The sequence below is a fragment of the Agrobacterium sp. FDAARGOS_525 genome (genome assembly GCF_003938925.1).
Taxonomy (GTDB): Bacteria; Pseudomonadota; Alphaproteobacteria; order Rhizobiales; family Rhizobiaceae; genus Agrobacterium; species Agrobacterium pusense.
Genome location: NZ_RKIU01000003.1, coordinates 2,391,165 through 2,504,157, shown reverse-complemented (window position 1 = coordinate 2,504,157; position 112,993 = coordinate 2,391,165). Strand labels below are relative to the sequence as shown.

General features: G+C 59.8%; 108 protein-coding genes (2 of these 108 only partly in view). 44 read left to right on the top strand and 64 right to left on the bottom strand.

What is annotated here, in order from left to right:
- The 7 genes from EGT36_RS13640 to EGT36_RS13610 all read right to left on the bottom strand — a co-directional run.
- A protein-coding gene (locus tag EGT36_RS13640; protein WP_037089151.1) for a pyruvate dehydrogenase complex dihydrolipoamide acetyltransferase crosses the window boundary here: on the bottom strand, positions 1–365 show its 5' portion. It extends 1,006 nt beyond the left edge of the window; only the first 365 of its 1,371 coding nucleotides appear in the window; the start codon lies at positions 363–365; its stop codon lies beyond the left edge, outside the window.
- Positions 366–379: 14 nt separating this feature from the next.
- Entirely contained in the window at positions 380–1,801 is a 1,422-nt protein-coding gene (locus EGT36_RS13635; protein ID WP_035208868.1) for a pyruvate dehydrogenase complex E1 component subunit beta, read from the bottom strand.
- A gap of 17 nt (positions 1,802–1,818) precedes the next feature.
- Positions 1,819–2,862 carry a pyruvate dehydrogenase (acetyl-transferring) E1 component subunit alpha gene (gene pdhA, locus EGT36_RS13630; protein ID WP_004441604.1) on the bottom strand — a complete coding sequence of 348 codons (1,044 nt, stop codon included), beginning with the start codon at positions 2,860–2,862 and terminating at the stop codon, positions 1,819–1,821.
- A 153-nt stretch (positions 2,863–3,015) separates the two neighbouring features.
- The gene (locus EGT36_RS13625; protein ID WP_004441601.1) at positions 3,016–3,333 is read right to left on the bottom strand and encodes an FtsB family cell division protein; all 318 of its coding nucleotides are present in this window, start codon (positions 3,331–3,333) and stop codon (positions 3,016–3,018) included.
- 338 nt (positions 3,334–3,671) lie between these two features.
- Entirely contained in the window at positions 3,672–4,946 is a 1,275-nt protein-coding gene (eno, locus tag EGT36_RS13620) for a phosphopyruvate hydratase (protein ID WP_004441599.1), read from the bottom strand.
- Between the two features lie 137 nt (positions 4,947–5,083).
- Positions 5,084–5,929 (bottom strand): 3-deoxy-8-phosphooctulonate synthase, encoded by an 846-nt coding sequence (gene kdsA, locus EGT36_RS13615; RefSeq protein ID WP_037089144.1) that lies wholly within the window; start codon positions 5,927–5,929, stop codon positions 5,084–5,086.
- Positions 5,926–6,807 (bottom strand): VOC family protein, encoded by an 882-nt coding sequence (locus tag EGT36_RS13610; protein WP_037089142.1) that lies wholly within the window; start codon positions 6,805–6,807, stop codon positions 5,926–5,928. Before EGT36_RS13610 ends, kdsA begins: the two co-directional genes overlap by 4 nt.
- A 314-nt stretch (positions 6,808–7,121) precedes the next feature.
- Between EGT36_RS13610 and lexA the strand changes: the two genes are divergently transcribed.
- A complete protein-coding gene (lexA, locus tag EGT36_RS13605; protein ID WP_004441588.1) occupies positions 7,122–7,844 on the top strand; it encodes a transcriptional repressor LexA in 723 nt (240 codons plus the stop codon).
- 252 nt (positions 7,845–8,096) lie between these two features.
- Positions 8,097–8,774 (top strand): glutathione S-transferase family protein, encoded by a 678-nt coding sequence (locus EGT36_RS13600; protein ID WP_037089140.1) that lies wholly within the window; start codon positions 8,097–8,099, stop codon positions 8,772–8,774.
- A 19-nt stretch (positions 8,775–8,793) separates the two neighbouring features.
- Here EGT36_RS13600 and EGT36_RS13595 read toward each other — a convergent pair whose 3' ends face one another.
- Positions 8,794–11,268 carry a ComEC/Rec2 family competence protein gene (locus tag EGT36_RS13595; RefSeq protein WP_286083959.1) on the bottom strand — a complete coding sequence of 825 codons (2,475 nt, stop codon included), beginning with the start codon at positions 11,266–11,268 and terminating at the stop codon, positions 8,794–8,796.
- Positions 11,269–11,530: 262 nt separating this feature from the next.
- On the opposite strand from EGT36_RS13595, the gene gltA reads away from it, so the two are divergent.
- Positions 11,531–12,820, top strand: a complete 1,290-nt coding sequence (gene gltA, locus EGT36_RS13590) for a citrate synthase (protein ID WP_004441580.1) — start codon at positions 11,531–11,533, stop codon at positions 12,818–12,820.
- A gap of 123 nt (positions 12,821–12,943) precedes the next feature.
- Here gltA and lpxB read toward each other — a convergent pair whose 3' ends face one another.
- From lpxB to EGT36_RS13520, 14 genes are all read right to left on the bottom strand, one after another.
- Positions 12,944–14,125, bottom strand: coding sequence for a lipid-A-disaccharide synthase (gene lpxB, locus EGT36_RS13585; RefSeq protein WP_004441577.1), 1,182 nt, complete (start codon positions 14,123–14,125; stop codon positions 12,944–12,946).
- Positions 14,122–14,988 carry an LpxI family protein gene (locus tag EGT36_RS13580; RefSeq protein WP_037089137.1) on the bottom strand — a complete coding sequence of 289 codons (867 nt, stop codon included), beginning with the start codon at positions 14,986–14,988 and terminating at the stop codon, positions 14,122–14,124. The genes lpxB and EGT36_RS13580 overlap by 4 nt, the downstream gene beginning before the upstream one ends.
- A 3-nt stretch (positions 14,989–14,991) precedes the next feature.
- Positions 14,992–15,807 (bottom strand): acyl-ACP--UDP-N-acetylglucosamine O-acyltransferase, encoded by an 816-nt coding sequence (lpxA, locus tag EGT36_RS13575; RefSeq protein WP_037089135.1) that lies wholly within the window; start codon positions 15,805–15,807, stop codon positions 14,992–14,994.
- Positions 15,804–16,271: a 3-hydroxyacyl-ACP dehydratase FabZ gene (gene fabZ, locus EGT36_RS13570; RefSeq protein WP_125270468.1), complete on the bottom strand. Its 468-nt coding sequence runs from the start codon at positions 16,269–16,271 to the stop codon at positions 15,804–15,806. Before fabZ ends, lpxA begins: the two co-directional genes overlap by 4 nt.
- Positions 16,264–17,331: a UDP-3-O-(3-hydroxymyristoyl)glucosamine N-acyltransferase gene (lpxD, locus tag EGT36_RS13565; protein WP_006697565.1), complete on the bottom strand. Its 1,068-nt coding sequence runs from the start codon at positions 17,329–17,331 to the stop codon at positions 16,264–16,266. Before lpxD ends, fabZ begins: the two co-directional genes overlap by 8 nt.
- A 49-nt stretch (positions 17,332–17,380) precedes the next feature.
- Positions 17,381–19,705, bottom strand: coding sequence for an outer membrane protein assembly factor BamA (gene bamA / locus EGT36_RS13560; protein ID WP_125270467.1), 2,325 nt, complete (start codon positions 19,703–19,705; stop codon positions 17,381–17,383).
- Positions 19,706–19,904: 199 nt separating this feature from the next.
- Complete coding sequence (gene rseP / locus EGT36_RS13555) at positions 19,905–21,026, bottom strand: RIP metalloprotease RseP (RefSeq protein WP_172965657.1); 1,122 nt, start codon at positions 21,024–21,026, stop codon at positions 19,905–19,907.
- 49 nt (positions 21,027–21,075) lie between these two features.
- Positions 21,076–21,909 (bottom strand): phosphatidate cytidylyltransferase, encoded by an 834-nt coding sequence (locus tag EGT36_RS13550; protein WP_004441563.1) that lies wholly within the window; start codon positions 21,907–21,909, stop codon positions 21,076–21,078.
- Positions 21,909–22,652 (bottom strand): isoprenyl transferase, encoded by a 744-nt coding sequence (locus EGT36_RS13545; protein ID WP_004441561.1) that lies wholly within the window; start codon positions 22,650–22,652, stop codon positions 21,909–21,911. Before EGT36_RS13545 ends, EGT36_RS13550 begins: the two co-directional genes overlap by 1 nt.
- Positions 22,653–22,714: 62 nt before the next feature.
- Positions 22,715–23,272, bottom strand: a complete 558-nt coding sequence (gene frr, locus EGT36_RS13540; RefSeq protein WP_125270465.1) for a ribosome recycling factor — start codon at positions 23,270–23,272, stop codon at positions 22,715–22,717.
- A 61-nt stretch (positions 23,273–23,333) separates the two neighbouring features.
- Complete coding sequence (gene pyrH, locus EGT36_RS13535) at positions 23,334–24,056, bottom strand: UMP kinase (protein WP_003502561.1); 723 nt, start codon at positions 24,054–24,056, stop codon at positions 23,334–23,336.
- 97 nt (positions 24,057–24,153) lie between these two features.
- Positions 24,154–25,080 carry a translation elongation factor Ts gene (gene tsf / locus EGT36_RS13530; protein ID WP_004441554.1) on the bottom strand — a complete coding sequence of 309 codons (927 nt, stop codon included), beginning with the start codon at positions 25,078–25,080 and terminating at the stop codon, positions 24,154–24,156.
- Positions 25,081–25,437: 357 nt separating this feature from the next.
- On the bottom strand, positions 25,438–26,205 hold the full coding sequence (gene rpsB, locus EGT36_RS13525; protein WP_125270464.1) for a 30S ribosomal protein S2: 768 nt from the start codon (positions 26,203–26,205) through the stop codon (positions 25,438–25,440).
- Positions 26,206–26,397: 192 nt separating this feature from the next.
- The gene (locus tag EGT36_RS13520) at positions 26,398–27,240 is read right to left on the bottom strand and encodes a cell envelope integrity EipB family protein (RefSeq protein WP_004441545.1); all 843 of its coding nucleotides are present in this window, start codon (positions 27,238–27,240) and stop codon (positions 26,398–26,400) included.
- A 116-nt stretch (positions 27,241–27,356) separates the two neighbouring features.
- Here EGT36_RS13520 and EGT36_RS13515 point away from each other — a divergent pair, with 116 nt between their 5' ends.
- Genes EGT36_RS13515 through EGT36_RS13500 form a run of 4 tightly spaced genes read left to right on the top strand, consistent with a single transcriptional unit; the run spans position 27,357 to position 30,208 of the window.
- Positions 27,357–27,827: a RidA family protein gene (locus EGT36_RS13515; RefSeq protein ID WP_004441543.1), complete on the top strand. Its 471-nt coding sequence runs from the start codon at positions 27,357–27,359 to the stop codon at positions 27,825–27,827.
- Positions 27,824–28,564: a glycerophosphodiester phosphodiesterase gene (locus EGT36_RS13510; RefSeq protein WP_037089128.1), complete on the top strand. Its 741-nt coding sequence runs from the start codon at positions 27,824–27,826 to the stop codon at positions 28,562–28,564. The genes EGT36_RS13515 and EGT36_RS13510 overlap by 4 nt, the downstream gene beginning before the upstream one ends.
- Entirely contained in the window at positions 28,561–29,754 is a 1,194-nt protein-coding gene (locus EGT36_RS13505) for a GNAT family N-acetyltransferase (RefSeq protein WP_022556084.1), read from the top strand. Before EGT36_RS13510 ends, EGT36_RS13505 begins: the two co-directional genes overlap by 4 nt.
- Positions 29,755–29,776: 22 nt before the next feature.
- On the top strand, positions 29,777–30,208 hold the full coding sequence (locus EGT36_RS13500) for an HIT family protein (RefSeq protein WP_037089126.1): 432 nt from the start codon (positions 29,777–29,779) through the stop codon (positions 30,206–30,208).
- Positions 30,209–30,308: 100 nt separating this feature from the next.
- On the opposite strand, the gene EGT36_RS13495 is transcribed toward EGT36_RS13500, so the two are convergent.
- Positions 30,309–31,244 (bottom strand): urea carboxylase-associated family protein, encoded by a 936-nt coding sequence (locus tag EGT36_RS13495; protein ID WP_234882043.1) that lies wholly within the window; start codon positions 31,242–31,244, stop codon positions 30,309–30,311.
- Positions 31,245–31,353: 109 nt separating this feature from the next.
- Here EGT36_RS13495 and EGT36_RS13490 point away from each other — a divergent pair, with 109 nt between their 5' ends.
- The gene (locus tag EGT36_RS13490; RefSeq protein ID WP_037089124.1) at positions 31,354–32,232 is read left to right on the top strand and encodes a LysR family transcriptional regulator; all 879 of its coding nucleotides are present in this window, start codon (positions 31,354–31,356) and stop codon (positions 32,230–32,232) included.
- Here the strand turns inward: EGT36_RS13490 and EGT36_RS13485 are convergent.
- From EGT36_RS13485 to cckA, 6 genes are all read right to left on the bottom strand, one after another.
- A complete protein-coding gene (locus tag EGT36_RS13485) occupies positions 32,216–33,166 on the bottom strand; it encodes a phosphatase PAP2 family protein (RefSeq protein WP_037089122.1) in 951 nt (316 codons plus the stop codon). The genes EGT36_RS13490 and EGT36_RS13485 overlap by 17 nt on opposite strands.
- A 55-nt stretch (positions 33,167–33,221) precedes the next feature.
- Positions 33,222–33,566: an AzlD domain-containing protein gene (locus EGT36_RS13480; RefSeq protein WP_006697573.1), complete on the bottom strand. Its 345-nt coding sequence runs from the start codon at positions 33,564–33,566 to the stop codon at positions 33,222–33,224.
- Positions 33,563–34,321, bottom strand: a complete 759-nt coding sequence (locus EGT36_RS13475) for an AzlC family ABC transporter permease (protein ID WP_037089120.1) — start codon at positions 34,319–34,321, stop codon at positions 33,563–33,565. The genes EGT36_RS13480 and EGT36_RS13475 overlap by 4 nt, the downstream gene beginning before the upstream one ends.
- 165 nt (positions 34,322–34,486) lie before the next feature.
- Positions 34,487–36,994 carry an ATP-dependent Clp protease ATP-binding subunit ClpA gene (gene clpA, locus EGT36_RS13470; RefSeq protein ID WP_004441518.1) on the bottom strand — a complete coding sequence of 836 codons (2,508 nt, stop codon included), beginning with the start codon at positions 36,992–36,994 and terminating at the stop codon, positions 34,487–34,489.
- 10 nt (positions 36,995–37,004) lie between these two features.
- A complete protein-coding gene (gene clpS / locus EGT36_RS13465) occupies positions 37,005–37,361 on the bottom strand; it encodes an ATP-dependent Clp protease adapter ClpS (RefSeq protein WP_003502541.1) in 357 nt (118 codons plus the stop codon).
- Between the two features lie 284 nt (positions 37,362–37,645).
- The gene (cckA, locus tag EGT36_RS13460; protein ID WP_006697576.1) at positions 37,646–40,234 is read right to left on the bottom strand and encodes a cell cycle histidine kinase CckA; all 2,589 of its coding nucleotides are present in this window, start codon (positions 40,232–40,234) and stop codon (positions 37,646–37,648) included.
- Between the two features lie 423 nt (positions 40,235–40,657).
- Here cckA and EGT36_RS31025 point away from each other — a divergent pair, with 423 nt between their 5' ends.
- On the top strand, positions 40,658–40,780 hold the full coding sequence (locus EGT36_RS31025) for a hypothetical protein (RefSeq protein ID WP_257784220.1): 123 nt from the start codon (positions 40,658–40,660) through the stop codon (positions 40,778–40,780).
- Between the two features lie 113 nt (positions 40,781–40,893).
- Positions 40,894–42,141 carry a flagellar biosynthetic protein FliO gene (locus EGT36_RS13450; RefSeq protein WP_037089119.1) on the top strand — a complete coding sequence of 416 codons (1,248 nt, stop codon included), beginning with the start codon at positions 40,894–40,896 and terminating at the stop codon, positions 42,139–42,141.
- Between the two features lie 98 nt (positions 42,142–42,239).
- Here EGT36_RS13450 and dksA read toward each other — a convergent pair whose 3' ends face one another.
- Positions 42,240–42,659, bottom strand: coding sequence for an RNA polymerase-binding protein DksA (dksA, locus tag EGT36_RS13445; protein ID WP_004441503.1), 420 nt, complete (start codon positions 42,657–42,659; stop codon positions 42,240–42,242).
- A gap of 302 nt (positions 42,660–42,961) precedes the next feature.
- Here dksA and EGT36_RS13440 point away from each other — a divergent pair, with 302 nt between their 5' ends.
- From EGT36_RS13440 to EGT36_RS13425, 4 genes are all read left to right on the top strand, one after another.
- Positions 42,962–43,438 carry a SixA phosphatase family protein gene (locus EGT36_RS13440; RefSeq protein ID WP_052114177.1) on the top strand — a complete coding sequence of 159 codons (477 nt, stop codon included), beginning with the start codon at positions 42,962–42,964 and terminating at the stop codon, positions 43,436–43,438.
- Positions 43,439–43,565: 127 nt separating this feature from the next.
- A complete protein-coding gene (locus tag EGT36_RS13435; RefSeq protein WP_037089117.1) occupies positions 43,566–45,044 on the top strand; it encodes a YcjX family GTP-binding protein in 1,479 nt (492 codons plus the stop codon).
- Complete coding sequence (locus tag EGT36_RS13430) at positions 45,041–46,120, top strand: YcjF family protein (RefSeq protein ID WP_125270463.1); 1,080 nt, start codon at positions 45,041–45,043, stop codon at positions 46,118–46,120. The genes EGT36_RS13435 and EGT36_RS13430 overlap by 4 nt, the downstream gene beginning before the upstream one ends.
- Positions 46,121–46,249: 129 nt before the next feature.
- Complete coding sequence (locus tag EGT36_RS13425) at positions 46,250–46,810, top strand: hypothetical protein (RefSeq protein ID WP_004441493.1); 561 nt, start codon at positions 46,250–46,252, stop codon at positions 46,808–46,810.
- 13 nt (positions 46,811–46,823) lie between these two features.
- On the opposite strand, the gene folK is transcribed toward EGT36_RS13425, so the two are convergent.
- From folK to folP, 3 genes are all read right to left on the bottom strand, one after another.
- Complete coding sequence (gene folK, locus EGT36_RS13420) at positions 46,824–47,339, bottom strand: 2-amino-4-hydroxy-6-hydroxymethyldihydropteridine diphosphokinase (protein WP_169692019.1); 516 nt, start codon at positions 47,337–47,339, stop codon at positions 46,824–46,826.
- Between the two features lie 4 nt (positions 47,340–47,343).
- Positions 47,344–47,709 (bottom strand): dihydroneopterin aldolase, encoded by a 366-nt coding sequence (gene folB, locus EGT36_RS13415; RefSeq protein WP_003502532.1) that lies wholly within the window; start codon positions 47,707–47,709, stop codon positions 47,344–47,346.
- 78 nt (positions 47,710–47,787) lie between these two features.
- Entirely contained in the window at positions 47,788–48,573 is a 786-nt protein-coding gene (folP, locus tag EGT36_RS13410) for a dihydropteroate synthase (protein ID WP_080822658.1), read from the bottom strand.
- Between the two features lie 178 nt (positions 48,574–48,751).
- Between folP and EGT36_RS13405 the strand changes: the two genes are divergently transcribed.
- Positions 48,752–49,378, top strand: a complete 627-nt coding sequence (locus EGT36_RS13405; protein WP_004441483.1) for a DUF922 domain-containing Zn-dependent protease — start codon at positions 48,752–48,754, stop codon at positions 49,376–49,378.
- Positions 49,379–49,680: 302 nt separating this feature from the next.
- Here EGT36_RS13405 and EGT36_RS13400 read toward each other — a convergent pair whose 3' ends face one another.
- Positions 49,681–50,001 (bottom strand): 2Fe-2S iron-sulfur cluster-binding protein, encoded by a 321-nt coding sequence (locus EGT36_RS13400; RefSeq protein WP_006697584.1) that lies wholly within the window; start codon positions 49,999–50,001, stop codon positions 49,681–49,683.
- Between the two features lie 131 nt (positions 50,002–50,132).
- Positions 50,133–50,501: an Hpt domain-containing protein gene (locus EGT36_RS13395; RefSeq protein WP_037089113.1), complete on the bottom strand. Its 369-nt coding sequence runs from the start codon at positions 50,499–50,501 to the stop codon at positions 50,133–50,135.
- A gap of 477 nt (positions 50,502–50,978) precedes the next feature.
- Between EGT36_RS13395 and EGT36_RS13390 the strand changes: the two genes are divergently transcribed.
- Positions 50,979–57,344 (top strand): apolipoprotein A-IV repeat region-like domain-containing protein, encoded by a 6,366-nt coding sequence (locus EGT36_RS13390; protein ID WP_125270462.1) that lies wholly within the window; start codon positions 50,979–50,981, stop codon positions 57,342–57,344.
- Positions 57,345–57,454: 110 nt separating this feature from the next.
- Here EGT36_RS13390 and EGT36_RS13385 read toward each other — a convergent pair whose 3' ends face one another.
- Entirely contained in the window at positions 57,455–58,372 is a 918-nt protein-coding gene (locus EGT36_RS13385) for a PhzF family phenazine biosynthesis protein (RefSeq protein ID WP_006698029.1), read from the bottom strand.
- Between the two features lie 307 nt (positions 58,373–58,679).
- On the opposite strand from EGT36_RS13385, the gene EGT36_RS13380 reads away from it, so the two are divergent.
- Positions 58,680–59,453 carry an NAD kinase gene (locus EGT36_RS13380; RefSeq protein ID WP_022556066.1) on the top strand — a complete coding sequence of 258 codons (774 nt, stop codon included), beginning with the start codon at positions 58,680–58,682 and terminating at the stop codon, positions 59,451–59,453.
- Between the two features lie 20 nt (positions 59,454–59,473).
- The gene (locus EGT36_RS13375; RefSeq protein WP_035211860.1) at positions 59,474–59,974 is read left to right on the top strand and encodes a hypothetical protein; all 501 of its coding nucleotides are present in this window, start codon (positions 59,474–59,476) and stop codon (positions 59,972–59,974) included.
- A gap of 25 nt (positions 59,975–59,999) precedes the next feature.
- Here the strand turns inward: EGT36_RS13375 and EGT36_RS13370 are convergent, their stop codons facing one another.
- The 4 genes from EGT36_RS13370 to EGT36_RS13355 all read right to left on the bottom strand — a co-directional run bounded on the left by EGT36_RS13370 (position 60,000) and on the right by EGT36_RS13355 (position 65,820).
- The gene (locus EGT36_RS13370; RefSeq protein ID WP_125270461.1) at positions 60,000–60,482 is read right to left on the bottom strand and encodes a cysteine hydrolase family protein; all 483 of its coding nucleotides are present in this window, start codon (positions 60,480–60,482) and stop codon (positions 60,000–60,002) included.
- 75 nt (positions 60,483–60,557) lie between these two features.
- A protein-coding gene (gene prfB / locus EGT36_RS13365; RefSeq protein WP_004441463.1) for a peptide chain release factor 2 occupies positions 60,558–61,689 on the bottom strand; the annotation gives its coding sequence in 2 pieces (ribosomal slippage) (positions 60,558–61,619 and positions 61,621–61,689; 1,131 coding nt in all).
- 98 nt (positions 61,690–61,787) lie between these two features.
- Positions 61,788–64,235: a penicillin-binding protein 1A gene (locus EGT36_RS13360; protein ID WP_004441461.1), complete on the bottom strand. Its 2,448-nt coding sequence runs from the start codon at positions 64,233–64,235 to the stop codon at positions 61,788–61,790.
- Positions 64,236–64,560: 325 nt separating this feature from the next.
- The gene (locus tag EGT36_RS13355) at positions 64,561–65,820 is read right to left on the bottom strand and encodes an N-acetylmuramoyl-L-alanine amidase (RefSeq protein ID WP_037089109.1); all 1,260 of its coding nucleotides are present in this window, start codon (positions 65,818–65,820) and stop codon (positions 64,561–64,563) included.
- A gap of 245 nt (positions 65,821–66,065) precedes the next feature.
- On the opposite strand from EGT36_RS13355, the gene EGT36_RS13350 reads away from it, so the two are divergent.
- Together EGT36_RS13350 and EGT36_RS13345 are read left to right on the top strand one after the other, a co-directional pair.
- Positions 66,066–66,206 (top strand): hypothetical protein, encoded by a 141-nt coding sequence (locus EGT36_RS13350; RefSeq protein WP_003521445.1) that lies wholly within the window; start codon positions 66,066–66,068, stop codon positions 66,204–66,206.
- Positions 66,207–66,465: 259 nt separating this feature from the next.
- Positions 66,466–69,363 carry an Rne/Rng family ribonuclease gene (locus EGT36_RS13345; RefSeq protein ID WP_037089107.1) on the top strand — a complete coding sequence of 966 codons (2,898 nt, stop codon included), beginning with the start codon at positions 66,466–66,468 and terminating at the stop codon, positions 69,361–69,363.
- A 228-nt stretch (positions 69,364–69,591) separates the two neighbouring features.
- On the opposite strand, the gene EGT36_RS13340 is transcribed toward EGT36_RS13345, so the two are convergent.
- The 3 genes from EGT36_RS13340 to EGT36_RS13330 all read right to left on the bottom strand — a co-directional run bounded on the left by EGT36_RS13340 (position 69,592) and on the right by EGT36_RS13330 (position 71,126).
- A complete protein-coding gene (locus EGT36_RS13340; RefSeq protein WP_125270460.1) occupies positions 69,592–70,296 on the bottom strand; it encodes an SDR family oxidoreductase in 705 nt (234 codons plus the stop codon).
- A 144-nt stretch (positions 70,297–70,440) separates the two neighbouring features.
- Positions 70,441–70,803 carry an antibiotic biosynthesis monooxygenase family protein gene (locus tag EGT36_RS13335; RefSeq protein ID WP_037089105.1) on the bottom strand — a complete coding sequence of 121 codons (363 nt, stop codon included), beginning with the start codon at positions 70,801–70,803 and terminating at the stop codon, positions 70,441–70,443.
- The gene (locus EGT36_RS13330) at positions 70,800–71,126 is read right to left on the bottom strand and encodes an NIPSNAP family protein (protein ID WP_004441442.1); all 327 of its coding nucleotides are present in this window, start codon (positions 71,124–71,126) and stop codon (positions 70,800–70,802) included. The genes EGT36_RS13335 and EGT36_RS13330 overlap by 4 nt, the downstream gene beginning before the upstream one ends.
- A 74-nt stretch (positions 71,127–71,200) precedes the next feature.
- Here EGT36_RS13330 and EGT36_RS13325 point away from each other — a divergent pair, with 74 nt between their 5' ends.
- Positions 71,201–71,884: an ArsR/SmtB family transcription factor gene (locus EGT36_RS13325; protein ID WP_022556057.1), complete on the top strand. Its 684-nt coding sequence runs from the start codon at positions 71,201–71,203 to the stop codon at positions 71,882–71,884.
- Positions 71,885–71,907: 23 nt separating this feature from the next.
- On the opposite strand, the gene EGT36_RS13320 is transcribed toward EGT36_RS13325, so the two are convergent.
- Positions 71,908–73,065, bottom strand: coding sequence for a pyridoxal phosphate-dependent aminotransferase (locus EGT36_RS13320; protein WP_006698022.1), 1,158 nt, complete (start codon positions 73,063–73,065; stop codon positions 71,908–71,910).
- A 173-nt stretch (positions 73,066–73,238) separates the two neighbouring features.
- Between EGT36_RS13320 and EGT36_RS13315 the strand changes: the two genes are divergently transcribed.
- The 5 genes from EGT36_RS13315 (at position 73,239) to aat (ending at position 77,063) form a co-directional block, all read left to right on the top strand.
- Positions 73,239–74,006 carry a DsbA family protein gene (locus EGT36_RS13315; protein WP_125270459.1) on the top strand — a complete coding sequence of 256 codons (768 nt, stop codon included), beginning with the start codon at positions 73,239–73,241 and terminating at the stop codon, positions 74,004–74,006.
- A 125-nt stretch (positions 74,007–74,131) separates the two neighbouring features.
- Entirely contained in the window at positions 74,132–74,569 is a 438-nt protein-coding gene (gene aroQ, locus EGT36_RS13310; RefSeq protein WP_004441429.1) for a type II 3-dehydroquinate dehydratase, read from the top strand.
- 25 nt (positions 74,570–74,594) lie between these two features.
- Positions 74,595–75,083 carry an acetyl-CoA carboxylase biotin carboxyl carrier protein gene (gene accB / locus EGT36_RS13305; protein ID WP_004441427.1) on the top strand — a complete coding sequence of 163 codons (489 nt, stop codon included), beginning with the start codon at positions 74,595–74,597 and terminating at the stop codon, positions 75,081–75,083.
- 12 nt (positions 75,084–75,095) lie between these two features.
- On the top strand, positions 75,096–76,442 hold the full coding sequence (accC, locus tag EGT36_RS13300; protein ID WP_004441425.1) for an acetyl-CoA carboxylase biotin carboxylase subunit: 1,347 nt from the start codon (positions 75,096–75,098) through the stop codon (positions 76,440–76,442).
- Between the two features lie 6 nt (positions 76,443–76,448).
- Positions 76,449–77,063 carry a leucyl/phenylalanyl-tRNA--protein transferase gene (aat, locus tag EGT36_RS13295; RefSeq protein WP_022556056.1) on the top strand — a complete coding sequence of 205 codons (615 nt, stop codon included), beginning with the start codon at positions 76,449–76,451 and terminating at the stop codon, positions 77,061–77,063.
- 13 nt (positions 77,064–77,076) lie between these two features.
- Here the strand turns inward: aat and EGT36_RS13290 are convergent, their stop codons facing one another.
- From EGT36_RS13290 to gatB, 5 genes are all read right to left on the bottom strand, one after another.
- Positions 77,077–77,514 carry a DUF2155 domain-containing protein gene (locus EGT36_RS13290; RefSeq protein WP_004441417.1) on the bottom strand — a complete coding sequence of 146 codons (438 nt, stop codon included), beginning with the start codon at positions 77,512–77,514 and terminating at the stop codon, positions 77,077–77,079.
- Positions 77,515–77,644: 130 nt separating this feature from the next.
- Positions 77,645–78,043 (bottom strand): NADH:ubiquinone oxidoreductase subunit NDUFA12, encoded by a 399-nt coding sequence (locus EGT36_RS13285; protein WP_004441414.1) that lies wholly within the window; start codon positions 78,041–78,043, stop codon positions 77,645–77,647.
- A 109-nt stretch (positions 78,044–78,152) separates the two neighbouring features.
- Positions 78,153–78,626, bottom strand: coding sequence for a GNAT family N-acetyltransferase (locus tag EGT36_RS13280; RefSeq protein WP_037089102.1), 474 nt, complete (start codon positions 78,624–78,626; stop codon positions 78,153–78,155).
- Positions 78,623–79,120 (bottom strand): GNAT family N-acetyltransferase, encoded by a 498-nt coding sequence (locus EGT36_RS13275; protein WP_125270458.1) that lies wholly within the window; start codon positions 79,118–79,120, stop codon positions 78,623–78,625. Before EGT36_RS13275 ends, EGT36_RS13280 begins: the two co-directional genes overlap by 4 nt.
- A gap of 311 nt (positions 79,121–79,431) precedes the next feature.
- A complete protein-coding gene (gene gatB, locus EGT36_RS13270; RefSeq protein ID WP_037089250.1) occupies positions 79,432–80,937 on the bottom strand; it encodes an Asp-tRNA(Asn)/Glu-tRNA(Gln) amidotransferase subunit GatB in 1,506 nt (501 codons plus the stop codon).
- 151 nt (positions 80,938–81,088) lie between these two features.
- Between gatB and EGT36_RS13265 the strand changes: the two genes are divergently transcribed.
- The gene (locus tag EGT36_RS13265; protein ID WP_034496217.1) at positions 81,089–81,421 is read left to right on the top strand and encodes a DUF1294 domain-containing protein; all 333 of its coding nucleotides are present in this window, start codon (positions 81,089–81,091) and stop codon (positions 81,419–81,421) included.
- Here EGT36_RS13265 and EGT36_RS13260 read toward each other — a convergent pair.
- Positions 81,403–81,912 carry a GNAT family N-acetyltransferase gene (locus EGT36_RS13260; protein ID WP_037089100.1) on the bottom strand — a complete coding sequence of 170 codons (510 nt, stop codon included), beginning with the start codon at positions 81,910–81,912 and terminating at the stop codon, positions 81,403–81,405. The genes EGT36_RS13265 and EGT36_RS13260 overlap by 19 nt on opposite strands.
- Before the next feature lie 273 nt (positions 81,913–82,185).
- Between EGT36_RS13260 and EGT36_RS13255 the strand changes: the two genes are divergently transcribed.
- On the top strand, positions 82,186–82,443 hold the full coding sequence (locus EGT36_RS13255; protein ID WP_006698014.1) for a YjhX family toxin: 258 nt from the start codon (positions 82,186–82,188) through the stop codon (positions 82,441–82,443).
- Between the two features lie 56 nt (positions 82,444–82,499).
- On the opposite strand, the gene EGT36_RS13250 is transcribed toward EGT36_RS13255, so the two are convergent.
- The 4 genes from EGT36_RS13250 to EGT36_RS13235 all read right to left on the bottom strand — a co-directional run bounded on the left by EGT36_RS13250 (position 82,500) and on the right by EGT36_RS13235 (position 85,646).
- On the bottom strand, positions 82,500–83,003 hold the full coding sequence (locus EGT36_RS13250) for a GNAT family N-acetyltransferase (RefSeq protein WP_341769525.1): 504 nt from the start codon (positions 83,001–83,003) through the stop codon (positions 82,500–82,502).
- Positions 82,994–84,475 (bottom strand): Asp-tRNA(Asn)/Glu-tRNA(Gln) amidotransferase subunit GatA, encoded by a 1,482-nt coding sequence (gatA, locus tag EGT36_RS13245; protein WP_037089097.1) that lies wholly within the window; start codon positions 84,473–84,475, stop codon positions 82,994–82,996. The genes EGT36_RS13250 and gatA overlap by 10 nt, the downstream gene beginning before the upstream one ends.
- A gap of 54 nt (positions 84,476–84,529) precedes the next feature.
- On the bottom strand, positions 84,530–84,817 hold the full coding sequence (gatC, locus tag EGT36_RS13240; RefSeq protein ID WP_004441400.1) for an Asp-tRNA(Asn)/Glu-tRNA(Gln) amidotransferase subunit GatC: 288 nt from the start codon (positions 84,815–84,817) through the stop codon (positions 84,530–84,532).
- A gap of 124 nt (positions 84,818–84,941) precedes the next feature.
- Entirely contained in the window at positions 84,942–85,646 is a 705-nt protein-coding gene (locus tag EGT36_RS13235; protein ID WP_004441396.1) for a metal-dependent hydrolase, read from the bottom strand.
- A gap of 84 nt (positions 85,647–85,730) precedes the next feature.
- On the opposite strand from EGT36_RS13235, the gene EGT36_RS13230 reads away from it, so the two are divergent.
- Together EGT36_RS13230 and ruvX are read left to right on the top strand one after the other, a co-directional pair.
- Positions 85,731–86,033 (top strand): zinc ribbon domain-containing protein YjdM, encoded by a 303-nt coding sequence (locus EGT36_RS13230; RefSeq protein ID WP_022556051.1) that lies wholly within the window; start codon positions 85,731–85,733, stop codon positions 86,031–86,033.
- Positions 86,034–86,047: 14 nt separating this feature from the next.
- Positions 86,048–86,527, top strand: a complete 480-nt coding sequence (gene ruvX, locus EGT36_RS13225) for a Holliday junction resolvase RuvX (protein ID WP_006698011.1) — start codon at positions 86,048–86,050, stop codon at positions 86,525–86,527.
- On the opposite strand, the gene EGT36_RS13220 is transcribed toward ruvX, so the two are convergent.
- The 5 genes from EGT36_RS13220 to EGT36_RS13205 all read right to left on the bottom strand — a co-directional run bounded on the left by EGT36_RS13220 (position 86,479) and on the right by EGT36_RS13205 (position 90,399).
- Positions 86,479–86,796, bottom strand: a complete 318-nt coding sequence (locus EGT36_RS13220) for a DUF6105 family protein (protein WP_004441389.1) — start codon at positions 86,794–86,796, stop codon at positions 86,479–86,481. The genes ruvX and EGT36_RS13220 overlap by 49 nt on opposite strands.
- A complete protein-coding gene (locus EGT36_RS30510) occupies positions 86,793–86,954 on the bottom strand; it encodes a hypothetical protein (protein ID WP_004441388.1) in 162 nt (53 codons plus the stop codon). Before EGT36_RS30510 ends, EGT36_RS13220 begins: the two co-directional genes overlap by 4 nt.
- Before the next feature lie 250 nt (positions 86,955–87,204).
- Complete coding sequence (locus EGT36_RS13215) at positions 87,205–87,849, bottom strand: TetR/AcrR family transcriptional regulator (protein WP_125270456.1); 645 nt, start codon at positions 87,847–87,849, stop codon at positions 87,205–87,207.
- A 148-nt stretch (positions 87,850–87,997) separates the two neighbouring features.
- On the bottom strand, positions 87,998–88,609 hold the full coding sequence (locus EGT36_RS13210; protein WP_037089095.1) for a GNAT family N-acetyltransferase: 612 nt from the start codon (positions 88,607–88,609) through the stop codon (positions 87,998–88,000).
- 137 nt (positions 88,610–88,746) lie between these two features.
- The gene (locus EGT36_RS13205) at positions 88,747–90,399 is read right to left on the bottom strand and encodes an acyl-CoA dehydrogenase family protein (protein ID WP_037089093.1); all 1,653 of its coding nucleotides are present in this window, start codon (positions 90,397–90,399) and stop codon (positions 88,747–88,749) included.
- 129 nt (positions 90,400–90,528) lie between these two features.
- On the opposite strand from EGT36_RS13205, the gene EGT36_RS13200 reads away from it, so the two are divergent.
- The 4 genes from EGT36_RS13200 to dprA are packed head-to-tail and all read left to right on the top strand — an operon-like array spanning position 90,529 to position 94,586.
- A complete protein-coding gene (locus tag EGT36_RS13200; protein ID WP_003502441.1) occupies positions 90,529–91,470 on the top strand; it encodes an aspartate carbamoyltransferase catalytic subunit in 942 nt (313 codons plus the stop codon).
- Positions 91,467–92,759, top strand: a complete 1,293-nt coding sequence (locus tag EGT36_RS13195) for a dihydroorotase (RefSeq protein ID WP_006698009.1) — start codon at positions 91,467–91,469, stop codon at positions 92,757–92,759. The genes EGT36_RS13200 and EGT36_RS13195 overlap by 4 nt, the downstream gene beginning before the upstream one ends.
- 45 nt (positions 92,760–92,804) lie before the next feature.
- Positions 92,805–93,422, top strand: a complete 618-nt coding sequence (gene plsY / locus EGT36_RS13190; RefSeq protein ID WP_004441376.1) for a glycerol-3-phosphate 1-O-acyltransferase PlsY — start codon at positions 92,805–92,807, stop codon at positions 93,420–93,422.
- A gap of 21 nt (positions 93,423–93,443) precedes the next feature.
- Entirely contained in the window at positions 93,444–94,586 is a 1,143-nt protein-coding gene (dprA, locus tag EGT36_RS13185) for a DNA-processing protein DprA (RefSeq protein ID WP_125270455.1), read from the top strand.
- On the opposite strand, the gene EGT36_RS13180 is transcribed toward dprA, so the two are convergent.
- Positions 94,539–94,772 (bottom strand): hypothetical protein, encoded by a 234-nt coding sequence (locus tag EGT36_RS13180; protein WP_037089089.1) that lies wholly within the window; start codon positions 94,770–94,772, stop codon positions 94,539–94,541. The genes dprA and EGT36_RS13180 overlap by 48 nt on opposite strands.
- A gap of 259 nt (positions 94,773–95,031) precedes the next feature.
- Between EGT36_RS13180 and topA the strand changes: the two genes are divergently transcribed.
- From topA to rpmG, 6 genes are all read left to right on the top strand, one after another.
- Positions 95,032–97,716 (top strand): type I DNA topoisomerase, encoded by a 2,685-nt coding sequence (gene topA / locus EGT36_RS13175; protein ID WP_037089087.1) that lies wholly within the window; start codon positions 95,032–95,034, stop codon positions 97,714–97,716.
- Positions 97,713–100,067 (top strand): ribonuclease R, encoded by a 2,355-nt coding sequence (gene rnr / locus EGT36_RS13170; protein ID WP_125270454.1) that lies wholly within the window; start codon positions 97,713–97,715, stop codon positions 100,065–100,067. The genes topA and rnr overlap by 4 nt, the downstream gene beginning before the upstream one ends.
- Before the next feature lie 42 nt (positions 100,068–100,109).
- Positions 100,110–100,553 (top strand): DUF983 domain-containing protein, encoded by a 444-nt coding sequence (locus EGT36_RS13165; RefSeq protein ID WP_004441365.1) that lies wholly within the window; start codon positions 100,110–100,112, stop codon positions 100,551–100,553.
- An 18-nt stretch (positions 100,554–100,571) separates the two neighbouring features.
- Positions 100,572–101,240, top strand: coding sequence for an NUDIX hydrolase (locus EGT36_RS13160; protein ID WP_037089084.1), 669 nt, complete (start codon positions 100,572–100,574; stop codon positions 101,238–101,240).
- A 17-nt stretch (positions 101,241–101,257) separates the two neighbouring features.
- Positions 101,258–102,424, top strand: a complete 1,167-nt coding sequence (locus tag EGT36_RS13155) for an MFS transporter (protein WP_006698003.1) — start codon at positions 101,258–101,260, stop codon at positions 102,422–102,424.
- A gap of 89 nt (positions 102,425–102,513) precedes the next feature.
- Positions 102,514–102,681, top strand: coding sequence for a 50S ribosomal protein L33 (rpmG, locus tag EGT36_RS13150; RefSeq protein WP_003496403.1), 168 nt, complete (start codon positions 102,514–102,516; stop codon positions 102,679–102,681).
- 889 nt (positions 102,682–103,570) lie between these two features.
- Here rpmG and EGT36_RS13145 read toward each other — a convergent pair.
- On the bottom strand, positions 103,571–104,941 hold the full coding sequence (locus EGT36_RS13145; RefSeq protein WP_125270453.1) for a PleD family two-component system response regulator: 1,371 nt from the start codon (positions 104,939–104,941) through the stop codon (positions 103,571–103,573).
- A gap of 18 nt (positions 104,942–104,959) precedes the next feature.
- Positions 104,960–105,331 carry a response regulator gene (locus EGT36_RS13140; protein ID WP_003521498.1) on the bottom strand — a complete coding sequence of 124 codons (372 nt, stop codon included), beginning with the start codon at positions 105,329–105,331 and terminating at the stop codon, positions 104,960–104,962.
- 131 nt (positions 105,332–105,462) lie between these two features.
- Between EGT36_RS13140 and EGT36_RS13135 the strand changes: the two genes are divergently transcribed.
- The 3 genes from EGT36_RS13135 to EGT36_RS13125 all read left to right on the top strand — a co-directional run bounded on the left by EGT36_RS13135 (position 105,463) and on the right by EGT36_RS13125 (position 108,529).
- Positions 105,463–105,771, top strand: a complete 309-nt coding sequence (locus EGT36_RS13135; protein WP_004441355.1) for a DUF3572 domain-containing protein — start codon at positions 105,463–105,465, stop codon at positions 105,769–105,771.
- A 69-nt stretch (positions 105,772–105,840) separates the two neighbouring features.
- Positions 105,841–107,124: a DNA polymerase IV gene (locus tag EGT36_RS13130; RefSeq protein WP_022556042.1), complete on the top strand. Its 1,284-nt coding sequence runs from the start codon at positions 105,841–105,843 to the stop codon at positions 107,122–107,124.
- Between the two features lie 166 nt (positions 107,125–107,290).
- Entirely contained in the window at positions 107,291–108,529 is a 1,239-nt protein-coding gene (locus EGT36_RS13125; protein ID WP_037089083.1) for a L,D-transpeptidase family protein, read from the top strand.
- Positions 108,530–108,552: 23 nt separating this feature from the next.
- On the opposite strand, the gene dnaE is transcribed toward EGT36_RS13125, so the two are convergent.
- Positions 108,553–112,053: a DNA polymerase III subunit alpha gene (dnaE, locus tag EGT36_RS13120; RefSeq protein WP_004441347.1), complete on the bottom strand. Its 3,501-nt coding sequence runs from the start codon at positions 112,051–112,053 to the stop codon at positions 108,553–108,555.
- A 72-nt stretch (positions 112,054–112,125) separates the two neighbouring features.
- Between dnaE and EGT36_RS13115 the strand changes: the two genes are divergently transcribed.
- Positions 112,126–112,428, top strand: coding sequence for a hypothetical protein (locus EGT36_RS13115; RefSeq protein WP_131258784.1), 303 nt, complete (start codon positions 112,126–112,128; stop codon positions 112,426–112,428).
- 117 nt (positions 112,429–112,545) lie between these two features.
- Here EGT36_RS13115 and EGT36_RS13110 read toward each other — a convergent pair whose 3' ends face one another.
- Positions 112,546–112,993: the 3' portion of an ABC transporter ATP-binding protein gene (locus EGT36_RS13110; RefSeq protein WP_004441345.1), read on the bottom strand. Its footprint extends 236 nt past the window's final position; only the last 448 of its 684 coding nucleotides appear in the window; its start codon lies beyond the right edge, outside the window — the gene reads right to left on this strand; its stop codon occupies positions 112,546–112,548.

Here is a 112,993-nt window from a genome sequence, read left to right as displayed (position 1 = left end):
GCCGGGGCAGCCTCTTCCTTCGGCGCTTCCGCCTTGACGGCGTCCTGCTTGGGGGCCTCCGTCTTTGCCTCAGCCTTGGCGGGAGCGGCATCGCCGCCCTTTGCCGCCTCGGCCACATCCTCGCCATCGGCGGCGAGGATTGCGATGAGGGCGTTGACCTTCACGGCTTCCGTGCCGGCCGGAACGACAAGCTTGGCGACGGTGCCTTCGTCGACGGCTTCCACTTCCATGGTCGCCTTATCGGTCTCGATCTCGGCGATCACGTCACCGGGTGCGACCTTGTCGCCTTCCTTGACCAGCCACTTGGCCAGATTGCCCTCTTCCATCGTCGGAGAAAGGGCAGGCATGGTGATGTTGATTGGCATCGAAACGCCTCCCCTTACTTGTAGCAGACGGTTTTGACGGCCTGGACGACTTCATCGACATTCGGAAGCGCCAGCTTCTCCAGATTGGCCGCGTAAGGCATCGGAACGTCCTTGCCGGCAATCGTCAGGATCGGCGCGTCGAGATAATCGAAAGCAGCGCGCTGGACCTGGTTGGAGATGAAGTCACCGACCGATGACTGCGGGAAGCCTTCTTCGACAGTGACGAGACGACCTGTCTTTTTCACCGATTCGATAACGGTCGGCAGGTCCATCGGGCGGATGGTGCGCAGGTCGATCAGTTCGACGTCGATGCCGAGCTTTTCGAGTTCCGCAACAGCCTTCACCGCATAGGTCATGCCGATGCCGAAGGAAACGATGGTTGCGTCCTTGCCCTTGCGATGAATGCGCGCCTTGCCGATCGGCAGCACGAAATCATCGAGCTTCGGCACTTCGAAGCTCTGGCCGTAGAGAATTTCGTTCTCGAGGAAGATGACCGGGTTCGGATCGCGGATGGCGGCCTTCAAAAGACCCTTCGCATCGGCAGCCGTATAGGGCATGACGACCTTGAGGCCCGGAATATGGCTGTACCATGCGGCGTAACATTGCGAGTGCTGGGCCGCAACGCGGGCAGCAGCACCCGAAGGACCACGGAATACCATCGGCGCGCCCATCTGGCCGCCCGACATGTACAGGGTCTTCGCTGCCGAGTTGACGATCTGGTCGATCGCCTGCATGGCGAAGTTGAAGGTCATGAATTCGACGATCGGCTTCAGGCCGGTCATGGCTGCGCCGACGCCGATGCCGGCAAAGCCGTGTTCGGTGATCGGGGTGTCGATGACGCGGCGCTCGCCGAATTCCTGCAGCAGGCCCTGGGTAATCTTGTAGGCGCCCTGATATTCGGCGACTTCTTCACCCATGATGAAGACTTTTTCATCGGCGCGCATTTCTTCGGCCATCGCGTCACGCAGCGCTTCACGCACCGTCGTCATCACCATTTCGGTGCCTTCCGGAATGTCCGGGTCAGCGGCGACGTCGATCTTGGGCGCTGCCGGAACCTTCGCGGCTTCCTTGGAAGCGCTCGGCTCTTCGGTCGCTTCGCGGGTCTTGCCGCCAGCGGCATCAGAACCGGAATTGGCAGCTTCGGCCTTCGGCTCTTCCTTCTTGGCAGAGGAAGAGATGTCGTCGGCGCTTTCGCCTTCCTGGATGAGCACGGCGATCGGGGTGTTGACCTTGACGCCTTCGGTGCCTGCATCGATCAGCAGCTTGCCGATGACGCCTTCATCCACGGCTTCCACTTCCATGGTCGCCTTGTCGGTTTCGATTTCCGCGATCACGTCGCCGGAGGTGACCTTGTCGCCTTCCTTTTTAAGCCATTTGGAAAGCGTGCCTTCCTCCATGGTCGGGGAAAGGGCGGGCATAAGAATTTCTACAGGCATGGGTTTCCCTTTCCCGATCAGAGCAGAATGTCGGTGTAGAGCTCGGACGCATCCGGCTCGGGGTCGTTCTGGGCGAAGTCGGCGCTGTCGGCAACGATATCGCGGACATCCTTGTCGATGGCCTTGAGTTCGTCTTCGCTGGCCCAGCCCTGCTCCAGAAGGCGTGCTTTCACCTGCTCGATCGGATCGTGTTCCGAACGCATCTTCTGCACTTCGTCCTTGGAACGGTATTTCGCCGGGTCGGACATGGAGTGACCGCGGTAACGGTAGGTCAGCATTTCCAGAATGATCGGACCCTTGCCGGAACGGCAATGTTCAAGCGCCTGATCGGCTGCTGCCTTGACGGCGCGCACATCCATGCCATCCACCTGAATGCCTGGAATGCCGAAGGACTGGCCACGCAGCGAATAGTTCGACTGGGCGGTGGCGCGGGCGGTCGAGGTGCCCATGGCATAACGGTTGTTTTCGACGATATAGATGATCGGCAACTTCCAGAGAGCGGCCATGTTGAAGCTCTCATAGACCTGGCCCTGGTTCGCCGCGCCGTCACCGAAGTAGGTCACGGAGACGTTGTCGTTACCGCGATAGCGGTTGGCGAATGCGAGGCCGGTGCCGAGCGACACCTGGGCACCGACGATGCCGTGACCACCATAAAAATGCTTCTCTTTCGAGAACATGTGCATGGAGCCGCCCTTGCCTTTAGACAGACCGCCCTTGCGGCCGGTCAGTTCGGCCATGACGCCACGGGCGCTCATGCCGCAGGCGAGCATGTGACCATGGTCGCGATAGGCGGTGATGACCTGGTCGCCCTCTTTCTGAGCCATCTGCATGCCAACGACGACAGCTTCCTGGCCGATATAGAGGTGACAGAAACCACCGATGAAGCCCATGCCATAGAGCTGGCCGGCCTTTTCTTCAAAACGGCGGATCAGAAGCATCTCGCGATAGGCGTGAAGCTCTTCTTCCTTCGAGAAGTCGGGGCTGTTCTTGCCGGTGAATTCGGTTGCGGACTTTGCCGTTGTCTTGCGGCCGGATACGGTCGCTGATTTTCGCGGCGCCATTCATCCCTCCCTGAGTTGCCGTTTGAATGGATAGATTGGCGCGTACCATATGCAAGAAAGCGCCATGCAGCAATGCTTTAAACGCATGGCACATATTCACGCTAAGATGCTGTGAATAAATCAAAAATGTTGAATTAACCTAATCTCGGTTAATCAGAAATATGTGTTCATGATGACAATTTCGTCCGTTCGGGACATGTTCAGCTGGTACCGGGAAATCTCGTCGATCATGTCCCGTTCAAGCGAACCGTCACTCAACAGTTCCACCTGACGCTCCAGCGCCACGCGCGCCTGTGTCAGCTTTGCAAGCTCCGCCGTCCGGGTAATACGCTGCCGTTCCAGCCGCTCCGTTGCCTGAAGGCCGAAATCGCCATGGATCGAATGATAACCGAAGTAGGAAAGAAAAGCGATGGTAATGGCTGGAACGATCAGCCGACCGAATCGTCTCTTTTTATGATGCCTGGTCCACATGCCGGAGAGATGCCTCAAAACGCGTAACGTGAGTCTGAGACTAGAGCGGATTGTTTAACTATCCGTTGACCTTAAATTCCAATCGGCAATTGGGCATGAAAAAGCCCGCCGGAGGGCGGGCTGGATTGGCGGGGACGCTAAAAGAACGCTCGTCATGCCGGACTTGATCCGGCATCCAGCCACAGCGCGTCTGCGCTGTGAGAAGACTCTTTCGCGATCAAGGACTTGATCGCACTGGACCCCGGATCAAGTCCGGGGTGACGGAGTGCGGACCATACCGCTCGCCGCTTAAACGAGCCCGCTAGGCAGCGGGCCACATCATGAAACCCGAACGCAAACTAACCGCGCAGGATTGAACGGCCGGCGTAAGCAGCCTGAGGGCCGAGCATTTCCTCGATACGGATCAGCTGGTTATACTTTGCGAGCCGGTCGGAACGGGCAAGCGAGCCGGTCTTGATCTGACCGCAGTTCGTGGCAACTGCGAGATCGGCGATGGTCGAATCTTCGGTCTCGCCCGAACGGTGCGACATGACGGCGGTGTAGCCGGCCTTGTGGGCGGTTTCGACCGCGTCCAGCGTCTCGGAAAGCGAACCGATCTGGTTGACCTTGACGAGGATGGAGTTGGCGACGCCCATCTTGATGCCGTCGCGAAGACGCGCGGAGTTGGTGACGAAGAGATCGTCGCCGACCAGCTGGCACTTATTGCCGATGAGATCGGTCAGCGCCTTCCAGCCATCCCAGTCGTCTTCAGCCATGCCGTCTTCGATGGAAATGATCGGGTACTTGGCAACGAGGTCAGCAAGGTATTCAGCCATGGCGCCCGATTCCAGCGTGCGGCCTTCGCCCTCGAGAACGTATTTGCCGTTTTTGAAGAATTCGGTCGATGCACAGTCGAGGCCGACATACATGTCTTCGCCCGGACGGTAACCGGCCTTTTCGATCGACTTCATGATGAAATCGAGCGCGGCAGGCGCGCTTTCAAGACCGGGAGCGAAACCGCCTTCATCGCCGACATTGGTGTTGTGGCCCTGCGCGGAGAGCTCTTTCTTCAGCGTATGGAACACTTCCGAACCCATGCGCACGGCTTCGCGGATGTTTTCTGCGCCAACCGGCAGGATCATGAATTCCTGGAAGTCAATCGGGTTGTCGGCGTGGGCGCCGCCGTTGATGATGTTCATCATCGGAACCGGCAGCAGATGCGCGTTCGGGCCGCCGACATAACGGTAGAGCGGCAGGCCGGAGGCTTCGGCAGCAGCCTTGGCGATGGCAAGCGACACGCCGAGAATGGCGTTGGCGCCGATGCGCGACTTGTTCGGCGTGCCGTCCAGCGCGATCATCATCTGGTCTATCTGGATCTGGTTTTCAGCATCGAAGCCGCCGATGGCGTCGAAGATTTCCGTGTTGACGGCTTCAACGGCCTTTTCCACGCCCTTGCCGAGATAACGCTTGCCGCCATCACGCAGCTCAACCGCCTCATGCGCGCCGGTGGAGGCGCCCGAAGGAACGGCGGCACGGCCCATGGAGCCGTCTTCGAGGTACACATCGACTTCAACGGTCGGGTTGCCGCGGCTGTCGAGGATTTCGCGCGCGATGATATCGGTAATGGCAGTCATGGTCTCTCCCTTGGGAATGGAACAGATATTTTCCGTCGCCTGTCTTAGACGATGGCGAAGAAATTACAATGACGGCAGGCCGTAGAAAGGGAACCACCGCCATTTAAAATCGATTGGCACGGCACCGCGCCCGCCACTCAGGCTTTCGCGATGGCGTCGAAGGCCAGCAGCTTTTCGAGCAGTTTCGGCATATCCTTCAGGTGAACCATGTTCGGGCCGTCGGAAGGCGCATTGTCCGGGTCCTCATGGGTCTCGATGAAGAGGCCTGCAACACCAACGGCGACAGCTGCGCGAGACAGCGTTTCGACAAATTCCCGCTGACCGCCGGTGGAACCGCCCTGCCCGCCCGGCTGCTGCACCGAATGGGTGGCGTCGAAGACAACAGGTGCGCCGAGGGATGCCATGATCGGCAGAGAACGCATGTCGGAGATCAGCGTATTGTAGCCGAAGGAGGCGCCGCGTTCGCACAGCAGCACATTGGGGTTGCCGCTTTCATTCAGTTTGGCGAGCACATTCTTCATGTCCCATGGCGCCAGGAACTGGCCTTTCTTGACATTGATGACACGGCCGGTTTTTGCGGCGGCAACGAGAAGATCGGTCTGACGGCTGAGGAAGGCCGGGATCTGCAGCACATCCACCACTTCGGAAACGATGGCGCACTGTTCTTCGGTGTGAATGTCGGTCAGGACCGGAAAGCCGAATTCCTTCTTGAGATCGGCAAATATCTGCATGGCACTGTCCAGACCGATGCCACGCTTGCCGGAAAGCGAGGTGCGGTTCGCCTTGTCGAAGGATGACTTGTAAACGAGGCCGATTCCGAGCCCGTCACAAAGCTCCTTCAACACACCCGCAATCATGAAGGCGTGCTCCCGGCTTTCCATCTGGCAGGGGCCGGCGATCAGTGAAAAACGCTCGCTATTGCAAAAGGAAACCTTGCTGGCGCCCTGGCCGGCTGTGACTTTGAGATTGTTCGTGACGCTCATCTTTTTTCCTCGAAGGCGAAATCGACGCCCTGTCCGGGTGCTGCGGGCACCACCAGACGGCCGCCCGCTTCTGCGCTGGACACGCCATTAGCAGCAAGTACCGTCGCTGTCACGGCAAGATCGTCAACGGAAAAGACGACGCCCATGCCGCGCAGGCCCTCACCGTTTTTTCCCGTAGCCTTCGGGTCGACGCCAGAAAGGGCGGGCCTTTCACTCAGCCTCACCCTTGCATTGCCGGTTTCGAAAACGACATCACCATCCGGAGACACGACGCCGTTGCAGCCGAAAACCGTTTCTATCAAGTGGGTGTCACTCCGCTTACCGGAACACAGCACGATCTCGCGAAGGCCCAGAACTCCGTTCTGGTGACGTTCCAGTGCAGCGCGGTCCCCCGGCAGTGCCTGCAGGCGTTGACAACTGAAGAGGAAGAAATCCGCAGCCGATCCGCTTGCCGCGAAGGCAAGCCGGAACGCCGCCTCGCCTGACGATCCGTCCGGCATTTGCATGGGCCGCGAAAATTCGAAGACCTCGCCGGCCGATACGCCGGACGCCACGAATCTCCGGTGATCGGCACGAGCGTCAGCGGTGGAGGCCACAAGGGCAGAAAAACCTTCCTGTCCGTACGATCGCCGGAATGCCTGATCCCTGCCGGTGAAAACATCGCCTCTCTCGACCGACGCGATATAGCTGACCCAGTCAGCAATTGTCAGAGGCTCCAGATAGGTGCCATCCCTGAAGAACACACAGGCATTCTCCGTGCCGAAAGGATGGAGAGCCTGTGGCGCGACCGTAAAGCCAAGGACCTTGAGCCGCGCGCCCGCTACCGCAAGGTCCCCAACGGGCAGAACGAGATGATCGACGCGATGCCTGTCAGCCATAAATCTTGCCTTTTTGACGCGCGCGGCGCAGATGCCGGGTATTGAAGCTGACAAAAGCACGAAGAGCGCCGGGAATGCAAATGACCGGCCTGCGCGTCGATGCCGGTATCGGCAAAGGCTGGAGTTCAAGAAAGCGACGGCATCCCGCCCGTCAGTCATCGTTTCCGCTTCGGCGTTGTCCCTAAGATCAAATCACGATCGGAGGCGCATCCTTCACGAAATTTTAGGGGATTGCGGAACACATATGGAACATATAGTGTTCGTTCTGTATTTGTTTCGCGACTTCAACGACGATTCTCAAGGGTGTTTTCCTCATGCTCACGCGCAAACAGCAGGAATTGCTTCTCTTCATTCATGAAAGAATGAAAGAGTCCGGCGTGCCGCCCTCCTTCGATGAAATGAAGGACGCACTCGATCTTGCCTCCAAATCCGGCATTCACCGGCTGATTACTGCCCTGGAAGAGCGCGGGTTCATTCGCCGGCTACCTAACAGGGCGCGAGCGCTTGAAGTGATCAAGCTGCCGGAGGCCTATGTGCCCGGTGCGAGGCCGCAACGGGGCTTCTCGCCGAGCGTTATTGAAGGCAGCCTCGGCAAGCCCAAGATGCCCGAGCCCGCCCCTGCTCCCAAGGCGCCTGCGAACGATATAGCAGGCGCGGCAACCGTGCCCGTCATGGGCCGGATCGCTGCCGGTGTGCCGATCTCAGCCATTCAGAACAATACGCATGACGTGGCGGTTCCGGTGGACATGCTTGGCTCGGGTGAACATTACGCGCTCGAGGTCAAGGGCGATTCGATGATCGAGGCTGGCATCTTCGATGGCGATACCGTCATCATTCGCAACGGCAACACTGCCAATCCCGGCGATATCATCGTGGCGCTGGTGGATGACGAGGAAGCGACGCTGAAGCGGTTCCGTCGCAAAGGCGCCTCAATCGCACTTGAAGCCGCAAACCCTGCCTATGAGACCCGCATTTTCGGACCTGATCGGGTTAAAATCCAGGGCAAGCTGGTAGGGCTGATCCGCCGGTATCATTGATGCTGCTGCCGGTCCGGATAAGGCCGGAGCGGTCGATGAGCGATAAATCAGGCCTTCAAGATGAACGGCGCGTCATTCCACTCGAGTGATGCGCCTTTTCTTTTTAATGGCGGCGAAGGCGGCTTTGCCAGAGGACGTCGGCAGGGATGGCGCCCCACCCATCAATTGGCGTTATGGGAGCGATGGATTCTTTGCGATATTCCGGGCCGGGCCGCTGGTATAAAAACCCGCTTCACAGTCAGGAGACCCGCAATGTACGATCTTTATATCGCCAACAAGAATTACTCCTCCTGGTCGCTTAGGCCATGGGTCCTGATGCGCACGCTCGGTATCGCCTTCGAGGATAAACTCGTCCCGTTTGGTGAAGGCGTGTCATTCTCCACCTTTTCCCCAACTGGCAAGGTGCCTTGCCTTGTCGATGATGGCGTGACGATTTGGGAGTCACTCTCGATCGCCGAATATCTTGCCGAACGTCATCGAGGGGTATGGGCAAGCGACAAGCATGCGAGAGCTTGGTCGCGGTCGGCAGCAAGCGAAATGCATGCGGGATTTTCGTCCCTTCGCAATCTCTACCCCATGTCCGTTGGCGTTCGTGTCGCACCGAACGTCAGCGATGCCGGGCTTGCGGCGGATATAAAGCGTGTCGATGCGTTGTGGAGCGAGGGCCTGTCGAATTTCGGCGGTCCCTTTCTCGCCGGTCAGAAGTTCACGGCGGTGGATGCCTTCTACTGCCCTGTGGCATTCCGTTTCCAGACGTATGGCGCAGACCTTTCTCCTGCGGCAAAAGCCTATTGTGAGCGACTGCTCGCTCTGCCTTCCATGCGCGAATGGTATGAGGCGGGACTGAAGGAGACCTGGCGTGACGCGGCACATGAAGAGGAGATCGCCGGAATCGGCGAATTGACGACGGATCTACGCGCAAAGGCCTGACGATCCTTGCTGGTGGCGATCATTGCGACGCCGCCAGCAGACGGGTGATCGTTTCAGGCAATTCCCGGTCGAAACGTCCGGTTTTCCAGTCATAATATCGATGTTCACTCCACGGGCGGTTTGCGCCCGCGGTCGACGCCCGTAGCCGACCGACAACGCCGGGCTGATCGCTCCTCGCGAAGTCTATCTCCACGGAACCGATGCGCCGCAATATGTCGCGGTTGAGGAGTAACGCGCCCGAGCGACACTGTGCAAACGACGTTCTGCGGGAAGCAATGACGATGTCGGCAATGTCACATGCCTTTCCGGCGAGGCGGCCGTCTTCCAGTACGATGATCCATTCGCCGCTTTCCGCACGCGCCACGCACCAGCGACCTGACTTGCATGTAAAAATTCCAGGCGCTGCATCCTTCAACGCAGCCGCCATGTCTCGTCCCACAGCCTTTATTTCGTCCCGCGTGAGCTTTGATTTCTTGGTGAGTGCGATGCCGGACGCGGTTGGAACGTCTTTTCTGAGGATAACGGGCGCGAGCGGTTTCTCCGGAAGCAGCAGCGCCCTTTGCCACTGGTCATAGATGAAGCCATGCGGCCGGGTTTTTGTGGCATAAACCTTGTTCTCGTCCAGAAGCGCGACCAGAGAACCGTCTTCATGAACGAGGAGATCGGGCAGATCGCGCTGAGATGTCGCTGCCGAGAGGCCGAAGGCAAGCAGCAGAGGCGGAATGCCCAAAAGCGCAAGGCGGCTGCGCAGCAGGGTCAGCAGCAGGAAGCCAGCCGAGGCGATGCCGATGAACCAGCCATGCGGACGTCCGGTCGCGGCGCTGCCACCCCAGGAGGCGACTTCGTCCGCGACCTCTATGACCAGCGCCATGCCATGGCCCATGACCTTCAGGAATGGCGCGTCGAGCCCGAACGGCATCAGCAGCATGGCAATCAGACCGAAGGGCATGACGATCAGCGACATGAGCGGCGTGGCGGCGAGATTGGCAAAAAGTCCGTAGGTGGTGACACGCTGGAAATGTTCGGCAGAATAGATTGCTGTCGAAAGCCCACCGATCAGCGACGTTGTGATAACGCCGCCGATCACGGCACCTGCCGTTTGCGCTACCGTCACCCAAGCCGGTTTTCGCCCGGTAAAAAGACGCTCGCGGTCAATGCGCCAGCGGCTCCAGGCTGCATAGGCAGAAACGAGCGCGATCGTTGCGGCAAATGACATCTGAAAGCTTGGACCCATCACTTCGGACGGGGACAGCGCCAGTATCACGAGGGCGGAGAGCGCAACATTTCTCAGGCTGAGCGAGGGCTGATCGAAGAGCACCGCAATCAGCATCACCGACATCATCAGCCAGGCCCGCTCGGCGGAAACCGCGAAACCGGAAATCAGATAGTAGCAAAGTGTCATCAGGAGCGCTGCGAAGGCGGATATCTTCTTGACCGGCCATCGCTGGGCGAAGGCTGGGAACAGGCTGAATGCGAGCCTCATGCCGACAAAGAAGATGCCTGGTGCCAAAGCCATGTTGAGCCCGGATATGGCAACGATATGAGCCAGCCCCGAGACCCGCAGCGCCTCCATGGTTTCCGGCGATATGGCTTGTCTCTCATCGGTGACGATGGATGCAGCAAAGGCACCCGCATCGCCGCCGATCGTCGTGCGAATGCGCTCGGCGATGGCGGCACGCAGGCGATAAAGCCACATGTCGGCCATCTCCAGCCAACCCTCGGCCCCAAGGTCCGCCGTCGCCACCGCCTGGGGCGGCTGGTAAAAAAAGCCTGTCGCGCCGATGCCCCGGAAATAAGATGAAAAGGCAAAGTCGTTCAATCCCGGCAAAGCCGGTCCGGACGGTGGAGAGAGCCGTGCCTTGCCGCGTATGGTCGCGCCGATGGGCATGGCGTCGCCGCCACCGCGCGCAAGGAGCGACACCCTCCCCGGCAGACGCGTTAGTGACGGTGCTTCAGTGGAGTGGAGCTGCACCAGATACCGCCAGTCGCCCCGCGCATCCACCTCCCGGCGCACCACCTTGCCGGTGAGCGTGGTGGTGACCGGCGTGTCCAGAAGGATGGTCGCCGCACGGCGGGTTTCCAGTTCCGCAAAAAGCATGCCGAGCAACAAGAGGGCGACAAGGCTGCACGCCCTTCCCACCGTATCAAGGCGGTATCGGTTGAGAAGCGCCAGTGGGGCCGCGACTAAAAATGCGACGATCAGAAGGGGCAAGGAAGGCGCGGTGTCGAGAGAAAACCAGAGGATCGCTCCGCAACCGATGACAACGGGTACGAAAAGAAAATCGTGCCCGAATGCGCGTTCTTCCGTCAGCCAGACGGCAACTTTTCGATAAACGGAAACGCCGGGTTCGGGCCTGTCGACCAGAGGCGGCAGAACAGGGATCGCGACGGCGACGGTCCGCTGCAGCGGAAACAGGATATCCACCGTGCCGGGGGCGTTTCCCTGCATCGTTTCGGCATATCCGAAATGCTGTTTTTCCCCTTGACCAAGCATTCTGCGCCGCGCCCCTGCCGCACTGTAAACAGGTTTGCAGAGGGACGCCCGAGATTGCAATGCTTTCCTTTAACCGCGCGTTGACCGAGATTGAATTGCTTCGATCGACGAGGCCAAAAGCAACGCATTTGCGTTTGCCGCAATGCACAATTTGACCTTTGGATAGCTTGGCATCTGCGACAGGATCATATAGCTAATCGGTAGACGCTTAACCGCGGGGCGTGTCTCAACGCCCCCACCCGCATGTTTTCGGAGGATCAGTATGACGGAAAAAAGCGCTACAGTGACACTTGGCGACAAACAGGTCGAACTCCCAGTCAGGGAAGGCACGATCGGGCCGAGCGTCGTCGATATCGGCACGCTGTACAAACACACGGGCTCCTTCACTTACGACCCGGGTTTCACGTCGACGGCCTCCTGCGAATCCAAGATCACCTATATCGACGGTGACGAAGGTGTTCTCCTGCACCGTGGCTTCCCCATCGAACAGCTCGCCGAACAGGGCGACTTCCTGGAAACCTGCTATCTGCTGCTTTACGGCGAACTGCCGACGGCGGCACAGAAGAAAGATTTCGATACCCGCGTCACGCGCCACACCATGGTGCACGAGCAGATGAGCCGCTTCTTTACCGGCTACCGCCGCGACGCGCATCCGATGGCCGTCATGTGCGGCACGGTCGGCGCTCTCTCGGCCTTTTACCACGACTCGACCGACATCACCGATCCGCATCAGCGCATGGTCGCATCGCTTCGCATGATCGCCAAGATGCCGACGATCGCCGCGATGGCCTACAAGTACCATATCGGCCAGCCCTTCGTTTACCCGAAGAACGATCTGGATTACGCCTCCAACTTCCTGCACATGTGCTTTGCCGTGCCGTGCGAGGAATACAAGGTCGATCCGGTTCTGGCCCGCGCCATGGACCGCATCTTCATTCTGCATGCCGATCACGAACAGAATGCCTCCACCTCCACGGTGCGTCTTGCCGGTTCGTCGGGCGCCAACCCGTTCGCCTGTATTGCGGCCGGCATTGCCTGCCTCTGGGGTCCGGCACACGGCGGCGCCAACGAAGCGGCGCTCAACATGCTCAATGAAATCGGCTCGGTTGACCGCATTCCGGAATACATCGCCCGCGCCAAGGACAAGAACGACCCGTTCCGCCTGATGGGCTTTGGTCACCGCGTCTACAAGAACTACGACCCGCGCGCCAAGATCATGCAGAAAACGATGTATGAAGTGCTGGAAGCCACTGGCAATTCCGACGATCCGATCATGCAGGTCGCGCTGGAACTGGAAAAGATCGCCCTTTCCGACCCGTATTTCGTCGAAAAGAAGCTTTACCCGAATGTCGACTTCTATTCGGGCATCACGCTGAAGGCGCTCGGCTTCCCCACGACCATGTTTACCGTCCTCTTCGCTCTCGCCCGCACCGTCGGCTGGATCGCACAGTGGAACGAAATGATCGAAGATCCGCAGCAGCGCATCGGCCGTCCGCGCCAGCTTTACACGGGTGCCGGCAAACGCGACTACATTCCGGTTTCCAAGCGTTAATCGGCAAACCACGTCACATCAAAGGCCGGCGAGTTTTACTCGCCGGCCTTTTTGCTTGCCATTGTGGATTGGGATACACGCGGTGGGACCGGCGGCAACACAGGCCCTGACACAGATGGGGCTTCAACCTCGCTGTCTGCGGGCGTTCACGACCTCGAGGAGAATAGCCGCGCCGGTTTCGCCGGGCGGGACATCCGTGCGCAGACGTTGCTGCACCAGAGCATAACCTTCGAGCATGGCCTTCCGCTCAATTGTATCGGATGACAGGCGTTCCGCCCAACGCAGCATCGATCCGGCCCTGACCACCTCGTTGAAATACTCCGGGACGACAGCATAATCGGCAATGAGATTGGGTAGCGCACCCGTCCAGGTCTTCACCCGCTTGCTCAGCATGGTGAAAATCCAGTCGGTCTTGTAGACAGATATGGTCGGCACGCCGGCAAGAGCCAACTCAAGAATGACCGTGCCTGACGCTGCGATAGCCGCATCGGCTTCCGCAAAGGAGTTCCACTTGAAAGCAGGATCGATGCCGATTTCGGGTCTGATTTCCTGCGGCCAAGACGCCGCCAGTTCGCGGATGCGATGTTCCTGACGTGGAACGGTGGGCAGCAGAAACCGCGTCGGACCATTCCGTTCCACAAAAGCCTTCGCCGCGTGCTGGAACGGCTCCATCAGCCTGGTGGTCTCGGTGGAACGCGACCCGGGCAGAAGAAGAATCGTCTTCAGCCGCCCCTCCGCTGGAAGTGGCCGTTCTGCCCGCTTCCGACGCACCGCGAGGACGTCCGGATCGACGCTGAGGCGATGGCCGACGAATGTGGTCGGCGGGCCTCCGAGACGGCGCATCGCCTCCGGCTCAAATGGCAGGAGAGCCAGGACATGGTCCACATAGGATAACATCGCCGTGGCGCGATGTTCTTTCCAGGCCCAGACGCTCGGGCAAACATAATTGACGACCGGCAGATGCGGCAGTTCCTTGCGGACTTTTTTTGCCACTCGATGGGTGAAATCCGGGCTGTCGATGATCAAAAGGACATCCGGTTTTTCCCGTATCACCGCCTCAGCCGCCCGGTTGATCAGGCCGATCAGTTTGGGCAGTTTCTTGAGGACCTGCGTGAACCCCATGATCGAGAGTTCGGAATAATCAAAAAGAGAAGTGAGCCCCTGTCCCTCGAGCGCCTCGCCGCCGACGCCGACAAGTTCGATCGAACCGGGATATCGGGCCTTGAGGGCCCGGATCAGATCCGCGCCGAGAAGATCGCCCGACACTTCGCCGGCGATGACCGCCACCTTCAATCTCTCCGTCATTCCATCATGTCTCCGTGAAGTGACGTATCGATGCCACAGACGAATATGCCCGCCTGATCGGCAGCTTTCAACATCGCGTCACGATCGAGCACCAGTGCGCGTCCGGCTTCGACGGCAATGCCCGCAAGCCCGGCCTTTTGGGCATTTTCGACAGTTTCGATCCCGATTGTCGGCAGATCGGCGCGTATATCCTGCTGCGGTTTGCAGAGCTTGACCAGCACGCCCCGGCGGCGGGGCGAGATGCGTCCCTCCGCGCGCAATGCCGCGACGCGCAGTAACATTGCGTCCGTGCCTTCAACGCCCTCGAGCGCCACGATGCGGCCGCCGACGGAGACCGCACCCTGCCCGACATCAAGTTTGCCGAGCGCAAGCGCCGCCTCAGCTGCCTTGCGTATGTCCTTCAAATCATCTTCGGCCGGTTTTTGCGTGCCGAAAGCGCCAGTCGTGGCCAAGAGGCCTGGAGCGATCTCATGCGCGCCGATGACTTTCGCACCGAGCGTGCCGATGATCTTTATGACCATCTGCAGAACGGCGTCATCGCCGCCCGACAACAGCGTTTTGACGATGGATGGCAGTTTTAGCAGGATGGCGACGGTGGGGCGGATTTCACGCCATTCCGGCCGCCGCGCCACGGCCCCGGAAAGCACGACACGATCCACCCGATTGTCACGCAGCAGCCGGCCAAGCCCGGCGACGTCACCAACCGAGATGACGGCGTTGTCGAAACCGCTCCAGTCGAAGCGGGAATCATCGCGCAGCCGCACGATGAAAGGATCCTCTCCCATCTCACGGGCGGCGTTCGCCACGTAAAGCGGCAACTGGCCGCTGCCGGCCACAATGGCGAGACGCCCGCAGCCTGTCACGGCTCACTTGCCCCGGTTGGGCGAAGAGATCGCGCGGTCGCTGTCCACTCCAATGAAATCGATGATTTCTAGCGCCTGCGGGCAATCCAGATATTCGTTGCGGTCGATCGCTGCCGCATTGCCGCGGATAGTGCCTTCCGCCTCGAAGATCTGCTTGAAGACGCGCCGGACCTTGTGGATGTCTGCGCGCTCAATGCCGGCACGCGTCATGCCAACGACATTAAGGCCGCCGAGAATGCCGGGATTGCCATTCAGCATGCCATAGGGAATGACATCGTAATTGACCGCGGACAGTCCGCCGATGAAGGCCTGACGGCCAATTCGGGTGAACTGGTGAACAGCGCAGCCGCCGCCGAGAATGGCGCGGTCCTCGATCGTCACATGGCCGGCCAGCATCACATTGTTGGACAGGATGATGTGGTCGCCAAGGCGGCAATCATGCGCCACATGTGAGTTGGCAAGGAACAGATTGTCGTTACCGACGATCGTCTTGCCGCTGCCATCAGAGCTGCCGGCGTTCATGGTGACGCCTTCGCGCATGATGCAGCGCTCGCCAATTTCGAGCGTGGTTTCAGAACCGTCGTGGCGAACCGCCTGCGGCGTGCCGCCGATGACCGCCATGGGGTGGACGACCGATCCACGGCCGATGACCGTCAGGCCGGATACAACGGCATGATTGTGCAGCCGGACATCATCATGCAGCGTGACTTTCGCGCCGACGTAGCTCAGCGCACCGATGACGACGTTTTCACCGATCACCGCGCCATCTTCGATCACGGCGGTGGGGTGAATTCTGGCCGAGGCGGCAATCGTGCTCATTGCTGGTCCTCGGGGATCATCATGGCGCCGACATCAGCCTCCGCCACCAGCGCACCATCCACCTTCGCCTCGCAATGAAATTTGAAGACATTGCCGCGCTGGCGCTGCTTGACGACGTGGATTTCCAGACGATCGCCGGGGATCACGGGTTTGCGGAAACGGGCGTTGTCGATTGTCATGAAGTAGACCAGATGGCCGCGCTCACCTTGACTGCGGGCGCATATTGCACCTGCCGTCTGGGCCATGGCTTCGACGATCAGAACACCCGGCATGATCGGCCGGTCCGGGAAGTGGCCGGTGAAATGCGGTTCGTTGACCGTCACGTTCTTGATGCCGGTCGCCGAATTGTTACCGTCAATATCGATGATCTTGTCGATCAGCAAGAATGGGTAACGATGCGGCAGAAGCTTCATGACTTCCAGAATGTCAGCCGCGCCGAGCGTCGTCTTCGTTTCTTCAGTCATTGTTTTTCTCTCCTGTTTTTTTATCACGCCCTTCAGCGCGTGCCAGAATTTCGGCCATGTCGCGCAGGAAATATTTCATCGGTCGCGCAGGCGTTCCGCCATAACGGGCGCCTGCCGGCACGTCCGCCACAACACCGCTCATGGCAGCGATCTGCACGCCGTCGCCAATGTTGATATGGCCATTGATGCCTGCCGCACCACCAATCATCACACCGTCGCCGATACGGGTGCTGCCCGCAATGCCGACCTTGCTGACGATGCCGCAATGGCGGCCGATGCGAACGTTGTGGCCAATCTGGACCTGATTATCGATCTTGGTGCCTTCGCCGATCACCGTGTCATCCATGGTGCCGCGATCGATCGTGGTGTTCGCGCCGATCTCGACATTGTCCTGGATGATGACACGGCCAATCTGGACGATCTTCAGCATGCCGCGTGGACCGGGGGCATAACCGAAACCGTCTTGCCCGATGCGCGCACCATTGTGGATAATCACATTATTACCGATGAGCGCGGCAAGAACGCTTGCGCCGCCTGCAATGGTGCAATCGCGTCCGATCTGTACATCCTGCCCGATGATGACACCGGGCCCGATCCGCGTACCAGCACCGATATGGGCGCCGGCGCCGATCACTGCGAGCGCCTCGACAATGACGCCCGCTTCCAGCTTCGCGGAAGGATCGACATGCGCAGCATGAGAAATTTCGCTTTCCATCCGCGCGATCGGACCGGGACGCATCGCCGAGGGGTGCAGCAAGGCACCAACCTGGGCAAACAGCGTGTGTGGATTTTTCGATATCAGCGCGGGGATGTCGGACGGAAGCATGTCCACAAGAGCAGCGTCACAAATGACCGCGGCGGCTTCGCAGGTCTGCAGCTCATCGCGGTTCTTGCGCGAAAGGATATAGCAGAGCTGATCGGGTTTTGCCCGATAGACCGGAGAAACGGACCTGACAATCCGCTCTCCCGCCGCCTCATCAGACAGTTCCGCCCCAAAGCGGTCTGCGATGTCTTTCAATCGCAGTCCCTCGTGGGGCGGAAAAAACGCGTTGTATTCCATTAGCCGGAAACTCCAGAACGTTCAAAGTTGCAGTTCTGGACTGCCGATATCAGAAAGTGTTGGACATGCCAAACCGGAAACGCTGTTCCTCGTCGTAGTCTTCCTTGGCGATCGGAACCGCGTAGTCTACACGGATCGGACCGAAGGGCGACGCCCACATCACGCCAATACCGGCGGATGCGCGGATGGAATTGTCATCCTTGACGGTCTGAGACGTGGAAACCTTGTTACCATACATCGTGCCAGCATCGACGAAACCAGCAAGACGCAGACCGAAATCCTCGGGAACGCCAGGCATCGGAGCCGTGACTTCAGCAGACGCGGCAAAATAGGTCGTGCCGCCGATGGAGTCGGAACCGATGCGCGGACCGATACCATCGTTCTTAAAGCCGCGAACCTGACGTCCGCCGAACTTGAACTGATCGAATACCAGCAGATTGTCGCCCGTCGGCATCACGTGACCGGCCTGACCGGTGAGCGAGCCGATGACGTCGTACTCATCCGACAAGGTGTAGTAGAAACGCGCCTTGGCATAGATCTTGTAATATTCGGAATCGCCACCCAGACCGGCAAATTCGTTTGTCAAAGCAGCCTGCCAGCCTTCACGCGGCATGTTGCGGTCGTCGAGCGTATTGTAGTTCAGCGTGTTGGAGATGATGGACTGCGTCCAATCGCCACCGCGGATCAAATCCTGATAAGGTTCGGCGAGATTGTTGAGGTTAGTCCAGTCACCCTCACCGTCGTAGTTGATCTGCTTGTAGGTATACTTGAACGTCGTCGAGAGATCCTCGGTGATAGGCGCGGTCACGCGCAGCGAGAAGCCCTGCTCGTCGTAGTCGTAATAATCTTCGCTGCGGCTCTGGCTCTTGAACAGGTCGAAACCTGCAGCAAGGCGGTAGCCGAGGAAATAAGGCTCGGTAAAGGAGAGCGTGTAGCTACGCGCATCGTCTTCACCCGCACCGGCAGCGAGACGGATATACTGACCGCGGCCGAGGAAGTTCTTTTCTTCGATGGAGGCTTCGAGCAGAACACCGTCGTTCTGCGAATAACCGGCGCCGATACCGAATGAACCGGTCGACTGATCTTCAACGTCAACCACGATCACGACGCGGTCAGGCGCGCTGCCGCCGGCGGTCGAGATATTGACCTTCGAGAAGTAACCCAGCGCTTCCAGACGACGCTTGGCAGCGGTGATAACCGTCTGGTTGAACGCATCGCCTTCGGAAATATCGAATTCGCGACGAATGACATAGTCACGCGTGCGGGTGTTGCCACGGATTTCGATACGCTCGACGTAAGCGCGCTCGCCCTGATCAACGATGTAGGTCACGCCAATGGTGTTGCCGGACATGTCGCGGTCGCCGCGCGGCGTTACACGGGCGAAAGGATAACCTTCACCGGCGACGCGCTTGGAAATCGCCTCCATGCTCTGCTGAACTTCCTTGGCGCTGTAGCTTGCGCCCTGGCGGGTCTCAACGAGGCCCTGAAGCTCCGAACCCTCAACACCCGGAACGGTCGATTCGACCGCGACGTTGCCGAAGTTGTAACGCTGACCTTCATCGACCGTGATGGTGATGTTGTATTCGTTTTTGGACTCATCAAGCACAGCCTCGGAACCAACGACCCGGAAGTCGGCGTAACCGCGGTTGTAATAGAACTGGCGCAGCGCCTCTTCGTCGGCGCGCAGCTTGTCCTCGTTGTAAACGTCCTTACGCGTCAGGAATGACAGCATGTTGGACTTCTTGGTATTGATGACAGCAGCCAGACGACCATCGCTGTAGGCATTGTTGCCCACGAAGTCGATGCGGCCGATCTTGGTACGCTCACCTTCATTGATGACGAAAGCGATGTTCACGCGACCCTGACCGACGGAAACCGTCTGGGTGGTGACTTCGACATCGCTGCGGCCGATAGCGGCATAGGCTTCCTTGATGCGGGCAATATCCGCCGTCACGATGGCCTGATTGAACGGGCCGAGCGACTGCGTCTGCACGATGCCGGCGAGCTTGTCGTCCTTGATCTTGCGGTTGCCGTTGAAGACCACCTGGTTAACGAGCTGGTTCTCGCTGACGGTCACGACAAGCGTGCTGCCCGAAACGCGCATGGAAACATTCGAGAAGTAACCGGTGGCGTAAAGACGCTTCACCGATTCATCGATGTCCGAATTGGAAAAGTTCTTGCCGGGCGCAATGGTGATGTTGGAACGAACCGAATCCGCACCCGATCTTTCGGCGCCGCGAACGTCGATTCTGCTGATGACGGCTGCCTGTGCAACGCCAGCAGAGGCAAGCACACCAAGGCCCGCAACCGAAGAAACACCGGCAGACAGAGCAACCGCCGACACAGCGTTCAAAAATCTTGAACCAGCCTTCATTTCAATTCTTACCTTTTTACGTTGTCCCTCAGCGGGCGGAACCCGACTCCGGCCATGTGCGTCGTTTTACCTGCTTTTCCCCTACAAGCAAGCGCGAACGTTAAATTCTGTTTACTTCGTGCTCCAGAGTGGCTCATTCGCCACTTTGGCATAAAAACAAGGTAAACAACCGACTAACAAAACCGTTAAAACACAATCCTCAGCCAATCAAGCTGCTGATATCATTCCATGTTGCAAAAACCATAAGACCCAAAATCATCGCCATGCCGATGCGGAACGCAACCTCCTGCGCGCCCGCTCCCAGCGGCCTGCCGCGGATGGCCTCGATGGCGTAGAACACGAGATGTCCGCCGTCCAGAACCGGGACGGGCATCAGATTGAGGAGCCCGATCGATACCGACAAAACGGCTGCAAGTTGAATCACGGCGGAAATGCCAAGCGTCGCCATCTGGCCAGAAGCCTGCGCGACGCGGACCGGGCCGCCGAGCTGATCGGCATTCATGCGGCCGGTAACGAGATTGCCGATATAATTGAATGTGCCGGTGATGACGTGGCCTGTCTCGCGCACACCTTCCAGAAGCGCCTGCGACGGTGAATATTCTATGTGACGGAAATTACCGCTGGTCTGGTCGGTGACAATGCCGATGATACCCATTTCCAGCTTGTTGCCGAACTGGTCGGTAGTTTCGGTACGGGTCGGCACCATCGGCAGCTTGAGCTCCTCGCCTCCCCGCTCGACGGTGACCGTGATAGGCGTGCCGGGCCGGATGCCGACATAACGGCGGACATCTTCGAAGGTCACCACTTTTTCGCCGTCAATCGCCACCAGACGGTCGCCGGGGCGCACGCCCGCAGCGGCGGCGGCACTGTTTTCACGCACCTCTGCAACAACGGGATCGGCGATCATCCGGCCGTAAATGCCGAAGAGTACTGCGAAGATGACAATCGCGAGGATGAAGTTTGCGATCGGGCCCGCAGCGACGGTCGCCGCCCTTTTCCACAGTTTTGCACCGGAAAGCGTCTGCGCCCTCTCCTCCAGCGTCATATGGGACAGGCCCGAGCTGTCCGGCTTGCTCGCCGCGTCTTCATCGCCGAAGAATTTCACGTAGCCGCCCAGTGGTATGGCTGAGATCTTCCATCTCGTCCCGCGCTTGTCGGTGAAACCGAGCAGCTCGGGGCCGAAGCCGACGGAGAATGCCGTGGAACGGATGCCGCACCAGCGACCGACGAGATAATGCCCCATCTCGTGAACAAAAACGAGAAGGGAAAGCACCAGGATGAAGGGCACGATATAGCCGGTCAAAAAGCCGGTCGCCGCCATTACTGTGTTCATGACAATCTGCCCTTCATGTCGTGACCTTTCGTGCCGCTTAGAAACCCGGCAGCAGACCGCCGCCCGACCCGGGCACATCGCCGGTTGCCGCCGCGTGCACGAAAGCTATGAGGAATACCGTAAAGCAGGCGAAAACAAGACCGTCAACACGGTCCATGAAGCCACCATGGCCAGGAATGAGATGGCTTGAATCCTTGACCTGGAAACGCCGTTTCACGAAGGATTCGAAGAGATCGCCGATCTGGCTGAACACGGAAAGAAGGAGCGCAAGCCCCAGCACCAGAAAGCTGATGCGTCCGTGATAGGCCATGGAGACTGCCGCGCCGCCGATCACGGCCGCCGCCGCCCCGCCAATCGCGCCGGACCACGTCTTTCCGGGCGAAATAGAAGGCGCCAGCTTCGGCCCGCCGATGGCGCGACCGACGAAATAGGCAAGAATATCCGTTGACCAGACAACGGCGAAAATGAACAGGATGGATACAAAGCCCGTCAGTTCGTCACCGCGGATGGCCGCCAGTGATATACCGCTCAGACCCGCATAAAAAATGCCGCCCACCAGCCACCAGTTTTTGCCGCGCAATACCGGAAACAGCGCCGCTGTCAGCGTGAAGCCTGACAAAAGCGGCAGGTCGAGCGAGGATTCGCCGAAAATCGTGTTGCCGGCAATGACGGCGACGGAAAACCAACCCCAGGCGTTGCCGGTCGGATTGCTTTCCGACATCCGGGTAATCGTCGACCACTCATAATAGATGAGAATCGCCAGAAGGCCCGCAACGATGCGGAACAGAATGCCGCCATACCAGGTTGCGGCCAGAATGACCGCGGCCATGACGATCGCGGAAACAATCCGCAGTCTGAGTTCTCGGCTCATCAGGCGCCTGCCACGGCAACCTGCTCGGTGAGTGCACCGAAGCGGCGGTCACGCGTTGCATATTGCTCGATTGCGGAGAAGAAGAGCTGCCGGTCGAAGTCCGGCCAATATTCCGGAATGAACAGGAACTCGGAATAGGCCGCCTGCCAGAGCAGGAAGTTCGACAGGCGTTCCTCGCCGCTGGTGCGGATGATCAGGTCAGGATCAGGAATGCCCGAGGTGTCGAGCCGGGCCGAAATCATCTCGGGGGTGATGGAAGCGGCGTCTAGCCTGCCTGCGGCAACATCAAGGGCGATTGACGCCGTCGCGCGAGCGATCTCGTCACGGCTGCCGTAATTGAAGGCGATCACCAGCGTCAGCTTGGTGTTGTCGGCCGTCATCTGCTCAGCCTCTTCCAGAAGCGAGCGAATATCGTTCTTCAGCCCCTGCCGGTCACCGATGATCCGCACGCGGACGTTCTCGCGGTGCAGTTCGGCAAGGTCGCGGCGGATGAAAGCCTTCAAAAGCCCCATCAGGTCGCTTACCTCGGATTCGGGCCTGCGCCAGTTTTCCGACGAGAAGGCGAAGAGGGTGAGATAGCGTATGCCGCAGTCACCGGCCGCGCGCACGGTCTCGCGCACGGCCTCCACACCGCGGCGATGCCCCATCACGCGCGGGAGGCCGCGCTGCTTTGCCCAGCGGCCGTTGCCATCCATGATGATGGCGACGTGCTCGGGTATGGAGGAACGTGTCGTCGTCGGCATATCGATCCAGTAACAGGGCAGCGCGGAATTAAACGGAAAAGACAGGTCTATCGCAGGCGATATCAGACCTGCATGATTTCCTTTTCCTTCTCGGCAAGCAAGCGGTCAATTTCCGAAATCGTGTCGTCGGTCATTTTCTGCACCTTTTCCGACTGGCCACGGCTTTCGTCCTGACCGATGTCGCCATCCTTTTCGGCTTTTTTCAGACCGTCCATGCCATCACGACGGACATGGCGAATCGCCACCTTGGATTTTTCAGCATAGTCATGGGCGACCTTGACGAGCGACTTGCGGCGCTCTTCATTGAGTTCAGGCAGCGGAATTCTGAGGTTCTGGCCGTCAACGATCGGGTTGAGGCCGAGGTTGGATTCGCGGATGGCGCGGTCGACAGCGTTGACCATCGACTTGTCCCAGATGTTGACGCCGAGAATGCGCGGCTCGGGAACGGTGATGTTGGCCACCTGGTTGAGCGGCACACGCGAACCGTAGGCGTCGACGGTCACTGGGTCCAGAATGTTGGCCGACGCGCGGCCGGTGCGCAGCGACGCGATATCGCTCTTAAACGCATTGATGGCGCCATCCATACGGCGCTTGATATCGTTGAGGTCAACACCACTCATCTTGATACTCCATCTTGTCGGCCAGCGGCCGTATTCGCCCCAGGGGCGGCATCGTTTTGGATTATTTGTCGTGTACGATGGTCTTGCGGCCGCCGCCGGTCAATATCTGTGCAAAACCGCCCTTCTCATGGATCGAGAAAACAATGATCGGGATGTGGTTTTCGCGGGCAAGGGCGACAGCGGCGATATCCATGACCGCGAGCCCCTTGCCGAGCACTTCGCTATGGGTCAGCTCGTCAAAGCGGGTTGCCGTCGGGTCCTTCTTTGGGTCAGCGGAATAGATGCCGTCCACCTGGGTTCCCTTGAAGATCGCCTCTGCGCCCATTTCGGCGGCGCGCAGTGCAGCAGCGGAATCGGTGGTGAAGAACGGGTTGCCCGTACCGCCGGCGAAAATCACCACGCGGCCCTGGGCCAGATGATGAAGGGCGGCACGCTGAGAGAAGCTCTCACAGATCTCGGGCATGGCGATTGCCGAAAGAACGACAGTGTCGATGCTGAGCTTGCGGAGCGAGGTGGCAAGGGCCAGCGCGTTGATGACGGTTGCCAGCATGCCCATATGGTCGCCGGTGACGCGGTCGCCGCCCTTGGATGCCACGGCCACGCCGCGAAAGATATTGCCGCCGCCGACGACAACGCCGACTTCAACGCCCATCGCCCTTGCCTCGGCGATATCGGAGGCAATGCGGTCGGCCACCGCCACATCGATACCGAAACCCTGATCACCCATGAGGGCTTCGCCGGAAGCCTTGAGAAGAACGCGTTTGTAGATCGGCTTGGAAGACATCATGACTCCTCGGAAATGTAACCGAAACGCGGATACACGAAGGGCACCGCGTTGTCACGCGATGCCCTCCGGTTTTCCCAAGATTGGGTAAATATAATCAGCCCTTGGCGACGGCTGCGACTTCAGCTGCGAAATCGCTTTCTTCCTTTTCGACGCCTTCGCCGAGCAGCAGGCGAACCATGCCGGTAACTTCGATGGAAGCGCCAGCTTCCTTCTCGGCTTCCTTGACGGCAGCGCCGACGGTCAGGTCTGGGTTGATGACGAAAGCCTGCGACAGAAGAGCGACTTCTTCGAAGAACTTGCGCATGCGGCCATCAACCATCTTTTCGATGATGGCTTCCGGCTTGCCGGATTCGCGGGCCTGTTCGATGAAGACGTTGCGCTCGCGCTCAGCAACGGCAGCGTCGACTTCTTCAGCACGGATGGCGAGCGGGTTGGTTGCAGCGATGTGCATGGCAACCTGGCGGCCGATAGAGTTGAGAACTGCCTTGTCGCCTTCCGACTTCAGGGCAACGAGAACGCCGAGCTTGCCGATGCCGTCGCCGGCAGCGTTGTGGATGTAGGTCGCGACAACGCCGTGCGGCACTTCCAGCGCAGCGGAACGACGCAGCGTCATGTTCTCGCCGATCGTTGCGATCGCGTCCTTGATGCTGTCGGAAACGGACTTGCCGGTTGCCGGATAGGTGGCAGCGGAAACAGCGTCAACGGTGCCATCGGTGGAGAGAGCAACCTGAGCGATGCCGCGGATGAGGTCCTGGAAAGCGTCGTTACGGGCAACGAAGTCGGTTTCCGAGTTCAGCTCGACAACGACAGCCTTGTGACCCATGGTGGCAACGCCGACCAGACCTTCGGCAGCCGTGCGGCCGGACTTCTTGTCGGCCTTCGCGATGCCCTTGGCGCGCAGCCAGTCGATCGCCGCTTCCATGTCGCCATTGGTTTCAGCAAGAGCCTTCTTGCAGTCCATCATGCCTGCGCCAGACTTTTCGCGCAGTTCCTTCACCATTGCGGCTGTGATTTCGGTCATTGTGTGCCTCTTATCGGTTCGATCGGTCAGCCGGCGGAATTTGCCGTGCCGAAGTTCTGGGTGATGACTGTACCCGGCCGCACACCCTTTGAAACCCTGAGGTTCCGACAAGGGGCATGCGCATTCCCAAGTGCTGCGGCGTCGCCAAACATCGAAATGATGGGTGCCGCTCTAGTGTGACAGCGTTATGAAGACTGCCTGCCGTTCCAACCACCTCGGACGCCTATGGTTTCCAGAAACCGTGGCGGAGCGGTTAGAAACGAACAAGGCCGTCAACCCATTGAAGGTCTTTGACGGCCTTGTCATATCCTGGTCGAGGAGACGGCGATACGGGATCGCCGCCAGACAGGGCCTATATCAGGCGCCAGCCTCGTCTTCGAGCGCGGGCTCGATCGGAGCTTCTTCAGAAGCGCCGATGTCGCGGCCGGAAGCGCCCTGCTGACGGGCAATACCGTCGATGGCAGCGCGTGCGATCAGGTCGCAGTAAAGCGAGATGGCGCGCGACGCGTCGTCGTTACCCGAGATCGGGTAGTCGATGTGATCCGGATCGCAGTTGCTGTCGATGATCGCAACGACCGGAATGCCAAGACGCTTGGCTTCTTCGATCGCGATCTTTTCCTTGTTGGTGTCGATGATGAACATCAGGTCCGGAACGCCGCCCATATCGCGGATACCGCCGAGAGCCTTTTCAAGCTTTTCGCGTTCGCGCTCAAGGTTCAGACGTTCCTTCTTGGAGTAGCCGGAGCCTTCCGAGTTCAGGATCTCGTCAACCTTGCGCAGGCGCTGGATCGAGTTCGAGATGGTCTTCCAGTTGGTCATCATGCCGCCGAGCCAGCGGGAGTTGACGTAGTACTGGGCCGAACGCTTTGCGCTGTCGGCGATGATTTCGGACGCCTGGCGCTTGGTGCCAACGAACAGAACGCGGCCGCCACGGGCAACGGTGTCGGACACGACCTGAAGGGCGCGCGACAGCATCGGAACGGTCTGAGCCAGGTCGATGATGTGGATGTTGTTACGGTCGCCGAAGATGTACGGCTTCATCTTCGGGTTCCAGCGGTGCGTCTGGTGGCCGAAGTGAACACCAGCTTCCAGAAGCTGGCGCATAGAAAAATCGGGCAATGCCATGCCTTGTTACTCCTTTTCCGGTTTAACCCCCGCGAAGCGAACAGCGCCGATTTTCATCGACACCACCGGGCGGAACGGACCGGATTTCTCCCGGAACATCCCAAGCTTCGCGTGTGGAATGGTGAGCCGCATACAGTCGCCCGCTTAAAAATGCAAGCGATTATGCGAAAAAACCGCGCAAATGGCCCCGTTTCAGCGCACGGGCTTGTTTTCGCAGGTTTCGGGCTTGAGAATATCAAGCTTCGCAAGCTTTCCCGTCAGAACGAAATCACCGTAATCCATGGTGAGATCGCGGGTGATTCCGTTTTCATAAAGCTTGAACGACATGCGGTAGATCGGCAAAGCGTCGGTGCCGGTCTTGTCGTTGTAATAGGCGATGGTCACCGGCCAGAAGGCGGCCTTGGCGAAATCGCCCGCCTTGCCGGCATCCGCGTCCCCGTCCTTCGGTGTCTGCGCCTTGCCGACCAGCGTCGAGGTGATCAGGCTTTCATCACCATCATCCGACCCGTCGAAAATACGGGATTCGAAAATGCGCTTTCCCTGCTTCGCGTGCTCGATGACCTGAAACATGTGTTGTGTCGGGAATTCACTTGCGACCAGACTGACCTGGCGGGCATCCGGACGGGTCAGGTCGACCTTCACGCCATCGCTGCTGTCGGTTGCCGCCCCCTGCACTTCCTTGTCCAGCTTGTCATCGGTGTAGGACTTGGTCTCGAAGGTGAATTTCTTGGCGGCAATGTCTTCGAACGTCGTGGTCTGCTGATCCGTCATCCGCACGGCATCGCCCGTGTTGATCTGCGTTACGAAACGGAAATCCGTCTTGTAACCCTGGCAGGCGGAGCCGGTGAACTCATAGACCATGCGACCAGTCATGCCTTCGATGCCGGAGCGATCGGACGCATCCTTGAGTTCGAGGTCGTAGACGGCGCGATGTGCAATGAGATCGGGAACCGCTACGGGCAAGGCGCTGGCGGCGTTCGACAGGCCGGTCATAAGCCCTGTTGCGGCAACGAAACCAAGCGTCCTGACAAACATGCAATATCTCCTGTTGGACTCGCCGCTCATATTGTACAAGCAACCGCCCGGCTTTTGGATCAACATCTTCTGAATGCCGGATTCTTGAAGGATTTACAACAAAACCGGAGACGAAAATGTCGGACGTCATCGAAGGCCGCCTCAAGGAACTAGGCTTTACGCTTCCTGTTGCGGCAGCACCAGCCGCAAACTACGTTCCGTTCACCATCAGCGGCAATCTGCTTTATGTATCGGGTCAACTGCCGATGGAATCGGGCAAGATTGCGGTGACGGGCCTCGTTGGCCGCGATGTCGACGTGGCAGGCGCCCAGCGCGCAGCCGAACTTTGCGCCGTGAACATTCTCGCACAGGTCAAGGCCGCCTTGAATGGCGATCTGTCGAAAGTCCGCCGTGTCATCAAGCTGAACGGCTTTGTGGCTTCCGTTCCCGAGTTCGTTGAGCAACATCTCGTCATCAACGGTGCATCGAACCTCATCGCCAATGTTCTGGGCGAAGCCGGCAAACATGCCCGCGCCGCCGTCGGCATGGCCGCCCTGCCCTTCAATGCATCGGTCGAAATCGACGCCATCGTGGAAATCGACGTATGACACTGAAACTTTCCTGGCTGACGGCCCAGCCCGTCGCCCATCGCGGTTATCATGATCTCAACAAGGCGGTCTGGGAAAACACGCTCTCCGCCTTTTCCCGCGCCGTCGAGGCCGGTTTTGCGATCGAATGCGACGTTCAGCTAGCGGCAGACAGTGTGCCGGTGGTTTTCCATGATCACGATCTGGAAAGGCTGACCGGCATCAAGGGCGATGTGCGTGAACGCACCTCGGCGGAACTGGCAATGCTTTCCATCGGCCAAACCAAGGATCGCGTTCCGAGCCTCAAGCAGCTTCTGGCTCTCGTGGCCGGCAAGGTGCCGCTGGTTATTGAGCTGAAGGGCCGCGAGGGCGAAGGCGTCGATGACGGCTTTGCCGAAGCGGTGCTGGAAGACCTCGAGGGCTATAACGGCCACGTGGCGCTGATGAGCTTCGACCACCATCTGCTGAAGGACCTGAAGGCTGCCGGCTCGCCCTGGCCGCTCGGGCTGACGGCCGAAGGCGATAGGCCGGAGGACTTCTTCAGACATGACGACGCCATGCAGCTGGGGCTCGATTTCATCTCCTATCATTGGGGTCACCTGCCCAACAGCTTCATTGAAGCGCAAAGAAAACTCGGGCTTCCGGTGATTACCTGGACGGTCAGGGATGAAAATGCGCGCGAGACGACCTATAAATATGCGGACCAGATGACATTCGAAGGTTTCGACCCGAGAGAGAACCCGTCCACCACGGCATGACAGAAGATTATTCCATCAGCATTGCGCAGTCCTTCGCGGACATCGATCCGGAGAGCTGGAAACGGCTTTCCGGAACATCGCGCGATGCATCAGGAAAATCTTACAACCCGTTCATATCGCATGAATTCCTGTCTTCCATGGAAGACTCCGGCTCGGCCACCGCCAAGACTGGCTGGCTGGGGCACCACCTGCTGCTGGAAAACGCTGCAGGCACCCTTATTGGCGCCGTTCCTGCCTACCTGAAAAACCACAGCAAGGGCGAATACGTCTTCGATCACGGCTGGGCAGATGCCTTCGAGCGGGCTGGCGGGCATTATTATCCGAAATTGCAATGCTCGGTGCCCTTTACCCCGGCGACGGGCCCGCGGCTGCTGGTTGCCAACGGCGAAGATGTCGGACGATTCAAGCCGCTGCTTGCTTCCGGTCTCGCACAAGTGACCGAGAAGATCGGCGTTTCCTCGGCTCACGTCACGTTTCTGGAAGAGGATGACCTATCCGCTCTTCTGCCAGGCGATTTCCTGCATCGTACGGACCAGCAATTCCATTTCATCAATGACGGTTATCGCGATCACAACGATTTCCTCGATGCGCTGTCATCACGCAAGCGCAAGGGGCTCAAGAAGGAGCGCCGATCAGCGCTGGAACACGGCATCGAGATCGACTGGCTGACGGGTTCCGACCTGACGGAGGACATCTGGGACCAGTTTTTCGCCTTCTACATGGATACCGGCAGCCGTAAATGGGGCCGGCCCTATCTGACCCGGGAATTTTATTCGCTGATCGGCGAGCGAATGGCCGATGACGTGCTGCTGGTCATGGCGAAACGCGAGGGGCGCTATATTGCCGGTGCGATCAACTTTATCGGCTCGGACGCGCTTTACGGCCGGCACTGGGGCTGCATCGAGGATCATCCTTTTCTGCATTTCGAGGTCTGCTACCATCAGGCGATCGATTTCGCGCTGTCCAAGGGTTTGAAACGAGTAGAAGCCGGTGCGCAGGGCGAACACAAGCTGGCGCGCGGCTACGTGCCGGTCACCACCCATTCGGCGCATTTCATCGTCCACCCGGGCCTGCGCCGCGCCATTGCCGATTATCTTCAGCGGGAGCGCGAAGAGGTCGAGCATATCGGCGATTACCTTGATGAACACACGCCTTTCCGCAAGGGCGAAAGACAGGAACCGGACGCATAGTCCGACATACGGAGAGAGCAGAATGACGGCCAGCGCCTATGACGACAACAATATCTTCGCAAAAATCCTGCGCGGCGAAATTCCGAGCCATAAGCTTTACGAGGACGAGCATACCCTGGCCTTCATGGATGTGATGCCGCAGGCCCCGGGCCATCTGCTCGTCGTTCCCAAGACCGGCTCCCGCAACCTGCTCGACGCCGATCCCGAAGTGCTGGCGAAAACCATTCCGGTGGTGCAAAAACTCGCAGTCGCGGCAAAGGAAGCCTTCGATGCGGACGGCGTTTTCATCGCCCAGTTCAACGAACCGGCGGCTGGCCAGACCGTGTTCCACCTGCATTTCCACGTCATTCCGCGCAAGGAAGGCGAGCCGCTGAAGCCGCACTCGGGCGTGATGGCCGATAGTGACGTGCTGAAGGCTCACGCAGAGAAGATAAAGGCGGCGCTCGCCTCCTGACGGGCGCCAAGACACCCGCGCGTTTGTCGCGGCCTCCGCACGCCGTTGTCACAGACCCGATCCCTCGGCTGGCGCGATCAGGTTCTCGATCGCGCTAGCTTTAAGGCGCAGAAGCGCCCTGGCTGCACGCGGCATCATCCTCTGGCCCGTTCGGGAACGCACACGGCGGCAATATTGTTTGCAGTGACGCCGGAGGGCGATAGGCATTCCTCTCCGGCCATGGCCAGCCTTCAAGCATCGTCGGATCCGGCCGGTAAATCTCTACCTGCAGCGGATAACAGGCCGCCGTATCGCTGGAATGCGTGGCGCCGCAATCGCCTCCCGGGCAGGCGGACAGCGCGCCGATGAGATCAATTTCCGCAAAGAACTCGAGATAATCGCCCGGACGCACCGGACTTGCCTTCATGAAATACTGGTGGGTGTCGCGGGTGAACCCCGTGCACATGAAGACGTTCAACACATCATGAACATGCGGCTCCGCTTGCCGGAACGAAAGGCCTTTGGCGGAAGCAAGCGCGTTCGTGAGGTTGGAGTGGCAACAGTGATGATAATCGCCGCCGCTGAGCAGCTTGTTCGTGTAGGGATCGCAGCGCGTGCCGATCACGTCATGCACACCGCCGCCGTCCTCGTCCCAGCCATACCATGACAGCGTGTCATGGGTGATGGTCGCCATCGGCCGAAGGGATGGCAGGTTGCTCCACAACCGGTTGCCGACAGAAACATGGGTGGCATGCAGCGCGCGGGTCTTGCCGCTGAAAAACCGTTCATTCAGATCATGCGCATTCCAGAGGTTCAAATCCCCCACCTGCGGGCCTTCGATACTGACGATGCGGAAAAAATGGCCCTTCGGAACGTTGAAGGTTCGGCCGTCACGCGGCGGCACGATAACCTCATCGATCTTTTCCATGCTCCCGCGTGCTTTTTCCAAAAGCGCAAGGTCGGGAGTCTCAAGTGTGCCGTTCGGGTAAACGACGACAGGCGAAATGGCGCGGCGCGCGGCGGCGTCTTCGGGTTCGGCAACAGGCGTTAGGGGCATGAAATCCTCTGAGCAATGTAATGTCGGAGGGAAATTGCGGTACGAATGCCCGGGTGACAAGATGGGTTCTTCTTGCGCTCAGACCAAGTTTTACTTACCCTTGTTTCTCATGATGTTGCCTCCGCTCACCACTCTCCGCGCCTTCGAGGCGGCCGCCAGGAAAGGCAGTTTTGCCCTGGCCGCCCTTGAACTCGGCATGACGGCGACCGCCGTCAGCCAGCATATACGCAATCTCGAGGCATGGCTTGGTGTTGCACTCTTCGAACGGCATGCCAGGGGCGTGACGCTGACGCCAGCCGGGAAGGATTTCGGCGGCACGGTTTCCTCAAGCCTCAGGCAGATCGCTTCCGGCGCAGAACGCATTCGCGGCCGTCGCGATCGCATCACGGTCCGTCTCGCCAGCCTGCCTTCAGTCATTGCGCATTTTCTGACGCCGCGGCTTCCGCGTTTCCGGGCGATGCATCCCGATATTCAAGTGTCCATCAGCTATCTCGGCGCCAGGCAGGCCGTGCCGGCCGATCTCATCATAGAGCATGGCGTGTCTGCCGGGCCAAATGCCGTGGCGCTTTTCAGCGCCGAGACACGCCCCACCTGCGCTCCCGGTTACGCCGCCCAATTCGGTCCATTCAGCGCGGTTGCCAGCCTGTTGCAGGCGGAATTGCTGCATGACGATAGCGAAATGGCCTGGCGGACCTGGTTTGCCGCCGCCGGCACGGTCCCGCCGCATAGCACCGGCCCGATTTTCGCGGATTTCAATCTTCTCGTAACAGCGCTGAAGGCCGGCCAGGGCGTCGGTCTCTGTCCGACAGAACTTCTGCGCGACGAGATTGCGAAAGGCGAACTGACCGTTCTCTTCGAGCGCGCCGCCGACAAGGACAAATATTACTGGCTGGTGGAAACGGCGGAAATGAGTACATCGGCGAGGCTTCTGGCGAACTGGCTGTTGGCAGAAGCACGCGAAGCCGGGGCGACTATTTCGCCACCATGACCTGACCGGCCGCCTCGGCCGTCCTTTCCATGCGCTCTTTTGCCGACAACCATTGGAGCAACCGGCCCGAGAAGGCGCAGATGATGGCAAAAGCGACGAGACCGCCAAAAACATCCGAGAGGTGATGCCCGCCCTGCACGAGGACGGCCGGCAGCATCAACAGGTTAAGCGGCAGTATGACGAGCATCGCCCACCAGTGCCTTGGTGCGAACCAGACAGACATTGCCGCCATGAAGATGTGGAACGACGGAAAACCGATAAGTCCCAGGACGCTTTTAGGGGAAAGGTAGCCAACGCCCTGCGTCGCAAGACGGTTCAGTTCCTGCCCATACTCATTGCCCACCGCCAGAGGAATTGCCTGGGAGACCCATTGGGGCAGCTCCATATAGGCAGATGGTCCGAATGTCGGGAAAAATATCCAGAAAACAATGCTCGCAAAAGCGCCCAGCACCCCGGTGACGAGGAAATGATGCAGCACCCGGTTCTTGCCCGTAAAGCCCAGAGTGAGGACAATCAATAGAAGCTGGGGAAGTGATGTCGCATAAACGAAGAACAGGATTGTCCCGATCCACGGATGCGTTGCCGCCCAGATGACAATGTCCTTCCAACTATAGCCAAATGCCGCGTCCACAGCGAAGAGCGCATTATCGATCGTCGGGAACGCAATTGGCAGGAACATATAGTTGAAGATGGAGGCCGCGAGCGTGAAGAGGATAAAAAGCCCTCCCGACATGAGGGCGGCAGCTATACGGTAATCGCGCCCGCTTCTGCGATAGAATTGACCAAGAAGAAAGACGCCGGCACCCGCGAATACACACAGGAAGTACCCGGCATAATCCACGCTGATGCCCCTTGCTGCAATCAAGGCTGCATCAACGACAAATAATAAAGCGATAAAGCCAACGACGAAACGTTCCGCTGCAAATAATCGCATGGCGCTGGATCCCTGTTTTGATCGCGCAGTCTAAACAGGGAGTTTTAATACTAGGTTAGAAACCCAGCGCGAAAAGTCCGCCTGCCAGGAGCACGATCGGCACCGCGACGCCGACGATGACGCGTTGGCCGGCGGCCAGAAAGGCAATAAAGCCGAGTACTGCCGCACCGATACGCAGCCACACCGGCGAGGACTCAAGCGTTCCGGTCGGAAACACGATCAGCTTCGCGGTGACCGCCATGACGAGTGACGTGGCAACCGCCCTCACCCAATAAAGCGCCTCGGAATCCTCTTTCAACCGGTTACCGGCGAGAACGCCGAGCCAGCGCCAGAGATCGGTCGCCAGCCAGCCTGCGATTGCGATGAAGAGATAGGGTGCCCACCAATGGTCGCTCATCATGGTTCACTCTTCGGTGAGGCCGGTTTCATCCTGCGGCGGAATATGAGGCGATCGATTGCATAAGCCACCGTGCCTCCACCGATACCGGCATAAAGGATGTCGAATTCGGGTGCGAGGACCGCAAAGGCCGGACCGGCGATGACGCCGATGACAAAGGCGACCTTGACGACGGAGTGGCGCGCCGAAGCCCATATGGACGCGATGAAATAAACCGGCGTCAGGAAGAACAGGACACCAGCAACCAGCGGCGGAAACGCGGCGACGACACCGTAACACAAGCCAACGATGATGGCATTGACGACGGTGAGCGTGATGCCAAACCCGGCAAACCAGGCGGCGCGGGCCTCCCGCGGCACCTTTGAAAGGTTCTGTGTTGCAAAGACCCACGCCGTAATCGCAACGAAATGCGAAAGGAACAGCAAAATCCAGGTCGGCGTCTTCGCGCCGCGCATTTCGGGAACGATGGAGGCCACCATCGGCATCATACGTACCGATGACAATGTCACCACCAGAAAACAGGCGGCAAGATTGGCGCCGCCGACCATGGAGCCGATCAGGATCATCTTGGCGGGCAATGCCCAGATGAACAGCGTCATGAACACGGCTTCACCGCGGGCTACGCCCGATTCCAGTGCAAAAGCGCTGAAACCGACGAAGGATGTCATGAGAATAAGGGACGGCAGCGAGAATATGCCCCGCATTCCCCTGAAAAACCAGCCGCGCAATGGGATGGTGTCGCTATCGGCATTTTGCATTGCGAACCCACTCGTGCATGTCGTCTGAAATGCCGTGGCATCGCGGCAACGTCATACAGACGGAGAAATGAAGACTTGCCGCCGATTCCATTAAAGAGCGGCACGCTTCATGCATAAAAATGCCGGGCTTTCGCCCGGCATCTGTTTATCGATCAAAGACCGCGGTCACTTCTTCTTCGGTACCTTCGGTACGGCGTTGGCCTTGCGCCGCGGCTTTTCGGCATCGTCGGACTTGTCAGCTTCGGCGACGAGGACATCCGCCTCTTCCTTCGCTTTAGCAGCCTTGGAAGATGTTTTCGCCTTTGCCTTGCCGGGGGACTTCGCCGCCTTGAGTTCGGCTTCCGGCTGCGGTTTGACGGGTGCGGTCTCCGGCAGAACCTCGAGTATGAGGCCATCGGCACCGTCATCCTTCTTGCCGACGGTGACACTGACGACGCCGCCCTTTTTCAGCTTGCCAAAGAGAATTTCATTGGCGAGCGGCTTCTTGATGTTCTCCTGGATCACACGAGACAGAGGACGGGCGCCCATCTTCTCGTCGTAACCCTTCTCCGCCAGCCAGGAGATCGCATCTTCATGCAGATCGAAGGTGACGTTGCGCTCGGAGAGCTGGGTTTCCAACTGCATGACGAACTTCTGCACGACCTTGTGGATAACGGCGGTCGGGAGCGGCGAGAACGGAATGATCGCGTCCAGACGGTTGCGGAACTCCGGCGTGAACAGGCGGTTGATCGCCTCTTCATCTTCACCAGTGCGGCGCGAAGAACCGAAACCGATGGCGGATTTCGCCATTTCGGAAGCGCCCGCATTGGTCGTCATGATGAGGATGACGTTGCGGAAGTCGATTTTCTTGCCGTTATGGTCGGTCAGCGAGCCGTGGTCCATCACCTGCAACAGGATGTTGTAGATGTCAGGATGCGCCTTTTCGATTTCGTCCAGCAGCACCACGGAATGCGGATGCTGATCGACGCCATCGGTCAGAAGACCGCCCTGGTCGAAGCCGACATAGCCGGGAGGCGCACCAAGCAGGCGCGACACGGTATGACGTTCCATGTACTCCGACATATCGAAGCGCAGCATCTCGACGCCGAGCGAGGCGGCGAGCTGCTTGGCCACTTCCGTCTTGCCCACCCCTGTCGGGCCGGAGAAGACATAGGAGCCGATCGGCTTGTTCGGTTCGCGCAGACCGGCACGCGCCAGCTTGATGGCCGTGGCAAGCGCCTCGATGGCGATGTCCTGCCCATAAACGACGGAGCGCAGTTCCTTCTCGAGGTTGGCGAGAACCATCTCGTCATCCTTGGACACCGTCTTCGCGGGAATACGGGCCATCGTCGCGATGGTCGCCTCGATTTCCCGTTCCGTGATCAGCTTGCGGCGCTTGGAAACAGGCAGCAGCATCTGCGCTGCACCGGTCTCGTCGATCACGTCGATCGCCTTGTCCGGCAGCTTGCGGTCCGAGATATAGCGGGCCGACAGCTCGACAGCAGCCTTGATCGCCTCATTGGAATATCTGAGGTGATGGTAATCCTCGAAATAGGGCTTCAGGCCCTTCATGATCGCAATCGCATCATCGATCGACGGCTCGTTGACATCGATTTTCTGGAAACGACGCACGAGCGCACGATCTTTCTCGAAGAACTGGCGATATTCCTTGTAGGTGGTCGAACCGATGCAGCGGATTGCACCCGACGAAAGCGCAGGCTTCAGCAGGTTAGACGCATCCATCGCGCCGCCGGAGGTCGCGCCCGCACCGATGACGGTGTGGATTTCATCGATGAACAGGACCGCGCCCGGGTACTCTTCGAGTTCCTTGACGACCTGCTTCAGACGCTCTTCGAAATCACCGCGATAACGGGTGCCCGCCAGCAGCGTGCCCATGTCGAGCGAAAAGATCGTGTCATTGGCGAGCGCCTCCGGCACCTTGCCTTCGACGATACGCTTGGCAAGCCCTTCAGCGATCGCCGTCTTGCCGACGCCCGGATCACCCACATAAAGCGGGTTGTTCTTGGAGCGGCGGCAGAGGATCTGGATGGTGCGGTTGACCTCGTCGTGACGGCCGATCAACGGGTCGATCTTACCGTTTTTCGCCTTTTCATTGAGGTTGACGCAATAGGCCTTCAACGCATCCTGCTGCTTCTTGGCGGACGATCCGTCCTCCTCGGGATTGCTGCGGTTCGGCTTGTTTTCGCTTTCCGGTTCGTCAGCGCCACGCGGCGTGCGCGTCTGGGACGTGCCGGGGCGCTTGCCGATACCGTGAGAGATGTAGTTGACCGCATCGTAACGGGTCATTTCCTGTTCCTGCAGGAAATAGGCAGCATGGCTCTCGCGCTCGGCGAAAATCGCCACAAGCACGTTTGCGCCGGTCACTTCCTCGCGGCCGGATGACTGAACATGGATCACGGCGCGCTGAATGACGCGCTGGAAGCCGGATGTGGGTTTGGAATCCTCGTCGTAACCGGTGACGAGGTTGGTCAGTTCATTGTCGACGTAATCGCTGACAGTCTTGCGAAGGGCATCGAGATCGACGTTGCAGGCGCCCATGACGGCTGCGGCATCCGCGTCGTCGATCAGCGCCAGAAGGAGATGTTCGAGCGTCGCATATTCGTGGTGACGCTCATTTGCAAAGGTCAGTGCCTGGTGCAGCGCCTTCTCGAGACTCGGGGAAAAAGTTGGCACGTTGCGATCCTCATTTCTTTTCCATGACGCACTGCAGCGGATGCTGGTGCTGTCGGGCGAAATCCATGACCTGGCTTACTTTCGTCTCTGCGACCTCATATGTAAACACCCCGCATTCGCCTACGCCGTGCTGGTGCACGTGCAGCATGATGCGGGTTGCCGCTTCACGATCTTTCTGGAAAAACCGTTCCAGAATGTGAATGACGAATTCCATGGGAGTGTAGTCGTCATTCAGTAAAAGAACACGGTACAAATTCGGTCTTTTCGTCTTCGGCTTAACGCGGGTGATAACAGACGTTCCACGGTTGGTACCGCCCCCGTCTTCCCCTTCGCCCTCGCCCTGCATGTAGATCGGCTTAGCGATCATCTTTCATCATTCTCCAAACTGTTCTCAAACCGACAGCTGATTGCCAGGAGGGAGAACTTCGCCTCTTCATATTTAGGTCGTTAAGAAGCGATTTTAAGCCCCTTGCGCGACGGTGCAATCACTATTGCGTTTGCGAAGAGGCAAACCTCGCGAAAAGTGCGGGATATGACAGGTAACCGAAGTCCGAGAAGACATACCTCGCCCGCATGGGCGCGCCTTCGCGCCAAATGCGGACGGCTGCGACAGGCGACGGCACCGCCGAATTCGGTTCGAAGGCGCCGGTCTCACTCCTTGTCGTCGAGCATTTCCCGCACGGCGATGGCAAGCTGCTTCAACGAGAAGGGTTTGGGCAGGAAACCGAACTTGGCATCAGCCGGCAGGTTTTTCGCGAAGGCATCCTCGGCATAACCTGAAACGAAGATGAATTTCAGGTCTGGATAGGACTTGCGCAGCTCTCTCAGCAGCGACGGGCCGTCCATCTCAGGCATCACGACGTCGGAAACGACGATATCCACTTTGCCTTCCAGTTCCTCCATCACCTCCAGCGCCTCTGTGCCGGAGCCTGCCTCGTGCACGGTGTAGCCGCGCGTTTCCAGCATGCGCTTGCCGCCACGCCGCACCGCCTCTTCGTCTTCCACCAGCAGCACGACGGCGGATTTGCCTGTGAGGTCCAGCGGCTCCTCCTTCACCGGCTCGGCCGCGGCGACCGGCGCAAGCGCCGCCTCGCCTGGCTGCTGTCCAGTGCCGGGAACCGCCTCCACCACGTGGCGCGGAAGGTAGATGCGGAAGGCCGTTCCCTTGCCCACTTCCGATTCGGGATAAATATAGCCGCCGGACTGTTTGACGATGCCGTAGACCATCGACAGCCCGAGGCCCGTGCCCTTGCCCACTTCCTTGGTGGTGAAGAACGGTTCGAAAATCTTGTCCATGATCTCCGGCGGGATGCCCGTGCCGTTATCGGCAACTTCCACCATCACCATGTCTTCGGCCGGGAATTCGGGACGGCCGAGCGCGGCGATCTCTTCTGCGTCGACGTTGCGTGTCCTGATGGTGATCTTGCCGCCATCGGGCATGGCGTCGCGTGCATTGACGCAGAGATTGATGAGCACCTGCTCGAACTGCGACAGGTCTGTTTTCACCGGCCACAGGTCCCGGCCATAATCGACCTCCAGCTTGACATTGGTGCCGGAAATCAACCTGTCCACCAGCATGCGCAGATCGCCGATCACATCCGTCAGGTTGAGGATTGCCGGGCGCATGGTCTGCTTGCGCGAGAATGCCAGAAGCTGGCGCACCAGTACGGCGGCGCGGTTGGCGTTTCGCTTGATCTCCATCAGATCGGCGAAGCTCGGATCGGCCGGACGCGCCTGCAAGAGCAGATGGTCGGACGACAGCAGGATGGCGGTCAACACGTTGTTGAAATCGTGGGCGATGCCGCCTGCGAGCGTGCCCACCGCGTTCATCTTCTGCGTCTGCGCCATCTGGGTTTCGAGCGCCTTCTGCTCTGTCACCTCTATGGCATAGACGATTGCCACCTCCTCCGGCGCCTCGTCGTCCTGGTCGATGACGGCATTGACGTAGAAACGGAAATGCCTCGTCTCGTCGCTCGGATGGCGGGAATCGAAGGGCGCGATATCGCCCTGACGGTCCTTGGCCTCGGCGAGCGCCTGTTCAAGGCGCGGCTTTTCATTGTCGTGAAGGACTGTCTCGAGTGCCACGCCGCGATCAATATCGTCGCGCCCGACAACGCCGGAGAACAGCTTGAGGAAAGGCGCATTGATGCGCAGGATGCGTCCATCGCCGTCAAGCGAGGCAATCGCCATCGGCGTATTGTTGAAAAAGCGCGTGAAGCGCATGGCGGAGGAAGATTCGGTATCCTCCTGCCCCTTGGGCCGCATCAGGACGATGGTACGGCTCTCACCCGGCGCGCCGTCCTTTGCGGTGACCTGGTGGACGAGGCGGGCCGGCATGCTCTGGCCATTCACCCGGCGCATGTCGAGATCGAGGATTTCGGTGCGCTTTGCTGAACCCTGGGGCTGGACGGATTCGATCAGCGCCATACCCTCGCCGGCGACGATGTCCGAGACCGTCATCGAGCCTGGCGAAAACTGTGCGAGATCGATGCCGAGCCATTCCGACAGAGTGGCGTTCAGATAAACGATCTCACCCTTGCGACCGGCGGAAAAGAAACCGGCCGGCGCGTGGTCGAGGTAATCGATGGCATTCTGCAATTCGCGGAAAAAGCGCTCCTGATCTTCGCGCTCTGGCGTGATATCGGCAATCTGGAAGACATGCAGCCCCTCGCCGCCCGAATCCTTCAGCACCCTGCCCTTCAGCCTGTACCAGTGTGGCCCCGCATTGGAATCCTCGCCCAGCGGTTTCAGCAGGCGAAATTCTTCGTAGCCGTCGCGGCCTTCGCGCAGCATGTTGATGAGACGGTAAAGAGCCTCCGTCGCTTCCCGGCTGCGCGACAGCAATGTTTCAAGACTCTGGATATCGCTCGCCTTGGTGGTGCCGCTCATCCTGCAATAGGTGGCGTTGGCATAAACCATATGCCCCTTGGCATCTGTTATCAGCGTACCATCGGGGTGGGCAGAGAGAAACCGGCGTGCAAGCCCATCCGATTGCGATTGCGGCATGACCTCAATGAAACCGATGATCGACGACACCAGAAAGAAAATGCCCATCATGGCCAGCACACCAAGAATGCCGAGCACGATTTCGTTTTCGAGAGAATCCTTGAAATAGACAAAGGCGGCGGCAGCGGCGATCAGCACCAGCGCCAGCAGCAGAATGCGCAACACCGTGCCGGAACGGGCACGCCTGTCCACCAGCGGAAGGTCGTTGTCGCTTGTCTCGCGCACCCGTGTCATCTTGGCCTCGCAGTCGTGCAGGTCGTCATTCGAACAGTCCCGCACTCCAGACGGAATCGGGCAGCAGAATTTCTTGTAGCAACTCGCTCGACCCTCAAAAAGCTCCGCAGCGACACAAAGGCTTAAAACGCACAGCGAAAACGGCTTCAAAGCCGCATATCAGCCTCAAAAGACTAATGGCGCGTGCAGGTGAGTTCCCTCACCTGGCATTGGATCCGCGGCGCGGAGCACTCAATTCTGCCGTCACTGACGGTGCAGACCGAACATCCATCGGTAAAGTCCACACACGATGGGTTGTCCCGAACGAACTCATCCATCGTGAAAACCTTGCCTGGCGCCTTATCATCCGCCGCTGCCGAACAGGAAATCAACAGGGCGGTAGTGCAGCGCCTCAGTACGGGTCCGACGAGACGGGATCGAAACATGGCAAGCGCTACCTTCTATTCGAAGAATTGCAACTTTCGCTCTCCCCCGGCATTGAAGGACGAGATGTGGCGCTTTGGTGGCGCCGTTGCCATCGATAAGGCGATGCCCGTGCTGAAATGAATAAACCTTGTGTTGCGCCTAAAAAAATCGTCTTTTCGTGCTTGATGTTCACATTATAAGAACCACGGCAATATTAATTGCCCAAGAAATTAAAAAGCCAAAAATCTGAAGGGATGATCTCCATGATGGAAGATTTTATCGGCACCTATGGAAACCGTCTCATCGTCGCCGTCGTCGGTGTGGGTGTGGCCCTCCTCGTTCTGGCGATTGCTCTGTGGATCCTGCGCAGACGAAGCGGTTCGGCGCCCTTTATCCGCGGCGGCCGCAACCGGCAGCCACGTTTGCAGGTGCTTGACGCCACAGCCGTCGATGCGCGTCGTCGGCTCGTGCTGGTGCGGCGCGACAATGTCGAGCATCTGGTCATGATCGGCGGCCCAACCGATATCGTCATCGAGAGCGGCATAGGCGCGATCCCGATCGTCAGGGACGTGCAGGAGCCGGAACTCAAGGCGCTCCCGCGTCAGGAAAGCGAGCCGAAAAGGACCGAGCCTTCCATCTCACCGGAACGCCGCGCCGTGCTGCCGCAGCAGCAACCGTCTCAAGCCCCTGCGCCCGCTCCGATGGCGGAGGAGCCGGTGAAGCAGCCGCAACGGCCGGAACCGCCCGCTCAAGCCCAACGTCCCGCGCCGACAGCAGCGGCAGCACCACCGTCGCCGCGCCCGGCAACGCCACCGCCGCCTGCGTCCCCGCCTCCGACGGCGCGTGAATCCGCCGCGCCGGCAAGACCTGCACCTTCCGAGCGGGAGGCGGCCCGTCCTGCCCCGCCGCCAATACCGGTGACCGTAGCCGCCGCGGGCGCGACCGTTCTGCCCGTCGCCGCCGCGTCACTCCCCATCACCCCGGAGCGGCCGGAGTTTAAGCGGGCCGAACCCTCGGCACCCGCCCCCGCACCGGTTGCGCCGCCGATCCCGGCCCAGGGACCTATAGAGGCAAAGACGGCAGAGGACGGGCCTGCGGACGTTGCGCCGCCCGTTTTCGCTGCGCGCGAGCCGGTGATCAATCAATCCATCGCAGCCGATTTTCTCGACGCTGCGCGGGAGCGGGTTCTTCCCGGTATGAGCCCGGCGGCGAGCGCACCGTCTGTTCCGTTCCCACCCAAGCCTGAGAATCCGGCTGTCGCCGCCAATGACACCGAGCCGAAATTTTCAGACGAGCTGGCCAGCGATTTCGAGAGCTTCCTCGAAGCCGAGATCGCCAAAAGCAAGGAAGCCGATAGTGACCCGGCCACTTTCCCCGTAGCGGAAAAGCAGGCAAAACCGCAGCCGGCCACGCCACCAGTCACCGGCGCATCGCCGGATGGTGACGTCCAGAAGGAGATGGCACGCATCTTCGGTGAGCTTTCGGTGACCCGCGACCGCTGAAGGGACGAATTTACCGAGGCTATTGCATAAAAAAGGGCACGGAAGCGTTTCCGTGCCCTTGTTCTTTTATAGCGTCACCGGTCTGACGCGGCTTAGCCTTATTCGTCGCGGTAGACTTTTTCGCGACGCTCGTGGCGCTCCTGCGCTTCGATGGAGAGGGTCGCAATCGGGCGCGCGTCCAGACGCTTGAGGCCGATGGGCTCGCCTGTTTCCTCGCAATAACCGTAAGTGCCGTCTTCGATCCGCTGAAGGGCTGCATCGATCTTTGATATCAGCTTGCGCTGACGGTCGCGGGCGCGAAGCTCGATCGCCCGGTCTGTTTCGGAAGAGGCCCGATCCGCAAGATCGGGATGGTTGGCGCTTTCTTCGGCGAGATGTCCGAGCGTCTCGCGCGCTTCTCTCAGGATATCGTTTTTCCAGGCTATGAGCTTCGCGCGAAAGTAGGCGCGCTGGCTGGCATTCATGAACTCATCGTCTTCCGAGAGCACATATTTGCTAAGATCGATCTTCTCACTCAACGCGATTCTCCTCGAAGAACATCTCAATGCGGCGGTGTATACTCCAATGATAGTGGCCGGTTCAAGTCTACAGATCAGTTTTCGGGCATTTTTAAAACTGACACAAAAATCATCTAAATGACTAATTTTTATTCTTTATTCGTATTGAAGCGATCTCTTCTTCAATCACTTCAATGCGACTTACCAACAGGAAAGAGGACTTGCGGTCCTGCAACCCAATCCTGTAGCATTCCGCCCGTGCCCTGACATTCGAACGCCGGTCCCCGCCCTTGACAGCATCTTCCCCGAGCCGAGTTTATCTTCTGCGCCACGCCAAGGCCGCCTGGGCGGCGCCGGGAGAACGGGATTTCGACCGGGGATTGAACGAGGCCGGCTTTGCCGAGGCGGAGATCATTGCCGACCTCGCCGCCGACCGCCGCTACCGGCCCGAAGTTCTCCTGTCTTCCACGGCCGTGCGTTGCCGGCAGACAACGGAGGCCTGGCAACGGGCCTTCAATGAAGGCATAGACATCTTCTATGTCGATGAGATGTATAATGCGCGCAGCGAAACCTATCTCTCCCTTGTCGCCGCTCAGACGGAGGCGCAGTCAGTGATGCTGGTGGGCCATAACCCCACCATGGAGGCAACGCTGGAAGCGATGATAGGCGAGGACCTGCTGCATGCCGCCCTGCCCTCGGGTTTTCCGACATCGGGCCTCGCGGTTCTGGATCACGACGGCGCTGCTGCCAACGGCAGAGACCGCTGGCGGCTGGTCGATTTCCTCGCACCGGGCAAATAATCGCTTCGGCGTGCGATGAATTGTGGAAAGAAGGCGCGCTGAAAATCCGATGGCGCGCTTCTTTTTTGGGCAACCGTATCTTCCTATATTGCAGCCGTGACCGTTTAACGCAGCCGGGAAATTGCCATTGCCGCCTTCTCTTACGTCCCTGACAGACAGTGCGCTCATTGCGTTCGATAATCTGGCCGACCGCGCGAGTAACCTCACTCACCCCACATTGCGGCTTGGTGTCACCGGCCTTTCGCGGGCGGGCAAGACGGTTTTCATCTCTTCGCTGGTCCACAATCTTCTCAACGGCGGGCGGTTGCCGCTGTTTGAGGCCGTGCGCTCCGGACGCGTTTCTAACGTGCGGCTGGAGCCGCAGCCGGATGACGCCATTCCCCGCTTTCAATATGAAGATCACATCCAGGCACTGGTGCGCGACCGGCTTTGGCCGGATTCGACGCGGGCGATCTCGGAACTCAGGATCACGCTGGATTACCAGAGCGCCAGCGGCTGGGGCCGCTGGTTCTCGGCCGGCAAGCTCTCCATCGATATCGTCGATTACCCCGGCGAATGGCTGCTCGACCTGCCACTTCTGTCGCAGGATTACAGGCAATTCAGCGACACCACAGTCTCGCTGGCCGGAAGCGGGGTCCGCGCCGAGCTGGCACAGGAATGGCTGGCCATCGCCTCTTCGCTCGATATCAACGCGCCCGCCGATGAAATGACGGCCCGACGCTTGGCTGAAAGCTTCGCGGCCTATCTCAAGGCTTGCAAGTCCGACGAGAGGTCGCTGTCCACCCTGCCGCCCGGCCGCTTCCTGATGCCCGGCGATCTGGAAGGGTCGCCCGCGCTGACCTTTGCGCCGCTTCCCGGCCTGACGGACGAAAAAGCGCCGAAAGGCTCCCTGCGCGCCATGATGGAGCGGCGCTACGACGCCTACAAGTCGATTGTCGTCAAACCCTTCTTCCGCGAGCATTTCGCCCGCCTCGACCGGCAGATCGTCCTGATCGACACGCTGCAGGCCGTCAATCGCGGTCCGGAAGCCGTTCAGGATCTGGAGCGGGCGCTGGGCGATGTTCTCGCCTGTTTCCGCCCCGGCACCAACAGCCTGCTGTCGTCGCTGATCGGCCGTCGCATCGACAAGGTGCTGATTGCGGCCACGAAGGCCGATCATCTCCATCACGAAAGCCATGACCGGCTGGAGCGCCTGACCCGGCGTCTGGTGGACCGCGCCATTACCACCATCGGCATGAATGGCGCCGGCATCGAGGTCATGGCGCTGGCTTCGGTTCGCGCCACGAGAGAGGCAAGCGTTCGACAGGATGGCCACGAACTGCCCGTCATCGTGGGCACGCCGATGGCCGGCGAAACCATCAATGGCGAGACATTTGACGGCAATCGCAAGACAGCGATCTTTCCGGGCGACCTGCCTGACGATCCGGAGCCATTGTTCCGCAGCATAGACCGGGATGGCGACAAGGCGACACTACCTGATGTCAATGTCGTGCGTTTTCGACCGCCCAACATTGACGAGCCGGGCAGCGGCGGCATTCGGCTTTCCGTTCCACATATCAGGCTCGACCGCGCCATGCAGTTCCTGTTCGGAGACAAGCTCGCATGAAAGCTCCCACACAAAACGATCCGCAGACGCGCCGCCCCGCCGCTTTCACGCTCGAGACGGAAGAGACAGCACGACCGTCCGCCACGCAGAAGCGAGCGCCGCGCAGTTTCGATGCGGAGATATCTTTGACGCCAGATGAAGACGATCCGTTTCTGGCACCTGAGGACATAGACGCTGCCGCTCTGCCCGTGGCGATACCGAAGAAAAGCCGCTTCTCCTTCGGCAAGCTGGCGCTTGGTGCCTTGGGTGTCCTGTTCTCGCTTGCCTTCGGGCTCTGGGCGGATCAGCTCATCCGCAATCTGTTTTCCCGCTCCGACTGGCTGGGCTACACGGCAACGACCGCCCTCATCGTGGCGCTTTTTGCGGTTCTCGCCCTCGTCGGCCGCGAAGTCTTCGGCATCATGCGGCTGAATGCCGTACAATCTCTCAAGGCGGATGCCGAGACGGCAAGCCTTGACAAGAGCCCGAAACCCGCCCGCGCCATCGTCACCCGCCTGAATGCCGTCCTTTCCCATCGGGCGGAAACGGCCAAGGGGCGCGCGGCGCTGAAGGAAACGGAAAGCGATGTCATCGACGGCCCGCATCTGATCGAGCTTGCCGAACGTGAACTGCTGGTGCCGCTCGACCGACAGGCGCGGGCGCTGATTCTCAATTCCTCGAAACGAGTCTCGGTTGTCACTGCCGTCAGTCCACGCGCCGTCGTCGATCTCGCTTATGTGCTGTTCGAAGTGACGCGGCTGGTGCGCGCCATGGCAGAGCTTTACGGCGGCCGTCCCGGCACGCTCGGCATGCTGAAACTCCTGCGCGATGTTGTCGCCCATCTCGCCGTCACGGGCTCGATCGCCGTCGGTGGCGGGCTCGCTCAACAGGTTCTCGGACACGGCCTTGCTTCGAAACTCTCCGCACGTCTCGGCGAAGGCGTCATCAACGGCCTGATGACGGCGCGAATCGGCATTGCCGCAATGGATCTTTGCCGCCCGCTGCCGTTCAGGGCTGTGAAACGGCCGGGAATCGGCGATTTCATGTCCGACCTCACGCCCGATTTAAGCAGTGGAAAAAGCGGCGAGAAAGCCTGATTGCTCGACTTTGAGCGGTTCAAAAGGTTACGGATGACGCCGCAAATGAGAGTGAAATAAACCAAGCATTAACCATTCCGCCGGTAGATTGCAGCCTATCGAACAGGCTTCTTCGCCGGGGAAAGTATCATGTATTCGCGCTTCTTTTCGCTTGTGGGCGGACTTGCCGCCATATTGTCCGTCAGCGGCGGTTTCGGCATGTCTGACGTGCATGCCGCATCACGCGATCGCGACGACGTGTTTTTCCGCTCCGTTGCCGGCGTCTGGAAGGGTCCGGGCGAAATCGTCGCCGGCAAATACAAGGGCACGAAATTCACCTGCGACCTGACGGGCGAACCGCTTGACGACAAGCAGACCGGCATAAAGCTCGGCGGCACCTGCCGCGTCGGCGTCTTCAGCCAGCCCATGTCCGCCGTCATCAGCCAGAAGGGCAACAGCTACGAAGGCAGGTTCCTTGATGGCGCGGCCGGCAAGGGTCTGGACATCACCTCCGGACAGGTCAGCGGCGACAAGGTCGTCGTCGGCATCAACCGCGCCAAACTCAACGGTGCAATGGTTGCCCGCGTCTCCAACGACAATTCGATGAACATCACCATCTCGGTGAAGGTCGCCGATCAGATGATACCCGTCATCGGCGTCACGCTGGCGCGCGATATCGACCAGCTGGCTGTCGGCTCGATCAAGCCGTAAAGACTACAGTTTTTCAGCCATTGCCAGGCGGGAGTGTCCACCACTCCCGCTTTTCGTTTGCGCTGACAATGCCGCTCTTGTCCGCCTGCTGAAGCCATTCCCGGACGGACTTTCCCCTGACCTGGAGATCAGGCGCTATATCAGCAAGCGGCATCAGCACGAAAGCGCGCTCCGTCATGCGCGGATGCGGCACTTCAATGCTTTCCGTAACGATAGACTGGTTCCCGAAGGTCAGCACATCGATATCGATGGTGCGCGGGCCCCAGCGTTCCGTCCGTACCCGTTTCATGCCTTTTTCGATATCGAGGCACCGTTCCAGCAGCGCTGGAGCCGAAAGCGAGGTCTCGACCAAAGCGCAGCAATTGAAAAAATCGGCCTGATCCGTCTTGCCCCATGGAGGTGTGCGGTAGAGGTTGGAGACGGCCATCAGGCGGCAATCGCCATGCGCATCGAGTTCGCGCAGTGCCCTGGCCATGGCGGCGGCCGCATCGCCGATATTGCCGCCGAGACCCAAGGCAGCGACGGTCATCGTTTCAGGCTCGGTGTTCAACGCTCACCTGTGCATAATCCAAAATACCGGGAACCGGCGCCGAGGGCTTGCGCACCGTGATGCGCAGCCAGACGATTTGCGGATAACGGGCACGCAGCGCCTTGGCGATGTCGTTCGCAAGCGCCTCTATGAGATACCGGCGCTGGCCGACGACGATCTTTTCGATGACCGCGAAAGCCACGCCATAATCGACGGTGTTCTCAATATCGTCGGTTTCCAGCGCATCGCCCGCCTCGACCTCCATCTCGGCATCGACGAAAAAGCGCTGCCCCAACACCTCTTCCTGTTCAAGAAGACCATGACGGGCAAAGAAGGAACAGTTTTTCAGGATGATGGTATAGCGGCTCATCGCATCGCCTCCATGGCAGGACTGTTTCGCCGGAAAGCCGCACCCTCCTCGGGACATGACATTCCGGCACTCATTGATCTAGGCATCGGCCTTTGCCGACGCTTTGGCAAGAACCGCATCGGCGATTGCCAATGCATCACGCGTCGCGGCGACATTGTGCACACGAAAAATCGAAGCGCCGGCAAGCCTCAGGATCGCCGTCGTCGCAGCCGTTCCGATATCGCGTTCATCGGCCGCATCCCGGCCCGTCAGCGACCCGATAAAACGCTTGCGCGACGTGCCGGCAAGAACCGGCAGGCCAAAGGCGGCAAGCTCGCTGAAACGGGCCATCAGCTCAACATTTTCCCGTTCGTCCTTGGCAAAACCAAAACCGGGATCCAGCACGACGGCATCGCGGGCAACACCCGCGTCCTCGGCGATCTCGAGCGAATGATTGAGGAATTCGAACTGGTCGGCGATGACATCGGCGAGCTTCTGCCGGTCGCGGCCGGTATGCATGATGCAGACGCCCGCGCGGGTGGCGGCGACCACGCCCGCCATTTCGGCGTCTTTCTGCAAACCGAAAACGTCATTGACGATATGCGCCCCTGCCGCGATGGCGAGCCGAGCCGTCGAAGCGCGATAGGTATCGACGGAAATCAATACATCCGTCTCGCGGCGCAATTTCTCGATGACGGGCAGCACCCTATCCTGCTCCTCGGCTTCCGTTACCGCGGCAGCCCCGGGCCTGGTGGACTCGCCGCCGATATCGATGATGTCGGCTCCTTCTTCCACGCAGGTCAGCGCCTGGGAAAAAGCCGCATCAACGGCGAGATAACGGCCGCCATCCGAAAAGGAATCGGGCGTTGCGTTGACGATGGCCATAATACGGCCACGCCCATCAAGTTTCAGGGAGCGGCCATGGGCCGCTTGCCACGCGTTGCTGCCGGCTGTTATCACGTAACACGTGCCTTTCGGAATAACGGAGTGTTATGCCAATTCTTATAAGTTCCGCTCCGCCTATGCAGCAAACGTTTTTCAAGTTCAACCGGAAGGCCGGGTCATGACCAAATCATCACGTGCTCTTTGCGCCGCTTTGGCGGTCGCAGTCGCACTTTCCATCCCCGGACCGGCTTTTTCCGAAACCATCGTCCGCAAGACCTATTCCTATTTTTCGATCAGCGGCAAAACCGCCGCCGACCTCGACCAGCAGCTTTCCAGGCACGGCCCGCTGACCCGCAATACCGGCGCGCGCCATCCGGGCGCGACCGAAATCAAATTCGGTGGCGAACTCACCTATGTTGAGAAAAACGGCCTTTGCAGCGTCGGAACCGCCAAAGTGGTGCTGAATACCCGGATTCTCCTGCCGCAATGGAAAAACCGCCGCCGCACCACGGCGGAACTGGCCTTCATCTGGGATACGCTGCTTGCCGATATCAAGCGCCACGAGGAACGGCACGCCGAAATCGCCCGCACTCACGCCCGTTCGCTCGAAAGGCAGTTGACCGCGCTTCGCCCCCAGAAAAACTGTGAAACACTGCAGGAAATGGTTGGCAAGATCACCCAGACGGTGATGGACGAGCACGACAGGGACCAGATGCGGTTCGACGTGGTGGAATCGCGAAATTTCGATGCCCGCATGACACGGCTCCTGAAAAACCGGCTCGAACAGGGACAGAGCCGCCGCTGAGAGATCCGCGCCTTTCTTCCGACAAAGCTGAATGATTGGCCGACATGACGTAACGTGATGTCCGATCTCACCCGTGACTTCTGGTGATGGTGCGTCCGGTGAGACTCATTGTACGTTCTACGTACGGTTTCGGACCATACTGTCTCAAAAGCTTTGATGGTCGCAGCCGCCTCCGGTTCTCCCGGTGCGCACTTGAGGGCTCGCAGGTGTTTCCTCCCTCGCCTGCATGCTGCGTACCCGCCTCGCCCCGCTCCCCGCTACCTTGGTGAGCGGGGCTTTTTCTGCCGCAAAGCCGTTTCGTCTCAGCCCTGGCGCTCAGGAACGTGAACGACGAGACCGTCAAGGTCGTCGCTCATCTTGATCTGACAGGAAAGACGCGAAGTCGGCCGCACGTCGAAAGCGAAATCCAGCATGTCTTCTTCCATTGGCTCCGGCCCGCCAACGCGCTCCGACCAGGCGTCGTCGACATAGACATGACAGGTAGCGCAGGCGCAGGCACCGCCACATTCCGCGTCGATGCCAGGGATGGAGTTGCGCACGGCATTCTCCATCACGGTGGAACCGTTGCTCACGTCGAGTTCATGGGGCGTGCCGTCAAAGGCAACGATTGTCAGTTTTGTCATGCCGAAATCCAGAATGTGATCTAAGAACTGTTCTAAACACATAGAAAGGCCGGTTCGCCTTGGCAACCCGCTTGGAGGGCGCCCAGGGCCTAAACCGGCCTTGCGAAACCGCAATTTTGATGAATTACGCCTCAGCGGCAAAGTTTCAGGATGAAATTTTCCGCCTCGACAATGGCGGCCGCAAGCTTTGCAATCGCGACGCTGTCATTGCCACCAGCCTCCACGGCGGCGGCAGCCACAGAAACATCGAAGGCACCGACAGCCTGTGCTGCGCCCTTCAAGCGGTGCGCGGTCGCCTTCACGCCCGTGTCGCCGGCGCCCGCCATTTCGTGCAGCGCGGCGCGTGCATTGCGGCTGAACAGTTGCAGCACCTCGATCTCAAGATCCTTGTCGCCCATCGTCTGACGGGCCAGATGATCGAAATCGATAGGCTTTTTTCCAGTGACCGGCGCGCCGCCGCAATTATCGGGCGCTTCCAAAGCAATACTGACTGCTGCCATGTCTCAAATTCCTGTCTTGCCGTTTCCTGTTTCGTGTCACATCTGTGTCGTATTCAGGCATCCTAACCCGTGCTATCGGCTTAAATTACGGCGTGACGCGGCTGAAAATCTTCTGCTATGGTTAATTTATGTTAAACTTATGCGAAACAAGGCGTTCAGCGTGAAACTCAGGTTTAAAAACTGTTAAAAAGCCGACACTTCGCCACCACCGCAAATCCGCATTAATTGTTTCGAACACCTAAATGTGTCACTACGGTACTGCTGTTGCTGCGAGGCCTAAGCACAAGCTTTGTTATTGCGGCACAGTGTTGTAATTTCGCCCGAAAGCTGGATCACCAGCATTCGGGATTTGGTAAGTGGCGGGATTGTTCTCTCTTGGAGGGATATGTTCCGCTGGCATGATGGCGGCAGTCCGCCTGCATAGGCAGGCGGTCCAACGGCATGAAGCCGGGCGTATGTGTAACGAGGCGTAACCGCATGGCGAATAACAAGATCAGCGACTCTGTCGACGAGACTGCTTTCCAGGCATTGGAAGATGCCCTGCAGCTTGGCGCTTTCGAAGAAAAGCCGGAGACGCGGAAGACTGCAGCGCCGAAGCAGCCGGAGGCCAGAGTGAAGGAAGCCAGCAGACCGACCCCTGCTCCCGAAGTCGCGCGCACGCCTGTCGAACCGGCGCCGAAATCGCCCAATCTCGAAGCGGCCAATGACGGGTCCAAGCGCAGCCCGGCCATGATCCTCAAATCGCTGGAAGGCGGGTCCATCGGCGGCGCGCTTCGCAACGCCACGATCATGTCGGTCATATGGGCGCTCGGCGGCCTTGGCATCGCGCATCTTCTTTATGGCAATGCGCTCTGGAATATCGGTTCACTTTCCGACCTCGCCGCGATCCCCGGCCTGATGGCGATCGTCGTCGGCATTCTGGTGCCGGTCATGTTATTCTTCGCCTTCGCCATCATGATGGCGCGTGCCCGCGATCTGCGCAACGCCGCCCGCTCCATGGCGGAAGTCGCGCTTCGGCTTGCCGAACCCGAAACCGTTGCCTCTGACCGCATCATGTCCGTTGGCCAGGCGGTCCGCCGTGAAGTCTCGGCCATGAATGACGGTATCGAGCGCACCATTGCGCGTGCGACGGAACTCGAAACCCTCGTCCATTCCGAAGTCAATGCGCTTGAGCGCAGCTATGCGGACAATGAACTGCGCGTGCGCAGCCTCGTGCAGGAACTGACCGCCGAACGCGACGCAATCGTCAACCATGCCGAGCGCATCCGCTCCTCCATCGTCGGCGCGCAGGAACAGATCAAGGAAGAACTCTCCATCGTCGGCGAAGAGCTTTCGATGCGGATCGCCACGACCGGCGAGGCCTTCGCGTCGATGATCGACACACGTTCGGCGGCTCTCCTGGAAAAATCGCGCGCTTCGACGGAAGCGATGGGCAGCCTGATCGCTGCCAAGACCGAGAACCTGCTTCAGGCACTGAACTCCTCCGGCACGACGATTTCCAACGAATTCGACATGCGGCTGCATAATCTCACCTCGACGCTGTATGAACGCGGTGAAGTGCTGCTCGAACGTTTCGCGATCCATGCCTCGACGCTCGACAGCGGCGTGGAAAGCCTCAACAGCGCGCTTGAAGAACGCACCCGCCAGCTCAACGAGACGCTTTCCAGCCGCACGCTCGAGCTCAACCGCAATATCGAACGCGGGCAGCAGATCATCGGCGGTTCGCTGGATACCGTGCTCGACAAGCTCTCCACGACGCTCGAGGAAAAAGGCCTCTCCTTCCGCCAGAGCCTGCAGAGCACGGCCGACGACGCCATCATGGATCTCGATCTCCGCTCCGGCCTCTATGAGGAACGGATGCAGGCGACGGTGGGTCAGGTCAACTCGGCCTTCGATGAACACGTGGCGCAATTCGCCAGCGCCTTCGACCAGCGCGCCGGCAGCCTCGATAGCAAGCTGATGGAAAGCCTTGCCCGGATCAACGAAACCGTGGCGGGCGGTTCTGAAGCGCTAGACACCATGTTGAGCGCCGGTCTGGAACGCATCGGCACCACCATGACCGATCAGTCGCTGGCGCTCGCCACCGCGCTCGGCACGGGTCAGGAAATGCTGGAAAGCGCGCTTGAGGCCCGGACTCAGGCCTTCAGCGACGCGATCGGCCAGCGCACCGCCGAAATCACAGACGTCTTCGCCAATTCGCACGAGAAGATCGACGCCGTACTGTCGGAACGCAGCAACGCCCTGTTCGGCGCGCTTTCGGCCAGCCAGAACCGTTTCGACGAAGCGCTCGCCAGCCGTTCCATGGCTATTACCGGCTCCGTCTCCGGCACGGCAGAACGCCTCGCTGCCATGCTCGACGAACGTGCAGCTGCGATCAACAACGTCGTCGCCGACGTGGAACGTCGCCTTGCCGAAACGCTCGAAACGCGGGCCGCAGCCATTACCGGCGCAGTCTCCGGCATCGAGGACCGCATCTCCGACACGCTGGAAAGCCGCACGGCTGCCCTGCACGACGTCGTCTCCGGAGCCGAGAGCCGTATCGCCGAAACGCTTGATGGCCGCACGGCTGCGCTTTCCAGCACCATTTCCGGCGTCGAGGAACGTATCGCCGACACCATGGACAGCCGCACGCTGTCTCTCGACATGACCTTCGCTAATGTGGAGGAACGGCTTTCCGAGACGCTCGACAACCGCACCTCCGCCCTCACCGGCATCGTGGCGAGCGCCGAAGAGAAAATTGCCGGCGCGCTGGACAGCCGTACAGCCGCGCTCGGCGATGTGGTGGCGGGCGCGGAAACCCGGATTGCAGAAACGCTGGACGGCCGCACCGCAGCCCTCAACGCCGTGGTTTCGGGTGCGGAAGAACGCATCACGGATGCACTCGACAGCCGCGCGATGGCGCTGGATATGGCCTTCTCCGGAGTCGAGGAAAAAATCACCGAAACGCTCGATTCACGCACCGCAGTTCTCGGCGAGTTGGTGGCCAGCGCCGAAACCCGCATCGCCGGCGCGCTCGACAGCCGCACGGATTCGCTGAAGTCAGTCGTCTCCGGCGCGGAAGAGCGCATCACCGACGTCCTCGACAGCCGCACGATGGCGCTCGACATGAGCTTCTCGGGCGTGGAGGAAAAGATCGCGGATATTCTCGACGGCCGCACCGCCGCCCTGCACAGCGCCGTTTCCGGCGTGGAAGACCGCATTGCCAGCGCGCTGGACACCCGCACGGCGGCTCTTTCCGGTATCGTATCGGGTGCGGAAGAACGCATCGCCGATGCGCTCGACAGCCGCACCATGGCGCTCGACATGACCATTTCGGGTGTCGAAGAACGGATCGCCGAAGCCATGGACGCCAGGGCGTCATCGCTTTCGCTTGCGGCGGCCGGCGTCGGCCAACGCCTGGAAGCCACTGCTTTCACGCTTGAAAATGCGCTTGCCAGCGGCCATGAGCGGCTCGAAACCATGCTCGGCTCGCAGGCCGAGCGTATTGCCGGATCGCTGGAACGCAACAGCGGTCTGATCGAGCTAAGCGTTTCGGGCGCGGCCAACCGCATTGAAAGCGTCGTTGAGGACGGCAGCACCCGGTTTGCGCAGACCGTCGAAGAAGGCGTCTCGCGCCTCGAAAGCAATCTTTCGCAATCGCACGAGGACATCCGCAGCACGCTTGAGCAGCGTCAGGCAGAAATTGCAGCCACGCTCAGCTCCGCCACGACCCAGATGGGCGACATGCTCTCCGAGCAGGCGATGATGATCGGCACCACGGTCGCCTCCAGCGCCAGCATGCTTGAACTGTCGCTCGAAACCCAGCAGGAAACGCTGCAGAAGGCGATTGACGGTAGTGCGGCAACGCTGGAAGAGCGTCTTCGCAACAGCGCCGGCGATATCGCCGTCAAGATCGGCGAAGCCGCACGCGAAATCGGCGGCGCGACGGACGCCCTCTCCTCGAAAATCGAGACCTCTATCGGCAACGTCACCACTCGTCTCGACGAAACCGGCACCCGCATCGAGACCTCTCTCGATACGCTTCAGGCACGCGTCGGCGGCGATCTCGCCAATGTGAACACGTCGATCGAGGATGCCGGCCGCCGCTTCGCCGAGGCGCTGGAAGACAAGACAGCCGTCTTTGCGCGCACCAGCGATGAGGCCGCCGAGCGGATCACCGGCATCCTGGACGAGCAGACGACCCGCGTTGCCGACACCTTCGAAAGCCGCACCAGCCGCCTGGCCGAAACCTTCGATACCGGCACGGCCCGCATCGATGAGCGCCTCGGCACGATGGACCGCGCACTGACGATCGGTCTCGAAAACGTCAATCGCACCATCGAAGGCAAGGCCACCGATCTTGCTGTCAGCCTGCGTGGCGCGGTTACCTCTGCCACGCAAAGCATCGGCGACGAAGCTGCCCGTTCCTCCGCCCTGCTCGCGAAGTCCGGCGCGGAGTTCGCCGAACAGGTGCAGGCACAGAACGAGGCCTTTACCAAGGCCATCGAGGAACGCTCGGGTGAAATCGTCAACCGTATTTCGGATGCACAAACGCGCCTCTCCGGCCAGGCTGCCGCCGTGGCGCAGACCTTCTCGGAGGCGGGCAACATCATCGTCAACAAGGTTGCCGAGGCTGAAGCCGTTGTCCGCTCACAGGTTGGTGTCATTTCCGAGACTTTGACGGGTGTTGAATCCGCCCTCGACGCGCGCGGCGAATCGATCCGTTCGGCACTGGACAACCGCACCCGCGAACTCAACTCGATGCTGGCCAGCCGCTCCGCGGAGCTGTCGCGTCTTATCGAGGAGAAAGCCAAGCCGGTCGTCGACGAATATGCCACCATCGGCCGCGAAGCCGCCGAAAAGATCGTGTCCGCTGCCCAGCAGAGCGCCGAGCTTCTGTCGCAGAGCAATAGCGGCATGGTCGGCATGGTGGAGCAGGCAATCAGCGATTATGCCGCCGCCGGAACGGATGCAGCAAGCAAGCTGGTCGCAGCCACCCGCCAGAGCACCGACATGTTGTCGGAAACCCATACTGCAATGGCGGACGCCGTCGAACAGGGTATCGACAAATATGCCCGCGCCGGCAGCGAAGCAGCCAACAAGCTGGTTGCCGCCACTCGTCAGAGCACGGATATGCTGTCGCAGACCCATAACAGCATGGCCGAAATCGTCGAACAGTCGGCAACCAACTTCAATTCGGCCGTTGAGCGCGCCGCTCAGGGCTTCGGCGCAGCGGATGAAGCGCTGAATGCGTCTGCAGCCCGTTTCTCGGAGTCCGCGTCGCAGGCCGCCGACATGGTGTCCAGTTCCAGCCGTCTGCTCGAAGGAAAGATCGACCGTCTGTCGAATATTTCCGGCCAGGCGCTGGCGCAGGTCGCTGGCATCGTCAGCCGCTTCGAAGAACATTCGAAGGTGCTGAGCCAGGCATCCGAGCTGCTGAATGCCGCCCAGTCGAGCCTCGTCGGCACGCTGGAAGAACGCCAGGATGCGTTGCGCAGCCTGTCTGTCGGCCTCGTCAAGCGTTCCGAGGAAATCGAAAGCGCCATGCGCAATGTCATTGGCGTGGTGGAAACCACACTTAACGAGGCTGAAGAGCGTTCGCAAAACGTCGCCGGCAACCTGCGTGAAAATCTGCAGGCTTCCTTCTCCGATATCGGCCGCTCGCTTGATGAAACCGAACACCGCGCCCGTTCGGCGGCACAGACCATGCGGGGCGCCCTGCTCGCCGCCGGTCAGGATGCCAGCCGCTCGATCGAGAGCACGCTCTCCGACGCGCAGAAATACTCCGACGAGCTGGTCAACCGCCTGCGCGGCGGTGTCGAATCCTCTCTCTCGGAAGTCGACAACCTTCTCGGCAGTGCTTCCGAAAAATCCAATGCGGCCGCAGCCAACCTCAAGGAAACGCTGCGCCAGGCTGTCGAGGAAGCGGTGAGCCGCTTCGCCGGCGCGACCGATGAAATCCGTCGCTCAAGCCACGATATCCGCCGCGAACTTGACGCGACCCGCGCCGAACTGAAGCGTGGTGCCTTCGACCTGCCGGAAGAAGCCAAGGAAAGTGCGGCCGCAATGCGCCGCGCCGTATCCGAGCAGATCAAGGCGCTGCAGGATATTTCCCAGCTCGTCGGCCGCTCGACGCAGCAGATGGAAGTGTCCGAGCCGGTTGCCCGCGCCATCGCCGCAACCCAGCCGGCCGTCGAGCGCCGTGTAGAGCCGCGCCCGCAGCCCGCAGCCCCGGCGCCGGTTCAACAGCAGCGCCCGGCGCAGCAGCAGCCAGCACCTGCCCTGCGCGGCACGTTGCCGCTCGAAAATCGCCAGGTCGAAAACCGGCAAGTCGAGAATCGTCAGGCACCCGCTCCGGCGCAGCCGGTCGCACCAAGCCAGACGGGACGTCGCGAAGAAGGCGGCGGCTGGATCAGCGATCTGTTGCGCGGCGCCTCCCAGGAGACGCCCGCAGCCTCCGTACCGCGCGCCAGCACCGAGCAACAGCCGACCCGCGCAGCCGACACCCGTAATCCCCGTCACATGGTGGAATCGCTGAACTCGCTCTCCGTCGACATCGCCCGCGCCATCGATCACGATGCGTCGGTGGAACTGTGGCGCCGTTACCAGCGTGGCGAACGCGACGTCTTTACCCGTCGTCTCTACACGCTGAAAGGCCAGACGACCTTCGACGAGATCAAGCGCAAATATGAGCGTGAAGCGGAGTTCCGCACCGCCGTTGACCGCTATATCAACGATTTCGAGAAGCTGCTTGCCGATGTGGCCCGGACCGACCGCGACCGGTCCGTGACACAATCCTACCTCACCTCAGATACCGGCAAGGTCTATACGATGCTTGCCCATGCGGCGGGTCGGTTTAATTGATCTGAACGACACTGAAAGAAAAACCCCGGTGAAGACCGGGGTTTTTCTTTTGTGCGAGCCAGTTGCTTCGCCATCTCTTCACGCTGCGTATTTGACCAGTATGGCCTGCATCAAATCTCGAACGTGCCTGATGCAACCCGCACCGCGTGGCCACCGATGCGGGCGCGGCCGATTTCGCCGTCCTTGATGTCCATGCGCAGGTGGATGTGAGACGGTCTTTCCATCTCCACCCCCTGCTCGATCAGAAGCGGATAATGTCCGTCTGTCAGCCCGTCGAAATGGTGGATGGCGCCGGAAAGCGCGGCGGCGGCCGAGCCGGTTGCGGGGTCTTCGGCAATGCCCATATCCGGGGAGAACATACGGGCATGGAACTTTGCGGCGTGATTGACACCGCCGCGACAGTAAATATAGGCCGCCGTCAGCAGCCCCTCAACCAGCGGTGCGGTGCGCAGCCACAGACCGGCGTCGAAATCCATATCACGCACTGCGGCGATATTATGCATCGGCACCAGCAGGAAAGGCACGCCAGCCGTCCAGATCGATGGCACATGATTTTCAAAACCGAGATGGCCTTCGCTGACACCCAGCGCATCGGCCAGGGCGGCATGATCGAGGGGCAGGTCCACCCTTGAAGATCTGCGCGGCAGATCGAATTCCGCAAAGCTGACGGCGCCGGCGCGCATTTTCACCGCGCAGCGCACGGGCCCCACCTTCTCCTCGAGTACGCAGACCATATCGATGTCGTCATCGCCATCCCCTCGATTGCGCTCGGCAATCGCTACTGCGGCGCCGACGGTCGGATGTCCGGCGAAAGGCAATTCACCCGAGGGTGTGAATATGCGCAGGGAAGCCGCGTGCGCAGGGTTGCTGGAGCGATTGATGAAAACGGTCTCGGAGAGATTCATCTCCCGGGCGATGGCCTGCATCGTCCCCTGATCGAGGTCATCGGCATCATACATCACCGCCAGCGGGTTTCCCGCCATTTTCGTCTCGGTAAATACGTCATAGATATTGTAGTGCAGCGCCACACCCGTCTCCTGCCATTCGACACCTCGTCTGCCTTGCGCAAACTGCATCAGGCCGCCTTACACCGCAACCCTTGTTGCGACAGGAAATCAAGAAGCTGTGGAACGGCGCGATTCAATGGCATGGCCGGGAGAACGTCTCCCCGCCCGAAAGGCCTTGTCGCCAGCGGTCGTCTTCATGTACCAAGGGTGCGTCTTGCGGCTTGCGACCGGAGGTCTTGAACGACTTTCGAAGATTGCGAACCGCTTCAACAGGTTACATTGCAGTCGCAGGCCGGGTCCCGGTCTTCGCCGTTGTCGAGGGAAGCGGATGTCGCATTCTACCTATTCACTATCCTTCGTAGCCTCCCCGACTGCGGAGGCGCAGGCGGCGCTGGAAGAGCTCAAAAGCGCTTATGGCAATACTCCGTTTGACGAAGCGGACGTCATCGTGGCTCTCGGCGGTGACGGATTCATGCTGCAGATTCTCAACGAGACGATGAATTCCGGCAAGCGTGTCTACGGCATGAACCGGGGCTCGGTCGGCTTCCTGATGAACGACTACCGGGTGGAAGGCCTCATCGAACGCATTGCGGTGGCAAGCGGCAACGATTTCCACCCCCTGCGCATGACGACGACGGATTCCGACGGCGACGAGTTTACGGCGCTCGCCATGAACGAAGTCAGCCTGTTCCGCCAATCGCATCAGGCTGCCAAGCTTCGGGTCGAGGTGGACGGCAAGGTGCGACTGGAAGAGCTGATCTGTGACGGCATGATGGTGGCGACGCCAGCAGGGTCTACGGCGTATAATTTTTCCGCCCATGGACCGATTCTGCCGCTGGAATCGCCGCTGCTTGCGCTGACGCCGGTCAGCGCATTCCGTCCGCGGCGCTGGCGCGGCGCGCTTTTGCCGAATAAGGTCACGGTCGACATTCATGTTCTCGAACGCGACAAGCGCCCGGTGAACGCGGTGGCCGACCACACCGAGGTGAAATCCGTTCGTCATGTACGGATCGCACAATCGCAGGACAGGACGGCCAGAATTCTCTCGGATCCGGACCGTTCGTGGTCGGACCGAGTCCTCGCCGAACAGTTCAACAACTGAAGCCAACGATCGACAATGCCATGCAACTGACAAGAACCATCATCGCAGCCTGCCTTTTCGCCGCCGCCGTGCTTCCGGCGCGGGCGCAGACGGAAGCGATTGACGCGCTGCCGGTTTCGGCGATCTTTGTCACCAGCAGCGGCATGTGGGAAGATCGCAATCTTGAGCCGGTGAAGGGGCCTGACGGGCAGCTGCGGCCCCCACCTGCCTCACCAACGCGCGGCTATTACAAGGTCATCGCCATACGCCAGGGCGATGGTACGGCGAAAATTTATCTGCAGCGCATCGCCTTTACCGCCGAGGGGCCGAATCTTCTCGAAAATATCGAGCTCGAGGAATTCAGTCAGATGAAGTCCTATGTCACGGATATTCGTCCCGAAAGCTCGAACGGAGCGCCCGCCTCGCCTGGCCTTTTCGTGACGGTTTATCTCAAGACCGATCCGATGAGCAAGGAAGCGGAAAGCTGGACGATCCTGATCGACGAGCTGGGTGAGATGAAGGTCGAGAAGGCTTCGAACTAGCCCGTGATTGGCCGGTGGGCATTCGTTATGCGATAGTCTGGCTGTTCAACTCATGAGGGCCATGCAGAACTGCACCGAAATGATGCTTCCACAAGCGCGCGCCCAGTTCGCCGCTGCGGTCGAGACTCGAGCCGACCGTCAGCCACGGCAGAAGCGTGGGATGAAGTCCCGCATCGAAGAGCGCAAAACCGGCAGCCAGAACGCAGGTATCGGCCTGGATGCCGCAGACCAGCACGCGGTCTAGCTTCAGCGACACAAGATAGTCGATGGCCTCCCGTGGCGGCGCATAGCCATGTTTGATGAAGATGCGATCGGCAACCACCAGCGACTCATCGTCCCTGCCCGGCTTCCAGCCCAGTTGCCGTTCAAATGGCGTCACGCTTTCGTCATGGCGTTCGACAGTGGCGAGGCTGGGCATGGTCTGCGCGAGACTGGATATCTCGGCAACCAGCGTTGCCGGAGGATTGAAGCTCGGCTGGACGTCGACGATATAGAGCGCCTGATACATGCATCTCCTCCAATGAAAAACCCCTCGCAATGGGTTCGCGAGGGGTGATCTTTTTCGATCGACGCGCCTGGGGCCTCAGTCGATATCCGCCACGTCCACATCCGCACCGCCGCTGATGCGGTGGGCAAGAGCGGCTTCCATGAATTCGTTCAGGTCGCCATCCAGCACGTTGCCGGGCGCCGTGCTTTCCACGCCGGTACGCAGATCCTTCACCAGCTGGTAAGGCTGCAGGACGTAGGAGCGAATCTGGTGGCCCCAGCCGATATCGGTCTTGGATGCCGCCTGCGCATTGGCCGCTTCTTCCCGCTTCTGCAGCTCCACCTCATAAAGGCGGGCACGCAGCATGTCCCACGCCTTGGCGCGGTTCTTGTGCTGGGAGCGTTCCTGCTGGCAGGCGACGGCAATACCGGTCGGAATGTGCGTGATGCGCACGGCCGAGTCCGTGGTGTTGACGTGCTGACCGCCCGCACCGGACGAACGATAGGTATCGATGCGGCAATCGCTTTCATTGATATCGATCTGGATCGAATCGTCGACGACGGGGTAAACCCAGACGGAAGAGAACGACGTGTGGCGACGCGCGTTGCTGTCATACGGCGAAATACGGACGAGGCGATGCACGCCCGATTCCGTCTTCAGCCAGCCAAAGGCATTATGTCCCTTGACGAGGATCGTCGCGGACTTGATGCCGGCTTCTTCGCCATCGTGGACTTCCAGAACCTCGACCTTGAAACCTTCACGGTCGGCCCAGCGGGTATACATGCGCAGCAGCATGTTCGCCCAGTCCTGGCTTTCGGTGCCGCCAGCGCCGGAGTGCACTTCGAGATAGGTATCATTGCCGTCGGCCTCGCCTGAGAGCATGGCTTCCACCTGACGGCGGTTTGCCTCGCTCTTCAACGCCTTCAGCGCGTCTTCGGCGTCCTTGACGATTTCATCATCGCCCTCCATCTCGCCGAGTTCGATCAGCTCGATATTGTCCCGGAGCTGCTGCTCCAGCGCCTTTACGCCATTGATGCTGTCATCGAGCTGCTGGCGCTCGCGCATCAACTTCTGTGCCTCTGCTGCATCGTTCCAGAGGGTCGGATCCTCTGCTTTGTTGTTCAACCAGTCCAGTCGTCTTATCGCCTGGTCCCAGTCAAAGATGCCTCCTCAGCAGGCTTATGGCCTGCTTGATTTCGTCGACTACGTTCACGATTTCATTGCGCATTTCGCTGGTTCTTCACCTTCATTGAAACTCGTTGCTCAAATAAATGCGGGGGGCGCGGATGTAAAGACCCGCGCCCCCGCCAAACGTCATGGCTGATGTCAATAAAGGCCGCCGCCACCGCCGGTGATGGCCTGCTGCGCCTGCGGCGAGGTCTTCAGAATATCTTCCTGCGACATGTAGCCTTCAGCACCGATGACCGAGAAGCTATCGGCCGGGCCTGTGCCGGGCTTAAAGGCTTCCATGATCGTGTCCGGTTCGCCTTCCGCTGCCGCCATGCCGGTCTTGCGGTTGACGGCGACGAAGTTCATGCCTGCAGGCACGATGAACTTGCTCGGCTGGAGATGCTTGGCCGCATCGGCGATGAATTCACCGAAAATCGGCGCAGACAGCGAGCCGCCGGTACCACCGCGACCGAGCGGTGCGGGCGAGTCGAAACCAATGTACAGGCCGGCGACCATGTCCGGCGTGTAACCGACGAACCAGGCGTCCTTTTCATCATTGGTGGTGCCCGTCTTGCCGGCAACCGGCAGATCGACCTTGATCTTGCCTGCGGCCGTACCGCGCTGCACGACACCTTCCAGCATGGAGGTGGTCTGATAAGCGGTCATCGGGTCCAGAACCTGTTCTCGGTTGTCGACGATCACAGGCTCATCCTGGTTCTGCCAGCTGGTAGCGTTGCAACCTTCGCAGGCGCGCTCCTCATGGCGGAATATCGTCTTGCCGTAACGGTCCTGAATGCGGTCAATCAGCGTCGGCTTGATCTGCTTGCCACCATTGGCGATGACCGAATAGGCCGAAACCATACGCATCACGGTGGTTTCACCCGAACCGAGCGACATGGAGAGAAGCGGCGGCATCTTGTCGTAGATGCCGAAGCGTTCGGCATATTCCGCCACCAGATTCATGCCCATGTCCTGCGCCAGACGCACGGTCATGAGGTTACGGGACTTTTCGATGCCGAGGCGCAGGGTCGAGGGACCTGCAGAACCGCCGCCGTAATTCTGCGGTTTCCAGACCTGGCCGCCCGACACCACCTCAATCGGCGCATCAAGAATAACCGATGCGGGCGTATAGCCATTGTCGAGCGCCGCTGCATAGATGAATGGCTTGAACGAGGAACCGGGCTGACGCATTGCCTGCGTCGAGCGGTTGAACTCCGATTGCGCATAGGAGAAACCGCCGACCATGGCCAGAACGCGGCCGGTATGCGGGTCCATCACCACCATACCACCCTGCACCTTGGGCGGCTGCCGCAGGCGATATTCATTTCCGGAGCTGGAAAGCGGTTGTGCATAGATGACGTCACCGACTGTCAGGACGCCAACCGGAGACTTGGCGGTGGCTTTCTTGCCTGCCGCGTCACGATAGGCCCAGCGCATGTTCTCCGCAGAGATGTGACCGCGCGTGCGCTTGTCGCCATCTTCCGCATCGGGGTCGGCCTGGATGCCGATATCGACACCATCTGCGGCAACCGCAAGCACGACCGCGACCTTCCATTCCGGAACGTCTCTCAAGCCCTTGACCTTGGCAAGCGCAGCCGTCCAGTCGCCGGCCGTCTCGATCTTTTCGATGGGTCCACGGAAACCGCGACGCTCATCATACTGCACCAGACCATCCTGAAGCGCCTTGCGGGCCTCCATCTGAATCTGGGGATCAAAGGAAGTGCGAACGGAAAGGCCGCCTTCGAGAAGTGCTTCCTCGCCGTATTTCTCAACGATCTGGCGGCGGACTTCCTCTGCAAAGTAGTCGGACGCGAAGATATGCGCGCCACCGCGGCGCAGGTTCACTCCAAGCGGCTGTTTCTTGGCGTCTGCAGCATCGGAGGCCGTGATATAGCCGTTTTCGGCCATGCGGTCGATCACCCAGTCGCGACGCTCGAGAGCCGCCTTTTCGCGGCGGATCGGGTGGTAATTGGCCGGACCTTTCGGCAGCGATGCCAGATAGGCGGTTTCCGCAATGGTCAGTTCCGTCACCGACTTGTTGAAATAGGTGAGCGCCGCGCCGGCGATGCCGTAGGAATTCAGGCCGAAGAAGATCTCATTGAGATAAAGCTCAAGAATCTTGTCCTTGGAATAGGTCTGCTCGATGCGGAAGGAAAGAATGGCTTCCTTGAGCTTGCGGTCGATGGTCTGGTCGTTTGTCAGCAGGAAGTTCTTCGCGACCTGCTGGGTGATGGTGGATGCGCCCACCGGACGGCGGCCGGAGCCAAAATTCTGGATATTGACGAGAATGGCACGGCCGAGGCCCCATACATCGACGCCGGGGTGATTGTAAAAATTCTTGTCTTCCGCGGACAGGAAGGCCGCCTTCACCCGGTCGGGAATGGCCTGGATCGGCAGGAACAGGCGCTTCTCATGGGCATATTCCGCCATAAGCGCCCCGTTGCCCGCATGCACGCGGGTCGTGACCGGCGGTTCATAGGTGCTCAGAACTGCGTAATCCGGCAGGTCCTTCGTCACGCCGTGCAAATAAATCGCACCGGCGGCGGCGGCGCACAGGAAGAGCACGCTGGCCAAGCCGAAAAAATATCCAATCAGTCTGATCATACCAAGCTACCGATAATTCGAATCGTAACCATCCACGCCCGAGGAAACGGGCGCATCTTTGCATATCGCGTGCCGTTTTGCACACCATACCTTCGATGACAAGCCGGATACGGCAGCATTCGCTGATATGTTACCGGGCCACCAGCCTGCAACTCCGCGCCAACGCTTTGCGGACCGCCACCGAATCCGAGTTCCGAGTAACGCGGCGAATGTGAGTAAAATAGGGCTCGGCCCCGTTATTCATCCGCAAGGTCCCGAATTGAACAGCATTTTTAGCGATCAATGGCAACGCGGCAACAGCTCGGCCGACGCGGCGCATTTCCCTTCAGCCACCGTTCGCCAGAGCCTTGGAACGGTACCGCCCGACGGCTGTTGCCAGCGTATCGGCCACCTTCTTGCGCCATTCCGCATCGAGAAGCAGCTTCTCGTCTTCAGGATTGGAAAGGAAACCAAGCTCGAGAAGCACCGATGGCACGTCATGGGCGCGCAACACCATGAAACCGGCGTAACGATGTGGATTGTTGATGAGGCCAACCTGCCCCTCGAAGGAAGAAACGATGTTTTCGGCGAGTGTCACCGAGAACGCCTGGGTTTCCCGGCGCGTGAAATCGAGGAGAATATCGGCGACTTCCGGCGGCTCGCTGGAAACGGCGACACCGGCGATCTGGTCGGACTTGTTTTCACGCTCCGCCAGTTCCTGCGCCATACGGTCCGACGCGCGATCGGACAATGTATAGACGGTCGCGCCGCGTATGCCCTTCTGTTTCAGTGTATCGGCATGCAGGGAGATGAAAAGATTGGCGTTGTTCTGCCGCGCGATCGTCACGCGTTCGGACAAGGCAAGAAATGTATCGGAATCACGCGTCAGGAAGGCCTTTATGCCGGGCTCGCGGTTCAGGCGCTCCGCGAGCTCCTTCGCGAACATCAAGGTGATGACCTTTTCCTCGGTGCCTGTCGTGCCACCTGAGGCGCCGGCATCGATGCCTCCATGACCGGCGTCGACCGCGATGACGAATTCCGCCGGGCGGGAAGTCTTGTCCGCGGGAGAAATCGCGGCGGTGGTAACGGGCGCAGGCGCCTGCCACTGCTGCTCCTTCACAAGTTCGGCGAACTTGCCTTTGGTGGTGATCTCCGTATCGAGGACGAAACGGAAGGACTGCCCGTCATCGGCCTTTTTCGTTTCAGCGACCACCACCCGCACCGGCTTCTTCGCCGTCAGCACGATACGGGCGCTGTTTTCCCCCATTCCGCCGAAGCGAATATCGGAAAAAAGGCCGGTCGGCCTGAGATCGGATGCGGGAAAGCTGAAATTCACCGCCGGGAAGTCCACGACGATGCGGGCGGGCGAATCGAGATAGTGAACATCGAACTCCGGCTCCTCGGCAAAATCGAGAACGATGCGCGTGCGCGCCTCATCACCGATGATGCGGGCCTGATGCGCGACAAGCGGCTCCGTGGCCTGGACGGCCGGCACGACGGAAACCGAGGCGACGGCAGACAATGTCACGACAGCCGCAAGCCGCGCGATTCGCGCGCCAATCCACCCTGCCCCACCTGATTTCGTTGCGCTGCGCGTGAAATTCATGGTCTTCAAGAAATTCCGTATTTCAGTCATTTTCGATAACCGGCGCGGTAAAACACCCGGAACGGTGCCGTTTCAACCACGCCGGACGACAATTTGCGCGTTTGCGCCTCACCATCGCAGGCCTTGGTGAACCAATTGTTAACCCGGAAATTCCACCAACAATATGGCATATTTAGCCAGCCTATTGCTATTATGACAGAGAAAACATACAACATGGATGAGGGTTAAAAGTGTTGACGGGATAGATGCCCGCCGGCTGCCAATCGAAAAAGACGCTGGCGCTGCAAATCGGGCAATCATCTGCCGTCGTTACATTTATCCTGAAACTCGATCAATTCCGGCCGTGGCCGGAGACCTACCCGGTGGCGCTGCCACCGCCGCTCTGAGGAGAGCAAATTCATCGGACCCCAAGGGGTCTATATATTATTGTCGTTCCGCCTGGCCAATGATGTCGCAGCAGTTTTCACATGAACCGGATACCAGGAGCAGGCCAAGCGCCTCGCCGTCGGTCCGGATGCTGCCAGTTTACAGACGCCCGGCAGGAGACTTCATTTCCGGCACATCCTTGCACTCATATGAAAGGCTCGTCCGTGTGGCGGGCCTGTTCTCGTATAAAACAAGGCTGCGCCGAGGAGCACAGCTTACATGGCAGACAAAATGCTTATCGACGCCTCCCACGAAGAGGAGACACGCGTAGTCGTTGTCCGTGGGAACCGGATCGAAGAATTCGATTTTGAATCGGAACACAAAAAACAGATCCGCGGCAATATCTACCTTGCCAAGGTCACCCGCGTTGAGCCCTCCCTCCAGGCGGCCTTTGTGGATTACGGTGGAAACCGTCACGGCTTTCTCGCTTTCGCGGAAATCCATCCGGATTATTACCAGATCCCGCTCGCTGATCGTCAGGCCCTGCTGAAAGCGGAAGCCGAGGATCATCGCCGCAGCGACGATTTCGAATCGGCCGATGCGCCTGAGCCCGCCGCCCCGATGATCGACCTTTCGCAGGTGGATCAGCCGGATGTCGGCATCGTTTCTGCAAGCGAAACCACCGAGACCGTTGTGACGGAAGAAGCTGCACCCGTCGTGGAAGCGGCTTCCGAAGAAGCGGCCGTCGAAGTCGTCGCGGAAGAAGCGCCGGCTGAGGAAGAAAAGCCGAAGAAGCGCGTTCGCCGCCCCCGCGCCAAGAAGAAGACAGCTGAAGAAATCGCAGCCGAGGCGGCAGACGCTTCTTCCGAAGACGATGGCAGCACCGGCGGTGAAATGGCCGCGATGGTCGATACCGACACGATTTCCGAGGAAGTCGAAGGTCTTCGCCGCGGCAATGACGATGATGACGACGATGATGATGACGATCATCACGAAAAGGAAGTGATTGAATCCGTCGGCGCCGAAGACGCCATGGAAGAAGTTCCGGATCGCGTTGCCCGCAAGCCGCGCAAACAATACCGCATCCAGGAAGTCATCAAGCGCCGCCAGATCCTTCTCGTGCAGGTGGCCAAGGAAGAGCGCGGCAACAAGGGTGCTGCACTCACCACCTATCTGTCGCTGGCCGGCCGTTACTCCGTGCTGATGCCGAATACGGCGCGTGGCGGCGGTATTTCCCGCAAGATCACCCAGCCGACCGACCGCAAACGTCTGAAAGAAATCGCGCGCGATCTGGAAGTGCCGCAGGGTATGGGCGTCATTCTGCGCACCGCAGGCGCCAACCGCACCCGCGTCGAAATCAAGCGCGACTTTGAATATCTGATGCGCCTGTGGGAAAACGTCCGCACGCTGACGCTGAATTCCACGGCTCCCTGCCTCGTTTACGAGGAAGGCTCGCTGATCAAGCGTTCGATCCGCGATCTCTATAACAAGGATATCAGCGAGATCATCGTTTCCGGCGAAGAAGGCTATCGTGAAGCGAAAGACTTCATGAAGATGCTGATGCCGAGCCACGCCAAGGTTGTTCAGCCTTACCGCGACATTCACCCGATCTTCTCGCGCTCCGGCATCGAAGCGCAGCTCGACCGCATGCTGCAGCCCCAGGTGACGCTGAAGTCCGGTGGCTACCTCATCATCAACCAGACCGAAGCGCTGGTCTCCATCGACGTCAACTCCGGCCGTTCGACACGCGAGCATTCCATCGAGGAAACCGCGCTGACGACCAACCTGGAAGCTGCGGAAGAAGTGGCACGCCAGCTGCGTCTGCGCGACCTTGCCGGTCTTGTCGTCATCGACTTCATCGACATGGAAGAAAAGCGCAACAACCGCGCCGTAGAGAAGAAGCTCAAGGACTGCCTGAAGAACGACCGTGCGCGCATCCAGGTCGGCCGCATCTCGCATTTCGGTCTTCTGGAAATGTCGCGCCAGCGCATTCGCGCTTCGGTGCTGGAATCGACCACGCAGGTCTGCCAGCATTGTGGCGGCACGGGTCATGTGCGTTCGGAATCCTCCATCGCGCTGCATGTGCTGCGTGGCGTCGAGGAATATCTGCTGCGCAACACCACCCACAACATCACCGTGCGTTGCACGCCGGAAACGGCGCTCTATCTGCTCAACCACAAGCGCGGCACGATTGTCGATTATGAAGGCCGCTTCGGCGTGTCGATCATCATTGCCGCCGACTCCGGCGTCGGCGCCCAGCATTTCGCCATCGATCGCGGTGAAGCCGTCGAAAATCCCGTGAAGATCGAAAGCCTCATCCAGATGCTGCCGAACTTCGTGGAAGAAGAAGACGATTTTGTCGCCGAGGTGGAAGAGGACGAAGACGAGGAAGAAATCGTCAAGACCGAAAGCGCCCAGCCCCGTCAGCAGCAGCAGGGCGACAATGGCGAAGAAGGCAAGCGCAAGCGCAAGCGCCGTCGCCGCCGTCGTGGCAAGGGCGGTCAGAACGACCAGAACGGCTCGCTTGAGGCCGGTTCCGGCAACGACGCTGACGGCGACGATGCCGAGGGTGATGACGACGGGATCGACACCGATGACAATGGCGTTGAGACGGAAAACGGCACCGCGGAAGCTGTAACCTCCGAAGAGGAAAGCAAGCGCAAGCGCCGCCGCCGCGGGAAGCGAGGCGGTCGCCGCAATCGTGCAGAGGACGAAGCTCTCGACGCTTCCGGCGCTGAGGACGAAGGCGAAAGCGAAAGCGACGAAGCGCCTGTAACTGAGGCACCGGTAACCGAAGAGGCGACCGCAGCCGAAGTGGTGGAAGGTGTCGTTGCCGACGTCGTGGAAGAGGAAGCGCCGAAGAAGCCGCGCCGTACCCGCAAGGCGAAGGCCAAGACGGAAACCGAAGAAGCGCCGAAGGCCGAAGCCGTTGAAACGGTAGAGCCGGTGATCGTTGAGGAAACCGTCGTGGATGTCGCTGTTGAAGAAGCAGGCGAAGCGTCGGCCGATGTCGCTCCGCAGGCGGGAGCACCGGCGAGCGAAGAAAAGGTCCGCGCGAACCGGGGCAGCAATGTTTCAACTTCGGAGCCGGTGGTTACATCGTCGTCTCCCAATCCCGATGGCGATGAGCCGAAGCCGCGCAAGGGCGGCTGGTGGCAGCGCCGCGGCTTCTTCTGAGAGAAGCTACATTTTGGATAAAAGACGCCCGCAACGATGTTGCGGGCGTTTTCTTTTATGGATGCAAAGAACGGGCCCTTTTAGGGCCACTGACATTTTCTCATCCCATGCTTGTCACAGGAACGCAGTCAACGCATGCTCACGGCGGGAGCGCCCTTTCAGCCCAAGGACCTGGGCTGGCTGGATCCCTTTAACAGGCACGGGATGAGGAGTGGGAGAGGCCAACCGTCAGACAGACCTCGTGAGACCACCATCCACGCGGATATTCTGGCCGGTAATATATCCTGCCCCCTCAGATGCGAGAAATGCCACTGTGGCGGCGATCTCTTCGCTCTTGCCGTAACGTTGCATCGGAACGCTTTCGCGGCGTTCTTCCGTCGCCGGCAGGCTGTCGATCCAGCCGGGAAGGACATTGTTCATGCGGACATTATCGGCTGCGTAGGTATCGGCAAAAATCTTGGTGTAGGAGGCAAGGCCGGCGCGGAACACGGCGGATGTGGGGAACATACTGCTCGGTTCGAAAGCCCAGGCAGTCGAGATGTTGACGATCGCGCCCGCCCTCTGCCTTACCATGACCGGGGCGATGATGCGCGTCGGGCGAATGACGTTCATGAGGTAGACATCGAGCCCGGTATGCCATTGTTCGTCGGTAATATCGAGGATGGCGGCGCGCGGGCCATGGCCGGCGCTGTTCACCAGCACGTCGATACGGCCGTATCTCTCAAGCGCCAGCTCCGTCAGCCGTTGCAGGTCTTCATTGGACTGGTTGGAACCGGTAACGCCAATGCCGCCCAACTCTTTCGCCAGCGCCTCTCCCTTGCCAGAAGACGACAGGATAGCGAGCTTGTAACCATCCGCGGCCAGTCGTTTCGCAACGGCAGCTCCCATGCCGCTGCCGCCTGCCGTCACCACCGCCACTTTTTCTGCCGACATCGCTTTTCTCCCATTCCAGGTCTGACGGACAGCCCGTATGGCGGTCCTTGTTCAGCTTAAACTGTCTCATCTTTAACGGGTTTCCAAGACGAGTTCGAACCAGAAAGGCTTGTCGAGGCATACAGAAAAATTGATGCTGATGCGTCAGCCCGGGCCGACACCCGTTGGGTGAGCAGACCGGCTATCCGCCGGTGCTTCCTCCCTCTCCTGCAAACCATAGTCACGCATCACATGCGCGATACGCAACCTGTAATCGGAGAAGACGCCAGTCCGGCCGAGCGACTGGGCGGCGCGATGAGGCAGGGTGTTGCGCCACGCCTTCACCGCCTCCTCATCACGGAAGAACGACAAGGGGAGCATCTTGTCCGGATTGCCGATGCTCTGAAACCGCTCGACGGAGAGGAAACCGTCGATGGTTTCAAGTTCTGCCCGCAGGCCGGCGGCTATATCCAGATAATGTTGCTTCTCGCCTGCGGCTGGCCAGACCTCAAAAATAACGGCGATCATCGTCCGGCTCCCGCATGGGGGGCGGACGCGAGGCGCAGAAACAGTCGGTCCTCGCGACGGATGAATTGTTCGCGGCGCGCGAATTCATAATTTTCCTGCCCGGCCGGATCGGCGGCGAGCCGCGCCCTATAGGCTTCGTAAGCGGCGAGGTTTTCGATGTTGTAGACACCGTAGGCAATGGTGCTCGATCCCTCCTTCGGCGCGTAATAACCGATCAGATCAGCCCCGCAACGCGGGATCGCCTCTCCCCAGTTGCGGGCATAGCGTTCGAAGGCATCGACCTTGAAAGGATCGATCTCGTAGCGGATGAAACAGGTTAGCATCGTTTGTCTCCTCATGTTCTGCCTCTCCCTTCTACGCCATTGCCATGCCTCGATGCTTCGGTTACCATCGAAGCATGAAAGACGGACCCGTGATTGCCAACGTTGCCGCCCTTATCGGCGATCCTGCCCGCGCCAACATCTTGACGGCGCTGATGGACGGGCGCGCGCTGACCGCGAGCGAGCTGGCGGAAGCCGCGGGTGTGACCCTGCAAACTGCCAGCGGGCACCTGTCAAAGCTCTCGGACGCACAATTGCTGAAAGCGGAAAAACAGGGGCGACATCGATATTTCCGCCTCTCCGATGAGGATGTGGCGCAGGTTCTGGAAGCGTTGATGGGGCTTGCCCAACGCACTGGCGCGGTACGTGTGCGCACCGGGCCGAAGGACAAGGCGCTGCGTGAGGCGCGCATCTGCTACGATCATCTGGCCGGGGAAAGCGGCGTGGCACTGCTTGCCGCCATTACAGCAAAGGGTCTCGTGACGTTAGGTGATGATCCTGCCTTAACCGAGAGCGGACGCGACTTCTTCTCGAACTTCGGCATAGACCTTTCGCCGCTCGAAAAGGCCCGCCGCCCGGTCTGCCTGCATTGCCTGGACTGGAGCGAACGCCGGCATCACCTCGGCGGCGGGCTTGGCGCATCGCTTCTTGAAGCGATGCAGCAGCGCGACTGGTTGCGGCGCGGAAATGGCCGTGTGCTGACCTTTACTGCCAAGGGTGAAAAGGCGTTCAACAGCACCTTTGGCTGCACGCCCGCCTGATCTCTCCACCGTATGATACCCGATTATTTCAGCCAGCCGGCTATACGCCCAACGGCCTCGGCAATGTCAGACACGGAACCCGCATAAGAAATGCGCAGCGCCCTGTGGCCTTCCTCCGGGTCGAAATCCATGCCGGGTGTCGCTGCCACGTCGATTTCTGCCAGCATACGCTTTGCGAAATCCATGCTGTCATTGGAAAAACGGCTGGTATCGACATAGGCATAAAACGCGCCATCCATGGGGGATGCCAGCGGCAGGCCTATTTCCGGCAGTCGCGCCATCAGGAAATCGCGATTGGTGCGATAGCTCTCCCGATAGACATCCAGTTCCTCTGCCGCCGAAAAGGCTGCGGTCGCCGCAAGCTGCGACAGTTCAGGCGGGGAAATATAAAGGCTCTGGGCCAGACACTCGACCGGACGGACGAGGTTTTCCGGCAAGACCATCCAACCGATGCGCCAACCCGTCATGCAATAATATTTGGAGAAGGAATTGATGACCACCGCATTGTCGGTGATTTCGAGTGCGCTCGTCTCTTCGCCGACGAAGGTAAGGCCGTGGTAAATCTCATCGGAAATGAAGGCCATGTCGCGGCTTTCGCAATAGGTCGCAAGCCGCTTCAGCGCCTCGCGGCCTGTGACGGTGCCGGTCGGATTGGCCGGGCTTGCCAGCAGAACGCCCTTCAGCTTGCAGCCCGCTTTCGTTTCCGCACGCTCCAGGCTTGCCGGCGTCAGCGTGTAGCCGGTTTCAGCCGTGACCGGCACTTCCACGACGTTGAGGCCGAGAGCCTTCAGGATATTGCGATAGGCCGGATAACCGGGCCTCGCGATCGCGACATGATCGCCTGCGTCGAAAAGGCTGAGAAAGGCAAGATTGAAGGCCGCTGACGAGCCCGTTGTCACGGCGATGCGAGCCGGATCGATCGCGACCTGGTGACGCAACCGGTAATGGCCGGCAATCGCCTCCCGCAGTTCGCGCAGGCCGAGCGCATCGGTATAACCGATCCGCCCATGTTTCAGCGCCTCTTGAGCCGCTGCCAGCGACGCCTTCGGTGCGGGATGGGAGGGCTGGCCGACCGCCATGGAAATGACGGGGCGGCCCGCCTGCCTGCGCCTGTTCGCCTCCGCCAGAATATCCATGGCGTGAAAGGGTTCGACTGCGCTCCGCTTCGACATCGTAATCAAGGGCATGCTCTTTCCTGAACCGTATTTCAGAGACTTGCCGCAGAATCACAATCTTCACAATCATGCGACCATAATGCGGACAAGTATTTTTGCCGTATGGCATTTGGCTTAAAGTAAGGTAATTGCCTTCATAAGATTTCAAGAGGCTCCGGCCGCACAAAATGAGGACCGATATGGCGCATTTTCTCCGTTCCACCCTTCTTGCCAGCGCGACGGCCCTTTCAGCGGTATTCGCCTCCCTGCCCGCGCATGCGCTCGATGAGCAGCAGAAGAAGGAAATGGGCGAGTTCATCAAGCAGTATCTGATCGAGAACCCGGAGATCATGCTTGAGGTTCAGGATGCGCTTGAGCGCAAGCAATATGCGGCGCGCAACGCCAAGGCGGCAGAGGCGGTCGCCGACAACAAAAAGGCGATCTTCGAATCGAAATTCGATCTGGCACTCGGCAATCCCGATGGCGACGTCACACTCGTTGAGTTCTTCGATTACAACTGTGGTTATTGCAAACGCGCCATGGGAGACATGGACAACATCCTGAAGAGCGACAAGAAAATACGCGTCGTGCTCAAGGAATTCCCGATCCTCGGACCGGAATCGGTTGCCGCCCACCGCGTCTCCAATGCCGTAAAGTTGCTGGCGCCTGCCAAATATCCGGAGTTCCAGCGCACGCTCCTCGGCGCTCGCGGACGGGCGAATGAGGACAGCGCGATGGAAGTCGCGACCTCGCTCGGCCTCAAGGAAGCCGATATCCGCAAGTCGATGGCGGAAAACCCCAATGATGCGCAGGTGCAGGAAACCTACAAGCTGGCAAACAGCCTCGGCATCACGGGAACGCCGTCTTATATCGTCGGCGACGAGGCGGTTTTCGGCGCCGTCGGTGCCGACCCGCTGAAGGAGAAAATCGCCAATATGCGCAGCTGCGGTAAAGCTACCTGCTCCTGATTGCTAAAAAAGCAAGTGCATTCCCTGTGAGATGCCGGCCTGACGGCCGGTTTGCGGCTTGCAGGGGCTTTTCCTTGGCGGCTGCGCAGTCTATAGGTGTCGCTGATTTTCGTATGGAAACGTGAATGAGCAACATCATCATCGTCATCAACGGCCCCAATCTCAACATGCTGGGAAAAAGGGAACCGGGTATCTATGGTGGCAAGACGCTGAAGGACATCGAGAATGATTGTCTTCAAGCCGGTGCCGATCTCGGTTTCGCAGTGGAATTCCGCCAGTCCAACCACGAAGGCGTGCTCGTGGACTGGTTGCATGAGGCGGGAGAAAGGGCGGCGGGTGTCGTCATCAATCCCGGCGCTTACAGCCACACCTCTATCGCGTTGCACGACGCCATTCGCGCGATTTCCACGCCCGTCGTGGAAGTGCACATTTCCAACATCCACGCCCGGGAAGAGTTCCGCCACAAATCGATGGTCTCACCGGCAGCGAAGGGCATGGTCTGTGGTTTCGGACCATATGGATACGTCATGGCGCTTCACGCGCTGAAAAACATCACGGCATAAAAAGAAACAAAGAATAGGGTTTGTCATGTCTGAAAAGAAACAGGGTATCGACAAGGAACTGATCCGCGAACTCGCGAATATCCTCAACGATACCGACCTTTCGGAAATCGAAGTGGAGCAGGATGACCTGCGCATCCGCGTTTCGCGCGCCGCTCCCGCAGCCACGGTTTATGCCGCAGCACCGCCCGCTTATGCACCGGCGCCCGCAGCAGCGCCCGCCGCGCCGGCAATCGCGGCCCCTGCTGCTCCGGCAGCAGCCGCTGCACCGGCACGCAACCCGGCAAACACCGTGTCTTCGCCCATGGTTGGCACAGTCTATCTCTCGCCAGCCCCTGGCGCCCGCCCCTTCATCGAAGTCGGCGCAACCGTCAAGGAAGGCCAGACACTTCTCATCGTCGAGGCCATGAAGACCATGAACCAGATCCCGGCTCCGAAGTCCGGCAAGGTCGTGGAAATCATCGTCAACGACGCACAGCCCGTGGAGTATGGCGAAGCCCTCGTGGTCATCGAATAAAGGCGGTTCAGCATGGTTTCGAAGATCCTCATAGCCAACCGCGGCGAAATTGCGCTGCGCGTCCTGCGCGCCGCCAAGGAGCTTGGCATTCCCACCGTCGCCGTGCATTCCACGGCGGACGCGGACGCCATGCATGTGCGCCTCGCCGACGAAAGCGTATGCATCGGCCCGCCGCCCTCGCGTGACAGCTACCTCAACATCCACCAGATCGTTGCGGCCTGCGAAATAACAGGTGCGGACGCCGTTCACCCCGGCTACGGCTTCCTGTCGGAAAACGCCAAGTTTGCCGATATCCTTGACGCGCACGGTATCACCTTCATCGGGCCGACCGCCGAGCATATCCGCATCATGGGCGACAAGATCACCGCCAAGCAGACGGCGCAGGAACTTGGCATTCCCGTGGTTCCCGGCTCCGATGGCGAAGTGAAGCCTGAGAACGCGCTGGAAATCGCACGCACGATCGGCTTTCCGGTCCTCATCAAGGCAACCGCCGGCGGCGGTGGTCGCGGCATGAAGGTGGCGAAGACCGAGGCCGATCTGGAAGAGGCCGTTGCGACTGCCCGCTCCGAAGCGGCAGCAGCATTCGGCAACGACGCCGTCTACATGGAAAAGTACCTCGGCAAGCCACGCCATATCGAAGTGCAGGTGTTCGGCGACGGTGAAGGCAATGCCATTCATCTCGGAGAGCGCGATTGCTCGTTGCAGCGTCGCCACCAGAAGGTGCTGGAAGAAGCCAATTCTCCGGCTCTGACGGTTGAACAGCGCATGAAGATCGGCGAGATTTGCGCGAGCGCCATGCGCAAGCTGAAATATCGCGGTGCCGGCACCATCGAGTTCCTTTATGAAAACGGCGAGTTCTATTTCATCGAAATGAACACGCGTCTGCAGGTGGAGCATCCGGTCACGGAAGCGATTACCGGCATGGATCTCGTGCAGGAACAGATCCGCGTCGCATCGGGTCAGGGCCTCTCGGTCACGCAGGCCGATATCGAATTTCATGGCCACGCCATCGAATGCCGTATCAATGCCGAGGACCCGCGCACCTTCGTTCCCTCGCCTGGCACGCTGACCTATTTCCACACGCCGGGCGGCCTTGGTGTGCGCGTCGATTCGGGCGCATATCAGGGCTACAAGATCCCGCCCTATTACGACAGCATGATCGGCAAGCTCATCGTTCACGGCCGCGACCGTGACGAATGCATTCGCCGCCTGCGTCGGGCGCTCGACGAATTCGTCGTCGACGGCATCAAGACCACGCTGCCGCTTTTCCAGGATCTTCTTCAGAATGAGGATATCCTGAAGGGCGATTATGATATTCACTGGCTGGAAAAATATCTGGCCGGTGACGCGTCTCACTAAGACGATATGGCTGGGCGGCGCAGCAGAAATAACGACATAACGGTCGATATCCTGCTGCGCGCCTATTCCGCCGGCCTGTTTCCGATGGCCGATTCGGCTGACGATCCCGAGCTTTTCTGGGTCGAGCCGGAAGTGCGCGGTATCATCCCGCTCAATTCCTTCCACATTTCCAAAAGCCTCGCCAAAGCGATGCGCAAGAAGCCATTCGACATACGCTTCAACACCGCTTTCGAGGCTGTCATGGCGGGCTGCGCCGCAGAGGCGCCGGACAGGCCAAGTACCTGGATCAACGCCACCATTCGCAGGCTTTATAGCGAACTGCATCAGATCGGCCATGCCCATAGCGTCGAGGCCTGGGAAGGCAAGGAGCTTGTCGGCGGCCTCTACGGCGTTTCGCTGGGAGCGGCATTCTTTGGTGAAAGCATGTTCTCCCGTCGCACCAATGCATCGAAGATTTGCCTCGTGCATCTGGTGGAGAGATTAAAAGCAAGCGGCTTCGTGCTGCTCGACACTCAATTCACGACGGAGCATTTGAAAACGTTCGGCGCCATCGATGTGCCGAAGCTTGAATATGCGAAAATGCTCGACGTCGCCGTCAATCGGCCGAGTCTGCAATTCTAGACGTTACCTTGGGTTATTTGCTTGCCGTAGAGGGAGCAGGCACTTCCGAGTCCTGTTTGCAACCCGTCAGCCATACGTCATAGATCGGGTGTTCCACGGCGTTGAGGCCGGGGCTGTCGGCGAACATCCAGCCGGTGAAGATGCGACGGATTTTACGGTCGAGGGTGATTTCATCCACTTCGACAAATGCGTCGATCTTCTGCGCTTCCGTCTGGTCGCGCGAGTAACAGACCTTCGGCGTGACCTGAAGCGCGCCGAACTGCACCGTCTCATCGATATAGACATCGAAGGACGTGATGCGGCCCGTGATCTTGTCGATGCCGGAAAAGACCGCTACGCGGTTTTCAAGCCGGGCGGCGGAGACGGGCGAAATGAGGAAGGCAGCAGAAACCGCCGCGAACAGCGTCACCGTTAGCGCACGCAAAGAACGGTCCCGCGTGATTTTCCTCATACGATGTGTCTCCAAAATTTGCCTGTGTCGGGACGCCGACCGGATCAACGCCTAAGGGCGGAATGTGGCAAAAACCGGTGAGGCCGGATGCATGCGCGGCGTTTTGCACAACACCGCGCATCGCGATAGCTCAGTTGCCGGGTGTCCAGGCGTCGTAGTCGCCGGTCACACGCGGGCGCTCCCCGGCCACAGCCAGCGAGCCCTGAGGGCGATAGGCCTTGGACGAGCCTGTAAGGTTTGGCTGATGCGGCTTCTGCCACTCGCGCGCAACGTAGCTTTCCTGGCTCGGCGGAACGTCGGTGCGGTAATGCATCCAGCCATGCCAGCCGGGCGGAATGGCAGAGGCCTCAGCGTAGCCGTTATAGATCACCCAGCGGCGTGGCATGCCCCAGGAGGTGGTGCCGCCTTCGTAATAGGTGTTACCCAACTCGTCCTGCCCCACCTTCTTGCCGAAACGCCAGGTGTGAAACCGCGTTCCGATCGTCTGGCCGTTCCACCAGGTGAAGATTTGCGTCAGGAGAGTCTTCATTCTACGTTCCTCAGGCTTGAATGCGCCGCAGCGATTTTCCGTGCACGGCACAAGACATGCTTATGCCGCCCCTCACGCCAATTGTCCAGCATTTCAAGATATATCCGTGCTATTTCAGCTTCATCCTGAAGCCAAGATGCCGCTTCTCGAAACCCAGCCGCTCGTAGAAGCGGTGCGCGTCCAACCGGGCCATGTTGGAGGTGAGCTGCGCGGCTTTCAGGTCCTGACGGCGGGCTTCATCAAGACAATAGTTGATCATCACCGCGCCGATGCCGCGACCGCGCATGTCGGCCCTTGTCTGCACCGCTTCGATGACCATAGACTTGGCCCCTCGCCCGACGAGCTTGGTGAGGATCGCCGTCTGAAAGGTGCCGACCACCTCGCCATCCAGTTCGGCGACGTAAAGCGTTTCGCTCGGCGAGGCCTCGATTGCCCGGAAGGCGGCAAGATAATCGGGCTGTGCCGATTCGTCCGCCGTATCGCCGTGGCCGCCGATCTCGTCAGCGGCAAAAATGGCGGCGAGCGCCGGCAGATCGTCTTCACGGGCCGTTCGAATTATCAGATTTTCCAGGGTCGCGTTCATCGGGTCAGGCTCTTTTCCATCACGATGCCGGGCAGCCCCTCGATACCCGCCATGCGCTCGATTCGGTCCACCTCGACAAATCCGACGCCTTCATAGAAGTTGATTGCGACAGTATTTTTGGGCTCAACCTCAAGCCGCATGATTTCCGCGTCGGGAAAGCAGGTTTCTAGCTCTGCGAAGAGATCGCGGCCGACACCCTGCCGCTGTAAATCGGGCGCCACGTAAAGCTGGTGCAACAGCGCCGTCTTCGCCATCTTGGTCGACATGGAGCCGTAAGCCATGCCGCCGATCCGCTTGCCGTCATCGGCGACGAGGAACTCGCCGCCCTTCTTTTCGACGCGGTCTTTCATGGCCTGCGGCGAATGCCAGGCTGCGATCAGCTGGTTGACCTTATCCGCGCCGTAGATAGTGTCATAGGTCGCGTGCCATGTCGTCGCGAGCAGCGCCCGGACTGGCTCGATGTCACGCAGGCTGGCTGTGCGGATGAAAAACATGATCTGGCTCCGTCTTGAAACAGAAATGCCGGGCGTTGATCCCGGCAGAAGTGATGTCAGTCGCCCTTGCTGGACGTCATCCTCTGGTTTGCCCCACCGTGTGGCTTAATCGGAATAATCCGGACTAAAACCATTACTTCCGTCATGCCGGTCCCCGGAACAAGCCCGAGGATGATCCGGCATCCAGCCGACTCGCGTCTGCGCGGTGAAAAGAGTCTTTTCAGCCCAAGGACTTGGGCTGGCTGGATCCCGGCTCAAGGCCGGGATGACGGAGACCCTCTGCCGTTACTCGAGCGGGAGGCAGCCGTCGCTTACTCTTCCTCGATACCGAGCTTCGCTTTCACCAGCGCCTGCACCGCCTGCGGGTTGGCTTTGCCGCCCGTCGCCTTCATGACCTGGCCGACGAACCAGCCGGCGAGCGTTGGCTTCGCCTTGACCTTCTCGACCTGATCCGGGTTGGCGGCGATGATCTCGTCGACGGCCTTTTCGATGGCGCCCGTATCGGTCACCTGCTTCATGCCGCGGGCCTCGACGATTTCAGCCGGATTGCCGCCCTCGTTCCAGACGATTTCAAACAGGTCCTTGGCGATCTTGCCGGAGATGGTCTCGGCCTTGATCAGATCGATGATGCCGCCGAGCTGTTCGGGCGACACCGGCGTCGTCTCGATGTCCTTGCCGGACTTGTTCAGCGCGCCGAGCAGGTCGTTGATGACCCAGTTGGCGGCAGCCTTTGGATCGCGTCCGGCGGCGACGGCTTCGTAATAATCGGCAATCGCCTTTTCTGAGACCAGAATCGAGGCGTCATAGACCGACAGGCCGAGATCGGCGACGAAACGGGCCTTTTTGTCATCAGGCAGTTCCGGCAGATCGACCTTCAGCGCCTCGACGAAGGCATCATCGAATTCGAGCGGCAGCAGGTCCGGATCGGGGAAATAGCGATAGTCATGCGCGTCTTCCTTGGAGCGCATGGACCGCGTTTCGCCCTTACCGGGATCGAACAGGCGGGTTTCCTGATCGATGACGCCGCCATCTTCCAGAATGGCGATCTGGCGACGCGCCTCATATTCAATCGCCTGACCGATGAAGCGGATGGAGTTGACGTTCTTGATCTCGCAGCGCGTGCCGAAGCCTTCGCCCGGACGGCGCACGGAGACGTTGACGTCGGCGCGCATGGAGCCTTCGTCCATGTTGCCGTCGCAGGTGCCAAGGTAACGCACGATGGAGCGCAGCTTGGTGAGATAGGCCTTCGCCTCATCCGACGAACGCATGTCCGGCTTGGAGACGATTTCCATCAGCGCCACGCCCGAACGGTTCAGGTCCACGAAGGACATGGTCGGGTGCTGGTCGTGCATCGACTTGCCGGCGTCCTGCTCCAGATGCAGGCGCTCGATGCCAATCTCGATATCCTCGAAATTGCCCTGACGGTCGGGACCAAGCGAAATGGTGATGGTGCCTTCGCCGACGATCGGATCCTTGAACTGCGAAATCTGATAGCCCTGCGGCAAATCGGGATAGAAGTAGTTCTTGCGGTCGAAGATCGAGCGATTGTTGATCTTGGCCTTGAGGCCGAGACCGGTGCGCACCGCCTGCTTCACGCATTCCTCGTTGATAACAGGCAGCATGCCTGGCATGGCGGCATCGACCAGCGACACGTTGGAATTCGGCGCGTTGCCGAAAGTGGTGGAGGCGCCGGAGAACAGCTTGGAATTGGAGAGAACCTGCGCATGCACCTCCATGCCGATCACGATTTCCCAATCGCCGGTGGCGCCGGGAATGAAGCGTTTCGGGTCGGGGGTGCGCACGTCTACAAGGGTCATCTGAAGCTCACGATATACGGGTTCTTTGGCCTTGGTGGGTAGAACAAATGAAGCGCTGGCGCAAGACATCTTGCACCCCGTCGCGCGACGGCCGGAATTTTCGAAGACATCGGATACGCGTTTTTTACCCTTACAGGTTTCAATTCACGCCATGCAAACGATCGCTCTCTGCTTTCTGGCTTATATCGCCTTCAATCTCTTCGTCTTTCTTGTCTATTGGTGGGACAAGGAAGCGGCGAGGAATGGCGGATGGCGTATCCGGGAAAGCACGCTGCTTTTGCTCGCGCTCGTGGGTGGCAGTGCGGGCGCGATCTCGGCGCAAAGGTTGCTGCGGCACAAAACCCGCAAGGAACCGTTTCGCAGCAAGCTGATATCGATCGTCATCTTGCAGGCGGGCCTCGTCGCATCGCTCCTCATCACGCCGGACTGGCCGATGCGGCTGATGGCCACTCTACAAACCCTGTTTCAGAACGCCGGCCCGTAAAGACCACTCTCGACCTCAGCCAGTTGCTTCTGCAGGCCCACCGATTGCACCTCGCGGTCCAGCTTCGGCGCATAGGAAACCGAGAGCCAGCGAATGCTATAGCCATGGTAGCGGAAAAAGGCGACGGCCGGTTCATTCTGGGCATGGGTTTCAAGCCGTATGGTCTCGAAGCCCTTTTCCTCTATCAGTCGTTCGATGTCGCCCAGCAGGCGGCTGCCGACGCCCCTCCGCTGAAACTCCGGATCGATCCAGAAGTCGGAAATCGCCTCGTCAAAATGCTCCCGTGCGGCCCAACCCGCAACCGCGCCGCTGAATTCCGCCACGCGAATTGCAAGCCAGGACGAGCGGGTGAAATTGGAAAAGGCGCTCGCCGCATTGTCGTAAAGCGTCGGTGTGATGCCGAGAGCCGCGGTTGCCTGCCGCCACGCCCTGAGGCCGATGGCCGCCAGAACCTCCGCTTCCTGCTCATACGCGTTGCGAATGACGATCAAGCCGCGCCCTCCTTGGCCGTTTGAAGTAAACCATTGCGGGTGCGATTCGACCAGCGTGGTTTTCCCGCTCCCTGCGGGACTTGACCGCGCCGGTTTGGCCCATTAACCAAAAGGAGCAAGAACGGAGTTTTTATGTTCGCTCAATCGGAGTCCCGGTAAAGGCCCTGCCCGCAAGTTTCTTGCGCGCCGGGCCAAATGAAACCGAGCCGGATGCCCTAACGGCACCCGGGTTTGCTTTCACGCGTCTAGAAGACGCCGACCGGACTTCCAACAATGGACATTTCCCGCGCCGAACAGCGCATTCTTCACCTGCTCGCCCAGGGCGGAAGAATTGAACTCGTTCGAGACGACGCCCGCAAAATTGAAAAACTTTCGCTCTTCACGCGCGAAGGATGGATTTTCAGCGGCCTCGATCTCCTCACCTTCCGCAAGCTGAAACGGAAGCGAGCCATCGCCTCCTCCGGTGGCAAGCCCTACCGCATTACCACGCGCGGGCTGGAACTTGTGAGGGGTGAGCTGGACAACCGATAAACTGACCGGGCGGCGGCAATGCCGTCGCCCGGCAGTTCGCCACGCGGCATCGACGGTCACAAATTATAAGAGAGCATTTGCTCCAGCTTCACCTTCTCAAGTTCGACTTTCATGATGTCGGACCATTCCATGCCGCGCCAGACGATCTGAAAGCCGCAACGCTGGTAAAGGCCTATGGCGGCGCGATTTCTCGCATGGGTGTCGATGGTGGCAAGCGGCAGGCCCGCAGCCCGCATCCTGGCGAGAAAGTGGAGGATCAGCGCTTTGCCAATCCCCTTGCCCTGCCAGTTCGGGTCCACCCACAGATCGGAAATATGATGAGGCTTGGCATCGCAAGCGCCCCAACCGGCGACAACACCGTCGATTTCGGCCACAACGACATCACCAGTCGGAGACTTGGCGAAGCTTTCGAATTCGCCCCTCACCCGCTCGATGACATGGGAATCGAGATAGGCGGCGTCGAAGGCTTCACCGGCACGCCATGCGGCAAAACCGACAAAGCCGACCGCATCGCGATCGGCTTCGTTCATCTGTCTGAGCTTGAGACTGCTTACCACCACTTGGCAGGCGTGAACTTGCCCGCTGCCTGCTCGATGGCGTGGGCCGTCTTGAACAGCGTTTCTTCTTCGAACGGCTTGCCGATGAGCTGCAGGCCGAGCGGCAGGCCCTTGCCATCAAGACCAGCAGGCACCGAAAGGCCGGGAAGACCGGCCATGTTGACGGTGATGGTGAAGACGTCCTGCAGGTACATCTTGACGGGATCGGAGGCGAGCTCCTCATCACCGACAGCGAAGGCGGAAGACGGCGTGATCGGCGCCAGAATGGCGTCCACACCCTCGTGGAAGACGTTTTCGAAGTCGCGCTTGATGAGCGTGCGGACCTTCTGCGCCTTGAGATAATAGGCGTCGTAATAACCGGCCGAAAGTACATAGGTGCCGACCATGATGCGACGCTGCACTTCCTTGCCGAAACCGGCGGCGCGGCTCTTTTCGTACATGTCGGCAATGTCCTTGCCGTCGACGCGCAGGCCGTATCGGACGCCGTCATAACGGGCAAGGTTGGACGAGGCTTCTGCCGGTGCGACGATGTAATAGGCGGGAAGCGCATATTTGGTGTGCGGCAGCGAGATGTCGACCACCTCGGCACCGGCGTCGCGCAGCCATTCGACGCCCTTGGCCCAGAGCTTTTCGATTTCGTCAGGCATACCGTCAACGCGGTATTCCCGGGGGATACCGATCTTCAGCCCCTTCAGCGACTGGCCGATAGCCTTTTCGTAATCCGGCACAGGAAGGTCAACCGAGGTCGTGTCCTTGGCGTCGACGCTTGCCATGGTCTTCAGCAGGATGGCCGCGTCGCGCACGTCGCGGGCAATCGGGCCAGCCTGATCGAGCGACGAGGCGTAAGCGACGATGCCGAAGCGCGAGCAGCGGCCGTAGGTGGGCTTGATGCCGACGGTGCCGGTGAAGGCCGCCGGCTGGCGGATGGAGCCGCCGGTATCGGTTGCGGTGGCGCCGGCGCAAAGATGCGCGGCAACGGCTGCGGCCGAACCGCCCGAGGAGCCGCCAGGCACCAGCTTCTGCTCGGAACCATTGGCGCGCCACGGGTTGATGGCCGGGCCGTACCAGGAGCTTTCATTGGAAGAGCCCATGGCGAATTCGTCCATGTTGAGCTTGCCGAGCATGACGGCGCCCTGATCCCAGAGGTTCTGGGTGACGGTGGATTCGTATTTCGGCTTGAAGCCATCGAGGATGTGCGAGCAGGCCTGGGTATGAATGTCACGCGTTGCGAAAAGGTCCTTCACGCCGAGCGGAACACCTTCCAGCTCACCCGCGGAACCGGCAGCAATACGGCCGTCGGAGGCTTTCGCCATCTCGCGCGCCTTTTCGGGCGTCGTCGCCACATAGGCGTTCAGCGCACCGTTGGCGGTGTCGATGGCGGAGAGATAGGCGTCGGTCAGCTCAAGGGCGGAAAATTCTTTCGCCTTCAGCTTCTCGCGGGCTTCGGCAATGGTCAGGCTCGTCAGGTCGGTCATGGTCGGCAACGGCTTTCGAAAATCTCGGAAAAATCGGTCGGCAAGATGGATCGATTACTCGACCACTTTCGGCACCATGAAGAAATTGCGATCGGTCGCGGGCGCGTTGGCGACGATGTCGTCCGCCTTGTCGCCATCGGTCACCTCGTCGGCGCGCTTCTTCATCGCCACCGGCGTTACCGACGTCATCGGCTCGACGCCATCCACATTCACTTCCGAAAGCTGCTCCACGAAACCGAGTATGCCATTCAGCTGGCCGAGCATGTTCTGTGCTTCGTCTTCAGTGACAGCGATACGGGCAAGGCGCGCAACACGCTTTACGGTGGCGAGATCGACGGACATGGTTTTACTCCGATGGGATATTTCCCATTCGCTATAATGACCATGTCCGTCCTTCGCAACGGTAGAAAGCATGTCGCGGCTAACTCGGCGGCGGTTTTGCGCTCACGACATGCGGCGTTGACGCTTAGAAGGACAGGACGTCGCCCGCCCTGGGTGTGTGGACGCGCGCTTCGGCGCCTTCCATGCCGGCCACGAATTTCTCCGGCGTCTGGTCGATTATCGGGAAGGAGCCGTAATGGCAGGGAAGCACGTGCTGGAACTTGAAGAAGCGCTGGCAGGCAAGCGCCGCCACAGCTCCACCCATGGTAAAGCGGTCACCGATCGGCACGAGACCGATATCAGGCTGATGCAGTTCATTGATGAGCTTCATGTCGGAGAAGATATCCGTATCGCCCATATGGTAGACGGCCGGACCGTCCTCGAAATGCAGCATCAGGCCGTTGGCATTGCCGAGCGAATGGGAAACGCCATCCTCGGTGATCTGGGCGGAGGAATGCAGCGCATTGGTGAAGGTAACCGAGAAACCGTCAAAATGAACGGTGCCGCCGGTATTGCCCATATCGACCTTCGCAACGCCCTTGGCGGAAAGCCACGCGGCTAGATCGGCATTCGCCAGCACGGTCGCACCCGTCTCGCGGGCAAGCTGCACGGTATCTCCGACATGGTCGCCATGGCCGTGGGTCAGCAGAATATGGGTGACGCCTTCGGCTGCAGACTTGCCATCCTGCCCTGCAAAACCGGGGTTGCCGGTGAAAAACGGATCGATGAGAATCTTCGCGCTGCCGTTTTCCAGACGGAAGGCGGAATGGCCGAGCCAGGTAATTTTCATGGGAAGTTCTCCTTTGTATTGCCGGTATAATATGACATAGGACGGCCTGAACAACCGCACTACCTGTATTTAAGAGGGGCGACAATGGCCGCTGACAATGACGATTATGTGTATGACGAAGCGACCGGCGAATGGCGCCCTGCTTCCGAACTGGCCGCAGAAGCGGCACGCGCGAAGGAAGTGCGCGATGCAGCAGGCAATGTGCTCGCGGATGGCGATTCCGTGACCTTGATCAAGGATCTGAAGGTCAAGGGCACCAGCACCGTCATCAAGCAGGGCACGGTCATCAAATCGATCCGGCTGACCGATAATCCGGAAGAAATCGATTGCAGGCATGATGCGGTGAAGGGTCTGGTGCTGCGCACCGAATTCGTCCGCAAGCGATAAGGACAGCACGCGACATGGCAACACTCACCATCGAGGAACTGGCGGCAACGCTTCAGCCCGCGCAGGCAATTGCCGGCCTCGACCTTGGTACGAAAACCATCGGGCTCGCCATGTCGGATCTGTCGCGGCGTTTTGCGACACCGCGCCCCGTCATCAAGCGCGTGAAATTCACGCTGGATGCGGAAGTGCTGCTGGCCTTCGCTGAAAAGGAAAAGGTCGCCGCCTTCATTATCGGCCTGCCGATGAACATGGACGGCTCCGCCGGGCCCCGCGTGCAGGCAACCCGCGCTTTCGTGCGCACCATGGGCGAAAAAACCGCCCTGCCCTTCGTTTACTGGGATGAGCGGCTTTCGACCGTTGCGGCAGAGCGCGCTCTTCTCGAAATGGATGTGTCTCGCGCCAAGCGGGCCGAACGCATCGATTCGGCGGCGGCGAGTTTCATTCTTCAGGGTGCGCTGGACAGGCTTTCCGCACTCACCCGCGCGGCCGACTGACGGCCCTGCCACCAGGCGTAAATCTGCCTGCGCTTGCGGAAACCGAGAATCGCAAAAACGATCAGGCTGTCGACCGCAATGGCACGCGCCACCAGCGGCGGCAGGCTTTCCGGCGGAAGTCCGAGAATATTCCCGTATATCTCGAAGACGAGATCGTGGGTCTGACGTGTGAGCATGTAGAAGCCGAAGCTCATGTCGTAATAGGAAAGCCAGTACCAGCTGCCCAGCAGCGCGACAGGACCGGCCCAGAGGATCAGAAACCACTTCATGCCGCCTGCCCCCGCACAAACAGTGTATCGGGGATGCCAGCAAGCACCGCCCAGCGCGCCACGGCCATCAGGCAGAGGTTCAGCGCCGGCACGTCAATATCCAACGGCAGCATAGCAAAAAACGTCATCATGACGCCCAAAGCTGTCCAGCGGCTCACTTGCGGCTCCCTTATGCGCAATCATTGCGCATGGTTAACATTTCGTTAATCCACACTGGACCGGCCGCGATGGAGAGGCAAATGAAAGCTGTTATTATGGTTAACGGCGGGCGGCCGGCATGTGGAAAACAACGTGACCGGCTGAACGGACGGACGCGCCGAGCGGTTGCCGGCCCAGTAAGAACATGGCTGATTTTTCTTTAATGCCCAGCTTCCAGCGCGGCTGCCTGGGCCCGTGTCTGAGACCGGTTCAGCCGTAAACGCCCCGCACCAGCCTTTTTACGGCAGTGGCGATCTTGTCCCAGTCCCGATCCGATTTGAGCGCAACACCGGCAAACTGGCCGCTGGTGGCGGCGGAAATCACGAGGTGCTGGATGGCGGCGAACAGCACGGCATTGACGGCGGCGGTATCAACACCCTTCGGCGCCGCCAGCGAACCGCGCATGCGCTCCAGCCATTTGCCAAGCGACTTGGCACGGGCTTCCGCCAGCTGGCGCACCTGCGGCGAGCCGTCGGAAACTTCCCAGGCGATGATCTTGCAGACAAGAGGATCGCTGCGCAGCGCATCCATGAAGTAGAGCGCCAGCTTTTCCATCAGATCACCATAGGTCAAAAGGAACATGCCGCCGGTATCTTCCGAAATGCGATCCTTAACCCAGGATCCGAGATCCTCACCGATCGCCTCAATCAGACCATCGAGGCCGCCGAAATAACGGTAGATCAGCTGCTTGTCGCAGCCGGCACGGCGAGCAACGGCATTGATCCCGAAGCCCTGAAATCCCTCTTCGGCAAGCAGCGACCGCGCCGCATTAAAAATCGCCTTCTCGGTCTGAGCGCGATCCTTGATGCGCTTTTCCGGTCTGTCGGCTGAAATCGCCTCTGCGGTCGCCAGCATGATTCCCTACCCGTTTTCTGAAAGCCTGACTACAGGGGTTAACAAAGCATGAAGGCAAGGACAATGTGATCGGAAGATTGGACGGAAGGTTCCTGTGGATGACGTGGCGGGGCCAACAATATCGCCCCGCATTCTCAGCGTGAGCCGCTCACTCCAACCCCATGCCAAACCACACGCTGCCGGGGGTTTCGTGGCTGTCCAGACGCTTGAAACCTCGGGTTTCCCAGAAACGCATTCCAGCCAGGTTGCGTTCGCTGGCGCCGAGATGGATGCCGTAGACGTTGTTCTGTCGGGCCATATCCAGCCAGCGCGACAGGAGCCGGGTGCCGCCGCCCTTACCCTGCGTGCGTGGCAAAAGGTTCATGTGTATGTGGGCGGGGAACGGATCTGTGAGCCAGGCCGGGGTGCGGCGTGGGTGATGAATGAAATGGGCGCGGCGCTGGTCGGCGTCCCATGTCTGCTGGTCGCCCCCAGGATCGGCATAGATGGCGCGCAGATGCGGCCACCATTCCCGCTCCAGTCGCTCTTCATGCAGGGCTGTATCGAGCGCGCCGACGATGTAACCGCAGACGCCTTCCTCATCCTCGGCAACGAATATAGCATCCGGCCACAGATGCAGATAGGGCACGGAATAGATATGCCCCACCATGCGGCCATCGTTGTAAAGTGGCGTGGCATCCTGCCCGGCATCGCCGGTGGCGAGGCTTATGGCATAGAGCGCGTCTTCATCCTCGGAACGAGCGGAGCGAAAAGTCAGCATCGGCCGCCATCCTCCATTGCCGCGCCTCGATGTGCGAAGCTATCGTGACAGACAAGAATACGTCCTAGGCCATTGCTGTTTTTCAAATCCGAGACCCCTCCCGCCGGAACTGTAAAACCTTCATCCGCATCCATCGCTCAAGCTGCAGGCGGATAAAGAAGATCGATTATATAAGTCGGATCGAAGCGGGAATCGAGCATGCCGTAAGTATGCCGCCAGCCACCGGCAAGCCGGGTTTCGAGGAAGGCATCGGCAATCTTGCCGGCGCCGAGGCGGCAAAGCTCGGCGGCAGCGGCCGCAAGCGCGAACTGCTCCACCAAAAGGCGAGCCGCACCCTCGTCGCGCTCGGCAAGTGCGATTGCCGCGCGCAGCACGTCCGTTGTCTTCTTGCCAGCAGGTCCGAGGTCACGCTCCAGCGTCTGGAAGACGAGATCGAACAGGTCCTTGCCACGCTGGAGAACCCGCAGGACATCCAGCGCCATGACGTTGCCGGACCCTTCCCAGATGGCATTGACGGGCGCTTCGCGATAGTGGCGGGCAATCGGCCGCTCTTCCACGTAACCATTGCCGCCAAGGCATTCCATGGCTTCGTAGATGAGCGCCGGCGCAATCTTGCAGCACCAGTATTTCACGATCGGCGTCATCACCCGCGCATAGGCGGCCTCGGCCGGATTGTTGCGGGCGGCATCAAAAGCACTCGCCAACCTAAAGGACAAGGCGGTCGCCGCAGCGACGTCCAGCGCCATGTCGGCAAGCACGCGCGTCATGATCGGCTGGGTGACCAGCATCTTGCCGAAAACGGAGCGACCGCGGGCGTAGTGCACGGCTTCGGCAAGCGAGGCGCGCATCATGCCGGCCGACGCCAGCGCGCAATCGAGCCGCGTCAGCGTCACCATGTCGAGAATCGTGCGAATGCCGCTGCCGGGATCGCCGAGCAGATAACCGAAGGCATCGGTGAATTCGACTTCGGCCGACGCATTGGAACGATTGCCGAGCTTGTCCTTCAAACGCTGGAAGTACAGGCCGTTTTTCGAACCGTCCTCGAGATAACGCGGCACGAGGAAACAGCCCATGCCGTCACCCATCTGGGCCAGCATGACAAAACCATCGCTCATCGGCGCAGACAGGAACCATTTGTGGCCGGACAGGCGATAGATGCCCTCGCCCACCCGCTCGGCGGTGGTGCGGTTGGCGCGCACATCCGTGCCGCCCTGCTTTTCCGTCATGCCCATGCCGATGGTGACGGCAGTTTTCTGCAAGGCCGGCTTCTGTGCGGAATCATATTTGCGCGAGAGGATCTTCGGCGCCCATTCCTTCTGCACACGCGGAGACGCCATGATGGCGGCAACGGAAGCGCTGGTCATGGTCAGCGGGCAGAGATGACCGGCTTCCAGCTGCGAGGTCAGGTAGAACTTCGTCGCGCGGGCCTTGTGCTCGTTACCGCGCGTGTCGGGCGAGTTTTCCCACACGCTGGAATGCAGGCCCGAGGACATGGAACGGCGCATCAGCGCGTGCCATGCCGGGTGGAATTCCACCTGGTCCAGACGCTCGCCCCGCGGGCCGTGGGTGTGCAGCTGCGGCACGCCCTGGTTCGCCATACGCGCCAGTTCCTGCGCCTCATGCGAGGTGACATAGCGGCCGATCTGATCGAACTCGTCCCTCAGATTGCGTGACAGGCCGGAGGTCAGATCGACGATCAGCGGATCGGATCGATAGGCGTTGATACCGGACCAGAGGCTGGGCTGGTTCAGTTCGGCGAGCTGTTCTTCTGTCCGGTTCATGCCTGTCATTCGCATCCTTCTATCGGGATTCGTGCTTTATTGCGTGTATATGCCAAAACCCGGCTTATCGCATGCTTGCCCGCAACGCCACCTGTCTTTATAGACCCGTTGACTATTGCGACCCGGAGGACAATTTCCATGGTCTTTTTTCCCCATCGCCATCTCCTCGGCATCAAGGGGCTTTCCCATCAGGATATTACCCTGCTTCTCGACAAGGCCGATGAGGCGGTGAAAATCAGCCGCCAGCGCGAGAAAAAGACCTCGACGCTTCGGGGCCTGACACAGATCAATCTCTTCTTCGAAGCTTCGACGCGGACGCAATCCTCCTTCGAACTTGCCGGAAAGAGGCTTGGTGCAGATGTGATGAACATGTCGGTCGGCAACTCCTCGGTGAAGAAGGGCGAAACGCTGATCGACACGGCGATGACGCTGAATGCCATGCGCCCGGATGTGCTTGTCGTGCGCCACTCCTCGGCCGGTGCCGCAGCGCTTCTCGCCCAAAAGGTCGCCTGCTCCGTGGTCAATGCCGGCGACGGCCAGCACGAGCACCCGACGCAGGCGCTGCTCGATGCGCTGACCATCCGCCGCGCCAAAGGTGAGCTTTCAGGTATCACCGTAGCGATCTGCGGCGACGTACTGCACTCGCGCGTTGCCCGCTCCAATATCATCCTTCTCAACCAGATGGGCGCGCGGGTTCGTGTCGTCGCCCCGGCCACGCTTCTTCCTTCGGGCATTCGCGATATGAGCGTGGAAGTTTTTCACGATATGAAGGAAGGGTTGAAGAATGCCGATGTGGTGATGATGCTGCGCCTCCAGCGTGAGCGCATGTCCGGCTCCTTCGTTCCTTCAGTGCGCGAATATTTCCATTATTACGGTCTGGATGCCGAAAAGCTGAAGGCGGCCAAGGAAGATGCGCTTGTCATGCATCCCGGCCCGATGAACCGCGGCGTGGAAATCGCCTCCGAAGTGGCCGATGGCCCGCAGAGCGTCATCGAAAGCCAGGTTGAAATGGGGGTCGCCGTGCGCATGGCCGTCATGGAAACCCTGCTTGTCTCGCAAAATCAGGGTGAGCGCGTATGAGTGCCGTTACCGTTCTCAAGAACCTCCGCATCGTCGATCCCTCCCGTAATCTCGACGAGAACGGCAGCATCGTCATCGGCGCCGATGGTACCATTCTTGCTTCAGGAAAAGACGCTCACAATCAGGGTGCGCCCGACGGTGCGACGGTGCGCGACTGCAAGGGTGTCGTGGCCGTTCCGGGTCTGGTGGATGCCCGCGTCTTCGTGGGTGAACCCGGTGCCGAACACCGCGAAACCATCGAATCCGCATCGCGTGCGGCAGCGGCCGGCGGCGTCACCAGCATCATCATGATGCCTGATACGGATCCCGTGATTGATGACATCGCCCTTGTCGAATATGTGAAGAAGACGGCGCGTGACAAGGCAATCGTCAATGTGCATCCGGCAGCCGCCCTGACCAAGGGTCTGCGGGGCGAGGAAATGACCGAATTCGGCATGCTGAAGGAAGCCGGTGCGGTGGCCTTCACCAACGGCCGCAAGGCGCTGTCCGATACGCTGGTGCTGCGCCGCGCCATGACCTATGCCCGTGAACTCGGCGCTGTCATCGCGCTCGAAACCCGCGACAAATATATCGGCGGCGGCGACATGAACGAGGGGCTTTTCGCGAGCTGGCTCGGCCTGTCAGGCGTTCCCAAGGAAGCCGAGATCATTCCGCTGGAGCGTGACCTGCGCATTGCCGGCCTGACGCAGGCGATCTACCACGCCGCCAAGATTTCCGTGCCGGAATCGGCAGAGGCGATCCGGGTTGCGCGGCAGCGGGGCGTGAAGGCCACCTGCGGCATCTCGATCAATCACCTGACGCTCAATGAAAACGATATCGGCGAATATCGCACTTTCTTCAAGCTCTCCCCGCCGCTGCGTGCCGAAGACGACCGCAAGGCAATGGTGGAAGCGCTGAAGGACGGCACCATCGATATCATCGTCTCTTCGCACGACCCGCAGGATGTCGATACCAAGCGCCTGCCGTTTTCGGATGCTGCGAGCGGTGCGGTCGGGCTCGAAACCATGCTGGCGGCGGCGCTGCGTCTCCACCACAGTGGTGAAGTTCCGCTGATGCGGCTTATCGATGCGCTCTCCACCCGCCCGGCTAAGATTTTCGGTCTCGATGCAGGAACGCTGAAGGCGGGTGCCAAGGCCGATATCACCCTGATCGACCTCGACGAACCGTGGCTCGTGGCCAAGGAACAGCTGGTCTCGAAATCCAAGAACACGCCGTTTGAGGATGCGCGGTTCAGCGGTCGCGCCATCGCCACTTATGTGGCTGGCAAAGCCGTTCATTCCTTGGCATAAGATCATCAACAGATCACGCGGCAGGCGGGACAGAGGGGACATTGAATGAGTGCTTTGACTGACTGGCAGACCGCGCCTGCCCTTCTCGCGCTTTCAGCGCTGATCGGCTATCTGTTGGGCTCCATTCCCTTCGGCCTCCTCCTGACCCGCATGGCCGGGCTGGGCGACGTGCGCAAGATCGGTTCCGGCAATATCGGCGCGACCAACGTGCTGCGCACCGGCAACAAGAAGCTCGCCGCCGCAACCCTGTTGCTGGACGCACTCAAGGGCACGGCGGCAGTTCTGGTCGCCAATGCGCTCTGGGGTTATGAGGCCTCCCTCGTAGCCGGTTTCTTCGCCTTTCTCGGCCATCTCTTTCCAGTCTGGCTGGGCTTCAAGGGCGGCAAGGGCGTGGCGACTTATATCGGGGTGCTGCTGGGCGCCGCTCCGCTGATGATGCTGGCCTTCGCGCTGATCTGGCTCGCGACCGCCTTCATCACCCGCTATTCGTCGCTCTCTGCGCTCGTGGCAATGCTGGTCATCCCCGTTGCCCTCTGGGTCCTCGGACCAGAAAAAACAGCGCTGCTCGTGACGCTGCTCAGCGTGATTTCCTGGTGGAAACATCGCGAGAACATTGCCCGGCTGCTGGCGGGCACCGAAAGCAGGATCGGTCAAAAGGGCTGAGGCCGCCCCGGGGGATATGCCATGCCGCATGAGGAAACGACACGGCAGGGCATAGAGCTTTCCGCGCGGCAGCGGGTGGCGTGGCTACGGTTGATCCGCAGCGATAATATCGGTCCCGTCACCTTCCGCGAACTTATCAATCATTTCGGGAGCGCTGAAAAAGCGCTGGATGCCCTGCCCGAACTGTCGCGCCGTGGCGGTTCGTCGCGCAGTCCGCGCATCGCCACCCAGGCAGAGGCGGAACAGGAGCTTGAGGCGGCCGAGAATTTCGGCGCGCGTTTCGTCGGCATCGGCGAACCGGATTATCCGCCGGCTCTGCGGCATGTGGACGGCGCGCCGCCGCTGGTCGCCATGAAAGGATCGGCGGATACGGCGACGAGAGCCTGCGTCGGCATCGTCGGTTCGCGCAACGCTTCGATCAACGGCGCAAAATTCGCCGCCATGCTTGCGCGCGACTGTGGTCGGGCCGGTTATACGATCGCCTCGGGGCTGGCGCGCGGCATCGATGCGGCGGCCCACAGGGCGAGCCTTTCAACGGGCACCGTGGCAATGCTGGCAGGCGGTCTCGACCGGCCCTACCCGCAGGAAAATTTCGGACTTTTGCAGGAGATATACGATCAGGGCGGCGCGACGATCAGCGAAATGCCTTTCGGCTGGGAGCCGCGCGCCCGGGATTTCCCGCGGCGCAACCGGTTGATCGCGGGCGTGTCACTCGGCGTCGTCATCGTCGAGGCGGCGGAGCGTTCGGGCTCGCTGATCACGGCGCGGCTTGCCGGTGAAGCGGGACGACTGGTGTTCGCCGTGCCCGGCTCGCCGCTCGACTTGCGCTGCGAAGGCACGAACCGGCTGATCAAGGAAGGTGCCATGCTGACCACGGGAGCGGCCGATATTCTTGATGCACTGCGACCATTGATGGAGCCGCAATTGCCCAATGACCGGAAGATCGAGGAACCGCAGCAGGACGCTGAAATGTCACCACCGGGAGACGACGAGCGCAGCATCATCGCCGCTGCTCTCGGTCCCTCGCCTGTGGAGATCGACGACATCATCAGACACACGGGTTTCTCCGCCGCCACCGTTCATCTGGTGCTGCTGGAGCTCGATATTGCCGGGCGTCTAAACCGGCATGCCGGGGGGCGCGTGTCGCTCTTCATCGCGGATTGAGAGTTTGCGCCTTCCGCTCTGGATATCACCGACTTCGACATAGGCCATCTCGATGAGATAGCACAGCATATCGGCACCTTCCCGGTGGGCCACCTGCCGCAGTTCCGCCAGCATCTGGCGGATGTATGCCAAGCTCTCTCTGGTCCCTTCATTATCGGCATTATTGTTTGTTGCGTTCGGGACCATATATTTATCCTGAAAATTCACCCTGAAACGGGAAGCATTAAGTCTGTTCAAATGATGTTGCCCATCATAACCAATTTACCAAAGATTGCAATACAACGACAGATTATCCATAGGTTGTATTCACCTGGAAGCGAGAAAATCGGGCTTGCCTCTTGACCAGCGGGCATTACCTGTCCATGTCGAATTATAAAGAAGGCCAATTGCGGCAATAGGCTGCAACCGGGGTCACGTTAACGGACCAGTTCCAGAGAAGAACAATATGAATGTCGTCGTCGTAGAATCTCCTGCCAAAGCCAAGACGATCAATAAGTATCTTGGCTCGGGCTATAAGGTTCTTGCATCCTTTGGCCACGTCAGAGACCTTCCTGCCAAGGACGGATCGGTGCTGCCCGACCAGGATTTCGAAATGTCCTGGGAGGTCGATAGCGCGTCCGCCAAGCGCATGAAGGATATTGCCGATGCGGTAAAATCCTCCGACGGCCTCTTTCTGGCAACCGACCCGGATCGCGAAGGGGAAGCCATTTCCTGGCATGTTCTCGATCTTTTGAAGAAGAAGCGGGTTCTCGGCGACAAGCCGGTGAAGCGCGTCGTCTTCAACGCCATCACCAAGAAAGCGGTGCTGGACGCGATGGCGAACCCGCGCGACATCGATGTGCCGCTGGTGGACGCCTATCTCGCCCGCCGAGCGCTCGACTATCTCGTCGGCTTCAACCTCTCTCCGGTTCTGTGGCGCAAGCTGCCGGGTGCACGTTCGGCCGGCCGGGTGCAGTCCGTGGCGCTGCGTCTCGTCTGCGATCGCGAATCCGAAATCGAGCGTTTCGTTTCCGAAGAATACTGGAACATCAGCGCACTTTTGAAGACACCGCGCGGTGACGAGTTCGAGGCCAGGCTGGTTTCGGCCGATGGCAAGCGATTGCAGAACCGCGCCATCAAGACCGGCGATGATGCGAACCGGCTGAAAGCGCTGCTCGAAGGCGCGACCTATGTGGTGGATAGCGTTGAGGCGAAACCCGTCAAACGCAATCCCAGCCCTCCCTTTACGACCTCGACGCTGCAGCAGGCGGCCTCTTCGCGGATGGGCTTCGGCGCCTCGCGGACCATGCAGGTGGCGCAGAAGCTTTATGAAGGCATCGATATCGGCGGCGAGACCGTCGGTCTGATCACCTATATGCGTACCGACGGCGTGCAGATGGCCCCTGAAGCCATAGATGCCGCCCGCAAGGCCATTGGCGAGCAGTTCGGTGACCGTTACGTGCCGGAAAAAGCGCGTTTCTACTCTACCAAGGCCAAAAATGCGCAGGAAGCGCACGAGGCGATCCGGCCGACCGATTTCAACCGCACACCGGATCAGGTGAAGCGTTACCTCGATGCCGACCAGCTGCGCCTTTACGAGCTGATCTGGAAACGCGGTATTGCGAGCCAGATGGCGTCAGCCGAAATCGAGCGCACGACGGTTGAAATTCTCGCCAGCAACGGCGGCGAGAAGGCTGGCCTGCGCGCCGTTGGCTCCGTCATCCGCTTCGACGGCTTTATCGCCGCTTATACCGACCAGAAGGAAGATGGCGAGCAGAGCGACGATGGTGACGACGAAGGCCGTCTGCCGCCGATCAATGAGCGCGACAACCTCGCCAAGCAGAAGATCAATGCCAGCCAGCACTTCACCGAGCCGCCGCCGCGTTACTCGGAAGCGTCTCTGATCAAGAAGATGGAAGAACTCGGCATCGGCCGTCCTTCCACCTATGCGGCAACGCTGAAGACGCTGAGCGACCGCGAATATATCGTCATCGACAAGCGCAAGCTGGTACCGCATTCGCGTGGCCGGCTGGTGACGGCTTTCCTCGAAAGCTTCTTCACCAAATACGTCGAGTATGATTTCACCGCCGCCCTTGAAGAAAAGCTCGACCGCATTTCCGCCGGCGAACTGGACTGGAAGCAGGTTCTTCGCGATTTCTGGAAGGATTTCTTTGCGCAGATCGAAGATACCAAGGAACTGCGCGTCACCAACGTGCTGGATGCGCTGAACGAGGTTCTGGCGCCGCTGGTGTTCCCGAAGCGCGAGGATGGTTCCGATCCGCGCATCTGTCAGGTTTGCGGCACCGGCAATCTGTCGCTGAAGCTCGGCAAATACGGTGCCTTTGTGGGTTGCTCGAACTATCCTGAGTGCAGCTATACCCGCCAGCTGACCTCCGATGGCGCGGAAGCTGAAGCCGCTGCTCTCAACGAGCCGAAGGCGCTGGGCGCTGATCCCATGACCGGCGAGGAGCTGACGCTTCGCTCCGGCCGTTTCGGGCCCTATATCCAGCGCGGTGACGGCAAGGAAGCCAAGCGCTCCTCGCTGCCGAAGGGCTGGAAGCCTGAGGATATCGATCACGAAAAGGCGTTGGCGCTCATCAACCTGCCGCGCGATATAGGCAAGCACCCGGAAACCGGCAAGATGATCTCGGCTGGTCTCGGCCGTTACGGACCTTTCCTGCTGCATGATGGTTCCTATGCGAACCTGGAGAGTATTGAGGACGTGTTCTCGATCGGCCTCAACCGCGCCGTGACCGTGATTGCTGAAAAGCAGAGCAAGGGTCCGGGACGCGGCCGTAGCGGCACGCCCGCTGCTCTCAAGGAGTTGGGCGACCACCCTGATGGCGGCCCGATCACCGTTCGTGACGGGCGCTACGGCGCCTATGTAAACTGGGGCAAGGTCAACGCCACCATTCCCAAGGGGCAGGATCCGGCATCCGTGACGCTGGACGAGGCGCTCGTGTTGATCGCCGAGCGCATTGCCAAGACCGGCACCGGCGGCAAGCCCGCCAAGGCCAAGAAAACAACCGCCAAGAAGGCCGATGGTGACGCCGCTGCAAAGCCGAAGGCGACCAAGGCCAAGGCGGCGACAAAGAGCAAGACGGCCGCCAAGCCGAAGGCAGCGGCCAAACCCAAGAAGGCAGCAGAGTGAGCAAAGCGCCGCGTCAGAGACAGGGTTCCGCCAGCGACGGTTTCGGACGCACCGGGCGCGGCAAGCGGGTGAGCGAAGGTGAAGGCATCATCCACGGCGAGGTGCCTTCGCGTGAAGTGCTGCTGAAATTCATCGCAGATCATCCGCAACAGGCCTCCAAACGCGAAATTGCCAAGGCTTTCGGGCTGAAGGGTGAAAACCGCGTTGTCCTCAAGGCGCTGCTGAAGGAACTTGAAGTCGACGGCATGGTGCACAAGAGCCGCAAGTCGCTGACGCGACCGGGCGGCCTGCCGCCTGTGACGGTTCTCGACATCACGACCCGCGACAAGGACGGCGAGCTGATCGGCCGCCCGGCGGAATGGCCTGAGGATTTGGGCGCAGCGCCGGCCGTGCTGATCCGCCAGTCCTCGCAGGACCGTGGCAAGAAGGCCCCGGCCGCCGGTCTCGGCGACCGTATTCTCGCGAAAATCTTCCCCTCGAAGGAAAGCACCGGTCCCGCCTACACCGCCCGCGTCGTCAAGCTGATCGACCGCCGCCAGAATGCACTGCTCGGCGTGTTCAAGGAGACGCCTGGCGGCGGCGGACGGCTGATGCCAATCGATCGCCGCGGCGAGGAAATGGTCATCGATCCTGATGGCGTCGGCGATGCCAAGGATGGCGATCTGATCGAGGTCGAAACCTCGCGCAACAGCGGTCGTTACGGCCTGACGCGTGCCAAGGTTCTCTCGGTCATCGGCTCCGTGGCCTCGGAAAAGGCGATCTCCATGATCGCAATCCACGCCCACGGCATCCCGCATATATTCCCGCAGAATGTTCTTGCCGAAGCGGATGCGGCCAAGGCAGCGACGATGTCCCACCGCGAGGACTGGCGCGACCTGCCGCTCATCACGATCGATCCGGCCGATGCCAAGGATCATGACGATGCGGTCTATGCCGAACCGGACACATCGCCCGACAATCCCGATGGTGTCATCGTCACCGTCGCCATTGCCGATGTCTCCTGGTATGTTCGGTCGGGTTCGCCACTGGACCGCGAGGCGCTGAAACGCGGCAACTCCGTTTATTTCCCGGATCGCGTCGTACCGATGCTGCCGGAGCGTATTTCCAACGATCTCTGCTCGCTGAAGGCAGGGGTCGACCGCCCTGCCCTTGCGGTGCGGATGACCTTCTCGAAGGAAGGCCGCAAGGCTGGCCACACCTTCCATCGGATCATGATGAAGAGCGCCGCCAAGCTCTCCTACCAGCAGGCACAGGCGGCGATCGACGGCAAGCCCGACGACAAGACCGGACCGCTGCTGGAGCCGATCCTCAAGCCCCTCTGGCACGCCTATGAGGTTATGAAGCGAGGCCGTGACCGGCGCCAGCCGCTGGAACTCGACATGCCCGAGCGGAAGATCAAGCTTCGCCCTGACGGCACCGTCGACTCCGTGGTCATTCCCGAACGTCTAGATGCGCACAAGCTGATCGAAGAAATGATGATCCAGGCAAATGTCGCCGCCGCCGAGACGCTGGAAAAAAAGAAACAGCCGCTGGTTTACCGTGTCCACGATGCGCCCACGCTTTCCAAGCAGGAGGTGCTGCGCGAATTTCTCGGCACCATCGGCATCTCCATGGCCAAGGGTGCGGCCATGCGCGCCAATTCCTTCAACGGCATTCTGGCACGCGCCCTCGACACGCCGCACCAGATCATGGTCAACGAGATGGTGCTGCGCAGCCAGAGCCAGGCTATTTACAGCCCCGAAAATATCGGCCATTTCGGCCTGAACCTCATGAAATATGCCCATTTCACCTCGCCGATCCGCCGGTATGCCGACCTCATCGTGCATCGCGCGCTGGTGGGCTCTCTGGGGCTCGGTGAAGGCGGTATCACGCCACAGGAAGAAGCGACACTCGACGATATCGCCGCTGAAATCTCGACCTTCGAGCGCCGCGCTATGGCGGCCGAGCGCGACACCGTCAACCGCCTGATCGCCCATCATCTTTCCGAGCGGGTCGGCGAGGAATTCGAGGGCCGGGTCGGCGGTGTCACCAAGGCGGGACTATTTGTCGCGCTTCCGCAGTTTGGCGCTGATGGTTTCGTTCCTATATCTACACTCGGAACGGATTATTTCCTGTATGACGAAGCCCATCAGACTCTCACGGGGGAAAAGACCGGTCTTGGTTATCAGCTTGGCGACACGGTGCAGGTAAGGCTCGCGGAAGCGGTGCCGCTGGCGGGTGCGCTCAGATTCGATATGCTGAGTCCCGGGCGGAAGATGCCGGTGGGCGTGCGCTCGTTCCACAAGGCCGGACGGCGGACAGCACGGGCTGCCGCCAAGCCCGGAACACGGCCGCCGAGAAGGCGACGATAACAAAGCCGCCTCAGCGGTTGAACGGACGGGAAGGACTTAAGGATGAGTGCACATCAGGGCTCGGAGACAGTTACCTTCGGAGACGACAGCGCCGAGCGGCCGCTTGGCCGGTCCATCATGCGCGGCATGGCCAATCGCTGCCCGGCCTGTGGCAGCGGCCGCCTCTTCCGCGCGTGGCTGAAGCCGGTGGACGCCTGCGCGGCCTGCGGCGAGGAAATGCACCATCATCGGTCGGACGACCTGCCACCCTATATCTCCATCGTCATCATCGGCCACATCGCGGTCGGCGGCTTCATGATGACGGACATGGTTCTAAACATTCCCATGTGGGCTCATTTCGCCATCTGGGTGCCGATCACAATTCTGGCAGCGCTTCTGACGCTGCAGCCCATCAAGGGCGGCGTCATCGGTCTGCAATGGGCGCTGCGCATGCATGGCTTCGACGGGAAAAAACCGCAGATACAGATAGACGGCTCCTCGCACTGACGCGCGCGGGTCTTGTACATGCCCCGGCATTCCACCAAGGTGGAAGCGGCAAGCGCCCCATTGCGGCCGCGCGATGCCGCCTCCCTCATTCTGTTCGACCGATCCGGCCCGACGACACGGGTGCTGATGGGCCAGCGCAGCAGCGCCCACGTCTTCATGCCCGGCACTTATGTCTTTCCAGGCGGCAAACGCGATCCGCGCGACCATGCGCTGCCCTTTTCCGGCGATCTGCATCCCGCTGTCCTTGACAGCCTGACGGCGTCGGCTTCGCGGCGCCTGAGCGTCGCCGGGGCAAGGGCGCTGGCGCTTGCCGCCGCGCGCGAACTTGTGGAGGAAACCGGGGTCGAGCTTGGGCCGGCCACTGAAGGTCCGGACCTCTCCTGTTTCCGCTATGTGGCGCGCGCCATCACACCGCCCGGCAATGTCAGGCGTTACGACACGCGATTCTTTTGCTGTTACGCCGACGAATTGCGGCTGGATATCCGGCTAACCCGGGATTCCGAAGAGCTTCACAACGTGCAATGGCTTGACATGACAGACCTTTCCGGTCTGAACATGCCGAAAATCACGCGTACGGTTCTCGAAGATGTCACAAATTTCATGATAGGTGATCCCTCACTGCCCTATGAAAGCCCCGCGCGGCTTTATGTCACGCGCCACGGCCAGTTCATTCGAGACTTTGTATAAAGGCCGTCATGTCACAAATGAAATGCGAAGAAGCGGATGCCATTCACTGGCCCTCACTGATCGCCGCCATTTCCGCCATCAGTGCGGTCGGCGTCGCCATCGGCCTTGGCCTACCGCTCCTGTCGATCATCCTTGAGAAACGCGGCATCTCCTCCACCATGATCGGGGTGAACTCGGCCATGGCCGGCGTCGCGGCCATGATGGCGGCCCCGGTGACCACCAAGATCGCCCATGATTTTGGCGTGGCCCGCACCATGTTGTTTGCGGTTTTCATCTCCGCGCTGAGCGCGCTCGGCTTTTATTTCGCCGATGCTTTCTGGATGTGGTTTCCGCTGCGAATCGTCTTCCATGGCGCAACCACCACGCTCTTCATCCTCTCCGAATACTGGATCAACATGACGGCGCCGCCGAAGAAGCGCGGTATGGTTCTCGGCATCTACGCCACCGGCCTTGCGGTCGGTTTTGCCGTTGGTCCGCTTCTGTTTTCGGCGGTTGGCAGCGAAGGCATCCTGCCTTTCCTCGTCGGGGCGGCAATCATATTGCTTGCGGCAATTCCCATCTTCATGGCGCGTGGTGAGAGCCCGGAACTGGACGAGCGGCCCAACCACCATTTCGTCCGTTATGTCTGGCTGGTGCCGATGGCATCAGCCGCCGCTTTCGTCTTCGGCTCGGTACAGGCAGGCGGCCTTTCGCTGTTTCCGATCTATGCCACCAGGGAAGGCTTCAACGAATCGCAGGCGGCTCTTCTCCTTACCGTGATGGGCATTGGCAACATGGTCTTCCAGATACCGATCGGCCTGCTTTCTGACAGGATGAAAGACCGGCGGACGATGCTGGGCCTGATGGCCCTTGCCGGCGTCTGCGGCACGCTGGCCCTGCCGTTCCTGGTGGAAAGCTGGATACTGGTGGCGGCACTGCTGCTGTTCTGGGGCGGCCTCGTTTCCGGCATGTATACGGTCGGCCTCACCCATCTCGGGTCGCGTCTGAAGGGTGCCGACCTGGTGGCCGCAAATGCCGCCTTCATCTTCTGTTACGCCATTGGTACGATCGCGGGGCCGCAGGCCGTGGGCATTTCCATGGACGTCGCCGGAACCGACGGCTTCGCCTGGTCGCTGGCGGTATTTTTCGGGCTCTACGTGGTCCTTTATGCCGTCCGTTTTGTTTTCCGGGCAAAACAGGCTTGACTTTTCAGGCGCGATACGTAGTTTCGCGCCAGATTTAGCCGAGGTGAGAAGCGCCTGCGGCTTCTCTTTTGTTTAAAGGCAGGACGACCATGGCGAAAGCTACAACAATCAAGATCAAGCTGCTGTCGACAGCCGACACCGGTACCTTCTACGTCACCACCAAGAACAGCCGTACGTTCACGGACAAGATGACGAAGACGAAGTACGACCCGGTTGTACGCAAGCACGTCGAATTCAAGGAAACCAAGATCAAGTAATTTCTTGATCGGTGTTCCGGCAAAAGCGCGCCCCCACGGGCGCGTTTTTTGTTTATGCGGATACAGGCCATTCGCTCAGCAGAACGCCCTGTCGACACGGCTTCACGCCTGGCCGGCTGCCCCACCTGATTTTCTCCGCCGCGCCGGCGACAACATATGTTGCAGGTTTGATACCACTGCCCCCCGTCAGCGGCCACAGGCCGTCCGATTGCCCGGCGGGGCAACGGAAAACGCCGACGGCTACCCCTACGATGCGGAACGTGATTGTAAGAGAAAGCGACGGCGTGTCGACTTCACGGCGTTGGGAATGCCGCCGATCTTTTCAAAGCGAGCGATGCTCCAACGCATCAAGCAGGGAATAAGGCGGCCGGCCAACGATGCGTTACGGCACGAGGAACCGAATCGAACATCGTCAGCCGACCGACCCCACGATTCAGGAGATGCGGCGGACCTGAGCATCATGGGGCATTCAAACTACGCAATACCAGCCCCTGACAAGCGAAACCGCAGCGGCACACGCCGCTCTCATTCCATCATCAAAAGACGGAAGAACCGCCGGAAGAACTGTTACTCTCAACAAGGAGTGTGCGCAGAAGTAAAATAAAAATCAACAAATTCTTAAGCCAGCGACAAGTCACCTGAAAAACATGGTTAAATATACAACGCTGGCACACTATAGTTTTTCACGAGATTGAATTCAATATATTTTTCAACTTGAAATCTAGTTGCCTCGCGCGATTTCGCCTTTTCATTGCATGAAGTTAAAATACAGGCGAAGTCAGGGACTTGGCTCCTAAAGGCCGGGCTTTCCTTTACCGTTTTCTTGAGACGTCCGAAATTATTTTGGACGGCGGTGCAATTCTCCCGCACCGCTACTTCGCAAAGCCGTTCAGGCGGCCGCCGATACGACGCGGTTTCGGCCGGCGTGTTTAGCCTCGTAAAGCGCCCTGTCAGCCTGCCTCAGCAGTTCGTCCGGCGTTCCAAAGGCGCCGCTGCCGGATGCTATGCCGAGCGATGCCGTGATGCTCAGTTCACGATCGATGGAACGGACGTAGAAAGGCTTGTCTTCCACGATCGTCCGCAGGCGTTCGGCAACGCTCGCAGCAAGCTCTATCGGCGTGTCCGGCATGACGACGACAAATTCCTCGCCGCCGTAGCGGCAGGCGAGATCGGCGCCGCGGACCGTGCTGCGGATGCGTGCCGCAAATTCCCGCAGGACTTCGTCACCCACATCATGACCATAGGTATCATTGACCAGCTTGAAGCGATCTACATCGGTCATGCAGATGGAGATCGGGCGGCCGCGGACAGCGGCGCGGTCGAAGAGTATCTTGAGATGATTGTCGAGATAACGACGATTGTTGAGGCCGGTCAGGCCGTCAACGATGGCGAGCTCCATGGTGTGCTGGAGATTGAGCCGCAGATGTTCATTGTAGCGTTTGCGCCTGATCTGCGTCAGCGATCGGGCAACGAGTTCGTTGGGATCGATCGGACGAAGGATGTAATCGTTGACGCCGAGATCCAGCGCGCGCGCCACCATGTCGTCGGCCCCCTGCTCCGCCACGAGGAGCAACGGAAGGAAACGGGTCCGCTCCAGCGAGCGAAGCTGCGAGCACAGTCTCAGCGGATCGTAATCTTCGAAATTCGAATTGACGATGACAAGCTCGAAGGGATTGCCTGTTGCCTTGAGCAGGGCCGCCTGCGGCTCCGTGACGGCATCCACCTCTGCCACCGGCTTCAGCGCCCGAACGATGCGCTCCTGCGAGCTGGCGCGGCCATCCGCAACCAGAATCCGGCCCGGCGTCTGCATCAGCCCATCGCTGCGCAGCATCTCTTCGATGCCAATCTGACGGGCCGCTTCAGCGCGCACGCGCAATTCGTCGCTAACGGCCTTCAGGCGCACCAGGCTTTTGACGCGGGCGATCAACTGCAGGTCATTGACCGGCTTGGTCAGGAAATCATCGGCTCCAGCCTTCAGACCCCGCACGCGGTCCGAGGGCTGATCCAGCGCCGTGACCATCACAACGGGGATATGCGCCGTATCCGGATTGGCCTTCAGCCTTTCGCAGACTTCGAAACCATCCATGCCCGGCATCATGATATCGAGGAGGATGATATCGACCTGCTCTTTATCGCAGATGGCAAGCGCCTTGAAGCCATCCTCGGCGGTAACGACATCGAAATACTCCGCCACCAGCCGGGCTTCGAGAAGCTTCACATTGGCCGGAATATCGTCAACAACCAGAACTCTCGCCGTCATAACCGTTCCCCAGTCGCCTCACGCATCGCCCAGATAAGTCTTGATGACTTCAATGAACTTCGGGACGGAAATCGGCTTCGACACATAGGCCTCGCATCCGCCCTGGCGAATGCGCTCCTCGTCTCCCTTCATGGCGAAAGCGGTGACCGCGATGACCGGAATGACATGCAACTCGTCATCTTCCTTCAGCCACTTCGTCACCTCCAGCCCCGAAACCTCCGGCAGCTGGATATCCATGAGGATCAGATCCGGCCGGTGCTTGCGGGCGAGATCGAGCGCTTCCATGCCGTTGCGTGTCTGGATCGTCGTATAACCAGACGCCTCGATCAGGTCGCGAAAGAGCTTCATGTTCAGCTCGTTGTCTTCGACTATCATGACCTGCTTGGGCATGGTGAGCAGTCCCCGTTTCGCTTTGAAACCTTCACCCAGACATATAAGTTGGCTGAGAACCGATTCCATCGTCCATTTGTTGCGCAAGGCTAGAGGGATTTGGTTTCAAAATAGGTAACTTCAGGTGAGAAATGCTGCGCGATACAAAAAACAAAGGCAATGCCAGCCAGGATCCGCAAGAAACGGCGGCCGCCATACTTGGCTGGCTGGCAAACGAGCCGGAAATGCTGGGACGCTTTCTGGCGTTGAGCGGATTACAGGCCAATATGCTGCGCCAGGCCGTCAGCGATCCAGGTTTTCTGGCGGGACTCACCGATTTCCTGATGAGCCACGAACCCGATCTCATGGCGTTCTGCGCCGCAACTGACACGTCGCCCGAAACGGTGGCTGCGGCCTGGCACCACTTTTCCGGACCCGGGCTGGATTCGGGTGTGTATTAAGGGAAGAGCCCTTGAGCCGTTGTTACAACCGGAGTATGGTCGGCGACGTTCTGGTTTTGTTTTCGGCCCATGTCCACGTCGCATCCTTATGATCCCGGTTTTTGCCGCGACTGTCTGGTCGGCCAGCCAGAGGGGCTTAGACGTTGCCGTGCCTGCGGAAGCCCGCGGCTGGTGTATCACGCCGAACTCTACGGTCTGAGCATCGCCCATATCGATTGCGATGCCTTTTATGCCTCCGTTGAAAAGCGGGATAATCCGGAACTGGCCGATAAACCTGTCATCATTGGCGGCGGCAAGCGCGGGGTGGTTTCCACTGCCTGTTATATTGCCCGTATTCAGGGCGTGCGCTCCGCCATGCCCATGTTCAAGGCGCTGGAAGCCTGTCCCGACGCCGTGGTCATCAAACCTGACATGGAGAAATACAGTCGTGTCGGGCGCGAAATCAGGGCGATGATGCAGGAGTTGACGCCGCTGGTGCAGCCGCTTTCCATAGACGAGGCGTTTCTCGATCTTTCAGGCACCGAGAAGCTGCATCACGATCCACCGGCGCGCGTGCTGGCGAAATTTGTCCGGCGCGTGGAAAAGGAAGTGGGGGTGACGGTTTCAGCCGGGCTTTCCTACTGTAAATTTCTCGCCAAGGTCGCGTCCGACCTGCAAAAGCCCCGCGGCTTTTCCGTGATTGGCGAAGCGGAAGCGCTGTCGTTTCTTGCGGCGCGGCCGGTCACGACCATCTGGGGCGTGGGCAAGGCCTTCGCGGCGACGCTGGAGGCCGACGGCATCCGCATGATCGCACAGCTGCAGGAGATGCAGGAAAGCGAGCTGATGCGCCGTTATGGCGTGATGGGCCAACGGCTCTTCCGGCTGTCGCGCGGCATTGACGAGCGGCATGTGCACAATAACGACCCTGCCAAAAGCGTCTCCTCCGAAACCACCTTCTTCAACGATATTTCCCGCCATGAGGACCTTGTGCCGATCCTGCGGTCGCTCTCGGAAAAAGTCGCCTGGAGGCTCAAGAAAAATGGCATTGCCGGCCATACGGTTGTCTTGAAAATGAAGACGGCCGACTTCAGGATCCGCACCCGTAATCGCAAGCTGGACGACCCCACGCAGCTTGCCGACCGAATTTTCCGCACCGGCCTCTCATTGCTCGAAAAGGAAACCGACGGCACGAAATTTCGCCTCCTCGGCATCGGCGTCAGCGATCTGCGCGATGCCGGCCTTGCCGATCCTCCCGATCTCGTCGACAGACAGGCGGGGCGCCGGGCCGCGGCGGAAGCGGCAATGGACAAGCTGCGCGACAAGTTCGGCAAGGGCAGCGTCGAGACCGGCTATACGTTTGGCTCGCGGAAATAACCGAACCCGTTAAGCCCTTCGGCCGACATATCGGCGCATCGATCTTCAGAACTATTTATTTTAGATTTTACACAAATTAGTGATTGCGCGGCAGCGCCGCCCTTAAACTTCATTAAACTTAGCGTGGTTGAGTGAGGGAAGTTTTGTGCATGTGGTGTATTGCGTCATGTCCCTTCGCCTCCGTCTTATGGCCGGCATGCTGTCGGCCAGCATTCTCGCCTTTCCGGCGCTCGCCGCTGACGGCAGGTCCCTCCAGATACTTGTATCGAAAAGTGACCAGTCGCTCGCGCTTTATGAGAATGGTGAAATCATCGCCACCTCCAAAGTCTCGACCGGCAAGGCCGGGCATGAGACACCGAGCGGCATATTCTCCATTCTAGAGAAGCGGAAATACCACGAGTCGAATATCTATTCAGCCGCCCCCATGCCGTTTATGCAGCGACTGACCTGGTCCGGCATCGCGCTGCACGAGGGCAAGGTGCCGAACTATCCGGCTTCCCACGGCTGTGTGCGCCTGCCTTCCAAATTCGCGAAGTCACTCTTCGGTGATACGCGTACAGGGGTGCATGTCATCATCACCGACCGCCCGGTCTCGCTGCGCTTTGTGCAACATCCGGCGCTGTTTTCGCCGCGTGACGACGCAGATGACGGCAAGCTGCTTCTGTCGGATGTAGAGTTGCGGCCCGCGAGCTTCGATGCGGCTCTGGGCGCGGTCGAGGTCGCCGTCAATGAAAAAGCCCAGGCGATCAAATCGACGGCGAAGGCGAGAGAGCCTTCACCGCTGCGCATTCTCATCACAAGGCGTGGAGAGCGGGAAAGGGTAATGGATATTCAGACCGTGCTTACCCGTCTCGGCTTCGATGCCGGTTCGGCCGACGGTTATGCCGGGGAGATGACGATCAGCGCCATCAACGGTTTCAAGCGGTGGAAGGGGCTGAAAACGTCAGGGCCTCTTCTGACCGACGCTTTCGTGGCGGCGCTTTATGCCTCCGCCGGTGAAGACCACCCACCAACCGGGCAGATCATGGTGCGGCAGGACTTCAAGCCGCTTTTTGAGGCCGCCATCGACATCAAGGATCCTGAAGTCGCGCTCGGAACCCATTTTTTCGAGGCGGTGTCCGTGGATCGCGCTGCCGGAACCGCCGAATGGAACGGCGTAACGCTCGACAATCATCTGCCAGCCGCTGCCCGCAAGCGGCTCGGCATCACCGTTACCGACGCGCCCGGCGGTTTCGACCAGTTGAGTGCCGTGCTCAGCCGTCTCGACATTCCGCAGGACACACGCGCCCGGATTGAGCAGGAACTTTCAAGCGGAAGCTCCATCACCGTTTCCGACCTCAGTCACCAGATGGAGACAGGAACGGGAACGGACTTCATCACCGTGACGAAGGAAGGGCCGGTCTGAGCGAGGCGCGGAGGCGCTGCGCCTCACACCAGTTCCACATCAACGACACCGGGGGCTGACCGAAGAGCAGCGGCTATTTCAGGCGAAATACGGTATTTCTCCGTCAGTTCGACCTCGATCTCGCGGCTCCCCTCATCCTTGATAACGATGAAATAGACCGAGCCGTCACCCCTGGTGTTGAGGTGGCGGGCAACCGTTTTCAGCGGGCCGGAATCACGCACATAAACACGCAGTGCCTTCTGCATCTGCACGGATTTTTCTTCCAGCGACTGCGCCGTCTGGATGCGCAGACCGATACCTTCAGGGCGCTCTTCCGCCTGCACCGTGATCACCAACGACTTGCCGACCTCAAGCAGGTCGCGGTACTGGCCGAGACCTTCGGAAAACAACACCGCCTCATATTGCCCTGAAGCATCCGAGAAGGTGACGATACCCATCTTGTTGCCGGTGCGCGTCTTTCGCTCCTGTTTGCCGGTAACGGTGCCGGCAAGACGCCCGGCAGTCGCCCCCTGTTTCACAGCAGCGGAAAAATCGGCGAAATTCTGCACGCGCAATTTTTCCAGTACGGGGCGATAGGTATCCAGCGGGTGGGCCGTGAGGTAGAAACCGAGAACCTGATATTCGCGCAGCAGCTTTTCCGAGGCAAGCCAGGGCTGGAAGGCAGGAAGCACCAGCTTTTCCGGGCCATTGCCGCCGCCCGAGCCGAACATGTCCGACTGGCCGATGGTGCGGTTGTTCTGCGCCATCTGGGCATAACCGATGATACGGTCCAGCCCGCCGATCAGCTCTGCGCGGTCGCGGCCGAAACAATCGAAAGCACCGGCATTGATGAGACTCTCGAGCACACGACGGTTGATCTGCTTGGGGTCGATGCGCAGGCAGAAATCCTCGAGGCTCGTGAACGGCTTGTCGCCGCGGATCGCGACGATATGTTCGACCGCTCCTTCGCCAACACCCTTGATGGCAGCCAACGAATAATAAATGCGGTTCTCGCCCGTTTCGAACTGGCGGAACGATGTCTGGACGGACGGCGCGACGATTTCAATGCCGAGACGACCGGCGTCCTGACGGAAATCGTTGAGCTTTTCCGTATTGGCCATATCGAGCGTCATGGAGGCCGCCAGGAACTCCACCGGATAATGCGCCTTCATATAGGCCGTCTGGTAGGAGACGATGGCATAGGCCGCGGCATGGCTCTTGTTGAAGCCGTAATTGGCAAATTTTGCGAGGAGATCGAAGATGGTGTCGGCCTGCGGTTTCGAGACACCGTTCTTGATGGCGCCATCAACGAAGCGCTCGCGCTGCTTGTCCATTTCCTCCTTGATCTTCTTACCCATGGCGCGGCGCAGAAGATCGGCTTCGCCAAGCGAATAACCCGACAGAACCTGGGCGATCTGCATCACCTGTTCCTGATAAACGATAACGCCCTGTGTTTCCTTCAGCAGATGGTCGATGGTCGGGTGGATCGACTCCAGCTCTTCTTCGCCATGTTTGCGGGCGTTATAAACGGGGATGTTTTCCATCGGGCCGGGACGATATAGTGCCACCAGAGCAATGATATCCTCGATGCAGTCCGGCCGCATGCCGATCAGCGCCTTGCGCATGCCGGCACTTTCCACTTGGAACACGCCGATGGTCTCACCGCGCGACAGCATTTCATACGTCTTGGCGTCATCGAGCGGGATGGCGGCGAGATCCACCTTGATGCCGCGCTTGGCGACAAAATCGACGGCCACCTTCAGCACCGTCAGCGTTTTCAGGCCAAGAAAGTCGAATTTGACGAGGCCGGCGCTTTCAACCCACTTCATGTTGAACTGGGTGACCGGCATATCGGACCGCGGATCGCGATACATCGGCACCAGCTTCGACAGCGGGCGGTCGCCGATGACGATACCGGCAGCATGGGTTGAGGCGTGGCGATAAAGCCCCTCGATCTTCTGGGCGATATCCAGCAGGCGCGCGACAACGGGCTCCCTGTCCGCTTCTTCCTGCAGGCGCGGCTCCTCCTCGATCGCCTTCGAAAGCGGCGTCGGATTGGCCGGGTTGTTGGGCACCAGCTTGCAGATCTTGTCCACCTGCCCGTAGGGCATTTCCAGCACGCGGCCGACGTCGCGCAGGGCCGCGCGCGCCTGGAGCGAGCCGAAGGTGATGATCTGCGCAACCTGCTCGCGGCCGTATTTGGCCTGAACGTAGCGGATCACTTCTTCACGACGATCCTGGCAGAAATCGATGTCGAAGTCGGGCATCGACACGCGTTCAGGATTAAGGAAGCGTTCGAACAGCAGTGAGAAACGCAGCGGATCGACATCGGTAATCGTCAGCGCGTAAGCGACGAGCGAACCCGCGCCCGAACCACGGCCCGGTCCGACCGGGATATCGTGCTGCTTGGCCCATTTGATGAAGTCGGCAACGATCAGGAAATAACCGGGGAACTTCATGCGCGAGATGACGCCGAGCTCGAAATCGAGCCGCTCGCGATAATCCTGTTCCGTATAACCGGGCGCCATACCGAGCGCGGCAAGGCGCTGATCCAGCCCCTCCACCGCCTGACGTCGAAGCTCTTCCGCTTCGGCGCGTTCCGCCGCCTCAGGATCATCGCTGGCGCCGGTGAAACGTGGCAGGATAGGCCCGCGCTTCTTCAGCACATAAGAGCAGCGCAACGCAATCTCGACGGTATTGTCCAGCGCCTCCGGCAGGTCTGCAAACAACGCCGTCATTTCTTCTCGACTTTTGAGGTAATGGTCGGGCGTCAGGCGAAAGCGGCTGTCGTCCGAAACAATGGCATTATGCGCCACCGCCATCAACGCGTCATGCGCTTCGTAGTCGGCCTTTGACGGAAAGAACGCCTCGTTTGTGGCAACCAGCGGAATATCATGGTCATAAGCGAGGCCGATCATACGCCGCTCATGCGAACGGTCATACCCGGACTGACGCTGCAATTCGATATAAAGCCGGTCACCGAAGAGTGACTTCAGTGTCAGCAGCCGTTCCTTCGCCTGGGCGGCATGACCTTCCCTCAAGGCCATATCCACCGGGCCGCCGGAAGCGCCGGTCAGCGCGATCAAGCCCGCATTTGAGTCCTCTTCAAGCCATGCGCGGGTAATGTGCACGGAATGGCCACTGCCCTCGCCCTCAAGATAGGCACGGCTCACAAGATCCACCAGCCGCTCATACCCTTCGGCATCGGCGGCGAGAAGAACGATAGCGGGAAGTTTCTGAAGGTGGCTGTTGTGGTTGCGGCGATCCTCCGCCGCATCCTGCATGTCGATCGACAGCTGGCAGCCGATGATGGGCTGCAAACCCTCATCCCGCGCCTTTTCGGAAAACTCCAGCGCAACAAAGAGGTTGTTGGTATCTGTAATGGCAATGGCCGGCTGGCCGTCTGAAACGGCCTTGGACATGATTTTCTTGAGGGGCAGAGCCCCTTCAAGCAGGGAGTAAGCGGAATGAACCCGAAGATGAACGAAACCCGGGGTGTTCAGGTTTTCGTCAGAGGTTTCTGCCCGCACAACCGTATCGCCCATATCATCATCCTGTCATTCTGAATCACGGGGGCGATTTTCCGATTTCCGGCGCTTGATGTCCACCGCTTTGCGATGTCCATACAGGCTTCTGCGCCGGTATCTTCTTCACAGCGCGGTGAGGATTACCGAAAAGCTGGCAACGAAGACAGCAATGGAGGTGAAAGCGGCAACGTCACGGATGAAATCAGTCATTGGTCTCTCCTTACTCGTTATGTTCCAACTTTGTTCTTATTTCGTTCGATTGTCAACAGGGTTCTGCTGATGTTCTCCTTGCCAACGTGGCAGAATCGCTTTCGGTTCCCGCTTCCAAAACCGCAAGCCGCTGACTCCAAAGCGAAAAACCCGGAAGAAAAATCCTCCGGGTTCAAAAAATGAAACTTGGAAAATCCATGCTCGCGGCAGCCAAGCGGCTAGCCTCCGTCAAGGGCGCATCCGATCCCTCGCCTCGCCCGCCGTTCGGGGTCGGTGGATGGCGGGACAGGCTCGGTCAGGTCAAAAATCGACGATCTTGCCCTCGGCGAGCGTTACGCGGCGATCCATCCGGCCGGCGAGCTCGTGGTTATGCGTCGCGATCAGCGCTGCGAGGCCGGACTGGCGAACCAGCGCCTCCAGTGCGTCGAAGACATAAGAGGCGGTCTCCGGATCGAGATTGCCGGTCGGCTCGTCCGCCAGCAGCAGGAGCGGTGCATTGGCGACGGCGCGGGCAATGGCAACGCGCTGCTGTTCACCCCCGGAGAGCTCGGCCGGACGGTGCTCGCCACGATGCCCCACCCGCATGTAATCCAGAAGCGCGCTCGCGCGTTTACGCGCCTCCGCCTGTGACAGGCCGGCGATGAGCTGCGGCATCATCACGTTCTCAACTGCCGAAAACTCGGGCAGCAGATGGTGGAACTGATAAACGAAGCCGATGTCGCTGCGGCGGATCGCCGTGCGCGTCTCA

Excerpts from the sequence above, each read along its gene's own strand:
- EGT36_RS13290 (WP_004441417.1), bottom strand. The coding sequence starts at position 77,514 with ATGAGGAAAATCACGCGGGACCGTTCTTTGCGTGCGCTAACGGTGACG.
- EGT36_RS13235 (WP_004441396.1), bottom strand. The coding sequence starts at position 85,646 with ATGAAAATTACCTGGCTCGGCCATTCCGCCTTCCGTCTGGAAAACGGC.
- EGT36_RS13515 (WP_004441543.1), top strand. The coding sequence starts at position 27,357 with ATGTCGGACGTCATCGAAGGCCGCCTCAAGGAACTAGGCTTTACGCTT.
- EGT36_RS13355 (WP_037089109.1), bottom strand. The coding sequence starts at position 65,820 with ATGAATTTCACGCGCAGCGCAACGAAATCAGGTGGGGCAGGGTGGATT.
- EGT36_RS13520 (WP_004441545.1), bottom strand. The coding sequence starts at position 27,240 with ATGTTTGTCAGGACGCTTGGTTTCGTTGCCGCAACAGGGCTTATGACC.
- EGT36_RS13230 (WP_022556051.1), top strand. The coding sequence starts at position 85,731 with ATGGCCGCTGACAATGACGATTATGTGTATGACGAAGCGACCGGCGAA.
- EGT36_RS13380 (WP_022556066.1), top strand. The coding sequence starts at position 58,680 with ATGTCGCATTCTACCTATTCACTATCCTTCGTAGCCTCCCCGACTGCG.
- eno (WP_004441599.1), bottom strand. The coding sequence starts at position 4,946 with ATGACTGCCATTACCGATATCATCGCGCGCGAAATCCTCGACAGCCGC.
- EGT36_RS13200 (WP_003502441.1), top strand. The coding sequence starts at position 90,529 with ATGGTCTTTTTTCCCCATCGCCATCTCCTCGGCATCAAGGGGCTTTCC.
- EGT36_RS13335 (WP_037089105.1), bottom strand. The coding sequence starts at position 70,803 with ATGATCGCCGTTATTTTTGAGGTCTGGCCAGCCGCAGGCGAGAAGCAA.
- lpxB (WP_004441577.1), bottom strand. The coding sequence starts at position 14,125 with ATGACGGAGAGATTGAAGGTGGCGGTCATCGCCGGCGAAGTGTCGGGC.
- EGT36_RS13180 (WP_037089089.1), bottom strand. The coding sequence starts at position 94,772 with ATGGTCCCGAACGCAACAAACAATAATGCCGATAATGAAGGGACCAGA.
- EGT36_RS13450 (WP_037089119.1), top strand. The coding sequence starts at position 40,894 with ATGATCTCCATGATGGAAGATTTTATCGGCACCTATGGAAACCGTCTC.
- accC (WP_004441425.1), top strand. The coding sequence starts at position 75,096 with ATGGTTTCGAAGATCCTCATAGCCAACCGCGGCGAAATTGCGCTGCGC.
- EGT36_RS13330 (WP_004441442.1), bottom strand. The coding sequence starts at position 71,126 with ATGCTAACCTGTTTCATCCGCTACGAGATCGATCCTTTCAAGGTCGAT.
- EGT36_RS13315 (WP_125270459.1), top strand. The coding sequence starts at position 73,239 with ATGGCGCATTTTCTCCGTTCCACCCTTCTTGCCAGCGCGACGGCCCTT.
- rpsB (WP_125270464.1), bottom strand. The coding sequence starts at position 26,205 with ATGGCATTGCCCGATTTTTCTATGCGCCAGCTTCTGGAAGCTGGTGTT.
- EGT36_RS13265 (WP_034496217.1), top strand. The coding sequence starts at position 81,089 with ATGCAAACGATCGCTCTCTGCTTTCTGGCTTATATCGCCTTCAATCTC.
- accB (WP_004441427.1), top strand. The coding sequence starts at position 74,595 with ATGTCTGAAAAGAAACAGGGTATCGACAAGGAACTGATCCGCGAACTC.
- EGT36_RS13360 (WP_004441461.1), bottom strand. The coding sequence starts at position 64,235 with ATGATCAGACTGATTGGATATTTTTTCGGCTTGGCCAGCGTGCTCTTC.
- EGT36_RS13600 (WP_037089140.1), top strand. The coding sequence starts at position 8,097 with ATGTACGATCTTTATATCGCCAACAAGAATTACTCCTCCTGGTCGCTT.
- EGT36_RS13505 (WP_022556084.1), top strand. The coding sequence starts at position 28,561 with ATGACAGAAGATTATTCCATCAGCATTGCGCAGTCCTTCGCGGACATC.
- pyrH (WP_003502561.1), bottom strand. The coding sequence starts at position 24,056 with ATGTCTTCCAAGCCGATCTACAAACGCGTTCTTCTCAAGGCTTCCGGC.
- EGT36_RS31025 (WP_257784220.1), top strand. The coding sequence starts at position 40,658 with ATGGCAAGCGCTACCTTCTATTCGAAGAATTGCAACTTTCGCTCTCCC.
- EGT36_RS13595 (WP_286083959.1), bottom strand. The coding sequence starts at position 11,268 with ATGCTTGGTCAAGGGGAAAAACAGCATTTCGGATATGCCGAAACGATG.
- EGT36_RS13135 (WP_004441355.1), top strand. The coding sequence starts at position 105,463 with ATGCTGCGCGATACAAAAAACAAAGGCAATGCCAGCCAGGATCCGCAA.
- EGT36_RS13195 (WP_006698009.1), top strand. The coding sequence starts at position 91,467 with ATGAGTGCCGTTACCGTTCTCAAGAACCTCCGCATCGTCGATCCCTCC.
- plsY (WP_004441376.1), top strand. The coding sequence starts at position 92,805 with ATGAGTGCTTTGACTGACTGGCAGACCGCGCCTGCCCTTCTCGCGCTT.
- EGT36_RS13285 (WP_004441414.1), bottom strand. The coding sequence starts at position 78,043 with ATGAAGACTCTCCTGACGCAAATCTTCACCTGGTGGAACGGCCAGACG.
- EGT36_RS13220 (WP_004441389.1), bottom strand. The coding sequence starts at position 86,796 with ATGAAGTGGTTTCTGATCCTCTGGGCCGGTCCTGTCGCGCTGCTGGGC.
- EGT36_RS13155 (WP_006698003.1), top strand. The coding sequence starts at position 101,258 with ATGAAATGCGAAGAAGCGGATGCCATTCACTGGCCCTCACTGATCGCC.
- EGT36_RS13275 (WP_125270458.1), bottom strand. The coding sequence starts at position 79,120 with ATGTTTTTCATCCGCACAGCCAGCCTGCGTGACATCGAGCCAGTCCGG.
- gatA (WP_037089097.1), bottom strand. The coding sequence starts at position 84,475 with ATGACCGACCTGACGAGCCTGACCATTGCCGAAGCCCGCGAGAAGCTG.
- topA (WP_037089087.1), top strand. The coding sequence starts at position 95,032 with ATGAATGTCGTCGTCGTAGAATCTCCTGCCAAAGCCAAGACGATCAAT.
- EGT36_RS13280 (WP_037089102.1), bottom strand. The coding sequence starts at position 78,626 with ATGAACGCGACCCTGGAAAATCTGATAATTCGAACGGCCCGTGAAGAC.
- EGT36_RS13340 (WP_125270460.1), bottom strand. The coding sequence starts at position 70,296 with ATGTCGGCAGAAAAAGTGGCGGTGGTGACGGCAGGCGGCAGCGGCATG.
- EGT36_RS13500 (WP_037089126.1), top strand. The coding sequence starts at position 29,777 with ATGACGGCCAGCGCCTATGACGACAACAATATCTTCGCAAAAATCCTG.
- gatB (WP_037089250.1), bottom strand. The coding sequence starts at position 80,937 with ATGACCCTTGTAGACGTGCGCACCCCCGACCCGAAACGCTTCATTCCC.
- frr (WP_125270465.1), bottom strand. The coding sequence starts at position 23,272 with ATGAGTGGTGTTGACCTCAACGATATCAAGCGCCGTATGGATGGCGCC.
- EGT36_RS13160 (WP_037089084.1), top strand. The coding sequence starts at position 100,572 with ATGCCCCGGCATTCCACCAAGGTGGAAGCGGCAAGCGCCCCATTGCGG.
- EGT36_RS13215 (WP_125270456.1), bottom strand. The coding sequence starts at position 87,849 with ATGCTGGCGACCGCAGAGGCGATTTCAGCCGACAGACCGGAAAAGCGC.
- lpxA (WP_037089135.1), bottom strand. The coding sequence starts at position 15,807 with ATGAGCACGATTGCCGCCTCGGCCAGAATTCACCCCACCGCCGTGATC.
- EGT36_RS13510 (WP_037089128.1), top strand. The coding sequence starts at position 27,824 with ATGACACTGAAACTTTCCTGGCTGACGGCCCAGCCCGTCGCCCATCGC.
- fabZ (WP_125270468.1), bottom strand. The coding sequence starts at position 16,271 with ATGACTGAAGAAACGAAGACGACGCTCGGCGCGGCTGACATTCTGGAA.
- EGT36_RS13350 (WP_003521445.1), top strand. The coding sequence starts at position 66,066 with ATGCCCGCCGGCTGCCAATCGAAAAAGACGCTGGCGCTGCAAATCGGG.
- folP (WP_080822658.1), bottom strand. The coding sequence starts at position 48,573 with ATGGCCATCGTCAACGCAACGCCCGATTCCTTTTCGGATGGCGGCCGT.
- EGT36_RS13405 (WP_004441483.1), top strand. The coding sequence starts at position 48,752 with ATGACCAAATCATCACGTGCTCTTTGCGCCGCTTTGGCGGTCGCAGTC.
- EGT36_RS13375 (WP_035211860.1), top strand. The coding sequence starts at position 59,474 with ATGCAACTGACAAGAACCATCATCGCAGCCTGCCTTTTCGCCGCCGCC.
- EGT36_RS13480 (WP_006697573.1), bottom strand. The coding sequence starts at position 33,566 with ATGATGAGCGACCATTGGTGGGCACCCTATCTCTTCATCGCAATCGCA.
- EGT36_RS13370 (WP_125270461.1), bottom strand. The coding sequence starts at position 60,482 with ATGTATCAGGCGCTCTATATCGTCGACGTCCAGCCGAGCTTCAATCCT.
- EGT36_RS13625 (WP_004441601.1), bottom strand. The coding sequence starts at position 3,333 with ATGTGGACCAGGCATCATAAAAAGAGACGATTCGGTCGGCTGATCGTT.
- EGT36_RS13550 (WP_004441563.1), bottom strand. The coding sequence starts at position 21,909 with ATGAGCCGAGAACTCAGACTGCGGATTGTTTCCGCGATCGTCATGGCC.
- folK (WP_169692019.1), bottom strand. The coding sequence starts at position 47,339 with ATGACCGTCGCTGCCTTGGGTCTCGGCGGCAATATCGGCGATGCGGCC.
- EGT36_RS13475 (WP_037089120.1), bottom strand. The coding sequence starts at position 34,321 with ATGCAAAATGCCGATAGCGACACCATCCCATTGCGCGGCTGGTTTTTC.
- gltA (WP_004441580.1), top strand. The coding sequence starts at position 11,531 with ATGACGGAAAAAAGCGCTACAGTGACACTTGGCGACAAACAGGTCGAA.
- EGT36_RS13485 (WP_037089122.1), bottom strand. The coding sequence starts at position 33,166 with ATGCGATTATTTGCAGCGGAACGTTTCGTCGTTGGCTTTATCGCTTTA.
- lexA (WP_004441588.1), top strand. The coding sequence starts at position 7,122 with ATGCTCACGCGCAAACAGCAGGAATTGCTTCTCTTCATTCATGAAAGA.
- EGT36_RS13140 (WP_003521498.1), bottom strand. The coding sequence starts at position 105,331 with ATGCCCAAGCAGGTCATGATAGTCGAAGACAACGAGCTGAACATGAAG.
- clpS (WP_003502541.1), bottom strand. The coding sequence starts at position 37,361 with ATGATCGCTAAGCCGATCTACATGCAGGGCGAGGGCGAAGGGGAAGAC.
- dprA (WP_125270455.1), top strand. The coding sequence starts at position 93,444 with ATGCCGCATGAGGAAACGACACGGCAGGGCATAGAGCTTTCCGCGCGG.
- EGT36_RS13145 (WP_125270453.1), bottom strand. The coding sequence starts at position 104,941 with ATGACGGCGAGAGTTCTGGTTGTTGACGATATTCCGGCCAATGTGAAG.
- EGT36_RS13255 (WP_006698014.1), top strand. The coding sequence starts at position 82,186 with ATGGACATTTCCCGCGCCGAACAGCGCATTCTTCACCTGCTCGCCCAG.
- rpmG (WP_003496403.1), top strand. The coding sequence starts at position 102,514 with ATGGCGAAAGCTACAACAATCAAGATCAAGCTGCTGTCGACAGCCGAC.
- EGT36_RS13205 (WP_037089093.1), bottom strand. The coding sequence starts at position 90,399 with ATGACAGGCATGAACCGGACAGAAGAACAGCTCGCCGAACTGAACCAG.
- pdhA (WP_004441604.1), bottom strand. The coding sequence starts at position 2,862 with ATGGCGCCGCGAAAATCAGCGACCGTATCCGGCCGCAAGACAACGGCA.
- EGT36_RS13425 (WP_004441493.1), top strand. The coding sequence starts at position 46,250 with ATGTATTCGCGCTTCTTTTCGCTTGTGGGCGGACTTGCCGCCATATTG.
- EGT36_RS13495 (WP_234882043.1), bottom strand. The coding sequence starts at position 31,244 with ATGCCCCTAACGCCTGTTGCCGAACCCGAAGACGCCGCCGCGCGCCGC.
- folB (WP_003502532.1), bottom strand. The coding sequence starts at position 47,709 with ATGAGCCGCTATACCATCATCCTGAAAAACTGTTCCTTCTTTGCCCGT.
- cckA (WP_006697576.1), bottom strand. The coding sequence starts at position 40,234 with ATGACACGGGTGCGCGAGACAAGCGACAACGACCTTCCGCTGGTGGAC.
- EGT36_RS13390 (WP_125270462.1), top strand. The coding sequence starts at position 50,979 with ATGGCGAATAACAAGATCAGCGACTCTGTCGACGAGACTGCTTTCCAG.
- EGT36_RS13635 (WP_035208868.1), bottom strand. The coding sequence starts at position 1,801 with ATGCCTGTAGAAATTCTTATGCCCGCCCTTTCCCCGACCATGGAGGAA.
- EGT36_RS13400 (WP_006697584.1), bottom strand. The coding sequence starts at position 50,001 with ATGACAAAACTGACAATCGTTGCCTTTGACGGCACGCCCCATGAACTC.
- ruvX (WP_006698011.1), top strand. The coding sequence starts at position 86,048 with ATGGCAACACTCACCATCGAGGAACTGGCGGCAACGCTTCAGCCCGCG.
- EGT36_RS13130 (WP_022556042.1), top strand. The coding sequence starts at position 105,841 with ATGTCCACGTCGCATCCTTATGATCCCGGTTTTTGCCGCGACTGTCTG.
- aroQ (WP_004441429.1), top strand. The coding sequence starts at position 74,132 with ATGAGCAACATCATCATCGTCATCAACGGCCCCAATCTCAACATGCTG.
- gatC (WP_004441400.1), bottom strand. The coding sequence starts at position 84,817 with ATGTCCGTCGATCTCGCCACCGTAAAGCGTGTTGCGCGCCTTGCCCGT.
- EGT36_RS13545 (WP_004441561.1), bottom strand. The coding sequence starts at position 22,652 with ATGCCGACGACGACACGTTCCTCCATACCCGAGCACGTCGCCATCATC.
- EGT36_RS13430 (WP_125270463.1), top strand. The coding sequence starts at position 45,041 with ATGAAAGCTCCCACACAAAACGATCCGCAGACGCGCCGCCCCGCCGCT.
- rseP (WP_172965657.1), bottom strand. The coding sequence starts at position 21,026 with ATGGCGGCGACCGGCTTTTTGACCGGCTATATCGTGCCCTTCATCCTG.
- tsf (WP_004441554.1), bottom strand. The coding sequence starts at position 25,080 with ATGACCGAAATCACAGCCGCAATGGTGAAGGAACTGCGCGAAAAGTCT.
- EGT36_RS13115 (WP_131258784.1), top strand. The coding sequence starts at position 112,126 with ATGTCCATACAGGCTTCTGCGCCGGTATCTTCTTCACAGCGCGGTGAG.
- EGT36_RS13395 (WP_037089113.1), bottom strand. The coding sequence starts at position 50,501 with ATGGCAGCAGTCAGTATTGCTTTGGAAGCGCCCGATAATTGCGGCGGC.
- aat (WP_022556056.1), top strand. The coding sequence starts at position 76,449 with ATGGCTGGGCGGCGCAGCAGAAATAACGACATAACGGTCGATATCCTG.
- lpxD (WP_006697565.1), bottom strand. The coding sequence starts at position 17,331 with ATGGAATACAACGCGTTTTTTCCGCCCCACGAGGGACTGCGATTGAAA.
- EGT36_RS13325 (WP_022556057.1), top strand. The coding sequence starts at position 71,201 with ATGAAAGACGGACCCGTGATTGCCAACGTTGCCGCCCTTATCGGCGAT.
- EGT36_RS13210 (WP_037089095.1), bottom strand. The coding sequence starts at position 88,609 with ATGCTGACTTTTCGCTCCGCTCGTTCCGAGGATGAAGACGCGCTCTAT.
- EGT36_RS13165 (WP_004441365.1), top strand. The coding sequence starts at position 100,110 with ATGAGTGCACATCAGGGCTCGGAGACAGTTACCTTCGGAGACGACAGC.
- bamA (WP_125270467.1), bottom strand. The coding sequence starts at position 19,705 with ATGAAGGCTGGTTCAAGATTTTTGAACGCTGTGTCGGCGGTTGCTCTG.
- EGT36_RS13610 (WP_037089142.1), bottom strand. The coding sequence starts at position 6,807 with ATGGCTGACAGGCATCGCGTCGATCATCTCGTTCTGCCCGTTGGGGAC.
- kdsA (WP_037089144.1), bottom strand. The coding sequence starts at position 5,929 with ATGAGCGTCACGAACAATCTCAAAGTCACAGCCGGCCAGGGCGCCAGC.
- EGT36_RS13345 (WP_037089107.1), top strand. The coding sequence starts at position 66,466 with ATGGCAGACAAAATGCTTATCGACGCCTCCCACGAAGAGGAGACACGC.
- EGT36_RS13490 (WP_037089124.1), top strand. The coding sequence starts at position 31,354 with ATGATGTTGCCTCCGCTCACCACTCTCCGCGCCTTCGAGGCGGCCGCC.
- dnaE (WP_004441347.1), bottom strand. The coding sequence starts at position 112,053 with ATGGGCGATACGGTTGTGCGGGCAGAAACCTCTGACGAAAACCTGAAC.
- EGT36_RS13125 (WP_037089083.1), top strand. The coding sequence starts at position 107,291 with ATGTCCCTTCGCCTCCGTCTTATGGCCGGCATGCTGTCGGCCAGCATT.